Here is a 115343-nt window from a genome sequence, read left to right as displayed (position 1 = left end):
ATCACGCCGATGGCAATCCCGATCACGCCGCCGATCAGCGAGATCAGCATCGCTTCAGCCAGGAACTGGCGACGCACGTCTTTTGGACCTGCCCCGACTGCCATGCGCAATCCAATCTCGCGAATGCGCTCGGTCACCGAGACCAGCATGATGTTCATGATGCCGATGCCACCGATGATCAGGCAGATCCCTGCCACTGCACCCAACAGCTTGGACATCAGGTTGGTGGTGGCCGTGCGCGTCGCCACGATCTGGCTGATATTGCGAACGGCGAAGTCGTCCTCCGCGCCCGGATCGATCTTGTGGCGCTGCCGCAACAGGCCTTCGATCTCGCTCTGCGCGCTGGTCAGGTTCCTGGCGTCATCCACGCCCACCGAGATCTGCTGCACTGCACCGGGCGGCATTGACTGTGAATTCGACAGCCGGCGACGTGCAGCCTCCAACGGCACCACCACCATGTCGTCCTGGTCCTGCCCGAAGCCCCCTTGGCCTTTGGAGACCAGCACGCCGACCACGGTGAACGGCACCCGGCCGAGGCGCACGGTCTGGCCGATGCCATCGTCATCGCCGAACAGGGTCTTGCGCACGGTTTCGCCGAGGATCACCGGCTTGGTGCTACCGCCGTAGTCGCTGGCCTGGAACAGATCGCCTTGCGCGATCTTCCAGTCGTTGATGGCGAACCAGTCCGCTTGCACGCCCTGCCACTGGGTGGAGGCATTGTTCTCGGCAAACACGACCTGGGTGCCACCACGCAGCAAGCCCGCTGCGTATTGCGCTTCGGGCACTTCGTTGCGGATCGCCTCCACATCGCCTTCGTCCAGGCTCCAGCGGCTACCTTGTGCGCTACGCGCGCCGCCTGGCCCATTTCCACCGGAACTGCCAATGTCCAGCCGCTGCGAGCCGAGCCCGGACACCATCTTGTCGATCTCGGCCTGGGTGCCCTGGCCGATCGACACCATCACGATGACCGCCGCAATGCCGATGATCACGCCGAGCGAGGTCAGCGCGCTGCGCATCCAGTTGCCGCGCAGTGCAAACAATGCCGTGCGCAGGATGTCCAGGAAACTCATACGGCCTCCGCCTCGGTTTGTTCGCGTAATTCGCCGTCATGCATCACATAGGTGCGGTCGGCATGATCGGCGACGTGTGCGTCATGGGTGATCAGGATTACCGTATGGCCATCGTCGCGAAGCTGCTTGAACAACGCCAGGATCTCCTCGCCGGTCTTGCTGTCGAGCGCGCCGGTGGGTTCATCCGCCAGCAGGATCGGCGGGCTGTTGACCAAAGCGCGAGCGATCGCCACGCGTTGCTGCTGGCCACCCGACAACTCGTTCGGCCGATGCCCGGCGCGATCGGCCAGACCAACCGACGCCAACGCGGCGCGGGCACGTTCACGGCGCTCGTGATGGGGAATCCGTGCGTAACCCAGCGGCATTGCGACGTTGTCGGTGGCATCCATTCGCGGCAGCAAATGGAAGCCCTGGAACACGAAGCCGATCTTGTCGCGGCGCAGGGCTGCAAGTTCTTCGGCATCGAGGGTGGACACATCCACGCCATCGCAGAAGTACGACCCCGCGGTGGGCGTGTCCAGGCAGCCAATCAGGTTCATCAACGTGGATTTGCCGGAACCCGACGGCCCCATGATCGCCACGAACTCGCCACGGCCGATGGTCAGGTCCACGCCCCTGAGCGCGACGACTTCCGCCTGGGTGCCGGCGGAATAGACCTTGCCGAGGCTCGTGGTGCGAATGACCGGGACATCCGCGGGCGCCGGACCAGTTGCCGGCATCACTTGCTCTCCGAAGCCGAGCGCTCGCCTGAAATGACCAGGTCGCCTTCCTTGATCGTGCGACCCGACACCTCGGTCTTGCTGCCGTCACTGGCGCCAAGCCGCGCCAAGGCGACCTGCGCCTTGCCATTCACCAGCGTGTAGATGGTGACCCGCTTGGCGTTGAGCTGTGCTTCCAGCGCCGCACCCCATAGACCACGCTGCTGGTCATCCAGGGTCACGCGGAAGTCGGCAAACTGCTGGTTGAAGCGGTCGCGAATGCGCGCGCGCATCTGCGCCTGCATGCTGGCATCGCCACCACCCTGCCTGCCACCCGAGCGCGGCGGACCGCCCCCGAACAGGCGGCTGCCGCCTTGTTGCGCTCCCGCCCCGCCAGACGCCTTCGCCGTGCGCTCGGCCTGGCGCTGCTGCATCAGTTCCAGCGCCGCATCGAACGCCGCCTGCTGTTCCGGTTTCAACTGCAACGTGGAGGCGAGACTCTTGAGATCTTCAGCCATGCCCGCGCTACCCGATTGACCCGCGCCTTGCCCAGCGCCTTGGCCGGCAGCCTGCAAGTCCGCCAATGGCGAACCATCGGCGGGCTTGAAGCGCAGGGCAGCATTGCCGAGGGTGAGGACGTTGCTGAGCTTGCTGACCTCGATCTCGGCATTCACAGTCAGCCCCGGCAACAGGGTGCCGTCGCTGTTGTCCACGGTCACCACCACGGGATAAGTCACGACGTTGTTCGTGGTGGTCGCCGCCAGCCGCACCTGTTCCACCACGCCGCTGAACTTGCGGTCCGGGAAGGCGTCGGCGCCGAAACTCACCGTTTGCCCGACCTTGACCTGGCCGATGTCGGATTCATCCACGGCCAGCTCGATTTTCATCTTGGCCAGGTCTTCGGCGATGGTGAACAGCTCGGGCGCCTGCAAGCTGGCGGCCACGGTCTGGCCGGGTTCGATCTTGCGGGTCAGCACCACGCCCTCCACTGGCGAGCGGATGACGGTGCGCTCCAGGTTGACCCGGGTCGTCTGGGTCGATGCGGTCTGCTGGCGGATCTGCGCCTGTGCCGAAGCGACCTGCGCTTGGGCCTGTTCCAGCGCGGAGCGGGAAAGATCCACGTCGCTCTTCGCGACCAGCTGCTGGCCACCGAGGTCGTTCTTGCGCTGGTAGTCCAGGGCCGCATTGCGCAACGATGCCTGCGCTTGCCGCAGTTGCGCCTGGGCGCTGGCAATCTGCGCCGAACCCTGCTCGATCTGCGCCTGGTAGGTGCTGGGGTCGATCTTCGCCAGGATCTCGCCCTTCTTCACCGGCGAGTTGAAATCCACCAGCACATCGGTGACCAAGCCGGAAATCTGGCTACCAACCGTAATGGTGGAAATCGCGCTGAGCGTACCTGTTGCCGAAATCGCCACGCGGATATCGCCGCGCTGCACGGTTTCGGTCCGATAGCTGCCATCAGCAGCATTGGCCTTGCGCTGGTTCCAGATGTACCAACTAAGTCCAAGCACGGCAACGACGATGACAATAATGCTGATCTTGCGCAGGGCAATCTTGCGCGAAGGAAAAGTGGAACGACGCGTTGCCTTGCTCATGCGTGTGGGGTGCCCGGGAAAACAGGGTGAACGTACAGGTGCGAATCTGGTTGACACCCTGGCCGAGGATCAGCTGAAGAACCTGCGTCAATCGACCGGGATGCCAGCCCCGAACAGAATGGTTGCACGAGTGCCCTGGTCCGGCGTGCTGGTCAGCTGCAATGGCCAACCACAGCGGTCGCCCAGCCGTTGTGCGATCGACAGCCCCAGCCCGGCACCTGTTGCCGCGACATCAATCCGATAGAACGGCTCGAATGCACGCGCCAAGGTTGCCGCGTCCATGCCGATGCCGGTGTCTTCCACTTCAATCCGGTCTGCCAGCAGACGTATATGGATGCGGCCGGAGTCGGTGAAACGCACCGCATTACCCAGCAGGTTGCGCAAGATCACGCCCAGCACGCGCGGAGGTGCATGCAGTTTGGGTTCCGCCTCGATCGCCAGATCCAGTCGCACATCCTTGCCTTCAAGCAGCGGCCGGATGCGCTCGACCTCGGCATCGACCACGTCGCGCACTGCGAAATCCTCTTTCCCCAGCGCTACTTCCTGGTCGCGCGCCAGCAGCAGCAGCGCATCCATGATCGATTCCATCGCCTCATTCGCGCCCTGGATACGGGCCAGCGAGCGTCGCGAGAGTTCCGACAGGCCATCGTCATGACTGATCAGGTCGCTGGCGACCCGGATCACGGTCAAAGGCGTGCGCAGCTCATGGCTGGCATCACGGGTAAAGTCGCGCTCGCGGGTGATGAAGGCATTGACCCGCTCGCCGAGGTCATGCAACGCAATCGCCATCTTGCGAGTATCACCCTGGATGTCGTCCGGGATACGCTCGGGCGACAATGCACGCGTGTCAGGCCGCTTCGGATTCCAACCCGATACCTCGCTCAACAGCCAGTCCACCGGCGCCAGCACCCGCCTGGTCGCCCGATAGCTCATCCATGTCACGGCAACAATGGATGCCAGTGCGAGCGTGGTTGCAACCACAGTGACGGCGGCGAACGGCAATGTCTGGTTGGCATCTGTCAGCACCAATATGCACAGCACCAGCACCAGGCTGATGATCGCCAGCTGGAGCAGGAACACAATGCGGATATTGCGCTTGCTTATCGACATGAACTGGCTTGTTCCGGCCTCAGCCGATCTGCCCGGAAATGTCGGCGATGCGGTAGCCGGCGCTTTGCACGGTGTGCAGCAGCTCATTCTCGAACGGCTTGTCGATCACCTTGCGCAGGTTGTACAGATGGCTGCGCAGCGTGTCCGAATCCGGCAGGCTGTTGCCCCAGATCTCGCGTTCGATTTCCTGCCGGCTCACCACCCGCGGCGATTCGCGCATGAGAATGGTCAGCAGACGCAAACCAATCGGCGAAAGCTGCAGTTCGCTACCACCACGGGTTGCACGCAGCGAAGCCGGATCCAGCACCAGGTCCGCAACCTTCAACACTTCTGATCCGACCTGGCGGCGCTCGCGACGGATCAGCGCGCGCAGGCGTGCCTCGAGTTCCTGGATCGCGAAAGGCTTGGTCAGGTAGTCGTCGGCACCCGAGGACAAGCCGTTGAGTTTCTCGTCCAGGGTGTCGCGCGCGGTCAGCATCAGCACCGGCGTGGATTTTCGCGCCTCGCTGCGCAGCCGCTTGCAGACCTCGATACCGTCCAGCCGCGGCAACATCAGGTCGAGCACGATCACGTCGTAATTGTTTTCCGTCGCCAGTCGATAGCCATCCAGGCCGTCGGCGGCGTAGTCGACTTCGAAACCGCGGCTTTCGAGGTATTCACCGACCATTTCAGAGATGTTGCGGTTGTCCTCGACGATCAGGACCAGTCCTGCCTGTTCTTGTGTTCGCATGGGTTTGGATTCCATCTTCAGCTTTGTGAAAGATGCCGGGCGCCGAGTCGATGCCGCGTGAAGAAGGCGTGCTCGGGGAGTCCTTGCAAAGCGGAATCGTCAGTTCAGAACGGAATCTTGCCGATCAGGATGTCCTTGAACATCACCCAGTCGCCGGCGAACGAATAAAACGGGTGCTTGAAGGTCGCCGGGCGGTTGTGTTCGAAGAAGAAATGCCCGACCCAGGCGAAGGCATAGCCTGAGAGCAGCGAAGCCAGCAGCCAGCGAGGATCGCCGCGCATGATCGCCAGCACCACGAAGCCTAGCGCCAGGCTACTGCCGGCGAAATGCAGGCGACGGCAGGTACGGTCGCGATGTTCGCCGAGGTAATACACGTAGAACTTGCTGAAACTGGCGAAGCCTTCGCTCATGGCGCATCCCCTTTGGTGGCTTGCCCTTTCTCGGCCTGCTTGGCCTGCACCCAGTAACGATCCTGCGCTTCAAGCGATTGCCCGGCAAGCCCACCGTCAGTCTGTGCCAACGCTTCCATCATGCGAAAACGGCGTTCGAACTTGTGGTTGGCCCGGCGCATTGCAGCACCGAAATCGACCTTGGCATGCCGGGTCAAGTTTGCGCACACGAAGAGTAGGTCACCGAGTTCATCCTCAAGTCGCAGTTGCGCTTCCGCATCATCGGGATCGGCTGCAACCGCTGCGAATTCAACGCGCACTTCCTCGATTTCCTCGTGCAGTTTCTCGATCACCGGCGCCGGGCCCGGCCAGTCGAAGCCGACCCGCGCCGCCTTTTGCTGCAGTTTCAACGCACGCTGCCACTCGGGCAGGCCACGCGAGATACCGGCCAGCGCAGAGTCGTCGGATTCACCACGTGCCGCGCGTTCGGCGCGCTTGTGTGCTTCCCACGAGCGGGTTTGTGCCTGCACATCCTCGAGGCTACCTCCCACGAGATTCGCATGTCCATCTGCGGCCGCCGCTCCCGGCATCCTGCCTCCCGCGGCATTTGCACATCCATGTGCGGCCGCCGCTCCCGGCATCCTGCCTCCCGCGGCATTTGCACATCCCTGTGCGGCAAATACATGCGGGTGGCGCCGGGTCATCTTGTCGCAAATCGCTGCAACCACATCGCCGAACTCGAAGCTGCCCTGCTCCTGCGCCATGCGCGCATGGAACACGACCTGCAGCAGCAGGTCGCCCAACTCGTCTTTCAGCCCGTCGGTATCGCCACGATCGATCGCATCGGCGACTTCATAGGATTCCTCGATGGTGTACGGCGCGATAGTGGCGAAGGTCTGCTCGACGTCCCACAAACAACCGGTTTTCGGATCGCGCAGCGCGGCCATGATCGCCAGCAGTGAATCGATGTCGCATCTCTTGTTCATGCCGGATCGCTCATGCAGGCAAGCTATCGCGCAGGGCGACATCGCCGAATGCGATGAAATCACCATTGAGCAATGTGTCGCGCTGGTTGTAGCGGAACGGCCGTCCGCATGGATCCAGCACCGCGCCACCCGCAGCTTCAAGGATCGCCTGGCCGGCGGCTGTGTCCCATTCGCTGGTCGGGCCGAAACGCGGGTACAGGTCGAGCTCACCTTCGGCGATCCGGCAGAACTTCAGCGACGAGCCGCAGGCGATAGCTTCACTGCCAGTGAGCACATCCAGCAAGGCCTGCGTGCGCGCGTCGCGATGCGAACGGCTGGCAGCGATCCGCAGCGGCGCGTTCGCTGGCTTGCGCACGTGGATGCCGGCATCGATATCACCGTCTCGACGGAACGCACCTGCGCCCAACATGCCATGCCACAAGCCACCACCGACCGGCTGCTGGATCACGCCGAACGTGGCCACACCGTCCTCGATCAGGGCGATGTTGACGGTGAACTCGCCGTTGCGCTTGATGAACTCGCGGGTGCCGTCCAATGGATCGACCAGCCAGAACCGCGGCCAGGTGCGCCGCTGGGCGATTTCGAGGCTTTTGGATTCTTCCGACAACACCGGAATCTCGGGCGTCAGCGCCTGCAAGCCAGCGACGATGCGGCGATGCGACGCGAGGTCGGCGGCGGTCAGCGGCGAACGATCGTCCTTGTGCTCGACATCGAAGGCACCTTGGTACACCTCCAGGATATCGGCAGCAGCTTGACGAGCGATGGCGATGACTAGATCGCGCAATGCGCATGTCATGGTCATTGTTGTTGCAGCCACTCCCTGGCGATGAACAGTGCGGCGATCGAACGGCCTTCGGAAAACTCTTCGCGCAGGATCAGCTCATGCAGGCGGTCCAGTCGCCACGGCACCACTTCAAGTTCTTCAGGCTCGTCGCCGACAAGTCGTTTCGGATACAGGTCGCGTGCGATCACCAGATGGGTGGAATGGCTCATGTACAGCGGCGCCTGGGTCAGGCTGCGCAGTACGACCAGATTGCGTGCGCCGTAGCCGGCTTCTTCCATCAACTCACGGTCGGCTGCCTGTACCGGCGTTTCGCCTTCATCGATGCGCCCCTTGACCAGCCCAAGTTCGTAGCGATGCACACCAGCGGCGTACTCGCGCACCAGCAGCACGGTGTCGGCATCCAGCATCGGCACGACGGCGACCGCACCATGGCCGCGGCCATGCAGTCGCTCGTAAAGGCGCCGCTCGCCGTTGGCGAATTCAAGATCAAGCTTCTCCAGCCGGTACGGACCGGCATCTTGCTCGGTGATCCCGTGGATGATGGGCAGGCGCCGGGTCATACGACGGCTCGTGCGGGGATAATGCGAGGATGACGAATCTTGTTCACGATGCCGACATGATAGCGGCCAGCGCCGACGACTGGCGCGAACGCGACCTGGCGGTGCTCTGGCACCCGTGCACGCAGATGCGCGAACACCCGAACACGCTGCCGCTGGTGCCGATCGAGCGCGGCGAAGGCGCATGGCTGATCGGTCGCGACGGACGCCGCTACCTGGACGCCGTGTCGAGCTGGTGGACCAACCTGTTTGGCCATGCCGAACCGCGCATCGCACGCGCGATTGCCAACCAGGCCATGCAACTGGAACAGGTCATCCTGGCCGGCTTCTCGCATGCGCCGGCGGTGGAACTCGCGGAACAATTGCTGGCGATCGCACCCACGCAGGCTGGCCGCGAGCCGCTTACCAAGGTGTTCTATGCCGACAACGGTTCGGCAGGGGTGGAAGTCGCGCTGAAGATGGCGTTCCACTGGTTCCACAATCGTGGCGAGATCAAGCGCACGAAGTTCATTGCGCTGGAAAACGGCTACCACGGTGAAACCATCGGCGCGCTATCGGTCGGCGACATCCCCTTGTACCGCCGCGTGTATGCACCGCTGTTATGCGAGGCCATGTTTGCACCGTCACCAGATGCGTACATGGCACGCCCCGGGGAAACCGCGGCCGATTGCGCGGAGCGCGCCGCATCCGGGCTGGAAGCGATGCTGCAGCAACATGCCGGCGAGGTCTGCGCGCTGATCCTGGAGCCATTGGTGCAATGCGCCGGCGGCATGCGCATGCACGATCCGGCCTACCTGCGCCGCGCGCGCGCGCTGTGCGACACGCATGGCGTCTTCATGATCGCCGACGAGATCGCGGTAGGGTTCGGCCGAACCGGTACCCTGTTCGCTTGCGAACAGGCAGGCGTGCAACCGGACCTGTTGTGCCTGTCGAAGGGGCTGACCGGCGGCTTCCTGCCACTGGCCGCGGTGCTGGCCACGCAGGCGATCTATGACGGTTTCCTCGACGATTCGCGCGAACGCGCGTTCCTGCATTCGCACAGCTACACCGGCAACCCGCTGGCCTGCGCGGCCGCGCTGGCATCGCTGGCGATTTTCCGCGACGACGACGTGCTGGCACGCAATCGCGTGACCGCCGCGCGCATGGCCGAACTCGCGGCGCCCTTTGCTGCACTTCCGCATGTGGCCGAGATACGCCAGACCGGGATGATCCTCGCCATCGAACTGGCCCGCGACGGCAACCGCCACACGCCATTCGATCCTGCGCTACGCATCGGCTTGCTCGCGTATCGCGCGGCACTTGAGCGAGGCGTGGTGCTGCGCCCGCTCGGCGACATGCTGTACTGGATGCCGCCGTACTGCATCGACAATGCCCAATTGCAGTTGCTGGCACAGGTCACCGCCGAAGTCATCGAGGAAGTCACCGCATGCGTGTGACCCGGGTGCATGTCGAGCTGCGGCTGGCCGCCGGCATCGAAATCGAATTGCCGGAGAGCGCCACCAACCACCTGGCCCGCGTGCTGCGCCTGGGTATCGGTGACACCTGCGTGCTGTTCAATGGCGATGGCCACGACTACCCGGCGCATCTGGTCGAGGCGGGCAAGCGCGTGGTGCGTGTCGAAGTCGGTCATGGCATCGCGATCAACAACGAATCGCCGTTGCGATTGATCCTTCTGCAAGGCATTACGCGCGGCGAAAAGATGGACCTGATCCTGCAGAAAGCCACCGAATTGGGCGTGGCGTCGTTGCATCCGCTGTATTCGCAGCGCAGCGAGGTTCGCCTCGACGGCGCCCGAGCCGACAAGCGGCTGGCACATTGGCGCGGTGTGGTGGTGTCTGCCTGTGAACAGAGCGGTCGCGCACGCGTCCCCGACGTCACGATGCCGCTGCCGTTGGCACAGACGCTGGCTGCGATGCCCGACGGTGGCCTGCGCCTGATCCTGGATCCGGACGCTGATGCGTCGCTGTCACAACTCACGCTGGATCCATCACAGCCTGTCTGTCTGGCCGTCGGTCCGGAGGGTGGATGGTCACCGCAGGACCTCGATCAGCTGCGCGCAGCTGGTTTCAGCGGCATGCGTTTGGGTCCACGCGTATTACGCACCGAAACTGCAGGCATTGCCGCGCTCGCGGCCTTGCAGGCGTTCCACGGCGACCTCGGTTAGCGCCCGAAGCTAGCAAGCGAGTCGAACTGGCGGGTTACTCAGGCTGCGGCGGCCAGCGCTTCGCCGATGCGGGTTTCCAGCGTAGCCAGGTCCGGCAGCAGTGCATCGTCTTCGTTCAGGCGCACCTTGGCCAACACGCCCTCCGGTACCGAGTCATCGCTGGTATCCGATTTGAGCGCGGTATCGGTCACCGTGACCAGGCGCGGGAAGCCCTGGGTCAGGACCGCGAAGAACGGGCGTTTGGCGTCTCCGCCGAGTGCCTTGAGCACGATCACCTTGCTGCCCAGTCCGCCCTGCTCATCGCTGGCAATCCCGGTGAAGCGCGAGAACGCCACCAGCGGCAACTGCCAGCCGCGCCAGCGGATGCGGCCCAACAACCAGTCCGGCGCATCCGGCACGGGCTCCGGATCGGCATAGGACAGCACTTCTGCAATGGTGGCGTTGGGCAGCAGCAGCTTGGCGTCTGCTATCTGGATCAATACGCCGCGAATGATGGGAGCGGAATCGGACATGGCAGACCTCTAGACGGGCCAACGTTCAAGGAGTTTGGCGGGCAGTTTCGCCAGGCTGGCAGCCTGGCCGCCGCGCGCCGCCAGGGCATTGCTCGCCGCTGGATCGAAGCAGTTTTCCGGGGATTGGCCCAGTGCCAATCCACCCGCCCAGCTGAGTGACATCGCGACATCGACCAGATTGATGTCCGCACCGCTGAGCAGCAACAGCGCGCTGTCGATCGGCGGCAGCGCAGCAAACACGGCATCGCCTGCCACGGCGGCAAAGACCAAGCCGGTTGGCGCCGCCTGCAGGTCCAGGCCATCCGGCAGGACATGCACGGTACCCGCCTGCAATGGATCCCCGGCCTGGGCCAGCACCACGCGCAACTCCGTCGCCCGTTGCATCTGCCGCACAAGCTTGTCGTATTGCCCACCCTCGATGCGCTGCCGCAGGACAATCGGGCGTGCGAAGCCGGTCGGGAAATTCCCGAGCAACTGGCGAACCGCATCCGGGCCACCGACACCCGCGGCAATCACCACCGCGCCTTGCCTGGATGGTGCAGTGTCCTGGTTGCCATGGGGCACGTCCGGCATGGCCGCGACCCGGCGCTGCAATGCGTCCATTTCCTGTTGAAAAACGCTATCTATGGGCGTCCCGACATCGGCCTTGGGCTCTAGGCTCAGTCTGGACCCGACGGTAGGCGCGGCGGAGGACTCGGCAACAGACCCGTCTTTCACAGGCGGCAGGACATCGTCGTGCCCGTGCAGCTTTGCATTGAGATGGCGCGACCAACGCGCAGCCTCCCAGCCTTCGCGCTTGGCGGCCACGTCGGCGTCTTCGAACATCACGTCGAACGCGGGATCGCCGAGGACGCCATCGAAATTGTCCAATGCCTGCTCAACGACCGGATCCAGGATCACCATCACCGCATCCGGCTGAGCCGCGCGGACGTCGGCTTCCGATGCGCTGCCAGGATCCAGTGTTGCCACCAGTTCGGCACCCGCTTCGGCGATCGACGCCTGCGTGCGCTCGCACGCGGCACCTGCGCGCGCGAGCAGGACGACGCGCTTGCGGGTCACGAGCCGGCGCCGGCGCCGACGTGCTCAACGCCGAGCAGGTCGAATACGTTACGCATGAGCTCGACCTCCTGATACGGCTTGCCGAGGTAGCCTTGCACGCCGAGGTCCATTGCACGCTGGCGATGTTTCTCGCCGGTACGCGAGGTGATCATGATGATCGGCACGTTGCGCATGCGCGGATCCGCCTTCATCGCCGTCGCCAACTCGTAGCCGTCCATGCGCGGCATTTCGATATCGAGCAGCATCAGGTCGGGGATCATGTCGGCCATGCGTTCGAGTGCGTCGATGCCGTCCTTCGCGGTCGCCACCTCGAAGTTGTTGCGTTCCAGCACGCGGCTGGTGACCTTGCGCATGGTGACCGAGTCGTCGACGACCATGACCAGCGGCACATGGCGCTGTTCGACCTTCTGCTGGACCGGCACGGCATCGTGAGGCATGGCGGCGGCACGGCGCACCAGCGGTGCCACGTCCAGGATCACCACCACGCTGCCATCACCCATGATGGTGGCGCCGAAGATACCCGGGATCGATGCCAATTGCGGGCCACCGGACTTCACCACGATTTCGCGGTTGCCAACCACCTGGTCGATCACCACCGCTGCGCGCAGGTCGCCAGCACGCACCAACAGCAACGGCATCTGCAACTGGCCTTCCGCCTTCGCCGTGCCGGTGCCGACAAGCCGGCCCAGGTCGTGCAACGCGTAGTCCTCGCCGCCGTAGCGGTAGGTGGTATCGGATGTTGCGAGTTCCTCGCGGGTGATGCGACCCACGCCGCGAACCGACGCAATCGGAACCGCGAACTGGGTCTCGCCGATCTTGACGAACACTGCCTGGGTCACCGCCAACGTCTGCGGCAGGCGCAGGGTGAACATCGTGCCCTCGCCCGGGATCGACGAGATGTCCAGCGTGCCGCCAAGCTGGCGCACTTCGCTGGCCACCACGTCCAAGCCGACGCCACGGCCAGCCAGGCGGCTGACTGTCTGTGCGGTGGAGAACCCCGCCTCCAGGATCAGCACGTACAGATCGCTGTCGCCGAGTATTGCGTCTGGCTTGATCAGGCCACGCTCGATCGCGCGGGCGCGGATGGCCTCGCGGTCCAGGCCGTGACCATCGTCGCTGACCTGCAACACTACTTCCGAACCTTCGCGGCGGACCGCGACGCGGATGCTGCCTTCCGCCGGTTTGCCCGCCTTGCGACGTTCGTCCGGGGTTTCCAGACCATGGGCCACCGCGTTGCGGAGCATGTGCTCCAGCGGTGCGGTCATGCGCTCCAGCACGTTGCGGTCGAGTTCGCCCTGTGCTCCATCGAGCTTTAACTGGGCGTTCTTGCCAGTTTCGCCGGTGGCCTGGCGGATGACCCGGCGCAGGCGCGGCACCAAGGCATCGAATGGCACCATGCGTGTGCGCATGAGGCCTTCCTGCAACTCCGAACTCACCCGCGACTGCTGCAACAGCAGGGTTTCGTACTGACGGGTCAGGTCTTCCATCGAGCCATGCAGGCTCACCAAGTCGGCTGCGGACTCGGCCAGTGCACGCGACAGCTGCTGCAGGGTGCTGAAACGATCAAGCTCGAGCGGATCGAAGCTGCCGTCGCTGGTGTCCGACTCACGCTGGAAACGGGCGATGATCTGAGCTTCGGTTTCCGCATCCAGGCGGCGCAACTGATCGCGCAGGCGGATGTTGGTCTGTTCCATTTCCGCGGCGGTACCGCGGAAGGCCCCGAGCTGCTGCTCCAGGCGAGAACGATAGATCGCCACTTCGCCGGCGTAGTTCACCAGGCGATCAAGCAGGTCGGCGCGGATGCGGACCTGTTCCTGCGGCGCACGCACGCCGATCTCGTCGTCGTCGCCGAAACCGTCGGCCATCAACGGCGACGACAACGCCTTGAGTTCGACCTTCCTGACGACGGGGGCGAAGGCGATTCCGTCGTCCACTGCTTCGACCGCGGCAATCGGGGTTTCGGCACGGTTGTTGAAATCGTCGATAAGACCGACGGGCATGCCCACGGCACGACGCGCGGCGACGCGGGTGATCATTCCATGCAGGCGGTCGAAGCCACGCTCCAGCAGCGGCACGCCATCGGCACCAAGCTCCGCACGCTGGGCAACCACTGCTTCAAGCAAGGTTTCCATGGCATGGCCGAGCTCGCCGACCGCCATCACGCCAGCCATGCGTGCGCCACCCTTCATGGTATGCAGGTCGCGTTGCAAGCCGACCATCGCTTCGCGGTCTTCCGGGGTCTCGCGCAACTGCGCAAGCAGGCCATCAGAGTGATCCAGCAGGTCGCCGCCTTCTTCCACGAAGATGTCGACCAGCTCCGGATCCAGCCCGCTCATGTCGAGCGCTTCGTCTGGATCGTCGGTCGAGGTGGCGCTGGCCAGCAATGCTTCCAACGCCGCCTGTTCGCGCGCCTTGGCCGCTGCTGCGATCTCCTCTGCGCGCCGCTGTGCTTCAAGCCGGGCCGCTTCCGCCCGCTCGGCGGCGATGCGCTCGGCCTCGATGCGCTCCGACTCGGCCCTGGCGGCCATGATGCGTTCGGCTTCGAGCCGATCCGCTTCGCCGCGTTCGGCTTCCAGACGTTCGGCTTCGACTTTCTCTGCGGCGATCCGGGTCGCTTCTTCCGCTGCAACCCGCTCCATTTCCAGACGTTCGGTCTCGATGCGCTCGGCTTCGAGTCGTTCGGCCTCCGCCTGCTCGGCGGCAAACTGCGCCGCTTCGGCCTGCTCGGCAGCCACGCGCTCGGCTTCGGCCTGCTCGGCAGCAATACGCGCCAGTTCTGCTTCCTCGGCGGCAAGACGTTCGATTTCCGCCTGCTCGGCGGCAAAGCGGGCCGCTTCGGCTTCCTCGGCCGCGACGCGCTCGGCTTCCGCCTGCTCGGCAGCAATACGGGCTGCCTTGGCTTCTTCGGCCGCAGCTCGCTCGGCTTCGGTCTGTGCAGCGGCAATTCGCGCCGCCTCAGCTTCTTCTGCTGCAAGACGTTCGGCTTCGACCTGCTCCGCAGCGATGCGGGCGGCTTCGGCTTCTTCGGCAGCAAGACGTTCGATTTCCGCTTGCTCGGCAGCGATGTGAGCCGCTTCGGCTTCCTCGGTAGCAATACGTTCGGCTTCCGCCTGCTCGCTGGCAATACGCACCGCTTCGGCCTCTTCGGCAGCAAGACGCTCGATTTCGGCCTGCTCGGCGGCGATGCGGGCAGCTTCAGCTTCTTCTGCTGCAACGCGTTCGGCTTCGTCCAGCTCGGCGTCGATGCGGGCGGCTTCTGCTTCTGCTTCTGCCTCGTTATCCACGACCGGGAATGGCAGGGTGGCTTCGGGCAAGCCGTCACGCATACCGGCAATGCGTGCCACCAGCGTCGCGAACAGCGGCACATGGGTCGGCGTGCTCTGCAGGGCCGCGGTCGAGGTTCGGATCGCGTCGGCAACTTCGCCAATGGCGGAGATGCCATCGTCATCAGCTGACTTGGACGCGGCCAGCAGGCGCTTCACATACCCTTCCGCAGGCGTGGTGAAGGCCGTCACCGACGGCACTTCGGTCATCGCGAAGGCGCCATTGAGGGTGTGGATCGCGCGCAACAGACCAGCATTGACGTCGCCGTCGCCAGCGCGCGCCTGCGCCAGCCAGGCATCGATTGTTTCGAGATGGCTTCCAACTTCGCCACCGAGGATTTCCAGCAGGACCGGATCGACCTGCACGGCCACAGTATCCGACGTGGGAACCACCTCTGCTTCCACTGCAGCCACTTCACCAGCAGTAGCCGTGCCGCCGACTGGCAGCACATCCAGCAGGACATCTTCGCCCGCCCCCAGACGGTCCGAGACGGCTTGCATCGCCGCAATATCGATGTTCACGGCGGCCTCGCCCTTCAGCGCGGCAAGCAACTGCGGCAGCGCGTCACGGACTTGGCCGACGAAGGCCAACACCGCATGACTGGCAGGACGCGAGCCATCAAGCACGCGATTGAGCATGTTCTCCACATGCCAGCTGAATTCACCCAAGGTCTTGGCGCCAACCAACCGGCCACTACCCTTCAGCGTGTGGAACACGCGACGGATCGGGCGCAACTGTTCGGCGTTATCCGGCGCGCGGCGCCAGAGCGGTAGCAGCGTATCCAGGTTGCTGATCTCTTCCTCGAATTCCTCCAGGAAGATCTCGCGGATTTCGTCGTCGATTTCGTCGCCGGCGGCATCGAACCCAGCACTGATCATGGGTGCGCTGGCTTGCGAAGACACTACTGCAGGCGCAGCTGCTTCGGACGCCGAATCTTCGGCAACAGCCTCTATATCGGCCGCTTGCGAACCTGCCGCTTGCGTATCGCCTGCATCCGCAGCTTCCGACGCTGGCAGGTCGATTTCGAGTTCACCGCCCGGCAGCGGCCAGTAGGCCAAGGCCTCCAGGCTGTCACGGGTCTTGTCGAGCAGGTCCTGGCGCTGGCCGTGCGGATCATGCAGGGACTCGAGGTAGTACTCCATTCCGGCCAGGGCATCAGCCATGGTATCCAGGTCGCGGCCACCCGGGATCTGCTGCTTGCTGATCAGTTCGGCGTGGCTATAGCGACGCAATGCCTCAAGATAACCAGCAGGTTCGGGCAGTTGCAGGATGCGCATCGCACCCGCGACTTCGGCCAACAGGCGCGGCACCGGTTCTAGTGCAGCGTGGTCCCAATCGGTTTCCACGAAAGCAACGAATGCATTGCGCACTTCAGCGAAATTGGCGACGGCTTCGTGGGCCAACGCACCCATGACCTTGCGTGATTCCTGCGCCAGCAGGTCGTCGGCATCAGTGCCGGCGCCCGCATTGTCCTGCCCAAGCCGGCCGACCTGATCGTCCAGCGAGTGTTCGATATAGATCAGTGCGCCAGCGACGTCGAGCAACTCGCTTTCGCTGGAGGGCCGCTCGCCATTGGCGATGGCATGCATGATCCTGCCCTGTTCGCGGATCACGCCGCGCGAGGCTTCGAGGCCGACCATGCCGAGGGTTTCGCCGATGCGATCCAGCGATTCCGCCTGCGGCTTGAGTGCAGCACCATCGGTGGTGCCGGAGCGCAGGTGCAGATCCAGTGCGTCCTTGACCCGCAACAGGTCTTCCTTGAGCGCCGCCGACACCGTGTCGAGCAGGGCCCGGTTGCGGCCAGCAAGGCTGCCACGGGCGTGTTCGAGTTCGGCTTCGGTCGGCTCTTCGAGCAGGCTGGGCAAGGCATCCTGCGCCAGCATCGGCTCGCCGCGCGAGGCGCGCAGCTCATTCAGCAGTGGCAGCAATACGATCGGGATGTCGCGATGGCCGCCCTGCAGGCGTTCCAGATAGTCCGGCAATTGCACCACACCACGCATCAACACCGAACAGGCATCGTCGCGCCCGGTAGTCGTGTCCGCAGCCAGGGCCTGTGCCAGCTGCTCCATTTCCTCGGCAACCATGGCCGGGGCGTGCAATTCCAGCATTCGCAAGGTGCCATGCACCTGGTGCAGGTACCCGGCACAGCCCTGCATGCGTTCGATATCGTCCGGCGATTCGGCGAAGGCCTCGATCTCGATCCGTGCCTGGCGCAGGGTCTCGTCGATCTCTGGCTTCACCCAGCCGAGCGCGGTGTGGTCGATGGCATCCCGCAACGCCGTGGTCATCGCGACGCTCCGGTAAAGCCCCGCATGGATGCGGGACGAGCCTGGACGGTAGTGTTCATGCCAATCCCTACTGACCCGGCGCTCAGGCTGGCAACTTGAAGTCGGCGACCGAACGACGCAGGTCGGCGGCGAGCTGGGCCAGGTTTCCGATCGACTCCGCGGTCTGGTTGGCGCCCTGCGAGGTCTGCGCGGTAATCGACTGGATGGTGTTCATGGTCTGGGTGATGTCGGTCGCCGCGATGGACTGCTGCGCCGCCGCGGTGGAGATGCCTTGAATCAACCCGGACAAGTCGGCGGACACCTTTTCGATTTCGCCCAGTGCGGTGCCCGCGTCCTCGGCCAGTCGTGCGCCGGCGACCACTTCGGAGGTCGTCTGCTCCATCGAGCTGACCGCTTCGTTGGTATCGGCCTGAATGGTCTGGACCAGCGATTCGATGCGCTTGGTCGCGCTCGAAGAGCGTTCCGCGAGTCGTTGCACTTCATCGGCCACCACCGCGAACCCGCGGCCTGCTTCACCGGCCGAGGCTGCCTGGATGGCTGCGTTCAGCGCCAGGATGTTGGTCTGTTCGGAAATGTCGTTGATCAGTTCCACGATGGAACCAATCTCCTGCGAGCTTTCGCCCAGTCGCTTGATGCGCTTGGAGGTTTCCTGGATCTGGTCACGGATGCTGTCCATGCCGGCGATGGTCTGCCGCACCACACCCGCGCCATTGGTCGCGATCTGCACCGAGCGGCGCGCCACCTCGGCGGAGTCCGCCGAGTTCTGCGACACCTGGTTGATGCTGGCCGCGATGTCGGTGATGCGACCGGATGCAGAACTGATCTCCTGCGCCTGGTGCTGTGCTGCCTCGGCCAGGTGCATCGCGGTCGCCTGGGTTTCCTGCGTACTGGAGGCTACATGCACCGAGGTGTCGTTGATCGTGGCCACCAGGGTGCGCAGCTGTTCCACGGCGAAATTGATCGAGTCCGCGATCGCGCCGGTCATGTCCTCGGTCACGGTCGCCTTCACGGTCAAGTCGCCTTCCGCGAGCGAACCCATTTCATCCAGCAGGCGCATGATCGCCTCCTGGTTACGGTCGTTGAGTTCCTTGGTGGTCTGGTAGCGGGCGCGTTGCGCGCGGCCCAGAGCCCACAACAAACCGGCGATCGAGAACAGTGCCAGCGCACCGGACAGGATGCTGAGCCAGACGCCACCAACAATACTGGTGTCCTTCAGCGAGCCGAAGGAGGTGAACGCCGCGAACAGACTTTCGCTGTCAGCCAGCAGCTTGTCGGAACCTGTGGTCAGCGCGGCAACCGAGGTCTGCGCACCGATCAGGTCCTTGGAGCTGGCGACGATCGCGTCCAGGTCCTTCTTCATGTCCTGCCACAGGGTATTGGCCTGAGTCAGTGGACCGATTGCACCCGCCGCCGTCACCTTCGCGATGTCGCCACCGCCGTTATGCAGGGCGTTCATCGAGCGATCGAACACCTGTGAATCGCGACCCAGTGCGCCGGCCGCAACCGATGCGCCGCTGCCACCCGCCTGCAATTCGGTGATGCGACGCGCCATGCCTGCCGATGTCACCACCTGTTGCAGCGCGGTGAACACCTGGCCCGAACTCGCCCCGCCAGAAACCAGGCCGCGGACCACTTCGTTCAGCTGTGCCTGCAACTGCGGCACCTTCGCATTGAAGCTGGTGGCGCGTCCGGCGAGGGCCAGCACCGCAGCCTGGCTACCCAGCACCTCGTCGGCGCGCTTGGCCAGCGGCGTCCAGGTGTTGGTCACGGTCTTGATCGGACCGGAAACGCCGGCCGAATCGCCGAAACGGTCGTTGAGGGACTTGATGTCCTCATCGACTTCGGCCTTGGTGTCCTTGAAGGAGGCGAATGCATCGGCATTGCCCTCGATCGCTTCCCGGCCCTGGTTGGCTAGTCGCTGTGAATTGAGCTGCAGGCGCGATGCCGAAGTACTGGCGCCACCCAGGCGAGACGCCTTGGTGGTGGCGTACAACGTGTTGCCTGCGAATACCACCAGCGACCCGATCAGCAACGCGATCCACGCATTGGTGCTGAGGTTGCGACCCTTGCCAGCGACGGAATCCATCATAGTGCTCATGTTGCGACCTCGGCTTGCGTATGTGACCGCGTATCAGGCGGCGGCTTGGCGGAATTCAGGGGTACGGGCAAGGCGGTCGAGGCTGAACACGCCCCAATCCTGCTCACCCATGTGGTAAGCGCGATCGATGAAATGGCCGTAACGGCCCTCCGACACCTGCGCGACATCGATGCCTTGTCCGTCAACGAAACTGCGTTGGCCGTACAACTCGTCGATGGTGACGGCGACTTCGCCGCCGGGTTGGCGCACGACCAGCACGCGCTGGCTTTCATGCAGCACGGTGCGCTCGCCTTCCAGGAATTGCTTCAGGTCGACCACCGGCAACAGCGTGCCGCGCACGTTGGCCACGCCCAGCATCCACGGTTGCGCACCCGGAACAGTAGTCAACGCGGGTATCGACAGGATTTCAACCACTTCGTCGAATCCCGATGCGAGCCGATGCGAACCGATCCGATAGGCGACACCGCGCCACAGGCCCGGCGCGTCCAACTGTTCCGGCAGGCCGGCAACGTGCGCAAGGCTGCGTTCTTCGTAATCGGCCAGCACCAGGAAGGGCGGACGCTGGTCGCGCGCCTGCACCTTGCGCTTGCGCTGCGGCTTGGACGGTTTTGCCGGGGCGACCTGCTCGACAGGCTCAGCTTGAGCACTTTCAGTGACGGATTCAGCCTGCACTTCTTCAGGCTGTACGTCCGGCGATTCGTCCATTACCGGCGCAGCTTCGGCTTCAACGACAGGATCAGCGACCTGCTCGATGACGGGCTCCGCGGCCGCAGCCTCGACGACCGTCTCGATAGCCTTCGCGGGCTGCTTGCTCTTTGCCTTGCCCTTGCCGCGCTTCGCCATATTCAGTTCCCGACCAATGCGTTGATCCGCTCGATCAGGTCGGTCTCGCGGGGTGGCTTGACGATGTAGTCCTTTGCGCCTTGGCGCATGCCCCACATCCGATCAGTTTCCAGATTTTTGGTACTGACGATCAGCACCGGGATATGGCTGGTATCGGCATCGCGCGACAACGCACGGGTGGCCTGGAAGCCGTTCATGCCGGGTAGCACCACATCCATCAGCACCAGGTCGGGCTTGTCACGCCGACAGGTGGCGATGCCATCCTCGGCATTGACCGACGTGGTGACCTGGTGCCCGTTGCGTTCCAGCAACTGGGTCATGACCGCAGCTTCGGTCGGTGAATCCTCAATCAGCAGTATGCGTGCCATGTGTGCCTTACCCCCCGGTCAGGCGTTGACGTACTTCCGGATCGCGCCAAGAAGCTCTTCGCGCGTAAATGGTTTGGTGAGGTATTGCTCGGCGCCCACGATGCGCCCCCGCGCCTTGTCGAACAAGCCATCCTTGGACGAAAGCATGATCACCGGCACGGATTTGAAGGTCTGGTTGTTCTTGATAAGCGCGCAGGTCTGATAGCCATCCAGTCGCGGCATCATGATGTCGACGAAGATGATCTGCGGATTATGGTCGGCGATCTTGGAAAGCGCCTCGAACCCGTCCATTGCCGTGACAACCTCGCAACCCTCGCGCACAAGCAGGGTCTCCGCCGTGCGACGAATCGTCTTTGAGTCATCGATGACCATCACCCTCAGACCTGTGAGGTTGACGTCCTGACCGTCCTTCTGACCCATGCGTTCCCCTTGCCGCTTGATCGCTGCCCGAGACATTCGGCCTCGGTGCGTGACTGCTTATATCCCAGTCTGCGCGCGACGTGTCAAGCGACGCTTTACGTCACATTGCTGTTTCGTCGACCCCCCCTGCTACCATTTGGACAGATTTTGCAGGATGTATCGATGACGCACGGGATGCCGTTGGGAACACCGCTGGACGTGGTGGTGGTGATGGATCCGATTGCATCCATCAAGATCGCCAAGGACTCCACCTTCGCCATGCTGCTGGAGGCCCAGCGGCGCGGGCATCGGCTGCATTACGCCAGGCCCGGTGGGCTGGCCGTGAGCGGTATGCGCGCGGTCGCCGACTGCATGACGCTGCGCGTCACCGACGATCCGATGCACTGGTTCGATCTGGGATCCGCATCACAACTTGAGCTCGGAGCGGGCCAGGTGGTGCTGATGCGCACTGATCCACCGGTCGATGCCAACTACATCCACGACACCCAGATCCTGGACATGGCCCAGCGGCAGGGCGCACTTGTCGTCAACGACCCGCAGGGCCTGCGCGACTTCAATGAAAAACTCGCCGCCCTGCTGTTCCCGCAATGCTGCCCGCCGACGCTGGTGAGCCGGAACCTGGCTGCGCTCAAGGCTTTTGTCGTCGAGCACCAACAGGCCGTACTGAAACCGCTGGACGGCATGGGCGGGCGCTCGATCTTCCGTGCCGGCGCAGGCGAAGCCAACCTCAACGTGATCCTGGAAACCCTGACCGACGGCGGCCGCCACCTGGCCATGGCCCAGCGCTACCTGCCGGAGATCACCGATGGCGACAAACGCATCCTGCTGGTCGATGGCGAACCTATTGATTATTGCCTGGCGCGTATCCCGCAGGGCGACGAATTCCGCGGAAACCTGGCCGCCGGCGGTCGTGGCGAAGGTCGCCCGCTGAGCGCGCGCGACCGCTGGATCGCGGCCCAGGTCGGCCCCGAAATGAAGCGCCGCGGCATGCTGTTTGTCGGCCTGGACGTGATCGGCGACTACCTGACCGAGGTCAACGTCACCAGCCCCACCTGCATCCGTGAACTCGATGCCCAGTTCGGCCTGAATATCGCCGGCCGCCTGTTCGACTGCATCGAGGCCAGGCTCGCGTCCTGATGCCGCAGGCAGACGCTTTCCCCGCTCGCGCTGCGCCACGCATCGGCGAATCCGACCGACTCGGCGCCACCCTGGTACTCGCCGTGCTGGTGCACGCGATGCTGATCCTGGGGATTGCGTTCACCGTGGAAGACGCCGCGCCGGTCACGCCAACACTTGACGTGATGCTGACCCAGACCCGCTCCGCGTTGACCCCGAAAGAGGCGGATTTCCTTGCCCAGGCCGACAACCTGGGCGGCGGCGAGCACGACAAGACCCTGCGCCCGCGCGATGCGCAGGCCGGGCTGATCCCGCAACCGGAAGCAGGGCTGGCACCGCGCCCGTTGCACGCGCAGACGCCCGCGCCCAGCCCGCCGCCCGACCCACGTGTGATCACCGCGACCACTGGAGAACAAACCCTGCCAATGCCGCAGCCGCGGCAGGAAGTGGATGCCCGAGACTTGCCGCCGGGCATGCAGAAGATCAACCACGACATCGAAATGGCCCGCCTGGCTGCGGAAATCCACCTGCGCTCGCAGGAATACGCCAAGCGGCCCAAACGCAAGTTCGTCTCCGCCAGCACCAAGGAATACGCGTGGGCGCAGTATCTGCGCGGCTGGGTGGACCGTGTCGAACGGGTCGGCAACCTCAACTATCCAGACGAAGCCCGCCGGCGCCGGATCGGTGGAGTGGTGGTGATCAGCGTGGCCGTGCGCCGCGACGGCAGCGTCGAGTCCTCCAGCATCGTCCAATCCAGCCATATCCCGATGCTGGACAACGCCGCGCTCCGCATCGTCAAACTCTCGGAGCCTTACGCGCCGCTGCCCAAGACCCGGGAAGACCCGGACGTGCTGCATATCACCCGCACCTGGCAGTTCATGCCGGGCGGTGAGTTGGTCGACCAGTAGGCGTCACCAAGCGACGTAGCCGGCGGCGGCGAGGGCTTGGGGTATTCGCTTCGCGGCTCGAAATGCCGCTGCGCCACCCCCCCAAGCCCTCGCCCCCACCGTTCGTTTAGCTGCCTGATTTGCGCGCCGCGCGTAGCACCTGTTGCTCGGCGATGGTGAGCGCGACGTTGTTGCGCAGGTAGGCCGGCTCGATGCGTTCCGGCGCAATCGCTTCACCACGTGCGAAGGCCAGTGCGCCCAGGCGGGCAACATCTGCCGCATGCGGCAATGCAGAGGCATCCACAGTTGCCAATTGCGCATGCAGGCGCGTTGGAAGCACACCGTCGGCAGCAGCGAACCCGGTACCGACGCCATGCCAGCCAACGCCGTCTGGCGGAATGTACGCATCCGGCGCGATGACGACTTCGTCGCTGGTTGCGATGAGGCTATCGCCATCGCGCTGGAAGCTCGCAACGTAGATCTCGCCCATGCGCGCGTCGATGGCGGCAAGGATGCGTTCGCCCGACGACCGCATCGCAAGTGCCGCCAATGTCGAGACCGGCAGCAAAGGCCGGTCCAGCGCCAGCGCAATACCCTGCGCCAAGGCAATTGCCAAGCGCACGCCAGTGAATGCACCAGGGCCACGCCCAACCGCGATCGCATCGAGCTGCGATTTTGCGATGCCGGCTTCGGCCAGCAATGCCTCTGCCCACGGCAATGCGAGTTCGGTGTGGCGGCGCGGTGCGATCTCGAAGCGCTCGATCACTGCGCCATCGACCAGCACGGCGATGGAACAGGCTTCGGTGGCGGTTTCGATGGCGAGCAGTCTCATCACTCAATTATCCGTGACGGAGCCCTTGCTGGCCAAAGCCTGAGGGTCAAAGAAGGCCTGCACATCGGCGACATCGCGCGTACGTGGCAGCGGTGGCAGCGAGTCAAGGAAGATCTTGCCATATGACTTGCCGAGCAGGCGCGGGTCGCACAGCACCAGCACGCCGCGGTCGGTCTCGGTGCGGATCAGGCGGCCGGCGCCCTGCTTCAGCGCGATCACCGCCTGCGGCAGTTGCTCGTCGCGGAACGGATTGCCGCCACTGCGGCGGATCGCATCAAGCCGTGCCTCGAATACCGGATCATCCGGCGCCGCGAACGGCAGTTTGTCGATCACCACCACGCTGAGCGCATCGCCAGGCACGTCCACGCCTTCGCGGAAGCTCGCGGTGCCCAGTAGCACGCCGTTACCCGACTCGCGGAAACGTTGCAGCAGCACATGCCGCGGCTCGCTGCCCTGCACGAACAGCGGCCATGGCGCGTTGCGCATGAGTTCAGCGGCTTCGCGCAGCGCGCGATGCGACGCGAACAGCAGGAACGCGCGCCCGCCGGATGCTTCCAGCACGGGTTGCAGCGCCGCGATCAGCGCTGGCCCGAATTCACGCGATGCAGGCTCCGGCAGGTTCGGCGGCAAGTAGCACAGCGCCTGCCGGTCCCAGTCGAACGGACTGGGTTCAAGCAGTTCGGTCGCATGCTCGATCCCCAGTCGCTGCGAGATGTGGCCGAAGCTGCCGGCCACTGATAGCGTGGCCGAGGTGAACACCCAGGCCGCATGCGAAGCCTCGCGATGCGTGCGCAGCGGGCCGGACACGTCCAGCGGCGTGCGCTGCAGGCGAAAACCACGCGGGGTGAGTTCGTACCAATGGACTGAGCTGAAGCCGTCGTCATGCTTCGCGTCCGCATCATCATCGGGATCGAACGCACTTATTCCAGGGCCGCCGTCGCCCGCCTCCATCCAGCGATGCAAGCGCGCCTGGTTGTCCTTGGCGCGCAGATGGCAGGCGTCGAACCCGGGTGCGGCCTCGCGCAGCGGTGTGAGCGCGCGCTCCAGCACATCCAGCGCATCGGCCAGGGTGAGGCAGGCCGAATCCACGTCAACCGTATCCAGCGCGCGCCAGCGGGTGCCGCGATGCGGCAGCGGCTCCATCGCCGCACGCAAACCACGCGTGGCAGCTTCCAGCGCACGCGCCGGCTCCTGCACCGCCGCGAGCGCGCCGGGCACCTCCTTGCACTCGCTGAGCGTATCGCGCGCCAGTTCGACCAAGGGCCGTGCGCTGAGCGATTCGCCGAAGAACTGCGCCGCGAGTTCCGGCAGCTGGTGCGCCTCATCGACCACGAAGGCCTGAGCGCCCGGCAGGATCTCGCCGAAGCCTTCCTGCTTCAACGCGAGGTCAGCCAGCAGCAGATGGTGATTGACCACCACCACATCGGCGGTCTGCGCGCGCTGGCGTGCCTGCACCACGAAGCATTCGCTCCAGAACGGGCATTCGCTGCCCAGGCAGTTGTCCGCGGTCGAGGTGATCTGCGGCAGCAGCGGCGAATCTTCCGGCAGCGCGTCAAGCTCGGCTATGTCGCCCATCCGGGTGCGCCCGCTCCACGCCACCACGCGCTGGAATTGCGATGCCGCTTCGCGCGATGAAAAACCACCCCTGAATAATTGCGCCAATTGCGGCTCGCCCTTGGCCTGCTCCATCCGGTAACGGCACAGGTAGTTGGAACGGCCCTTGAGCAATGTGGTCTTGAGGCCGGTGCCGAGTGCATCGCGCACCCGCGGCAGGTCGCGCAGGTAGAGTTGATCCTGCAGTGCGCGGGTGCCGGTTGAAATAATCGTCTTCATGCCCGACAGCAAGGTCGGTACCAGGTAGGCGAAGGTCTTGCCGGTGCCGGTGCCGGCTTCGGCCAGCAACACGCCGCGTTGTTCGAAGGCCTCGGCAACCGCCATCGCCAGCCGCTGCTGCGCCGGCCGAGCCACGAAACCCGGCACATGGCTGGCCAGCGCGGCACCGGCATTCAGCGCCTCGCGGACACCGGCACTCAGGCGCGACATCGGATCATCCTGCACACCCGCCGATCAGGGCTGGCGCACGGGTTCAGGCGCAGGTGCCGGCGGCTGTGGCGCGGCATCACCATGCTCGCCAATACCCAGCCAGTTGCGGATGGCGTCACCCGCGCGTTCGAGCATCGCCGGGCCGGCTTCGTCCGGATGTTGCTGCCAGTACGGATCGTCGGTGGGCGCTGCGTAGACGCAAGGCTGGTAAGCAGGCGCGAAGCCGGCCACGAAGGCCACTCGACCGGCGCCTGGGCAACCGGCATCGGTACTGTGGCCGCTTTGTACCCACTGCCAGTCCAGGCCATCGCTGCTGATCTGCAACGGCGCACTGGGCATGCGCGAAAAGATCCCCGACCATACCCGCATGCCACCGGTGGCGCCGTACAGGCCGGTCGGCTGGTTCTGGTCATTACCGACCCAGACCACCGCCAGATGGTCACCGGTATAGCCCGCAAACCAGCTGTCACGACTGTCGTTGCTGGTGCCGGTCTTGCCGGCCGCGCTGAGCCGTCCAAGGCCGTCGCTGACCAACTGGTGACCAGTCCCCGAAGTGACCGTGTATTGCAGCGCCACGCCGACCAGCCGCGCGGCCACTGCATCACCCTTCTGCGCCGGTGGCGGCGCGCTGTCATAGCGCTTGATGGTGCTGCCCTTCCGGTCCAGCACGCCACGTACCGCATGCAGGGGCTGGATTTCGCCATCCGATGCCAAAAACTGGTACAGCTGCGCCATCGCGTATGGACTCTGGTCGACAGCACCCAGGATCAGCGAAGGCTGGCCTTCGGACTGGATTCCAGCAAGGGTCCCGATCAGGTCGGCCAGCCGCTTCGGTTGCACATCCATGCCCAGGCGCACCGTGGCCTGGTTGTAGGAATGTGCCAGCGCATCCATTACCCGCACGTCGCCATGGCTGCGTCCATCGGAATTGCCCGGCTTCCAGGTGCGGTTGCGACCCAGGCTGACCGTCACCGGCGCATCGCTGATACTGCTGGCCAGCGACCACTTGTCCGGCTGGGCCAGCGCAAGCAGGTACACGAATGGCTTGAGCAAGGAACCGACCGGCCGCTTGGCATCGACCGCGCGGTTGAAGCCCTGCTCGGTGACGTTGCGGCTGCCCACCACCGCGACCACGTCGCCGTTGTGCACATCGGTCATCACCAGGCCCGCCTGCAGCGACGGACGGCCCTTTGTCGTCAGCGACTTCAGCGTGCGGGTCACCGCGCCCTCTGCATAGCCCTGCGCGGCCAGCGACATCCCGGTCATCACGCTCAGGCCAGCGCCGGAGAGCTTGTCGGCCGGGTAATCGCGTGCCAGCTGCTTGCGCACCAGATCGACATAGGCCGGGAAGCGGTTGGCGGCGATATTGCCGGCATCCTTGGTGATGCCCAGCGGCGCTTTCTTCGCGCGCGCGTACTCGGCATCGTCAATGAGCTTCGCCTCGTGCATCTTGCCAAGCACTAAATTGCGGCGCTCGGTCGCACGCTCCGGGTTGCGTCGCGGGTTGTACCAGGACGGTCCCTTGACCAAACCAATCATCAGCGCGATCTGCTCGGTCGAAAGGTCGCGCAGTTCGCGGCCAAACCAGAACTCCGATGCCGCTGCCACGCCGCGAATCGACTGCGCGCCGCGCTGGCCAAGGTCGACCTGGTTGAAGTAGGCCTCAAGGATTGTTTTTTTGTCGTAGCGCGCTTCCAGCAACAGCGAGAACAGGATTTCCTTGACCTTGCGGGTGACCGTCTGCTCCTTGCCGATGCCGAGCAAGCCGCTGCGCGCCAGTTGCTGGGTCAGGGTGCTGGCACCCTGCTTGTTCTCGCCGCCGGAACTGACCGTGACCCAGGCCGCGCGCATCATGCCGGTGATGTCGATCCCGTGGTGGTGGGCGAAGTCCTCGTCCTCCACCGCTTGCAGGCCGGTGACCAGCAGCTCTGGCACTTCCTCGATCCGAACCAGGCGCCTTTCTTCCTGCTGCTGGCCGTACAAGGTGGCGATGCGTGCCGGGTCCAGCCGCGCGCTGCGTAGTGATTTGCGACTGGCGACATCGCGCACAGTCGCAACCTTGCCATCCGACAGTGTGACGTCGAGTTGGGCCGGGGCGATGCGCCCGTCGACATCGAAATAACCGCGGCTGGATATCTTCCAGCGACCACCGTTGCGCGCATACGTGCCAGCGCGCTTGCCGTCGCCATCGTGGTAGGAGGCGGCATCCAGTTCGGTCTTGAGCGTCTGCGCGTCCAACGCCAACCCCTGGCGCAGCATCAGCGGGCGTGCATACACGCGGGTCGGCACCTGCCAGCGCAACTTGCCGAAGCGCTCGCCAACCTGATGATTCAGGTAGGCCATGTACGGGATCAAAAAGCCCAACAGCAGCGCGGCACCGGCCAGTCCCCAGGTCAGCAGTCGACTGCGCCAACCAGGTCCGCCGCCATCTCCAGCGTCGCTGGAGTCGCCATCTTCATCGTCGTGCAGGTCTTCGTCGTCTTTGATGCGGGGCATGGGCTCGGCGCTGGCAGCCATCGCGCGGGATGCGACAATAGGCAATCGTGATTGCAGCGAGTCTAGCGCAGCCCTTGCGCGAGGCACCGTAGGTCGTTGCCCCGTCCTTCAGCCGGAGTTCCACTGCATGCCGATCCCTGCCGAAGCGCGCTTCTGGATCTCGCGCGCATACGGCCTGTGGCGGCGTGGCTTGGCCAGCTTGCGCAACCGTGGCCTGGCTGCCAGCTGGCAGCGGCTGAAGCTGCAGTTCCGCCGCGGCCGGGTGACGGCGCCCGCGCTGTATTCGCCCGGCGCCATGCCGTTCGCACCATTCACGATGCCAACCACCGAGACGCCGCGGGCAAGCATCGTGATTCCGGTGCATGGCGCGTTCGCACATACGCTGGCCTGCCTGCGCGCAATCGCGGCATACCCACCCGAAGCCGGCATCGAAGTGATCGTGGTCGACGATGCCTCGCCGGACGATTCGCGCGCCAGGCTCCTGCAGGTCGAAGGCATTCGCCTGCATGCCCGCGACAGCAACGGTGGCTTCATCGCGGCCTGCAACGAAGGTGCGGCACTGGCACGAGGCGAGTATCTGGTCTTCCTCAACAACGACACCGTGCCGCAGCCGGGCTGGCTGGACGCCTTGCTGTGCACGTTCGATGCGCTTGCTGATGCCGGCCTTGTTGGCGCCAAGCTGGTCTATCCCGATGGCCGCCTGCAGGAAGCCGGCGGCGTGGTGTTCGTCGATGGCTCTGGCTGGAACTACGGTCGCCATGAAGACCCGGCCGATTGTCGGTTCAATTATTTGCGCGATGCCGATTACCTGAGTGGTGCGGCGATCGCTATCCCGCGCAGGTTGTTCCAGCGGCTTGGCGGCTTCGATGCGCGTTATGCGCCGGCCTATTACGAAGACACCGATCTCGCCTTCGCGGTGCGCGCGGCCGGGCTGCGCGTGCTGTACCAGCCGCAAGCCGTGGTGATGCATGACGAAGGCACCACTGCCGGCACCGATCCAAACAGTGGCGCGAAATCCGCGCAGCTGCGCAACCAGCAGGTATTCGCTGACAAATGGCGCGACGCATTGGCGACGCAACTCCCGCCGCACACCATTCCAACGCCGGCGCTGCTGCACCGCCGCCAGCCGCAAATACTCATCATCGATGCGTTGACCCCGCAGCCGGATCGCGATTCCGGTTCACTGCGACTGGTCAACCTGATGCGGATGCTGATCGTCGATGGCGCGCACGTGGTGTTCCTGCCTGCAAACCGCACCGCCGATGGGCATTACACGCAAGCGCTGCAGCAACTCGGCGTCGAATGCTGGCATGCGCCGCATGCGGCGCGGATCCCGGCCTGGCTGCGCGAGCATGGCGCACGCTTCGACACGGCACTGGTCTGCCGGCATTACGTGGCGCGCGAGTTCCTGCCACTGCTGCGCCGGCATGCGCCGCAGGCACGCATCCTGTTCGATACCATCGACCTGCATTACCTGCGCGAGCGCCGTGCTGCCGAATTGTCGGGCGATGCGGTTGCGACGCGGGCCGCGCTGCGTACCCGCGAACTGGAACTGGAATTGATCGCTGCTGCCGACACGACCTTGGTGGTGAGCAGCGTCGAGCGCGACCTGTTGCGCGAAGATGCGCCAGGCGCCGATGTGCGCATCCTGTCCAACCTGCATCAGGTCGCTGGCCATGGCCCGGCTTGGGCGCAGCGCAGCGATCTGCTGTTCGTCGGCGGATTCCGGCATCCGCCGAACGTGGATGCGGTGCTGTGGTTCGTGCGCGAGGTATTCCCGCTGATCCGTGCGAAGCAGCCTGGCATCCACTTCCATTGCATCGGCGGCGATGTGCCTGTGGAAATCAGTGCGCTCGGCTCACTGGCCGGCGTCGAGATCCATGGCCATGTCCCCGAGCTGCAGCCGTGGCTGGATCGCTGCCGCGTGTCGGTCGCGCCGCTGCGCTATGGCGCTGGGGTCAAGGGCAAGATCAACCAGGCCATGGCGCATGGCCTGCCAGTGGTAGCCACGTCGCCGGCAGTGGAAGGCATGCACCTGCGCGATGGCATCGACGTGCTGGTGGCCGATGCTGCCGAAGATTTTGCACAAGCGGTGTTGCGGCTGGATGGCGATGCCGTGTTGTGGGAACAGGTCGCCACGCATGCGCTCGAGAATGTGGCAACGCATTTTTCGCTGGATGCCGCGCGCCAGACAGTACGCGAATTGTTCCTGCAGCCCGTCAAGCCACGCTAGGGCTTGCCCGGCTGCGCACGGCGCAGGCGCTGCGTGAATTCGGCCAGTCCCGGCGTTACCGGATCCAGCAGCCGGGCCTGTTCCGCAGCTAGCGCGGCTGCGTTGATCTCGCCGCGTTCCAGGCGCTGGTCGCCGATCGCGATCCAGCGCTGCGCAAGCCGCTGGCGTGCCGGCGGGAGGTCGCGATCCAGCGGATCGAGCTGGCGCCACACATCCAGGCAGGCCTGCGATTCCCGCAGGCGGTTGTCGCGCAACGCATCGTCCTGGCACTTGCGCGCGGCGGGCTCCAGCGCGGCCAACGCATGTTGTACGCGGGCGTCATTGGGAGCCAGCGCACGCGCTGCGCGCAACTTGTCCCAAGCGCTGTCGCCGGGCGGCGTGATCCAATCGCCACGGCTTTGCGCCTTGGCGGCATCGGCCAGCAAGGCTTGTACCTTCGCCGCGTCACGGCGGTTCGGACGATGCGCATCCGGCAGCTTCGAAGCGCCCCGACGCGCCTGTGCCAACTGCCGCTGCGCATCACGGATGCGCGGATCGTCGGCGACGAGTTCTTTTGCAGTCGCCAGTAGTTGCTCGCTACCGGCGAAATCGAAATCCGCGGCCAATCGGGTGGCGTGTGCCGCAAGCCCACCAACCACATCGGTACCGCATGCTGCAGGCATCGAGCCATTGCCCTGAAGCCCGCGCAATTCGATGCATAGCGCCGCGGCACGCTCGAAGCTGTTCTTGCCGACAAGCACGCGTACGCGCTGTGCACGTCCCTCGACAAGCTGGGCCAGGCCGGCCCGCAACGCCGGCAACTCGACGTGCCCGGGATCGAAGCGTCGGGCGCGCTGCAGCAATTCGGACACGGTTTGCGCATCGCCGCGCTCAAGCGCGGCCTGCGCCGGCTGCAACAGGTCGGTCAGCGCATCCTCACGGCCTTCGACCGCATGCTGGTTGCGTGGCTGCAAGGCCAGCACGCGCTGGTAAAGCGGCAATGCCGATGCGTCGTCCTGGTCGAGCCTGCCCGCGGCGCGTGCCGCAGCCGCACGTGCCAGCAGCTCGTCGATGCTGCCATTGCCAACTTCACGTTCGTGCAGCATCGCGAGTACCGCATCGATCCTCGCATGCGGCGCATCCAGCGCCTGCGCCAACTGCAAGTCGACGCGCGCGGCCGGGTAGTGTTCCTCTCCGATCTCGCGCTCGGCCCGCGCCAGTGACGCCTGTGCGACCCGCGCCAAGCCTTCGCGGGCCTGTACCTGATCGGGCTGCAAGGCCAGCGCGGCCTCGAACAATTCGCGCGCGCCGCTGCCATCGGTGGCGGTGAAGCGACCAGCCTGCAGCGCGGCGTTCGCCTGAATCCGCAGTTCCTCGCTGCGCGAATCCGGCCACAGCCAGGTCGAAATACTGCCACGGAACAGCACCGCCAGCAGGAAAGCGAGCAGCAGCAATCCGCACACGGCGGTTACTGCATTTCGCAGTAGCGCTGGCAGGGCCAACCAACGCGCACGCCATGCCTGCCGGCGCCTATGCACGGAGGCGAACTGTCTGGTCCGCGGCGCGTTCATCCGCGATGTGCCGACTCGACGCCGGCCAATGCTTCGATCCGACCCAGCAGCAGGCCAAGCTGCCCGTAGTCCGCCACCCGCACCTGCAGCGCGATCCGCACCTGCCCGTGTCCGTCATGCATCGGTGCGCTGTGCACGCTCAGCACATGCACATTGAGTTGCGCGACCAGAGTAGTGATGTCCTTGAGCAGCCATTTGCGGTCGATCGCATCGATCCGCACCGCGACCTCATGGCCGCCGCTGCGCGCGCCCCACTCCACCGGCAATACGCGTGCCGGCTGCAACCCCGCCATGCGCAGGAACGAGGCGCAGTCGGGCCGATGCACGCTGACACCGCGTCCGCGGGTCAGGTAACCGGCAATGGGTTCGCCCGGCAGCGGCTGGCAGCAACGCGCCACCTGCGCCAGCAGATTGTCGACACCCTGCACGGTGACGGTTCCGGCCGCCGAAAGTAGGCTGGCCGGTTTCGCTGGTATCGGCGACGCCACACCGCGCACCGGTTCTTCCGCGGCACGCTCGAGGTCGAGCAATGCGCGACCGATCTGGTTCGGGCCAACATCGCCCAGCGCCACCAGCACCAGCAAGTCATCGACGTTGCCGACGTTGAACTTGCCCAGCACCGGCTGCAGGTCGGCCTGCAGCAGGCCCATCCGGCGCAGGTCGCGATCCAGTAGTTCGCGCCCGGCCTGCAGATTGCGCACGCGATCAAGCTTGTTGAACCAGTTACGGACTTTTTCCCGCGAGCGGCTGCTGGCCAGGAAGCCACTGCCCGCCTGCAGCCAGTCACGCCGCGGCTCTGAAGTCTTCGCAGTCAGGATTTCGACCCGGTCACCGCTGTGCAATTGATGAGTTAACGGGACGATGCGGCCGTCAACCTTGGCGCCGCGACAGCGATGGCCGACCTCGGTATGCACCTGGTAGGCAAAATCGAGCACGGTCGAACCTTGCTGCAGGTCGACTACTTCACCCTTCGGCGTCAGCGCATACACGCGCTCCTCGACCAGTTCGCTGTCGAGCCCATCCAGCGGCGACGCCTCGCCATCACGCGCGGCATCCGCAGCCTGCTCCAGCAGCTTGCGCATCCATGCGATGCGCTTGTCCATTGCAGCGCCACCGGCAGCACCGCCCGCCGCGCCGCCTTCCTTGTAGCGCCAGTGCGCAGCCACGCCAAGTTCGGCCTGTGCATGCATCTCGCGTGTGCGGATCTGCACTTCCAGGGTCTTGCCACCGGGGCCAACCACGGCGGTATGCAGCGAGCGGTAGTCGTTGCTCTTGGGACGCGCGATGTAGTCGTCGAACTCACTCGGGATCGGTACCCACAACGCATGCACGATGCCGAGTGCTGCGTAGCAGGCGGCCACGTCGTCTACAAGTACCCTCAGCGCCCTCAAGTCATAGAGTTCGCCAATCGGCACATCTTTCTTTCGCATCTTTCGCCAGATGCTGTAGATGTGCTTCGGCCGCCCGGCGACATCACCGTCGATGCCGTGTTCGGCCAGCGATTCATGCAGCTGCACCAGTGCCTGCTGGATGTAGCGCTCGCGCCCAGTGCGGCTGTCATCCAGCTGGCGCGCGATGCGCACGTAGGTGTCGGTTTCGAGCTCGCGGAACGCGAGGTCTTCCAGCTCCCACTTCAGCTGCCAGATGCCCAGCCGGTTGGCCAGTGGCGCATGGATGTCGCGGGTCAGCTGAGCAAGTGCCTGGCGCTCTTCCACTGGCAAGCGCCAGGCCGCGCGCATCCGCGACAACTGCCGAGCCAGCACGATGGGGACCACCCGCAAGTCGCGCACCAGTGCCAGCAACAAGCGGCGCATGCCTTCCGGATTGCGCCCGCCACCGTGACGGCGATGCAGCTGCCAGACCCGACTGGCCGCGCGCTGGCCTTCCAGCAATACGCGCAGGCGTTCCGGCAGCTGGATGCCAGCAGCCTTGATTGCATCGTCGATGCCGACAACCACGTCCAATAAGGTGGCCGCCAGCACGTCTGGATCGGCGTTGAGCGTGGCCAGGATCGCCAGTGTGTCGGCCAGCACCTCGGGCGAATCGCGCAGCTGCGCGCCGGCATCGATCGCGCCGCACCAGACCTCGATCAAGCCGTCCGCCAACGCACCGACAGGCAACCGTGCAAGGGTGGTTTGGTAGGCGGTGGTTTTAGGCGTGGACGGGGTAGTGGCGTGCATCGGACTACATTAGCGAGGGCGTCATGAAGCGGCCAGCATCAAGCTGAACGCAACCGCGCCAGTCGTGTCGCCAGGCGCTTCGGCGATACCCCGGCCCTGCTGCCGAGTTCCTGCGCGAACTGTTGCACCCGCAGTTCCTCCAGGTCCCAGCGAAGGGCTTGTACCTCGGGGTCATCGGGATTGGCGGTGGCCAGCGCTGACACGAACGGCTGCAGCTCCAGCAACCGGGCCTGGTCGCGAGTCGGGTCACGTTGCGCACGCTCGGCGCGCAGGGCCAGGGCCTTCAGGTAGCGCGGGTAATCGGCCAACGCGTCGGCGGACACGTCGCGCAGGAAACCCGGTGCGACCAGCGCATCCAGGTGCGCGCGCATGTCGTCCAGATTGGCCCGTGCCCAACCCATCAATTTCGATTCCAGCGCAGCGCGCACCTCCGCGACCAGCGCCAGGATCGTCTCGGCTTGGCGCAGGCGTTGCATCGCTTCGCCGAACAGCGCTTTGCCAATGGCATCGACGCGCAAGTTGAACGCGTTGAAGTCACGCACCTCCAACAGGTCGTGTTCGGCCAAGGCCGCGAATGCGCCATCGACCAGGTCGCTGCGCAGGCGGTCGCTGTCCTTCAGGCCATCGCGACGCGGGTTCGCCGATTCGATCGCCGCATACAGCAGCGAAGTCTTGGCCTGCACCGGCAGTTGCCTGCGCGCCTGCTTGAGCTTGTCGGCCAGGGCACATTCCAGCAACCGGCGCACGCCCTGCGGATGCAGGCGCTCCGCCACATCACGCTGCGCATGCACCGCCAGCGATGCACTGTCGCCATCGTCATGTAGTGCCGGATATGCCGGCACGCCGCCGGCTCCGGGCACCGACATCGGAATCGGCTGCGCGGGGAATGTCGTCAATCGGGCCTGTGCCATGCCTTGCGCCGCATGTTTGGCGAACGCTTCGGCAGCACGCGCTCCATAGCGCGCGCGCAGATCGTCAAGATCCCGCGATTCAGCAAGTACGGACTTCTTGTCGGTGTCCAGCAGGCGCAGGTTGGCACGCAGGTGGGCCTCGATGCCGGCCGCATCGAAATCAACCGCCGACAGTTCCACACCGGAAAGTTTCTTCAGGAAACGCGCGAGCGCACCCTCAATACTGTCGGGCAGTTCCTGCCCAAGGCCGGACTGCGGATGTGCCTCGGCGAAGGCACGCGCGAAATCCGGCGCCGGCACGAAATTGCGACGCAGCACTTTCGGCAACGACTTGATCAGTGCCGCCGTCTTGTCCTGCGCGAACCCCGGCGCCAGCCACGACAGGCGCGCCGCGTCCAGCACATTGAGCAGATGCAACGGCACCAGTACGCTCATGCCGTCGTCGATCGCGCCGGGTTCAAACCGGTATTGCACCGCCAGCCGTGCATCGCCCAATGCGATGTACGCCGGGAAGCGCGCGGCATCGGCTTCGTCGGCGACCAGTAATTCGTCGCGCGACCACTCCAACGCCGCCTTCTGATCCTTCGGCAATTTTACGACCCAGGCATCCAGCGCCTGTGCGTTGTGCACATGCGGCGGCAATCGATCCAGGTACCAGCGCGCCTGCCAGTCCTCATCCACCACCAGCCCGACACGGCGCAGCTTGGCTTCCTCATCCTTGGCCGATGCCAGCGTTTTCAGGTTGCGCGCCAGGAACGCAGAGCGGGTGTTGATTTCGCCAGTCAACAGCGCGTCACGCACGAAGATCATGCGTGACTCTTCCGGGAACAGTCCGCCGTAATGCACGGGCTTCTTCGGCGCCAGCACCAGGCCGAACAGCGAAATCTGCTCGCTACCCAGCACGCGGCCTTGGGCGCGCGACCAATGCGGGTCGTGATGGCGGCGCGCCAGCAGGTGCGGCAATTCAGCAATCGCCCACTCCGGCTCGATGCCCGCATTGGTGAGCCCCCACACTTTTTCGGTGTCCAGCAACGTCGCCGACAACACCCAAGGCGGCGGCTTGGAGGCCAGCGTCGAGCCCGGGAACAGCGAGAACTTGCGTCCGCGCGGGCCGTCGTAGAGGCCTCGCTCAGCGCGATGACCCAACTGGGTCGGCAAGCCGGCGATCAATGCGCGATGCAGTGAGGCATAGTGGATTGCCCCCTCCCCCGCCTGCGGGGGAGGGTTGGGGTGGGGGTGCTCCTCGAGAATTTCATCGTTCCCTCCTCGCTTCCCCCCATCCGCCTTCGGCACCTTCCCCCGCAAGCGGGGGAAGGAAACACCTGATGGCTCCGGCCACAACACTTCGCACTGCAGTTTCAGCTGCCGATGCAATTCCCACCACTCGCGCAGGCGCAGGAAGCCGAGGAAGTACTTGTCCGCCCATTTGCGCAACTGTGATTGCGTGTTGTCCTCGTGCGCGGTGCGGTAGGCCGTCCACAGTTTGAAGATGCCGACAAATTCCGATTTCGGATCGGCGAACTGTGCATGCGCTGCATCGGCAGCGGCGCGTGCATCGGCCGGGCGTTCGCGTGGATCCTGCACGCCCAGGAAGCTGGCGATAACCAGCATCTCGCGCAGCACGCCGTGCTGCTGCGCGGCGACCAGCATCCGCGAAAGCTTCACGTCGACCGGCAGCTTGGCCATGGATCGCCCGATCGCGGTCAAACCGCGATCTGCATCCACCGCACCCAGTTCGCCTAGTTGCTGCCAACCATCAGCAATCGCGCGTGGGTCCGGTGGCTCAAGGAATGGAAACTCCTCGATGATGTTCGGACTGGCGATCGCCTCGGCTTTGCGTCCGCGCTTGCTGTGTGCCGCGCTACGACGTTCAATCTGGCCAAGCCCGAGCGACAGCATGCGCAGGATCACACCGGCCAGTGCGGCGCGACGGATTTCCGGATCGGTGAAGGCAGGCCGAGATTCGAATTCGGCTTGTGAATACAGGCGGATGCACACGCCAGGCGCGATGCGCCCGCAGCGGCCGGCACGCTGGTTGGCACTGGCCTGGCTGACCGGTTCGATGTGCAGGCGGTCCAGTTTCTGCCGCGGGCTGTAGCGCTTGACCCTGGCCACGCCGGGATCGACGACGTAATGAATGCGCGGCACCGTGATCGAGGTTTCCGCGACGTTCGTGGCCAGCACGATGCGGCGCTGCGAGCCCGGATGGAACACGCGATCCTGGTCCTTTGCCGACAGTCGCGCGTACAGCGGCAGCACTTCGGTGTGGCGATATTTTCGCCGTTCCAGCGCCTGGTGGGCATCTCGGATCTCGCGCTCGCCTGGCAGGAAAATCAGCACATCGCCAATGCCTTTCTCGCGTTGGATTTCGTCACAGGCCGCGACGATGCCGTCGAGCATGGAAATGTTCTCTGACTCCATTTCCTCCAGCGACCGATAACGCATCTCGACCGGAAAGCCTCGACCCTCGACCTCGACCACCGGCGCATCGCCGAAGTGCGCGGCGAAACGGGCGGTATCAATCGTCGCCGAGGTCACCAGCAGCTTGAGGTCGGGCCGCTGCGGCAGCAGCCGCTTCAGGTAACCGAGCAGGAAATCGATGTTGAGGCTGCGCTCGTGCGCCTCGTCAATGATGATCGTGTCGTACTTCGACAACCATCGATCAGCCTGGATCTCCGCCAGCAGGATGCCGTCGGTCATGAACTTGATCGCGGTCGCATCGCTGACCGAATCGTTGAAACGCACCTGGAAACCGACCAGCCCGCCCAGCTGCACCTGCAGTTCCTCGGCAACGCGGCGCGCTACAGAACGCGCGGCGATCCGTCGCGGCTGGGTGCAGCCGATCATCCCCGCGGCGCCACGGCCCGCAGCAATACACAGCTTGGGCAACTGGGTGGTCTTGCCGGAGCCGGTTTCGCCAGCGATCACCACCACCTGGTATTTGCGGATCAGTTCGACGATGTCGTCCGCGGAGGCAGCGATTGGCAGGTTGGGATCCACCGCAGCGACCGGCAGCATCGCGGAGCGGCGCTCGCGCTCGGCGGTCGAGGCCTGCAGCTTCAGCGCGAATGCGGCGCCCAGCGTGGCGTCATCGGGCTTGGCCTTGCATTTCGACCACAGACCCAGAAGCCGCCCACGGTCACGGCTCAGCGCGCCATCGATGTCGCGGCGGGCCTGTGTTGACGCGGTCTTTGCAGGGGGTTCGATAGCTTTCATGGATTGTTGCGAACAAAAACATGTATTTCACGGCAATACCGCATCGGTCTATTGTCGCCGCAAGCCCCCGCTAAAGTTGCTTCCACGAGGAATCGTCATGTCAAAGAAAAAATCCATCGAAAAGCTCGCCAAGTCTGCCAAGCCCGAGAAAGCCCCCAAAGCCCCGATCAAGGCGCATGCCGACGGCGCCCCCGGCATCAATATCGGCATTTCCAGCGGCGATCGCCGCAAGACCTCCGATGGCCTGGCGCACTTCCTGTCAGACGCATTCACGCTGTACCTGAAGACCCACAACTTCCACTGGAACGTGACCGGGCCGATGTTCAATGCCCTGCACACCATGTTCGAGACGCAATACACCGAGCAGTGGAACGCGCTGGACGAGATCGCCGAGCGTATCCGCGCGCTGGGCTTCAACGCCCCGGGTTCGTATGCGGAGTTCACCCGGCTGAGTTCGATTGCCGAAGAACCAGGCTTGGCCGACACCGCCGACTGGCGCGAGATGGTGCGTCAGCTGGTCGTCGGCAACGAGGCCGTCTGCCGTACCGCGCGCAAGGTGCTCAAGACCGCCGACGAGGCCGGCGACGACCCGACCGTGGACCTGATGACCCAGCGCCTCAACATCCACGAAAAGACCGCGTGGATGCTGCGTTCGCTGCTGCAGTAAGCACGAAAAGAACTCAAAACGATACCAAGCTGCGCCTGCAGCTTGGTATCGTTGCGCATGCAAGAAGCCGCACTCCAAATCCTTCGCACCACCTTCGGCCACCCGGATTTTCGCGGTGAACAGGCACGCATCATCGAATGCGTGACTCAGGGCGGCGATGCCCTGGTGCTGATGCCCACCGGCGGTGGCAAATCGCTGTGCTATCAGCTGCCGGCCTTGCTGCGCGAAGGCTGCGGGATCGTCGTTTCGCCGTTGATCGCCTTGATGCAGGACCAGGTTGATGCGCTGCGCCAGTTGGGCGTGCGTGCAGCCTTCCTCAATTCCACGCTGGATGCGGCGACCGCACGCGGCGTCGAGAATGCGCTGGTCAATGGCGAACTCGACCTGCTGTACGTCGCGCCCGAACGCCTGCTGAAGTCGCGCTGCCTGGACCTGCTGGACAGCGCCAAGATCGCCCTGTTCGCCATCGATGAAGCCCATTGCGTCTCGCAGTGGGGCCACGATTTCCGTCGCGAATACCGCGAACTGACGATCCTGCACGAACGCTGGCCGAACGTGCCGCGCATCGCGCTGACCGCCACCGCTGATGCGCCGACCCGCGCCGAGATTGCCGAGCGGCTGGCGCTTGAGGATGCGCAGCACTTCGTCAGCTCCTTCGACCGCCCCAACATCCGCTATCGGGTGGTGCTCAAGGATGGCAGCGGGCAACGCGCCCTGCTCGACCTGATCGCCAGCCATCCCGACGAAAGCGGGATTGTCTACGCGTTTTCGCGCAAGCGGGTCGAAGCCATCGCCGAACAACTCGCCAAAGTTGGCATCAAGGCCCTGCCCTACCACGCGGGTATGCCGGCCGAGGTGCGATCAGCCAACCAGCGCCGTTTCCTGAAGGAAGACGGCGTGGTGATGGTGGCGACCATTGCCTTCGGCATGGGCATCGACAAACCTGACGTGCGCTTCGTGGCACATATCGACCTGCCCAAGTCGATCGAGGGCTATTACCAGGAAACCGGCCGCGCCGGCCGCGATGGCGAATCCGCCGAAGCCTGGTTGAGTTATGGCCTGGGCGACGTAGTCAACCTGCGTCAATTGATCGGTCGCTCCGATGCCGGCGAGGAACGCAAGCAAGTCGAAATGCGCAAGCTCGACGGCTTGCTGGGCTTCTGCGAATCGACCCAATGCCGCCGCCAGGCCCTGCTGGGATGGTTTGGTGAGGCGCACACCGGAAATTGCGGAAATTGCGACAACTGCCTGGAACCGCCCGAAAGCTGGGATGCCACGCAAGCCGCCCGAAAAGCACTGAGTTGCGTCTATCGCAGCGATCAGCGGTTTGGCGCCGGCCATGTCATCGACATCCTGCGTGGCGTCGAAAGCGACAAGGTGCAACGCTTCGGCCATGACCAGCTTTCAACCTGGGCTATTGGCACGGATCTCGATGCAAAGCAGTGGAGCAGCGTCTTCCGCCAACTGGTGGCCCTGGGCCTGCTGGAAGCCGATGCCGACCGCCACAACGCGCTGTGCCTGACGCCCGGGGCAACGCCGGTGCTCAAGGGCGAACGCACGCTGTGGTTGCGCAAGGATCCGCCCAAGGCCGCCCGCAAGCGTGGGCGCGTCAGTGCAAAAACGCCGATGGCGGCACTGTCCCCCGAATCGACCACGCGCTTCGACGTCCTGCGCGAATGGCGCGCCACGATGGCGCGCGAACAGGACGTCCCGGCCTACGTGATTTTCCACGACGCTACCCTGCGCGCGATTGCCGAGCTGGAGCCGCGCGACCTCGACGCATTGTCGACGGTGAGCGGGATCGGCAGCACCAAGCTTGAGCGATATGGGGAGGCAGTGCTGCAGCTATTCGTGGACTGACACTTGCTCAGATTGGAAGGTCCCGTCGCTTTCAAAGGCTGATGTCCTTGACACCATTTATTGGACGCCTTCTTGTCATGGCGGGCCGACCTCCCTGTCAACCCTTCGCCTGTAGCTTGCTTTGAAATCGCATTCACGAATACTGGGTGGAGATGACAGAATTACTGTCATTGTCTCTAACTGTCATTTTAATTCTTGTCAATTCGATTGAAGACAGCATTCTTGTACAACTTGATGCCAATATTGATGGCGGACAGCTGAGCTGTCCTAAGGACAAAACAATGAAGATGGCGGAACGCATTCGACGCGCCAGGCGCAAGGCCGGCCTGTCCCAGGCAACGTTGGCAGAACTGCTTCAAGTCCGGCGCAGCGCAGTCTCGAACTGGGAATCCGTGAACGATATCCAGCCTTCATTGCAAAACCTCATCGGGATTGCCAAGGCCTGCGGAATTTCATTCGAATGGCTTGGGACTGGCCGGGGCGCGATGTCTCCCGATGCCGACCAGTGGGCCGATATCCCGGCTGCGGATGCAGAACTCGTGGAAGTGCCCCAGGAACGCGAACTGCTGGCCATGTTCCGCGAATTACCGCGCAAGCCGCAGCAGCTTGTGGTCGAGCTGGTGGAAACCCTTCACGCAAGCCGGCGCAGAACCAGGCGCGGGGGGATCGGATTCAAAACAAAACCGGGGTCAGGCTCACTTGAGCAGTAAGTGAACAAGACCCCGTTTTCCGCGTCCTTGCCATTTTTAGGTATTGCCGGAGCAACAAGATCAGGGTGCGATTTTCATTTTCAGCGCCCGCGTGACCGACAACGGCAGGCTCGGCAACGAACGCAACACCCACGGCAATATCTTGCGTTTCACGCCGTTCAATGATTCCGGGACCATGGCTTCGATCAGGTGTGGGCCGGGATTGGCCAAGGCGTATTCCAGCGCCTTGTTCATTTCTTCGGCGGTGCTGACGCGCACGCCATGCACGCCCATGCCTTGCGCGAGCTGGGCAAAGTTCAGCACTGGACCATGCAGGTCAAGCTGGGATTTGGCTTTTTCCCCAATACTGTCGGCGCCAACGCGCTCCAACTCGATATTCAGCACCGAATACGACGCGTTGTTGAAGATAATACTGGTGACATTCAACTTTTCGCGCGCCATGGTCCACACCGATTGAATGGTGTACATGGCGGTACCATCACCTATCAGCGCCAGCACTTGTCGATCAGGGCAGGCGATGGCCGCACCCACGGCATTCGGCAGCCCTTGGCCAATGGCGCCACCGGTGAGCGAGATCATGTCGTGACGCGGGCAACCGGCAGTCATGACATTGAGCATCAGGCCGGAGGTAATGGCCTCGTCGATGATGATGGCGTTGTCCGGCAAGAGGTGGCCAACGGCTTTGCACACTTTTTCAGCGGTCAAACGGCCACGCGGACGACTGGGGCGCTGGGCCGCCTGCAATCGTGGGAGCGCACTCGCTGCACCCAAGGCTTGCACCAGTTTGTTGAGGCTGGCGGCCGTGTCTTGTTCGGGGGTCGCCAGTGTGTGCACTGTGCAGGTGTCGGGGGTGATGTAGCTTTTTTTGCCGGGGTAGGCAAAGAACGACACCGGCGCTTTGCAGTCGACCAGGATCAGGTGCTCCACATCGGCAAGTTGCACGCCGGCCAGTTCGGCGAAGTAGGCAATGCGCTCCACTGCCGGCAAGCCAGCGCCGCGCTCGATACGGGTGGGGAAGGTTTCGGCGAACAGCTTGACGCCGCTATGGGCGACAAGCTTGGCCGCGGCCAGCAGGCTGGGTTCACGCAGCGAACGACCACCCATTAACAGCGCGGTTTTACCGCCTGAACGAATGGCAGCGGTGATGGCGTCAACGACCGCATCGTCGGCGACTGGCGCAGGTGCTTGCGGTGGCACCACACAGGGCACGCCACCTTCACCCCACGACACATCCGCTGGCAGGATCAGCGTCGCCACCGAACCGGGAAAGCCGCGTGCAGCCACGATGGCATCGGCAGCGTCCCGGCACAGCTCGGCAGTGCTTTGGGACGTGCGCACGAAACCGGGCGATACGTTGCGCGCGACGGTTTCAATATCCGACTGCAATTGCGCGTCGTACTGCACATGGTAAGTCGCATGATCCCCAACAATATTGACCATCGGCACTTTGCCTTTGCGGGCGTTATGCAGGTTGGCCAAACCGTTACCCAGGCCACACCCCAGGTGCAGGAGGGTGGCGGCCGGCTTGTCGGCCATGCGTGCATAACCGTCGGCCGCGCCGGTGGCAACCCCTTCGAACAGTGCCAATACGGCTTTCATCTTGGGTTCGCCGTCGAGGGCGGCCACGAAGTGCATTTCGCTGGTACCGGGATTGCTGAAGCACACTTCAATCCCGGCATCGACCAGGGTTTTCATCAGGGCTTGTGCACCATTTTTCATCGCTATTTCCCTGCCGGAAATTCGGATACGTGATCCAGTTGAGCACATCCAATGCTGGCGATTTCAGTGACGCCGGTCATCATCATGGCCAGCCGCAGTTCTTGCTGCCAGCTTTGCAGCAAATCAGTGATACCGGTTTCACCTGCCGCGGCCAGCGCCCATGCCCACGGGCGGCCGATCATCACGCCGCTGGCCCCTAGTGCCAGAGCGCGGAATACGTCTACCCCGCTGCGGATGCCGCCATCGACCAGTATCTCGGTTTGCCCGCCCACCGCAGCCACAATGGCTGGCAGTTTGCTGGCGGTTGCGGCCACGCCATCGAGCTGGCGACCTCCGTGGTTGGACACCACGATGCCATCGGCACCGACTTGCACGGCATGGCGGGCATCTTCGGCTTCCAGAATGCCTTTCAGGATTAGCGTGCCCTGCCAATGCTGGCGCAGCCAGGCAATGTCGACCCAGGTGACGGTCGGATCGAATTGCGAATCGACCCAGGCCTTGAAGGCATCCAGATTGCGTGCGCCTGGCACAGCTTCACTCAGATTGCCGAAGGTGAGCGGGCCTCCGCGTAATGCGACGTTCCACAGCCAGTTGGGACGACTCAATACCTGTTGCAGTCGGAGTGTGGTTGCACGCAGGCCGGTTGCCCCCAGCCCATTACGCGTGTCGCGGTGTCGCATGCCGGGGATTGGCAAGTCGACGGTAAACACCAGCGTGCGGCAGCCGGCCTGCCAGGCTTTATGTAGCAAATTCTCGACCCGACCGCGGTCGCGGATCATGTACAACTGGAACCAGAATGGTGCGCTGGCTGCAGCCTCCACTTCGGATAACGGGCAGATGCCCACGGTGGACAAGGTGAAGGGGATGCCAGCGGAATTGGCGGCGCGCAAGGCCTGTACTTCACCGCGCTTCGCCATCATGCCTGCCAGCCCCACTGGCGCCAGTACCACCGGCATGACGCAGGCCTGGCCGCCTAGCGTCGTGCAGGTATCTACCTGATCGACATCCACCAGTACACGCTGGCGCAGGGTAACGTCGCGCCAGGCAGTTTCGTTGGCGTGCAAGGTATGTTCATCGTTGGCACCGCCATCGAGATAGTCGAACAGGAAACGCGGCAACTGCGAACGTGCCTGCGCGCGGAAATCGCCAGCGGTAACCGGAATCTTCATCGCCATGATCAGCCCCCTGAAACAATGCAGCGGGCAGCGGCACGCGCCGTCAGGATGCAACCCGGCAGGAAAGTGCCTTCCAGCGAACGTTTGCCATTGGAATTACCGCCACCAAAACCGGCGGCTTCGCCCACGCAGTAAAGGCCAGCAACGGGTTGGTCATCGGCACCCAATACGCGGCTGTGCAGGTCGGTACGTAGACCACCCAGACTTTTGCGGGTAATCAACTGCATGTGGATGGCGATGAACGGACCTGCGCCGGGCTTTTGCAACGGTGCCGGCTTGCAGGTACGCAGGCGGTCTGGTCCCCATTGGCGAGCGTGCAGGATTCGCCGGATCTGATCGTCGTTTTCCAGTTTGTTGCCGTTGGCGAAATTGGCATCGAAGGCATCGGCGGTAGCTTGCAGCACCGTGGGATCAATGTCGTTCGAGCAGGTGAGCGCGTTCATTTTTTTGGTCAGTCCTGCAAGCGTATCGGCCGCCAGGAAATAAGGGCTTTCAGCAGCCATTTGCTTCACCAACCGGTGATTCCCCAGCAATAGTTCTTTCAGGAACAATGGGAACTGTTTGTCGCGGATACGCTGGTTGTGTTCGGCCCCGGAAATAGCGAACTCCCTGGCCGCGATACGCCAGTTCAGCAGGTGCCATGTCCAGGGCTTTTCCTGCTCGGCAACGCGCTGACACAACCAATGCGTATCGAATCCCGTGACCAACGGCTGCGGGCCGATGCGTTCGCCACGGTGGTTCAGCCACAGGGCTGACTTGCACGGAATTGTGGATAAACCGTGGCCATTGAAATGCGGGAATGGATGCGGGAAACCGGCGGCGTAATTCCACATTTCGCCCGCATTGACGATATGGCCACCGAACCGATCAGCGACTTCGTGATGCAGTTTGCCGTCGGCATTGGGATGTGCGCCGTTCAACATGGTGGCGGGCATCGGCCGCTGCCTGGGCCAGTTGGCGCGGCATTCTTCGTGACTGCCATTGATACCGCCGGTCGCCAGCACGACGACATCGGTACTGATGCGAATGGTTTCACCCGTGGCTTCGTTCACTGCCAGCACCCCGCAGACTTTGCCGGCTTGCTGTTGCAACTGATCGACTCGATGACCATGCAGCAGGGTCAAACGATTATCGCGATTGGCACAGTGCAACGCCGCCACCAAGATGCGCACCAGCTCGCGTGAGGTGCCCCACACCACGTGGTAACGCGGCACGCTGTTGCCTTCGCCATGCAGCCCACGCTCCACCCAATTCACCGCCGGCATGAACTTGATGCCTTCGTTTTTCAACCAGTCGTGCACTTCGGTGCAGGAGTGTTCGGCGTAATAACGAGCCCACGCAAGCGAGTGGTGGTCGGAGGGATCCAGTTCACCAAAGCGAATCCAGTCGCGCAGGGCCCGCTCCGGCGAATCGGCAATCTTCTTCGCTGCCTGCAGCGGTGTACCGACCAGCGCCATGCCACCGAAGGCCCACAATGCCAACCCGCCAAAGCGTTCGGGTGTGTCGCGATCGACCAGAGTGACCCGCCGACCGGCACGCAGCAGTTCCAAGGCCGTGACGATACCGGCCAAGCCGCCACCCACCACCAACGCATCGGAACCCGACTGCTGGGTCATTCACGCTTTCCTCGGTCGCAGTTTTTCTACGGAAACCAGAGTATCCCTGTTACAGGGAACTGAATTGACCTTACACGCCTAGTCTCCGGAGTTTGGAGGCCGGACCATCGCCGAGGTTTTCAACCGCCAGATCGCGGATCGGCGAGTGAGCATGGGAAAGACCTATGTGGCGACGGTCTTGCGCCGGTCCCCGCTTGGACATCATCCGCCTACGCCGAACGCTCAAGCACCGTGTCCCCAGACCCAGCCCGATCAACCGGACCTTCCCTAGTTGAGCTGCAGCTCGAAACTTCCGTCGCCGCGTTCCACCGCTATCAGCCGCAGGAACGGCGCCAGCTGCGGTTGCAGCTCCGCTGGCATGCGTGCAGTGGCACTGAACCCGGACTGGCCGTCGGTGGCCCATAATCCGTTCCCGTCGAGCTGTAGCGGCCCCTGTAGCGTATGCAGGACCGTGCGGATGGCCGATCCCTCGGCGCTGATGCGCAATTCGTAGCCGCCCAGCGGCGACACCGGCGACAGGGCCGAGCCGGCATTGCGCCATTGCATGGTGGCTCTGCCCCGGACGGCATTGCGCCCGATGACGAACTCCGGAATCTGCAGGTGCATGTCGCCGGTCAGCCCAAGGGCGGCGAGCTTGGGTACGGCCTGACCCAGGGCCATGGCCGGCAAGCTGATGTCGGCATCAGCAAGCTCGATCCCCGACCAGGTCAGCGCGACCGGGAACGGGCGTGAGTCATGGTCCAGCTCGACCTCGTACGCGAGTCGCGCGCGCAGCAAGGCGAACGGCAGGAAACGCCAGGTCACGGGTTTGGCCAAGCCCGAGCGGCCGCGTTCGTCGCGGATCTCGATCAGGCCCGCGCCCGACCACAACGTGCCGCGCGCCTCGGCCAGGCGCAATCGGCCATTGCTGGCGTCCTGCAATTTGGCGTCAAGCAGCGTCGCCGGAGCGGTCGCGATCAGGGCGAGCGCGAAAAAGCCGCCCAGCCCGCCCACCAGCATCCAGCGCTTCATCGCGGTCTTGCGCGGACCATGGTCGCGGTGACGCTGACCTGCCCCGGTGAGGTGGCCAGCGCCTCGATCCGGCAGCTGTCCATACGGACCTGCTGCGACTTGAGGCCGACAACCAGCTTGAGCCAATCGGCGAACGCGACTGCGCCGAATACCACCACCACCTGGTCGGGATCGGGTGCATCGATCCGCACCAGCGCCGGCGCCAGCCCCGCATCTTCGATCCGGGCCTGTACCAGCGTGCGCAGGTCAGTGGCGGAGGCGGTCGCCGGCGGAGCGGCTCGCAGGTGGGCGTATTCGAGCGCTTGCTGATCGAGGCGGTTTGCCTCCACCTGAAGCCTCATGACGCTCGCGCGCAACGGCACGCGGGCACGCTGCGCCGATAGCACCAACGCCACATACCCGACAATGCCCAACACCACGGCCAGCGCCGCGATGATCAGCCGGTCACGCGGCGACCGCGACTCCCACGCCTTGCGCAGTTGCGCCCTCATGCCGCGCGCACCGTCATGACCACGGTTGCGCTCGTCGCGCCCGTCGACGCCGGCGGCAGTTCGACGCTCAGCCCGGCCTGCATCAAGCGGGCAGCGACCCGGCTCAGGCCTGCTGCGTCGACGCTGGCCAGTTCAAGCGTCAGTCGCCCGTCTTCGTACGACAGCGTGCGCACGGCGCCGGCCGGGAGGTCCGTGGTCGCAGTCGCAACCTGCTCGATCATCGGCAGGAAATCGCCGCTGTCGGACTGGCCGGCGGCATGGCGCGCCTCGGCGAGCTTGCGGCGCATCTGCAGGGCCGGGTCCGCCACCGCGACCGCATCGGGAAAGACGCGACGAAAGCGTGATTCCATCTGCTGGCGCAGCGCGCTCTGTTCGCTTGCCAGTGATGTCCAATCGACGACCAGCGCGGCGGCATGGATCGCCAGCGCGGTGCCGAGGATCCAGCCGGCCGGCCGCAGTCGCGCAGGCAGGCCGGCGAACGCGCGCCAGCGCTGCCGCTCCTGGGTGAGGCAGACCCCGGTGCCGGATGGCGCGGTGCGCCAGTCCCAGGGGCCGGCCAGGCGCATGGCAACCCCGAGTTGGCGTGTCCAGGCCTCGGCATCGGGCGCCGCGCCGGGCGCGGTCGTGTAAAGCGCGATCGCGGCCGGACTGGCGCCAGTGGCGGCCGCTTCGTCGAGCATCAGTCGTAACAACAACGGCGGCGTGGCGTGATCGCCGCAATCGGTGGCCGCCGCTTCCAGTTCGCCGCTGCGCACGAACCCCTCGCTGCCGTTCCACGCCAGGCTCCATTCGCCCGGCGCCCACGGCAACATCAAGGCTTCGCCATGCACCTCGTAGCCGTGCACGCCGACCGCGTCGAGCGCAGCGCGCCAGCGCGCCAGGCCGGCCTTGTCGACCACCGCAAGCACATCGTGGTCGCCGGCAGTGCCGAGCCAGCTCACCTGGTTCGCATCCGGATCGCCCGCGGTCTGCTCCTCGACCGCAAACGCAAGCACCGAGCCGACGTTGCGCCTGGCGGCTTGGGGCAGGTGCGCGCGGGTGATCAACACCTGCGCGGCAGGAATCACCAACTGGACACGCCCGGCGTGGCGCGGCAAATCCGCGATCAGGCCTTCGCCGACCACCGCTTCGCTGCCTTGATCGAGGCGTTCGTCGTTGACCAGCGCCCATTGGCAGCGCAGCGCAGGATCGAGCAGCGAGGCGCGGATCCGCAGCAAGCTCATGGAAATTTTCGCCAGACAATGGCCGGCCAGCCGGCATCCTCGCGCGCCAGCAATGCCAACCCGCGCGCCTGCGCCCCACCAATGGTGATCGCCATCGTTGCGATGAAATAGTCACTGCTCACTGTCAAGCCGTCGCTGGGCACGCTGAGTCCGGGGGGAAGTTGACGGGTGAAATCGGAGATATCGCGGAAATAACTACGTCCGCGCTGCGCCACGATACCCCGGGCGTCGTCGAGGGTCAGGCCGTCCACGCTGGCGGCGATGACTTCCGCTGAGGCAGTGTTGACATTGACCGCGGTAAAGCGCGGCAACGCCGTCACGAACGGGCGCAGGCGGGCGCGGACCGTGTCATCGAAGCCGGCCACCAGCGCGAGCTCGGCGATATCGATCAACGGCCGGTTGGCGGCAAGGTGGGGCGGCTGCAGCGCCAGGTAATGCGCATCCTCGGCGCCCCCTCCGGGCTGCGGTTCGTTGTCGGCGTCGATCCAGTCGGCGAGCGAATTGGCAAGCGCAGGGGGCAGGGCCAGGATCGCCAGCAGGCGCCTGAAGTGCTCGAGCTGGGCGAGGTTGACCTTGCCGTCGTCGAGTAGGTTATTGAGGTTGAACCGGCCCTGCTGATCCTCGATGTGCCCGGTGAGGCTGCCGTTCTCGACCGGCATCGATGGCAACCGCAGCGCCCAGGGTTCGCCCAGGTGGTCGACGCTGCTGGCCCGGCGATCATCGCTCAGCACCGCCCGCGACCAGTCCAGCCCGGCCTGCAGCAAGTGCTGCGCCTGGGCATGGCCGGCGGTCAGCTCGACCTGCCTGGCCCATGTGCTCTCCGACACCAGCATCGCGGTGGCGGCCAGCGCCGCGAGCGCGACCACGGACAGCGCCAGCACGATGGCCACTCCGCGTTGCCCGGATTTCATCGATTCAGCCTCATGGGTTCACCGCGAACACACGCACTATGTCCTCGCCCGACGCGAGCACGATGTGCAGGCGCACCGCCCGGGGAATGGCCGCGTCGGCCGGCGCCGTCGGCCAGGCGGTCACCCATGCACGCTCGGCATTGAGGTACTGGACTTCCAGCGTTGTCACCTCGCCGAGCACCGGATAGCGCGCCGGCAGGACATCCGGCGTCACGTCCAGCCCCGGCCACAGCCACAGCTCGACCTCGCGCTTGTCGTTGAGCGCGTATGCGACCCGCCGCGGCTGGTCCACTCCTTCGGCCGAGGCAAAACGGCTGAACTCCAGACGCGGGCCGGTAGCGGTGGCGGGTCTGCCGACCCAGGCCGGGGCGCTGTCGGTGGCACTGCGCACCGGACGCGGCGCGGCCAGCTGCACGTCGCTTTCGAAACGCGCGAAGAAAGACGACACGTGTCGCCACTTGTCGGCTTCGCCGGTGACGTGGTCACGGGCATCGAGCACCGCCGCCAGGCTGCGATACGACATCAGCGCCAGCAACGACAGGATCAGCAGCGCGGTGAGCAGTTCGATCAGGGTGAAGCCGACACTGGTCTTCATGGGCTCACCACCGGCGGATCGACGAGGAAGCCGGTGAGGTGACCGATTTGATGGGTTTCCCCGGGCGGAACGAACACGCGGATGTCGACGCGTCGGAACCGCGCATTCGGAGTGGCGATGACCTCCTCGCGCCATGCGAATGCGATGCCGCCCTGTTGTTCAGCGCCGCGCTGTATCCCCAGCGGCAGCCAGTCCCCGCGAGCGCGCTGCTCGGCCAGAACGTTTTCCGCGACCCAGCCGGCCAGCAGGCGCGAGCGCAGCACATCGACGTTGCTGGTGCCCTGGCCCGCCGCACGCAGCGCCGCCAGCAGCGCGATCGAAACGATCGCCAGCGCGACCAGCACCTCGATCAGGGTGAAGCCGACGCGCAGGGACGCGCGCGGGGCTGGATGCCGTGCCCGGCCGCTACTGCCGAACCAATTTGACATTGGATGCTCCATCGCCGGCCACCACCTGTACGTCGCCAATCGGCGACGCCACCACCGCATAACGCGCGTCGCCGAGCGACATCGTGATGGTGAAGGACTGCGCCGCGCCGTAGTAGGGGGCGAACTGCAGGCGGATCACTCCGCGTACCGGTGCGTTCTCGACCTGCAGGCCGGTGATCGTCATGCCCTGCGGCAGCGTCCGCGCCCGCAGCAGGTCGCTATCGCGCACCTCGGACCAGTCACCATCGGCAGTCATTCGCCAGAATCCATATCCGGGTCCCTCGGCGGTCCAGGCGATCGGGGTGCCTGTGAGGCGCGATTCGGCCGCGGCGAGATCGAGCAGTTGCGCGAGCCGTTCGGCCTCGACGCGGAGCAGCCCTCGGTCGTCTGGACGCACGATCGCGGCGGCCAGGCCGACCACCAGGCCCATGATCATCAGCACGACGAGCAACTCGATGAGCGTGAATCCGCGGCTCGTTGCCGTCGCGGTGCGGTGGCTGCCCATCGCCGCGGAGATCCTGCTACAGGGCCCACGAGCCAATGTCGGCATCGTTACCTTCGCCACCGGGCGCGCCGTCGGCTCCGAAGCTGAAGATGTCCACCTCGCCGTGCAGCCCGGGACTCAGGTATTGGTAGGGGTTGCCCCAGGGATCGTTCGGCAGGCGTTCGAGATAGCCGCCCGTCTTCCAGTTACCCGGGATCGGGGCGGTCGTCGGACGCGTGGCCAGCGCCTGCAGGCCTTGTTCACTGACGGGGTAGCGCTGGTTGTCGAGATGGTAGAGCTTGAGCGCCTGCATCAGGCTGGCGATGTCCTGCTTGGCCGCAATCACCCGCGCCTCGTCCGGGCGACTGATGATTTTCGGTACCACCAGCACCGCGAGGATGCCGAGGATGACCACCACCACCATGATCTCGAGCAACGTGAAGCCGCGCTGCAATGATTTCAGTTCCATTTGAGACTCCTGGGGTCGGTTCTATCCAGCCACCGTCAGACGCGCCCATGGTCGCCGGCGCCCGGGAATGCACTGTACCCTAGCGCCGATGCGGATCAGCGACTTCAGCATGCCCCGTGGCCCGTCGACGCGGCAGGATTCCACTTGGCGAAAGACGCAAGCGATTTCCCTTGATCGATCGGCCCGCGTGCAGAGCGTGCTGGTGTCTGTGCTGACATTGGCCGCGCTCGCGCTGCTCGGCCTGGTGCTGGCGTACTGGACCTGGGTATGGCTCGCTCCTCGCCCTGAACCGCGGGCGCAGGCAGTGGTACAGGCCACCGAGGGGATGGGGTCAGCGGTTGGCTTGTTCGGCAGCGCGCCATCAGGCGGCAACACCGCCGCGCCGACCGGAATCGCGATCCGCCTGCTCGGGATCGTCGCGGCCACGCCAGGGCACCGCGGGTATGCCGCCGTGCAACTGGGGGCGAAGGAGATCCTCGCCGTGCGCGAAGGCGAGAATGTCGCGCCCGGTATCGTGCTCGCGGAAGTGTCAGCCCGCCAGATCATCCTTGAGCGCGGCGGGGTCCGCGAGACCCTGGCATTGCCCGAACCGACCCATGCGACCGTGCCTGAGATCGCGTCTGAGATCCCGCCTGAGACTCCGCCCAGCCAATGAGTTTTCCTCCTAAGATGGGCAACCGCCGATATGCAGCCAGAATGAACATGACATGTCGTTGAGAAATGCACTGCTCTGGTTGGCGCTGGCCATGGCGATCTACCCGGCATGGCCGGTGAACGCGCAGGAGAATCCAGACGATGTCACGCTCAACTTCGTCAATGCCGAAGTCGAAGGCGTGGTCAAGGTCGTGGCAGAGATCACCGGCAAGAATTTCGTGGTCGACCCCCGCGTCAAGGGCACGATCAGCATCGTTTCGGCCGAGCCGTTGCCAAGGGCGCTGGTGTACGACGTGTTCCTCTCGGCGCTGCGCCTGCAGGGTTTTGCCGCCATCGAGGACCGCGGCATCGTCCGGATCGTGCCGGAGGCCGATGCCAAGTTGTATCCGAGTCCGACCGTCGGCCGCCATGGCATGGCCCGCGTCAGCGGCGACCGGATCCAGACGCAGGTATTCGCGCTCAAATACCAGTCCGCTGCGCAGCTTGTGCCGATACTGCGTCCATTGATCGCGCCCAACAATGCCATCACTGCGTACCAGAACAACAACACGCTGGTCATCACCGACTATGCGAACAACATGCTGCGCCTGTCGCGCATCATCGATTCGATCGACCAGCCCAGCGGTAGCGATCCGATCATGATCCCGCTGCAGTATGCCTCCGCGGTCGACGTGGCCGCGACGGTCAATCATCTGTTCGCCGAATCGCTGCAAGGGGCCACCACGACCGAGGCCACCCAGCGCTTCAGTGTAGTGGCCGATGCGCGTTCCAACAGCTTGCTCGCGCGCTCGGGCGATCCCTCGCGGTTGGTCCAGTTGCGCAAGTTCGTGGCGATGCTGGACTCCCGCACCAACGCCGGCGGCAACATCCACGTCGTGTACCTGAAAAATGCCGAGGCGGTGAAGCTCGCCGAGACCCTGCGGGCGATCTACCAGGGCGACGCCGGCGTCCCGGCGGTAGCCGCAGCGTTACCGTTGGGTGCGCCCGCACCCGGCGGCGCGGGGCAGATGCTGGCCACGTCAACCGCGCCCGCAGCGACCGTCCCCGGCATCATCCAGGCCGACGCGGCGACCAACTCGATCATCATTACCGCGCCCGACGCGATCTATAACAATCTGCGCGCCGCACTCGACAAGCTCGACGTGCGCCGGGCCCAGGTCTACGTCGAGGCGCTCATCGTCGAACTCACCGCCGACAAGGCCGCCGAATTCGGCGTGCAGTGGCAGAACCTGAGCGGGTTGGGCAAGGACGGCACCCAGGCCTTTGGCGGGACCAATTTCGGTGGCGCCGGCCACAACATCATCGGTATCTCTCAGAACCCGACTACCGCCGCGCCGGGCCTCAACGTCGGCGTGGTCAACGGCCACGTCACCATCCCGGGCATCGGCCAGATCCTCAACCTCGGACTGCTGGTGCGTGCGCTGGAAACCGACGGCAACGCCAATATCCTGTCGACCCCGACGCTGCTGACGCTGGACAACGAGGAAGCGGAGATCGTGATCGGCCAGAACGTTCCGTTCATCACCGGCCAATACGCGCTGTCCGGAGGCGCCACCACGCCGACCCCGTTCCAGACCATCGAGCGCCAGGATGTCGGACTGAAGCTGCGCATCAAGCCGCAGATCTCCGAGGGCGGCACGGTGCGCCTGCAGATCTACCAGGAGGTCTCGAGCATCAACGACAAGGCCAATCCCGCCGGCGTGATTACCAACAAGCGTGCGGTGGCGTCGACCGTACTGGTCGACGACGGCCAAATCGTGGTGATTGGCGGCCTGATCCAGGACGCGGTCAGCGATGGCGTCGACCGGGTCCCCGTGCTCGGGTCACTTCCGTTGATCGGTGGGCTGTTCCGTTCCCGGACGCGCTCGCACAGCAAGACCAACCTGATGATTTTCCTGCGGCCGACGCTGGTTCGCGACAGCCAACGCGCCGATGTGTTCACCGGCCAGCGCTACGACTACATCATGGGCGAGCAGCTCAAGGCCAGGCCAGCGCATTCGCCGATGCTGCCGGACATGCAGCCGCAGTCCTTGCCGCCCAGAACGGTTCCGCTGCCGCTGCCGCCTGCAAGCGGGCCTGGTCCGGCCGCCGGAGAAGGGCGCCACTGATGAGCTGGCGTGCAAACGCGATTCCGTACGTGTTTGCCAAGGCCAATGGCGTGGTCCTGACATCCCTCGACGGCGAGCGGGCGGAGGTGGCGGTGCGCGATGATGCGCCGGCCGGCGCACTGGCCGAACTGCGCCGCGCCCTCGGCGTGCCGGTGCGCGCCCGCCGCATCGGTACCGCGCAATTCGACGAGCTGATCGCGCTGGCCTACAACGGCGCCGAATCCGGGGCGGCGGCGCTGGCCGTCGACCTCGCGCAGGACCTGGACCTGTCGCGATTACTGCAGGAAATCCCCAAGGTCGAGGACCTGCTCGAAAGCCAGGACAACGCGCCGGTCATCCGCCTGATCAACGCCTTGCTCACCCAGGCGTTGCGCGACGGTGCCTCGGACATCCATATCGAGCGCTTCGAGACCCGCTCGGTGGTGCGGCTGCGCGTCGATGGCACGCTGCGCGACCTGATCGAGCCGGCACGCGCGCTGCACAACGCGATCGTCTCGCGGGTGAAGATCATGGCGCAGCTCGACATCGCCGAAAAGCGCCTGCCGCAGGATGGCCGCATCACCTTGCGCATTGCCGGCAAGCCGGTCGACGTGCGCGTGTCGACCATCCCGACCGGTCACGGCGAGCGCGTGGTGCTGCGCCTGCTCGACAAGCAGGCCGGGCGACTGGACCTCACCAAGCTGGGCATGGACGACGTCACGCTCAAGCAGATCGACGGCCTGATCCGCAAGCCGCACGGCATCGTGCTGGTCACCGGCCCGACCGGTTCGGGCAAGACCACCACGCTGTACGCCGCGCTGTCGCGGCTCGACGCCACCGCGCTCAACATCATGACCGTGGAGGATCCGATCGAGTATGACCTTGACGGCATCAGCCAGACCCAGGTCAACGCCCGCATCGAGATGAGTTTCGCGCGCGCACTGCGGACCATCCTGCGCCAGGACCCGGACGTGGTCATGATCGGCGAGATACGCGATCTGGAGACCGCGCAGATCGCAGTCCAGGCCAGTCTCACCGGCCATCTGGTGTTTGCCACGTTGCACACCAACGATGCCGTGAGCGCGATCACGCGCCTGGTCGACATGGGCGTGGAACCCTTTCTGCTCGCCTCCAGCCTGATCGGCGTCGGCGCGCAGCGCCTGGTGCGCCGGTTGTGCCTGGAGTGCCGCATGCCCTTTGCGGCTGACGCGGCGCAACTTCGCGCACTGGGCCTGGCTCCGACCGATGGCACGCTCTACTCGGCCCAGGGCTGCGATGCATGCAGTGGTTCGGGCTACCGCGGCCGCACCGGCATCTATGAGCTGTTGACGATCGATGACGACCTACGCCGGTTGATCCATGACCGCGCCTCCGAGCAGACCCTGCGAACACATGCACTGTCGCGCGGCATGCGTTCGCTGCGCGACGACGGCATGCGCTGGGCTGGGCAAGGCCTCATCAGCCTCGAGGAAGTGGTGCGCGTGACGCGCGATTAGCCGCCATGGAAGCTTTCCAGTACGAGGCGCTCGACGCCAGTGGCCGCACGGTGTCGGGCGTGGTGCAGGCCGAGACGGCACGCCAGGCGCGCAATCAGCTGCGCGCGCAGGGCCTGCTGCCCTCGACAGTTGGCCAGGTACACGCGCGTGCCCGCGCCGGCCAGGCCTGGGCGCGCGGAGTCTCGGCCTCCGAGCTGAGCCTGCTGACCCGGCAAATGGCCACCCTGCTCGACTCCGGGCTGACCATGGAGCAGGCGCTCAATGCGCTGATCGAGGAGGCCGCCGAGCCCAAGACGCGCGAGGTGCTGACCGGGGTCAAGACCGAAGTGACAGCCGGCCTCTCGCTCGCGGTGGCGCTGGGCGTCTACGAGAAGAGTTTCCCGGATTTCTACCGGGCGCTGGTGCATGGTGGCGAGGAGTCAGGCGCGCTGCCGACAGTGCTGCAACACCTGGCCGATTACCTCGATGCCCGCCAGGCGCTGAGGCAGAAGACCAGCCTGGCATTGCTGTACCCGATCCTGGTTACTGTGGTCGCGATCATGATCGTCACCGGCATGCTGGTGTATGTGGTGCCGCAGGTGGTGCAGGTGTTCCAGCAGTCGCGGCAGAGCCTGCCACTGCTGACACGGGCACTGATCGGATTGAGCGATTTCCTGCGCGGCGCCTGGCCGTATCTGTTGCTGATCATCGGCGGCGGGGTTGCCGCCGCGCGGGCGGCATTGCGGCGGCCCGACCTGCGCCGTCGCTGGCACGGCTACCTGCTGCGCCTGCCTTGGCTGGGCTCGCTGGTCCGTGGCGTCAACACTTCGCGCTTCGCCAGCACCTTGGCTATCCTGGTCGGCGGCGGCGTGCCATTGCTCGGCGCTCTGGAATCCGGCGCGCGGGTCATGACCAACCTGGTGATGGCGGATGCCGTCGAGCGTGCGATCGGCCGGGTGCGCGAAGGTGCGAGCCTGGCGCGGGCACTCGGGGAGACGCACGCGTTCCCGCCACTGTTGGTGCACCTGGTGGCCAGTGGCGAGGCCAGCGGCAAGCTCGAGCAGATGCTCCAGCGTGCCGCGCGCCTGGAGACACAGGCATTGGAGCGCCGCCTGGCCGTGTTCCTCGCACTGCTTGAACCGGTGATGATCCTGGTGATGGGCGGGGTGGTGCTGATGATCGTGCTGGCAATCCTGCTGCCGATCATCGAGATCAACCAGCTCGTGCACTGATCACACGCATCCTCCGGCCCAGGCGGATCGATCCCGCATCCCGGACTTCCGCGAAGCACCAAAAAAAGCCCGGCGCAAGGCCGGGCTTCGTTGGAACATGGAACTCCTTCTGCTTAGTTCTGGACGTTCAACTCGCTGCGACGATTGAGCGCACGGCCTTCCGGATTATCGGAGCCATCCGGGTTGGTGTTCGGCGCAATCGGCCGACTTTCGCCATAGCCATTCGGACCGATCAGGCGGCCGGCATCAATACCACGGCCGGTCAGATAGTCGTACACCGTGTGCGCACGACGCTCGGACAGGGCCTGGTTGTAATGATCGCTGCCTACCGAGTCGGTGTGGCCGGCAACTTCGACCCGAAGATCCGGGTACCTGCCGAGGATAGAAATCGCCTCGTCGAGGATGACCATGCCGTCGGGACGCAGGGTCGACTTGTCGAAGTCGAATTTCACGCCCTTCAAGTCGATGGTGAGCGGCACCGGGCAACCATCCGGGCCGATCGTTTGACCCGCTTGGGAAGCCGGGCACTTGTCGTTGCAGTTGTTCACGCCGTCGCCATCGTCATCCATGGCCGAACAATCAACCGCCGCGATCGGCGCCGGGCCCACCGGTCTTTGTGCCGGCGGACCCAGGCGTACCACCAAGCCGATCGAGGCCAGGTCGATGTCGCCCTTGTTGCCGATCGCGTCATCAATCCGATAGCGCTCCACCTCGGCGCGCATGCCGACCTTTTCGGTGAAGTCGTACTGAAGGCCCACGCCGAACTTGTAGTTGGCACTGCGCTTGCTCGGGTTCGGATTGGTGACCAGCACCAGCCCGGTGCCCCTGAAGGTGTCCTTGGCCTCGGCGTAGATCACGCCGACCCGGGCGAATGCCGAGAACTTCTCGGTAAACGGCAGGATGCCGAGGGCGTCAAGGTTCACGCCCTGCAGCTTGATGTTGCCGGTCATGGTGCCCGCCGGCACAGTGGATGCGACATACCCGAACTTGCCCAGGTTGAAGTAACCGCCTTCGAGGGCGAAATGCGGGTTGAACTGGTAGCCACCGAACACCTTGAAGCCGTTGTCACGGTCGTCATCGTTAATCGAAACCGCGGTGAAGCCTTGCCCCAGTAAGTCGTTGGTGATCCGCTTATCGTCGATGGTCGCCCTCGACTGACCGAAGTTTAAACCGCCATACCAGCCGGGATCGGCCGCCACGGCCATCGGACTAGCGAGAACAGCGAGGATTGCCAGGCCCAAGGTTCCTGAGGCTTTTAGATTTTTCATATCGTTCTCCCAGGCCTTACGGAGCAGGCACGTTGATGACGGTGTTGACCACCGTGACCGACGCATTCAATGAGGTCGCGCGACCTTCCAAGGTCACGATCGCCACGTTGCCGGCGGTCGAGACCGAGACGCCAGCCGACGCGAGGATGTTGCCAACCATGGTTCCGCCGCCCGCAGCGTTGATGGTGGCTGCCGAGCCAACCCGCCAATACACGTTCTTGAACTGGGCGCCACCGGCCATGATGATGCTGCGCGGTGCAGCTGGGGCGCCGACGGTCAGCGAGCTCGCGGTCTGGAACACCCAGACTGCATTGGGATTGCCGCCCGCATCCAGGGTCAGGTCCGCACCGGTGAGCAGGAACGAACCACCGGCTGCCTTGTAGACGCCCGGTGCCAGCGTGAGTCCACCGAGCTGACCGCCGCCCGGGTCAGTACCACCCGGCAGTGCGGCCGGGGACAGGCTGAGGTACAGCGCTTCAGCGTCCAGCTTGGCTTGCTGGGCCAGGGTGCAATTGGCCGGATTGATGGCCGCCGAAGTCGGCCCGGTGGTGGACACAGTGCAGGTGCGAATATTACCGGTCACGGTGCCGCGGTTGAGCGGAGTTTCGGTGTAGATGTCGCCGGCCGCATCGTGGAAACCAGTGACCGCTGACGTCGTCGTCGCCGTGGTGGCAAGGGAGCCGTTGACTACAGTCAGCGTACCCATGTTGGTGGTGCCGGCGGTGCCTGCCAGGATGCCGTACGCAGCAGTCGAGCCCGAGGGCGGCGGCGGCGGCGGCGGCGGGGCCGGCGTGCACGGCAGCGTGCCGGTCACGAAGGTCCAGGTGCGGTTGGCGGCCAGCGCGTTGCCGGTGATGTCCTTGGCGCCGGTGGTGATGGTGGCGGTGTAGCTGGTGCTGGCCTGAAGCGCAGCGGCGGGCGTGAATGTGGCCACCCGGGTCGGTAAGTCATAGGCGACGGCACCGACTACGGCCGTACCCAGCGGCGGGCCAGTCAGCTGCAGCGTGAACGTCGTGGTAGAGATCGTGGCTGGGTTCATCGGCTCACTGAACGTCGCGCCCACCTCAGTTTGCAGGCATGCGCCATTGGCCGGGGTCACGGCGATCACAGTCGGCGGGACTACGTCCGCACCCAAGCCGGTGGTGAAGTTCCAAGTGTAGTTGGCCGCCATGGCGGTTCCGGTGGAATCCTTGGCGGCGGTCGTGATCGTGCCCGTGCAGGTGGTGCTGGGCGGGAGATCGCTGGTCAGCGTCAGGGTTGCGGTGTTGGTCGCGGCGACATAGGTCACGGTGCCCAACTTCGGCGTACCGGTGGGACATGCGAGGGTGAAGGTGGTGGCTGCGGTGACCGTGGCGGGGTCCATCGCCTCACTGAAGGTAGCCGTGATCGCCCGGGTATTGGTCGGTACATTGGTAGCATCGCGTGCCGGCGTCACCGCGATCACCGTCGGTGCGAGCGCGGCTGGGGCGCCGAGGATGGGACCCCGCCCGCCGCCGCCGCCGCCGCCGCCGCAGGCTGTCACCAACGCGCTCAGCAGCAAAGTCATGGCCCAAGGCAGGCCCCTGGAATGGTTTTTGAGTGTATTTACTATGTTCATTTACTTCCCTTCTTCAGTATCTGTTCAAGAAAACCATTGACGCTATGGACCGACCGTGTGCCGCAAGCTTGATTGGGATGCTCGCGACGCCAGTGGTAGGGAATTTCCGATGTAACCAACGACACTTCAGCGCCAGAAAGATCTCCAGATTGGTTCAAGAAGCTCTGGAAAGGCGGTAAGGGCAGGAAAAGCGGTAGTAAGTCGTTCCCCTGACGACGTCTGAACGTGGATACTGAATAGTCCTTTCCATGTGATTGGCCCGTGATAACCGTCGACAGCACCAGCAATTCGCATCCCTGATCTGGCGTGGCCTGCGCGGGCTTGGCCGAATCCAGCGACAGCGGAACCATACTGTCCGGCGCGTGGGTTTTACTCGGAACTGCGTCGTCGCTATCGGCGGCGCAAGCGCCACTAAGGCCCGGAGCGTCGGGGCTGCTTGGATTTCTTATGCTCTTTTGTGGACTCGTTTCAGAGATAAGGCACAAAAGTCTGACTAGATGGTGGGCCGTGATGGATTCGAACCATCGACCAAAAGATTAAAAGTCTTCTGCTCTACCAACTGAGCTAACGGCCCGCTGAACTTCGCGGTGGATCACGCCCGGCCTTGCGTCGGGACGCGCATTCTAACGCAGCCTGCCGCTCAGGCGTAATGCGTAGGGTCGGCGACGCTGGCGTCGATGAAGCCCTGCGCGCGCAGGCGGCAGGCATCGCAATGGCGGCAGGCACGGCCCTCGGCATCGGCCCGGTAGCAGCTCACGGTCTGCGAAAAATCCACGCCCAGGCGCAGGCCCTCGCGGACGATGTCGTCCTTGCCCATCCGCATCAGCGGCGCGTGCACGCGGAAACGGCTGCCTTCCACGCCGGCCTTGGTGGCCAGGTTGGCAAGTTGTTCGAAGCTGGCGATGAATTCCGGGCGGCAATCCGGATAGCCGGAATAGTCGACAGCATTCACTCCGCAGAAGATGTCGGTGGCACCCAGCACTTCGGCCCAGCCCAGCGCCATCGACAACATGATGGTGTTGCGTGCGGGGACATAGGTACTGGGAATACTGTCGCCGATGACGTGGCCGTCGCTGTCATCGGGCACGGCGATCGCATCGTCTGTCAGCGCCGAGCCGCCAATGCTGCGCAGGTCGACCGTCACGGTCTTGTGCGCGACCGCGCCGAGCGCTTGAGACACACGCTCGGCAGCATCGAGTTCGGAGGTATGCCGCTGGCCGTAGCGCACGCTCAGCGCATGCACGTCGAAACCGGCTTCGCGGGCGATGGCAAGCACGACTGCCGAATCCATGCCACCGGAGACCAGCACGACCGCACGTCTGTTAGCTAACTCGTTGTTCATTGGATCGCTTTTGATGGAAATACTCATCGGCCGGGTTCGTCGTTCCACAGGAGTTTGTGCAATTGCATCTGGAAGCGCACCGGCGCGCGGTCGGCGACGATCCAGTCGGCAAGGTCGCGCGGAGCAATTTCGTCCTTGCTGGGTGAGAACAGCACGTCGCAGATGGCATCGATGTGATGTTCGGCGACGATGCCACGCGCCCAGTCGTAGTCGGCGCGACCACACAGCACGAACTTGACCTGGTCGTGCACAGTCAGCAGCGCCAGATTGCTCCACAGGTTGCGCGCGACTTCGGCCGAACCCGGTGTCTTGATGTCCAGCACGCGACTCACGCGCGGGTCGACTTCACTGATGTCGAGTGCCCCGGAAGTTTCCAGCGATACCTGATAGCCGGCATCGCACAGCTTCGCCAGCAAGCCGATGCAGCGTTTCTGCGCCAGTGGCTCGCCACCGGTCACGCAGACGTGGCGTACGCCGTGCGCAGCGACTTCGAGCAGCAGGTCGTCGATCTCGCGCCACTGGCCGCCGTGGAAGGCGTAGGCGGTATCGCAATACTGGCAGCGCAGCGGGCAGCCGGTCAGGCGCACGAACACGGTCGGCCAGCCAGCATCGCGGGCCTCGCCCTGCAGTGACAGGAAGACCTCGGTGATGCGCAGGCGATCAGGGAGTGTGGTGGCGACCGCAGGGTCTGCGGCCACGTCGGAAACGGCGTTCATTCCACGGATTTTACCCGTTCAGTACCGACGCAGCAGTTCAGCGGCTACGGGTTAGTGCGATGGCGCGCAGGCGATCATCGGCGGTACGCGCGACATCGGTACCCGGATAGCGCCGCAGGACTTCCCGCAGGATGGTTTCGGCAGCGTCGTACTGTTTCAGGCCATAGTCGGACAGGCCCAGCTTGAGCAGGGCGCCGGGCGCCTTGTCGTGGTTCGGGTAACGGTCCAGCAAGCCCTGGAACTGTTCGCCGGCGAGCGCGTAATTCTGGGTCACGTAATAACTTTCGCCCAGCCAGTACATGGCATTCGGCGCGTACTGCCCGCTTGGAAATGCGCCGAGGAAATCGCGGAAGCGGCGTGCGGATTCCGCATAGTCGCCGGACTTGAGTGCATCGAAGGCATTCGCGTAGGCGCCACGCTCATCGGTGCCGACCGACGCAGCCGCAGCTGCATTCGGACTGCTTGCCGGGGTTGCAGTGACGACTTCGTAATTGTTGGTCGATGCTGGCGCCGTGGCGGCCACGGGAGCATCGGGTGATGCGGTTGGCATGCCACCTTCCAGCCGGTTCAAGCGACCATCCAGGTCCAGATATTGGCTGCGCTGGCCCTGCTTGGCCTGTTCGAGTTGCTGTTGCAGCACCTCGATCTGGCCACGCAGGTCCTGCACTTCCGAACGCAGCTGGCTGATCTGGTTGACCAGTTCGGTACCGTTTTGGTCGTTGGCCGCGCGCTGCTCCAATGCAGCCACCCGATCAGCAAGGCTCACTCGCTGCGCCAATACAGGTGTGCAGAGCAACAAGAGAAGAACCAGTACTCCGTGACGGATAGAAAATGACCTGCACATACAGTTCAACCCGATAACAAAAAGAATTACGTTTCGATGTATAACATCTTGAGCACGAACGTTCTGAGAGAAGTCAGTTGTTCGTGCTGGAATAGTTCGACTCATTGATTTTTAATCAAGACTTCCTACGGAGCATGGAATGCAACGACTGAAGAAATCTCTCATAGCCATACTTTTTACAGGCATGCTAACAATAACCACAGCGGGCGCAGCCCCAGCAAAATCCGGGACTACATCTCCCTCCATCCAAGCCGAGAAGCATTGCTACTACTGGCCTGGCGAAGGGTGGTTTTGCTGCTGGGGAAACCAATGCATTGGCCCCGTTCCTTGAGCCGCCTGTAAGAAATAGAACCAATCTAAAGGCCGCCTAATATGGCGGCCTTTAGATTTTGCGGACCCCTTATTTCGATGTGTAGATAAGGTCAACTCGACGATTACGCGCCCAGCACACCTCATTGGATTCAGAGCAAACCGGACGCTCTTCACCATAACTTATCAATACGATTTGATTGCCCGAACCACCATTCGCTTGTAGCGCAGTTGATACCACATTCCCACGCTTCTCACTAAGGCCGACATTGTAGTCGCGGCTGCCGCGCTCATCGGCATTGCCTTCCAGGCGCAGGCGCGCCGACGGACGGTCGCGCAGGTACTTGGCATGACAGGCCATCGTGGCCTGGAACTCGGGCTTCAGCGCGTCCTTGTCCAGATCGAAGTACACCACGCGGCTGCGCAGGCAGGCATCAGTGTCCAGGTCGGAGGGGTTGTACGCGCCCGCACGGGTCTGACCGGTGTTGTCGATCGGCGCGGTGGTGGCGCCGGTGTTGACGGTGTCGACGGGTGGCGGGGTTTCCTTGACTTTCTTGCTGCAGCCCACGGCGGTGACGCAAACCAATGCAGTGATCAGAAGGGCGCGTGGGATGGACGTGTTCATGAATGGAACTCCTTCGTCAGATCTGGGGAAGTGGTGCGGGTGAGTAGATCAGTTTAGAGATTCGGTGTGCAGAGGGTGTCGAGGCCTGATTTGTTGCGCCTACTTCTTTCGATACGGCGACCACGCCGGTTCACGGACATCGCCTTCGGCCAAGACCAGCCGCTGGCGCACGCGCGCATCAGCCGATACCGCGTACAGCACGCCACGGCGCCCCTCGCGACCTGCGTAGAGCACCATAGCGGCGTTCGGCGCGAAGCTCGGAGACTCATCCAGCGATCCCGGCGAGAGCATGCTCCAGCGCGGGCTACCCAGGCTGCGATCGAGCATGGCGATGCGGTAGGTATTGCCGCTGCCCTGCGCGACTGCAATTTTCTTGCCGTCGAAGGAGACCGACGGGCTGGCGTTGTAGCTGCCCTCGAAGCTGATCCGGGTGGCACTGCCGCCGCTCGCGCTGACCTGGTAGATCTGCGGGCGACCGCCACGGTCGGAGGTGAAATACAGGCTGGCGCCGTCCGGGCTCCAGCTCGGTTCGGTGTCGATGCCGAAATGGGTGGTGACCTGGGTCAGGTGCTTGCTGGCCAAGTCCATCACATAGATGTCCGGATTGCCGCCCTTGGACAGGGTCAGCGCCAATCGGTTGCCGTCCGGCGAGAAACTCGGCGCGCCGTTGATGCCGCGGAAGCTGGCGACCTTTTCGCGCGCACCGCTGGCGATGTCCTGAATATAGACCGCGGAATTGCCGCTTTCGAAGCTGACATAAGCGAGGCTGCGGCCATCCGGGCTCCATGACGGCGACATCAGCGGCTCGTTGGAATTGACCACGGTGCGCGGGGCCCAGCCATCGGCATCGGCCACCATCAGTGCGTATTTCGAGCTACGCCCCAGGCCGCTCGAAGTCACGTAGGCAATCCGGGTCCAGAACGCACCGGGTACCCCGAGGATCTTCTGGTAGACCGCATCGGCGATCTGGTGGGCAACATCGCGCATGGCACCAGCCGGCGCGGTCAGCGCGAAGCCGAGCAAGCGTTCCTGCTTGGCCACGTCGAACAATTCGTATTCGATGCGGTAGCCATCGCCGGTCGGCACGCTGCGACCGACCAGCAAGAAGTCCTGCTTGAGCATGCGCCAAGTCGGATAGGACACTTCGCTGCCCTGGGTCGGGCGTTCCGGCAGGCCGAGTTCGGGCAGGGTGCGGAACTGGCCAGAACGCGATAGGTCGGCGCGGATGATGTCGTCGACGTCGGTCGAACCGGACTCGCCGCCGAACGGCACGACCGTAATGGGCAGAGCCGCGGCATTACCGCCGACGATGTCGATCTCCAGGCCCTTGGACTGTGCCATCGCGCCCAGCGGTACCAGCAGGCAAAGGAATGCGACGAAATGCGTCGCCAACCGTGGGACGTGGGAAGTCATGGGCGCTCGTATGCTGTCAGCAAGGTGAACAGGGTCGCCGATCTGGCTGATCGAAGGATGAACGCAGCCGGACCAACCGAAGCTCGCGACGTTTAGTGATCTTCCGCCACGAAATTGACGTTAAGGGTGCGGTCGAACACATCCTCAAAGCCGGCATATGGCAAGGGCGAGGCCTTGAGCACGGCCCGTTCCACCGATTGCCGACCCAGCACATCGAAGGGGCAGTCTGGCGAAATCGTCACTTTCACCACTTCCCCGCCCGGCAGTTGGCGGATGGAGATCCGGCAACGCTGGCCGATCTCGACCGATTCCGGCCGCGTCCACTGACGCACGATCGCCTGTTGCAGCGCGGTGGTGTACTGGGCCAGCAGGCTCGCGTCCTTCCCGCGGTTGCCCGGCGGTGGCGACGCCTGGCTGCTGCCGGATACCTGTTGCGCCTTGGCATCGGCCAGTTGCTGCGCGCGTTGTTCGGCCTGGCGCAACTCACGCTGCGCCTGCTCACGCTGTTTGCGGATTTCCGCGATCTGCAGTTGTTTCTGGCGCTCCATTTCGGTCTGCTGCCGCGCATCCAGATCAACCTGCTGCTGGCGGCGCTTGGCCTCCTGCTCGCGCAGCGCCTTTGCCGGGTCGGGCGCGATCGCATCGCGTTGGACCTTTTCCTGGTCGACCTTGTCCGGCTCTTGCACCGTTGCCGGTGGCGGTGGCATCTGGTCTGCCACGGGTTCTGGAAGCGGCTCCGGCGTGGGTGGTGTCAGCTTTGGCTCGACCACCGGTTCCGGCAACACTTTCGGATCGCGTTGCAGGGCACGCCGCATAGACGCGCTAAGGGCGGATGGATCGATCAGGTCGGCCTCGATTACATCGCCCTGCGGCGGCTCGACCACGTTGCTGCGGGTCCAGTGCAGGCCAGCGAACATCAGCGCGAACAACAAGATGTGCAAGCCCGCGGCCTGCACCAGGGCCAGCCTGGTATCGGCGCGCGTCTCCTTCATGCCTGCGCGCTCCTGCCAAAGCCTGCATGCGCTGCCTTCATGCCCGCCATGTCACTTGCGCTTGGCGTCCGTGGGATGGACAGGATCGCCCATCAGGCCGGCGCGGCTGACCTTGGCCCTGGTCTGCAACAAGGACAGCACCTCGTACACGGTCTGGTAATTCACGCTGCGGTCGCCAGCGACGTACACCGGCAACTTCGGATCGGACGCCATGAACGCGCTGACCTTGGCGACCAATTCATCCTTGCTGACCACTTGCGGCCGATCCATGCCTTCATAGGTCAGCGACAACGTGCCATCGCTGGCAACCTGCACCACGATGGGCTTCTGCTTGCTCTGCTCCAGCGGCTTGGCATCGGATTGCGGCAGGTTCACGTCCACGCCGACATTGAGCAGCGGCGCGGTGACCATGAAGATGATCAGCAATACCAGCATCACGTCGATGTAGGGCACGACGTTGATGTCGGCCTTGAGTTTCTTCCTGCGGTGGCGGCGGCTGCTCAGTGCCATGGCGCCCTCAATCGTCCGTGTGCGCTTGGCGCTGCAGGATCGAGGAGAACTCCTCGCTGAATGTTTCGTAACGCACTGCCATGCGCTCGGCGCGGGTGGCGAAGCGGTTGTACGCCCACACCGCCGGGATCGCCGCGAACAGGCCCATCGCCGTTGCAATCAGCGCCTCGGAGATGCCGGGCGCGACCGTGGCAATGGTCGCTTCCTTGACGTTGGCCAGGCCCTGGAACGAAATCATGATGCCCCACACGGTGCCGAACAGGCCCACGTAGGGACTGATCGAACCGACGCTGGCCAGGAACTCCAGGTTGTGTTCCAGCCCATCGAGTTCCCGCGAAGTCGAAGCCCGCATCGCGCGCTGCGCGCCCTCCAGTTGCATGCGCGCGTCCACGCCACGGCGCTGGCGGATGCGATTGAACTCGCGCATGCCGCCTTCGAAGATCGCCTCCAGGCCTTCGAGTTGACGGTTGCGCTCGCTGGCGCCGGCGTAGAGCTTGGTCAGTTCTGCGCCGGACCAGAATTGTTCCTCGAAGCGGTCAGCCTCGCGCTCGGCGCGGTCGAGGATGCGCTTCTTGCGGAAAATAATCAGCCACGAAGCCAGCGACGCGAACAGCAGCAGCACCATCACCAGCTGTACTGGCAGGCTGGCATGCAGGATCAGCTGGACCATGTCGAAGCCGCCGTTGGCATGCGCGGCTGCGGTCTGGGAGCCACTGTCTGCCAGTTCCACTGCGCTGGCGGCGGCATTTTCGGGCAATGCCTGTGGCAGCGATTGCAGCATGGTCGACACGGGCATTCTCAAACTCTCCCCACAAGTGATTTCAATTCGGAATTCAATGGTTCCGGGATTGGACGCGGGCGGAAGCTCGATGCTTGCAGCGCCGCGATGCGCACCTTGGCCTCGATCAGCAGTCCATCGCCAAGGTAAATTTGCTGGGCCATGGTGAAGCTGGCCCCGCGGCATTCAAGCAGGCTCACGCTGACTTGCAGCTGATCGTCCAGCCGGGCCGGGGCACGGAAGTCGATCTGCATCGCCCGCACCACGAACACCAGGTCGTCGCGGCTGCGCATCGTTTCCTGGTCGAAACCACGTGTGCGCATCCATTCGCTGCGGGCGCGTTCAAGGAAGGCGAGGTAGCGTGCGTGGTACACCACGCCGCCTGCGTCGGTGTCTTCCCAGTAGACCCGGACGGGCCAGGAAAAGTGCTCAGCCATGGGAAACAAGGCTAGGGCTGATTTCGCAGTAAGTGAACGAGTTGTTCCCGGAAAAGGGGTCAGAGTGAAGTTTTCTGACGAAGATTCCGGATGGAGAAAAGATGCTCGGCAGAAAATTCACTCTGACCCCTTTTCCTCTCGTTCCGCCTCAACCATCCCACTGGTATTGGCCTTTGGCTTGAAGCCCAGGTGCCGATACGCACGCGCGGTGGCCATTCGTCCACGGGCGCTGCGCACCAGGTAGCCCTGCTGGATCAGGTAGGGCTCGATCACGTCCTCAATCGTGCCGCGTTCCTCGCTCAACGCCGCGGCCAGCGATTCCACGCCGACCGGGCCGCCATCGAACGCATCGATGATGATCGCCAGCATGCGCCGGTCGAGTTCGTCGAAGCCTTCGGGATCGACTTTCAGCATGTCCATCGCCGCGCGCGCAGTGCCGGCATCGATCGTGCCATCGCCCTTGACCTGTGCGTAATCGCGCACTCGTCGCAGCAGGCGGTTTGCAATCCGCGGAGTGCCCCGCGCACGCCGCGCAATCTCTCCGGCCCCTTCCGCTGCGCAGCTGATGCCGAGGATCTGCGCGGAACGGCGCACGATCCGGGTCAGGTCCTCGATCGAATAAAACTCCAGCCTTTGGGTAATCCCGAAGCGGTCGCGCAGCGGCGCGGTGAGCAGACCAGCCCGCGTGGTTGCACCGATCAAGGTGAATGGCGGCAGGTCGAGCTTGATCGAACGCGCGGCCGGCCCCTCGCCGATCATGATGTCGATCTGGTAGTCCTCCATCGCCGGGTACAGCACCTCTTCCACGATCGGGGACAGGCGATGGATCTCGTCGATGAACAGCACATCGAATGGCTGCAGGTTGGTCAACAGCGCGGCGAGGTCACCGGCCCGTTCGATCACCGGCCCCGACGTCACCCGCAGGTTGACCCCAAGCTCATTGGCGATCACATGACTGAGCGTGGTCTTGCCCAGGCCAGGCGGACCGAAGATCAGCACATGATCGAGCGCTTCGCCGCGACCCTTGGCAGCCTGGATATAGAGGTCCATCTGCTCGCGCACTGGTTGTTGGCCGAGATATTCGTCCAGACGGCGCGGGCGGATGCTGGCTTCCACGGCGTCGTCGTCGCGGGTGGCGGCGGGGGCGATGATGCGGTCGTCGGTCATCCAGTGATTATCGCTGATGCGAAGCTGGCGGATGCAAGGCTCGCTGATGTGAGCCCCGTCATCCGGGAAGCTGTCCCGGCCTCAAATTTCCACCGTCGAACCCAGTTCCACCAGCCGGTTGCCCGGAATGCGGAAAAAGCTGGTTGCCGGCGCGGCGTTGCGATGCATGATCGCGAACAGTTTGTCGCGCCAGGCCGGCATGTTCCGGTGCGGGGTGGCGATGATGGTCTCGCGACTGGCGAAATAAGTCGTGTCCATCGGGTCGAAATAGATGCCGCCGGCATCACAGCTGCGCATCAGCGCCAGCGGCACGTCGGGCGTTTCCATGAAACCGTAGCGAATCACCACGCGGTAAAATGCATCGCCAATACTTGTAATCTCCAGCCGTTGTTTGGCGGCCGCATACGGCACGTTCAGCGTGACCACTGTGAGGAATACGTTGCGCTCATGCAGCACCTTGTTGTGCTTGAGGTTGTGCAGCAACGCGTGCGGCACCACACCCTTGTCTGCGGTCAGGAACACCGCAGTTCCGGGAACGCGAACCGGCGGCGCCAGCATCAACCCGGGCAGGAAGCTGTCCAGCTGGATGCCTTCCTTGCGAACTTCATCGTGCAGCAGTTCGCGACCACGGCGCCACGTGCGCAGCAGGGTGAACACCAGCAGGCCGAGCACGATCGGAAACCACGCGCCATGGAAGAACTTGGCGCCATTGGCGATCACGAAGCCCAGATCGACGATGAAGAACACCACGCACAGCGGCAGTACCCACTTGCGCCATCCCGGCCATAGCGTCCACGCAACCAGCGCCAGCAGCAAGGTGTCGATGAGCATGGTGCCTGATACCGAAATGCCATATGCGGTGGCCAGCGCGGTGGAGCTGCGGAAGATCAGCACCACTGCCAGCACCAGCACCATCAGCAGCCAGTTGATGTACGGCACATAGATCTGGCCGATGGTGTCACTGGAGGTGTGCTTGATCTGCATGCGCGGGATGTAGCCCAGCTGCATTGCCTGGCGCGCAACCGAATAGGCTCCGGTAATCACTGCCTGGGACGCGATCACCGCGGCCATGGTCGCCAGCACGACCATCGGGACCAGCGCCCATTCGGGCACTGCCTCGAAGAACGGGTTGTTTATTGCCGACGGATGCTCCAGCACCAGCGCGCCCTGACCCAGGTAGTTGAGCATCAGGCTGGGCAACACCACCGCCATCCAGCCGATGCGGATGGGATTCGGCCCGAAGTGACCCATGTCCGCATACAGCGCCTCGCCGCCAGTCACCGCCAGCACCACTGCGCCCAGAATGAACAGTGAATGCCAGCCGTGGGTCATGAAGAACTTGACGCCCCACCACGGATTGAACGCCTTGAGCACTTCGGGGGCGTCGAGCACGTGGTACACGCCGATCGCCGCGATCGAGATGAACCACACCAGGGTAATCGGGCCGAACACCTTGCCGACTTTTTGCGTGCCATAGCGCTGGGCCATGAACACCACGATCAGGATTGCGACCGTGATCGGCACGATCCACGCACGCATGTGAGGGGCGGCGACCCCCATGCCTTCGACCGCGCTCAGCACCGACATGGCCGGCGTAATCACGCCATCGCCGAAGAACAACGATGCACCGAAGATGCCAAGCAGTCCGACGATATACGCCGATCGACCGCCCTTTGGCAGGGTCCGCTGGGCCAGCGCCATCAGCGCCATGATCCCGCCCTCGCCCTCGTTGTCGGCGCGCATGATGATGGTCACGTACTTGATCGTGACCACGATCATCAGCGCCCAGAACACCAGCGACAGGATGCCGAGGATGGTGTCGTGATTGCCCACCAGGCCGAAATGCGGCGAGAACGCTTCCTTCAACGTGTACAGCGGGCTAGTGCCGATGTCGCCGAACACCACGCCGATCGCGCCCAGCACCATCGTGCGCAAGCCGGACTTGCCGTTGCCTTGCGCGTCGTGCGTACTATTGGATTGAGGTTTTGACATTGCGCAGAGGTCCCCTGTGGACTCAGCGGAGGGCGGACTGTAGCGCTTTGCGGATGATGGTGGCGGCATCGTCGCCATCGGCGAAGGCCTTGCGTGCCATGCGTTCGGCTTCGGCAGGTTTGTAGCCCAGCGTCTGCAGCGCGCTGATTGATTCGGACAACGGATCACCCGGGACTCCAGATGCACCCGGCAAGCCGCCGCTGCTGAAATCCGCGGCGCGATCGCGCAATTCCACTACCATGCGCTCGGCGGTTTTCTTGCCGATGCCGGGGATCCGGGTCAATGCGGTGACGTCGCTGGTCTGCACCAGTCGCGCGAATTCGTCCACCGACGTGCCCGACAGCACCGCCAACGCGATCTTCGCGCCGATCCCGCTGACCTTCTGCACGTCTCGGAACAGGCGGCGCTCGCCCTCGCGCAAGAAGCCGTACAGCGACACGCTGTCTTCCTTTTGCGCGTAGTGGGTGAACAGTGCGATCTCGCGGCCGACCTCAGGCAAATCGTAGAACGTGCTCATCGGCGCTTCAAGTTCGTAACCGACGCCGTGCACATCAATGACCAGCCACGGCGGCTGCTTGTGAACCAACAAACCCTTCAATCGTCCGATCATCGCGCTCTCCTCATCGCGTGCCCCTGCCCTTGCGTCCCCATGCGGTGCGCGCGGCAACACCTAGGCGGTTGGCGCTCGCGCGGACATGCGCATGCGTGATGGCAACCGCCAGCGCATCAGCCGCATCCGCCTGCAACTTGCCTTGTAAACCCAGCATGATCCCGACCATGTGTTGTACCTGGGTCTTGTCGGCGCCGCCGGTGCCAACCAGGCCCAATTTGATTTCCTTGGCCGCGTATTCGCTGACCGGCAGGTCGCGCGCCACGCAGGCGGCGATCGCCGCGCCACGCGCCTGGCCGAGCTTGAGCGCGGACATCGCGTTGTTGGACAGGAACACCTGTTCCACCGCGACTTCGTCCGGCTTGTACTGCTCGATCAGCGCCCACAGCCCGTCCAGCAATACGCGCAGGCGCAACGGGAAAGACTCGGCACCCAGCAGATTGATCGGCTGGTGGTGCACATGCACGACCTTGCCGTCAGCGCCGACATCAATGATGCCCACGCCGGTCCGCTGCGAACCGGGGTCAATGCCGAGGATGCGGGTCACGATGACAGTTGGCGATGATGGCGCACTCAGGCGCCGGCGCCGTCTCCGAGTTCGGCGTTGCTGTGGACTGACTGCACGTCGTCCATGTCTTCCAGCCACGCCAGCAGCTTGTGGACTTGTTCTGCGGTATCGCCGTCCACCGCGATATCGTTGTCGGCGCGCAGGGTGATCTCGGCGATGTCCGGCGTCAAACCAGCAGTCAGCATCGCCGCCTTGACCGCTTCGAATGCATCTGGCGCGGTCAGCACGTCGATGGCGCCATCTTCCGGATACACGACCACATCGTCGGCGCCGGCTTCGATTGCCGCCTCGGTGATCGCGTCCTCATCCGCACCAGGCGCGAAGCTGAGCACGCCCAGCTTGTTGAACATGAAGGCGACGGAGCCTTCGGTGCCCATGTTGCCGCCGAACTTGACGAAGGCATGACGGACGTCTGCCACGGTACGCACGCGGTTGTCGGTCAGGCAATCAACAATGACCGCGACGCCGCCGGGGGCATAGCCCTCGTAGCGAATTTCCTCGTACTCGATTCCCTCAAGCTCGCCAGTGGCTTTCTTGATCGCGCGCTCGATCACTTCCCTGGTCATGTTGACCGAAAGGCCCTTGTCGATTGCGCCACGCAGGCGCGGGTTGCCAGCGGGATCGCCACCACCAGCGCGCGCAGCCACTGAGATCTCGCGGATCACTTTGGTGAAGATCTTGCCGCGCTTGGCGTCCACCGCGTTCTTGCGGCCTTCGATGGATGGACCACGTCCCATGCGTATCAGTCAGCTTGTTACAGGAAAGGCGCGGATTATACGGCCCCTGCCTCGACGGCGTGCTCGAATCGGCCTTCACGCAGGAATTCCGTGGTCCTGTGCGCCGCCGCATCGGAAAACAACAAGCCGGTATGGCTGGCATGCACCACCACATGGTCGGTGAGGCCGGGCACCCGCGTTTCGGGGATGGCCACGGTGCCGTCATGCTCACAGGCGAAGTGCGCGACCACACCGCCGAGGCCGCGCGGCACACAACCAGCGACCGCCCCGACCTGCAGGCCGGCCGGGATTTGGCCGATGCCTGCCGCCAGCAGCGCCCGGTTGTGGCCAACCAGGGTGGCGCCTGCAGGAATTTTCGACACGATGCTGGCCGCGGCCTGGCTGCCGGCAAGAGGCGAGCCCAGGCAGACGATGCGACCGATGTTTTCAACCCCCACCTGCTCGGCAGCCCGCAGGCTGAGCAAGCCGCCCAGACTGTGCGCCACGACATGCGAACCTGGATGTTCCTGCAACGCACCTGCAAGCCGCGCGATGATCTCATCGGTGTCCTGCAGCAGGCTGTAATAACCGAACAACTCGGTATCGAATCCCTGCCCGCGCAGCCGGTTGGCCAGCCACAGCATGCTGAAGCTGCGCATCCACAGCCCATGCACCAGCAGGACGCGATTGCTCATTTCTGAGTTGAAAAGGGGTCAGAGTGAAATTTCCTGACCAGGAATCTCGCAAAGGTCATGCATGGTCGGCAGGTTGTCACTCTGACCCCTTTTCCGCGGGCTTGCGCCGGTACATGAATTCGCGGTCGCGCTGCTTACCGACGATGAACGCGTATTCGCCAGCGTGTTCGAACCCGTGACGCCCGTAGAAGCGTTGCGCACCGTAGTTTTCCGACCACACGCTGATCCACAACGTGCGCGGGCCATCACGTTCCAGCCAATCCAGCGCGACCTGCAGCAGGGCCACGCCAACGCCACCGTTCTGCGCCGAGCGCAAGAGATACAGGCGTTTGAGTTCGCCATCGCCGGGTTGCACTTCAGCATGCGGAAGTCCGCACGGCCCCGCTTGCGCATAACCGACCGCCACGCCATCGCGCACGGCCAGCCACAACGCGTAATCCGGGTTCGCCAGCGCCCGCGCGTACGCGGCAACCGAATGACTGTCTTCGATGAAGGCCTGCAAATCTTCCGGCGTGTACAGATGGCCGAAGGCGTCGATGAAAGTCACCCGGCCGAGTTCGGCCAGCGTGGATGCGTCATCGGCGATGGCGCGGCGGATCAAAGTTGCGCGCCCAACGGAGCGGTGAGGGTCCTGCGTGTTCGAGTGCACTGCAAATGTTCTCCTGGCCCGATGGTCGCCGCAGCTCGAGGCAAACCGGGCACGTCCAATCCAATCCCGCTGGAATCATTAACGAAAATTAATGTGCAGGCCACTTGCTCGACGGGTCCGGCATCGCAACCTGTGCCCGTTGGCAGGCGCCACCCGCGCAGGTGCAACATCACCGAAATTCCTTGAGGAGCAATTACCATGACTACTCGACATCTACTCACTGCGGCCCTGATCGCCGCCGCCAGCATCGGCGGCATCGCTTCTGGTCAAACCTCGGCGCAAGCCACCGCGCCAGCCAAGACCACCGCTGTTACCCACGCCACCACCAACCATGCCGAGGCGGCTTCCATGGAGGCCAGCAAGGCCGCAACCGAAAGCCGGAGCGCCGCCAGCACTTCAGGCAAGATGGCTGCCAAGCATCATCGCAGGTCCGCCAAGCATCACCGCGCAGCTGCCAAGCACCATCGGATGGCCGCAGAAAAGCAGGAGCAGGCCGCTGCTAAATCCGACAAGACGGAAGGCAAGTAAGTAGCCCCGCGGCGAGATTACAGGAACAGGCCGCCAGACCGGCGGCCTGTTCCTCCTTTCGCTCAGCTTGGCGGCACAGGCCTGTTCGCCGCCACCGCTAGACCGCAGGCGCTTTCCCAGGCCGCACCGACACATGCACCTCGGCTAGCTGCTTGTCCGGCACCTCGCTCGGCGCGCCAGTCATCAGGCACTGCGCGGTGGTGGTCTTGGGGAAGGCGATCACGTCGCGGATCGATTCGGTGCCGGCCATCAGCGCGGCGATGCGATCTATGCCGAAGGCGATGCCGCCGTGCGGCGGTGCGCCGTACTTGAGCGCGTCCAGCAGGAAGCCGAACTTGCCTTGCGCTTCCTCCGCGCCGATGCCCAGCAACTCAAACACCGCTGATTGCATTGCCGAGTTGTGGATACGGATCGAACCACCACCAATTTCATTGCCGTTGAGCACCATGTCGTAGCCGCGTGATACAGCGGTCTTCGCATTCACGCGAAGGTCGTCGATCGAATCCACCGCGGGCGCAGTGAAAGGGTGATGCAGGGCGACGTAACGATCCTCTCCTTCATCCCATTCGAACATCGGGAAGTCGGTCACCCACAGCGGCGCCCAGCGATCGGCGACCAGGCCAAGGTCCTTGCCCAGCTTCAGGCGCAGCGCGCCCATGAAGTCGCTAACGCTCTTGTAGGTGCCGGCGCCGAAAAACGCGATGTCGCCATTCTGCAAACCGCAGGCTGCGACGAGTGCCTTGAACGCGTCTTCGCTGAAGAACTTCGCGATCGGCGAATTCACCGTGCCGTCCTCGCCCAGCTTGATGTAAGCAAGGCCCTTGGCGCCGTACTTTGCGGCATGCGCGGCATAGTCGTCGACTTGCTTGCGCGAGAATGTCGCACCGCCGGGTGCGCGCAAGGCGACCACGCGGCCGTCGTCATGGCTGGCCCAATCGGTGAACACCTTGAACTCGCTGTCCTTCACCAGTGCGGCCACATCGACCAGCTCCATGTCGATGCGCAAATCGGGTTTATCCGAACCGAACCGGCGCATCGCCTCGGCATAGCTGAGACGGAGGAAGTCGCCGAGTTCAACGTCGATTACCTGGCGGAAAACTTCGCGAATCATCGCCTCGGTGGTGTCCTGCACGTCGCGCTCGGACACCCATGCAAACTCCATGTCGAGCTGGGTGAATTCCAGTTGGCGGTCCGCGCGCAGGGCTTCATCGCGGAAGCAGCGCGCGATCTGGTAGTAGCGGTCGAAGCCGGCAATCATCAGGATCTGCTTGAACAGCTGCGGGCTCTGCGGCAGCGCGTAGAACTCGCCCGGGTGCATGCGCGCCGGCACCAGGAAATCACGCGCACCTTCCGGCGTGGCCTTGGTCAGGATCGGGGTTTCAATGTCCTGGAAATCACGTGCATCCAGCCATGCACGCAGTGCAGCGACGAGCTTGGTGCGGGTGCGCATCTTGCGCTGCATTTCCGGCGTGCGCAGGTCCAGGTATCGGTATTTCAGGCGTACTTCTTCGCCCGCGTTTTCATGGGCATGGAACGGCAGCGGCTCCGCCTTGTTCAGCACCTCAATCTTGGTTGCAACCACTTCGACCTGGCCAGTCTTGATCTTGGCGTTCACGCTCTGGCGCGCGCGCACGGTTCCGGTGATGCGCAGGCAGTCCTCGTAACCAATCTTGGCCGCAGTCGCGATCACCTCGGCATTGCCATCGACATCGGCAGCCGGCTCAGCGACGACCTGGACGATGCCCTCATGGTCGCGCAGGTCGATGAAGCACAGGCCGCCCATGTTGCGGGCGACATCGGCCCAACCACAGAGGTTGACGGTCTGGCCGATCAACGCATCGTCGATCAGGCCGCAGAAATGGGTACGCATGCATAGCTCCGGGGAATCAATTCCGGACGGGCCGGATAGCCGACCATTTTAGCCTGTCACTGAACCACGGCGGTTGCGGGCGCCGTTTCAGCCTGCGGCAGGCTTGGCCGGTGTCGTCACCGCGGCGGGGGCTGCTTTGGCCGGCTCAGGTGTGGTCTTCACCGGCGCAGCATCCGCCTTGGCCTGCGTGGCCTGTTTGACACCATCGCCTGCATCGCCCGCCAGGTTGCGCTTCTTGTCGCCGTCCTTCTTGAAGTCGGTCTCATACCAGCCACCGCCGGCCAGGCGGAACTGCGGGGCGGTCAGCTGACGACGAACCGCCGGTTTGCCGCAGACAGGGCACTCGGTCGGGTCTGCATCGGACAGTTTTTGCAGGCGATCAAAGGCGTGGCCGCAGGCATCACAAGCAAAAGCGTAGATCGGCATGGGCTGGGCGCTTGTCGGGAAAGGGATATGCACTGAATTCTGCGGGCATCGAGGGCCATTTCAACCCCGCGATGTTTCCGCGATTGGTGGTTTGCAGCTGGAATCGATCACGCATCCTCGTAAATCGCCAGCAGGTCAGCTTCCGCGGTTTCCAGGCGGGATTGCAGCACCGCCTGCTCGCGACCGAGTTCCGCCACTCTGGCGGTGTCGGCATAGACCTTCGGGTCAGCCAGTTGCGCGACCAGCGCTGCCAACTTGGCTTCCAGCTCCACGACCTGGGCTTCGGCCTTCTGCAGCTTGTGCGGGTTGCCTTTGGCTTTCTTCGTAACCACAGCAGGTGCTTCAACCGCCGGCTGCGCCTTCGGTGCCGGCGTCTTCGGGTTGTCGCTGCCCGGCCGCGAACGCAGCCACGCGGCGTATTCGTCCAAGTCGCCATCAAACGGTTCGACCTTGCCGCCAGCCACGCGCCAGTATTCGTCACAGACCAGGCCAATCAGGTGGCGATCATGGCTGACCATCACGATCGCGCCATCGAAGTCGCTCAGTGCCTCAGCCAGCGCTTCACGCATATCGAGGTCGAGATGGTTGGTCGGTTCGTCGAGCAGCAGCATGTTCGGGCGTCGATACGCGATCAACGCCAGTGCCAGCCGCGCTTTCTCGCCGCCACTGAACGTATCGATGACCTCGAATGCGCGCTCGCCGGGGAAGTTCCAGCGCCCCAGGAAGTCGCGCAGCTCCTGGTTGGGGGCATCAGGTGCCAGCTCGCGCAGATGGTCCAGCGGGGTGGTGCCGAACACCAGCGATTCCACCGTGTGCTGGGCGAAGTAGCCGATGCGCAGGTCCGGATGCGCCTTGCGCTCACCGTCCAGTGGTTCCAACTCGCCGACCAGGGTCTTCACCAGGGTCGACTTGCCGGCGCCGTTCGGGCCGAGCAGACCAACGCGATCGCCGGCTTCCAGCCCGAAGTTGACGTTGTGCAAAATCACCGCGTCTTCGCCGTAACCCGCCTCCACGTGATGCAGCGACAGCAGCGAGTTCGGCAGCTTCAGCGGTTCCGGCAGCGTGATGTGCAGCGAACGCTCGGCGCGCACGGCTTCGGTGCCGGCGAGCTTGGCCAGCCGCTTCATGCGTGACTGCGCCTGCTTGGCCTTGCTGGCCTTGGCCTTGAAGCGGTCGATGAAGGACTGCAGGTGCGCGCGCTCGGCCTGTTCCTTCACGTGAGTAATCTGCTGCAGGCGCAGGTGCTCGGCGCGCTGACGCTCGAAATCAGTGTAATTGCCGATGTACAACTTCGCCTTGCCTTCGTGCAGATGCAGGATATGCGTGGTGACGTTGTCGAGGAATTCGCGATCATGGCTGATCACCAGCAACGTACCGCTGTAACGCTTGAGCCATTCCTCCATCCACACCACCGCATCGAGGTCCAGGTGGTTGGTAGGCTCGTCGAGCAGCAGCAGGTCGCTGGGCGTCATCAGCGCGCGCGCCACGTTCAGCCGCACCCGCCAGCCGCCGGAGAAATCCGAGACAGGCTTTTCGTGGGTGTCGGCGGAAAAGCCCAGGCCATGCAGCAGGCGGCCGGCACGGGCGCTGCCATCGTAGCCATTGAGCTCCTCCAGCAGGTGGTGGGCCTCGGCGACCGCTTCCCAGTCCTCGGCGGCGAAGGCATTGGCCTCGGCCTGCACCGCTGCGTGCACGGCCGCATCGCCGGACAGCACGAAGTCGATCGCCGGGTCCGGCAGATGCGGGGTTTCCTGGGCGACCGAGGCCACCCGCGCCTTGCTTGGCAGGTCGAGGTCACCCTTGTCGGCTTCGACCTCACCCATCAAGGCGGCGAACAGGCTGGTCTTGCCGGCGCCATTGCGGCCGATCACGCCCACCCGCCAGCCTGCGTGCAGGGTCAGGTCGACATCGGACAGCAGCAGGCGTTCGCCGCGGCGCAGGGCGAAATTGCGAAAGGAAATCATCCGGGCATTGTAAGCGGCAGGGACGTGCTCATGCCCCTTTGACTCCGCGTTTGCAGGACAGGTGCGAAGATGGGGACTGCTTTCCGCCTGAGTCCGCATGCCGCACCACACCTCACTGATCACCCTGCTGTGCTTGGGCTTCGTGCTGGCGTTCCTGTTCGGCATGCTGGCGCAAAGGCTGCGACTCTCACCACTGGCTGGCTACCTGCTGGCTGGCGTCGTGGCCGGTCCGTTCACGCCGGGCTTCGTCGGCGACCAGACGCTGGCGCCGCAATTGGCCGAAATTGGCGTGATCCTGCTGATGTTCGGGGTGGGCCTGCATTTCTCGCTGAAGGACCTGATGCAGGTGCGCCGGGTGGTGGTCCCGGGCGCGCTGGCACGAATCGTGTTGATGACGGCGCTGGGCTTCGGCGTCGGCCGGTTTTTCGGTTGGGACGATGGCACCGGGATTGTCTTTGGCTTGTCGCTGTCCGTGGCCAGTACCGTGGTCTTGCTGCGCACGCTGGAAGATCACCAATTGCTGGATTCGCGGCTGGGACAGGTGACGATCGGCTGGGTGGTGGTCGAAGACCTCGCGATGGTGCTGGCACTGGTGCTGCTGCCGCCATTGGCCGACAGCCTGCATGGCGAACAGGCCACGCCGCTGTTGCCGGTGATCCTCAAGACCGTACTCAAGATCGGATTGTTCATCGCCTTCATGCTGGTCGTGGGTCGGCGCGTGATCCCCTGGATCCTGGAGCGCGTCGCCGGGACCGGTTCGCGGGAACTGTTCACCCTGTGCGTGCTGGCGGTGGCGATGGGCGTGGCATTCGGCGCCGCGGCGATGTTCGGCGTCTCGTTCGCGCTGGGCGCGTTCTTCGCCGGCATGCTGCTCAATGAATCGGAGTTCTCGCACAAGGCGGCCAACGACTCGCTGCCATTGCGCGATGCGTTCGCGGTGCTGTTCTTCGTTTCGGTCGGGATGCTGTTCGACCCGATGATCCTGGTCCAGCATCCGATTCAGGTCCTGCTGACCTTCGGCTTGATCGTCGCGGTGAAATGGCTGGTGACCTGGGCCAGCCTGCGCCTGCTGGGCGAACGCCCGGGCGATGCGACTCTTGCCGCGTCCGCACTGGCGCAGATCGGCGAGTTCTCGTTCATCGTGATCGGGCTGGCGGTGTCGCTGAAGATGATGCAACCCGAGGTGCGCGACCTGGTGCTGGCCGGCGCGCTGCTGTCGATCATTGCCAATCCATTCCTGGTGACGCCACTGGTGGGTCGGGTCAAGCGCCGCAGGCAACTGGCCGGCGCCAATACGCCCGGCCCGATGTCGGAGCTGGTCAACCACACCATCGTGATCGGTTATGGCCGCGTGGGCCGCGACCTGTTGCGCCTGCTGCGCGATCGTGGCGTGCCAGTTGCGCTGATCGAGGAAGACATGGACCGTGTGATCCAGGCACGCGGCGAAGGCATCCCGGCGGTGCGCGGCAATGCGGTGCTGCCGCAGGTGCTGGCAGGCGCGCGACCCGAAGCCGCACGGCTAGCGATCCTGGCGATCCCGCGAGCACTGGAAGGTGGCGAAGTCATCGCCCAGCTGCGCAAGCTCAACCCCGAGATCACCGTGCTGGCGCGCGCGCACAGCGAAGCTGAGGTCAAACACTTGCTGGCCCATGGCGCCGATGCCGCGGTGCTGGCCGAGCGCGAACTGGCCCATTCGCTCACCGACATGGTGATGTCCACCCCGCCTTACCGGCCGGCGCGCACTACGTGATAACGGGCCAAGGCCCGCTCTACATCATTTCGCGAACACCAGTTTGCCCGTTTCGGCATCGACCTTGATGGTGTCGCCGTTGCCGAATCCGCCCGACAGGATCTGCGTGGCCAGCGGATTTTCCAGCTGCTGCTGGATCGCCCGCTTGAGCGGACGCGCGCCGTACACCGGATCAAAGCCGGCATTCGCAAGCAGCGCATAGGCCGCGTCGGTCAGTTCGATCGTGATGCCGCGCTCGCCCAGCCGCTTCTCAAGTCCGCGCAACTGGATCTTCGCGATCTGCCGGATCTGGTTCTTGTCCAGTGAATGGAACACGACGATGTCGTCCAGCCGGTTGATGAACTCCGGGCGGAAATGCGCCTGCACCACGCCCATGACGGCCGCCTTCATCTGCATGTAAGCCTCAGGCGAATCATCACCATCCATGTCCTGGATCTGGTGCGAGCCCAGGTTCGAGGTCATCACGATGACGGTGTTGCGGAAATCCACGGTGCGGCCCTGACCATCGGTCAGGCGGCCATCATCGAGCACCTGCAGCAGGATGTTGAACACGTCCGGATGCGCTTTTTCCACCTCATCCAGCAGGATCACGCTATACGGGCGGCGGCGCACGGCTTCGGTCAGGTAGCCGCCCTCCTCATAGCCGACATAGCCCGGCGGTGCGCCGATCAACCGCGCGACCGAATGCTTCTCCATGAATTCGCTCATGTCGATGCGCACCATGGCGTCGGTACTGTCGAACAGGAAATCTGCCAATGCTTTGGCTAGCTCGGTCTTGCCGACGCCGGTTGGGCCCAGGAACAGGAACGAGCCACTGGGCCGGTTCGGGTCAGACAGGCCGGCGCGCGATCGGCGCACGGCATCGGACACGACCTTGATCGCCTCCTCCTGACCGACCACATGCGTATGCAGCTGCGCTTCCATCTGCAGCAACTTGTCGCGCTCGCCCTCCAGCATCTTGCTGACCGGAATCCCGGTCCAGCGCGATACCACCTGCGCGATTTCTTCGGCGGTGACCTTGTCCTGCAACAGGGTGAAGCCTTGTTTTTCAGCTTCCTGCGCGGCCTGCAACTGCTTCTCCAGCTGTGGCAAGGTGCCATATTGGATTTCGCTCATGCGTGCGTAGTCCTGGTGGCGCTGCGCGGCTTCCAGTTCGAGTTTCGCAGCCTCGATCTGTTCCTTGATTTTGGTCGCGGCCTGCACGGTCGCCTTCTCGGCCTTCCATACTTCGTTGAGGTCATCGAACGCGCGCTCGAGCGTGGTGATGTCGTCCTGCAGGTCGGCCAAGCGTTTCTTGGATTCGGCGTCCTTCTCCTTCTTCAGCGCCTCGCGCTGGATCTTGAGCTGGATCAGCCGGCGTTCCTTGCGATCAAGTTCCTCCGGCTTGGAGTCGATTTCCATGCGGATGCGCGATGCCGCTTCGTCCATCAGGTCGATCGCCTTGTCCGGCAACTGGCGATCAGCGATGTAGCGGTTGCTCAGCGTCGCCGCAGCGACGATCGCCGGATCGGTGATCTCCACGCCATGATGGACCGCGTAGCGTTCCTTCAGGCCGCGCAAAATGGCAATGGTGTCCTCGACCGAAGGCTCACCGACGAATACTTTCTGGAACCTACGCTCCAGCGCGGCATCCTTTTCGACGTACTTGCGGTATTCGTCCAGCGTGGTCGCGCCGATGCAATGCAGTTCGCCGCGGGCAAGCGCGGGCTTGAGCATGTTGCCGGCATCCATCGCACCATCGGCCTTGCCGGCGCCGACCACGGTGTGCAATTCATCAATGAACAGGATGATCTGGCCTTCATTCTTGGCCAAGTCATTCAGTACCGACTTCAGGCGCTCCTCGAATTCACCGCGGAACTTCGCGCCGGCGATCAACGCGCCCATGTCGAGACTCAGCACGCGCTTGCCCTTGAGTCCTTCGGGCACTTCACCATTGATGATGCGCTGGGCCAGGCCCTCGACAATCGCGGTCTTGCCGACGCCGGGCTCGCCGATCAGCACCGGGTTGTTCTTGGTGCGCCGCTGCAAGACTTGAATCGTGCGGCGGATTTCCTCATCGCGGCCGATCACCGGATCCAGCTTGCCCTTCTCGCTGAGGGCGGTCAGGTCGATGGTGTATTTCTCAAGCGCCTGGCGTGCTTCCTCGGCGTTTTCGTCTTGCACTTTTTCGCCTCCACGCATGGCATCAATCGCAGTTTCGAGTTTCTGCTTGCTGGCACCGGCCGCTTTCAGCGCCTTGCCCGCATCACCGTTGTCGTCGACCGCGGCAAGCAGGAACAGCTCGCTGGCGATAAAGCCATCGCCACGCTGCTGAGCCAACTTGTCGGTGACATTCAGCAGCCGCGACAGATCGTTGCCAACACTGACGCTGCCAGCTTGCCCGGACACCTTCGGCAGTTTGTCCAATGCTTCGCCAAGCCGCTCGCGCAGCAGGGGCACGTTGACACCGGCCTGGGTCAGCAACGGGCGCGTACCGCCGCCCTGCTGATCCAGCAGCGCCACCAGCAGGTGCGCGGGTTCGATCAGGTTGTGGTCGCGTCCAACCGCCAACGACTGTGCGTCGCTCAAGGCCTGCTGGAAGCGCGAGGTGAGTTTGTCCATGCGCATTGGGTGTCTCCGGAGCGTTCGAATTCACGGGACCGGTCGTGCGCCGGCAATAGCCTATAGATGCGGGCTGTCGCCAAGCATGCAAGATGCGGTGTCAACGCAGCCTCATCATCGACATCGACTCCAACATCAGGCTGGCCGGGACACCCGATTGAATCCGGGTGTCCCTACAATCCGCGCATGGCGCAGTTCCGCATCCTCATCCTTGGTGGCTATGGCCTGTTTGGCGGGCGTATCGTGGCCGCATTGGCAGACGATCCTGCGTTTACGCTGATCGTCGCCGGCCGCGATACAGAGCGTGCGTCGCGCTTCGTTGCCGACCTTGGCGAGCCCCGGGCATTGATCGAGGTCGCGACACTCGATACCACTGCAGCCACATTCGACGGGCAGCTCGCCGAGCTGCGCCCCGACATCGTCATCGACACTGCCGGCCCCTTCCAGGCTCGAGACTATCGAGTCGCAGAAGCTGCATTGGCGATTGGCGCGCACTGCATCGACCTGGCTGATGGTCGTGCCTATGTGTCTGGCATCGGAACGCTGGATGCGCCTGCACGCACCGCCAATCGGCGCGTGGTGTCGGGTGCCAGCAGCATGCCGGGCCTGAACGCAGCGGTGGTCGCCGCACTTCGACCGCGGTTTTCGACGCTGGAGTCGGTGGAAACCGCGATCTCGCCTGGCAACCGTACCGCGCGCGGCTGGGCGACGATGCTGGCGATCCTCGGCTATGTCGGCAAGCCCTACCGCGTGCTGCACGATGGTCAGTGGCAAGTCGCACACGGCTGGCAATCGCTGCGCCGGATTCGCATTGAAAACGTTGGTACACGTTGGGCCGCGCGCTGCGAGGTGCCTGATCTGGATGTATTGCCTACGCGCTACCCGGAGCTTCGCACCGTCGAGTTCCGTGCCGGCCTTGAGCTTTGGCGCATGCATTTCGGCCTGTGGCTGGGTAGCCTGGCGGTTCGCTTCGGGCCATTGCGCAGCTTGCTGCCATTCGCGCGCCCTCTGTTCGCGCTAAGCGAGCGTTGGCAAAACATCGGCAGCGATGTCGGTGTGATGCAAGTCGTGCTGCATGGGCGTGGTCATGACGGCGGCCCGCTGACGCTCACCTGGACCTTGGTCGCCCGCGATGGCCATGGCCCGCAGATTCCGGCGACGGCTGCCGTATTGCTTGCGCGCAAGCTGGCGCGTGGCGAACTGACTGGTAGTGGCGCCACGGCTTGCATCGACCTGTTCACGCTGGATGAATTTCTGCTGGAACTCGCTGGTTACGCGATGCAAGCATCGCTGGAAGAACAGCACGACACATTCCGGCGAGCGAACTAGAGGAAACGTGACGTATTCGCCGGATCCGGCATCAGGCACGCGTCATGCCGGCCAAACCAGCGATAGCGGTTGCGCGCAAGCATGAGGTAAAGCGGATCACCCATCACGCGCGGCACCACGGCTGCAATCGCCAACAACCGCCAGACGCCACCCAGACCGACCAACACCCTGCGGATCGCGGTGACGCCCAGCGACACGCGCGGATCTGATCCACGATCATGCTCGATCAACAGGAACGAGGTCGGGTCGTCCGGATCCAATCCGTGTTCAGCCAGCAATGCACGACCCGCTGGCGTCTGCATCGCGGCGAAGCGATAACGGCGCTTGCGGTCATGGCGCAACAGGAAGCGCACCCAGCCGTTGCACAATACGCAGACGCCATCGAACACGATGATGGCGACCTGATTGGCGTGGTCCGCGACCGGCGCATCTTTCAATTGAGTCACTTCACTCATGGGACGCTGAGCCAGCCATGATAGTGAACGAGCAGTCCGGCCAAAGGCAGCGCCGCCTGCACATCGAAATGGTAGCGCTCGCCTTCGGCCCATTCGCGTGCAGCGACCTGCGAAAACCAGGACGCGGGCAACGGCAGCATGCCGAGTACGCGCACCTGGCGCACCATCCATTCGATGCCGCCTTCATGCGTTTCCAGGTGGAACCCGAACGTCACCAGGCCTAGCCGTTCGCACAGCAGGCCTTCGCCAGCCCACAACCTTGAGGCCATCGCGTGCCTGCCGACATGCCGGGTCCAGCGCTCGCGTTGCGCACCCGACATGATCTCCACCGTAATCGGACCGGTTCCGGCAGACGGCAACCGGGTAGCCCAGGCACATAGCCGCGAAAGTAGACTGCGGCCACGAACCACCTCGACTTCGCCGCGATAAGTGTGGCTGCCAACTTGCAGGTGCAGGCGTTGCACTGGTATCGGCAGCGCTTCGAAGGCCTCGATGCCAAGCAACTGGCGAAACAGGGCGTCGTGCCCCGAGGCGTTGCTCATGTCAGCTGCCTTCGCGCCAAACCAGCGTCGCCATCCGTCCGCTGCGTTGGTCGCGACGGTGTGAGAAGAAACGCAACGGATCAGAGATCGTGCACAGCCCACCGCCGTAGATGTTGTTCGGGGCGATGCCGGTATTGGCGAGTCGTTGCCGGGCCAGTGCATGCAGGTCGACCCGCCAATGACCGGGCCGCGTCGCCACGAATGCAGATGCAGCACGTGCATCACGCAACACGAACGCGTCAAAAACCTCCTGCCCGATCTCATACACCTGCGATCCGGCGCACGGGCCCAGCCACGCGACGATGTCATCTGCAGGCGTATGCATCGCGGCCACCGCAGCTTCCAGCATGCCATCGGCCAGTCCACGCCAGCCGGCGTGCGCGGCAGCGATTTCACTGCCGTCTTGCGCCGCGAATATGGCCGGCAGGCAATCGGCGGTAAGGATCGCCAGCACCGTGCCGGGCGTTGAGGTTACCGATGCGTCGGCTTCAGGCTCATCGACGCCGGGCTCGATGGCAACTTCGATCCCATGCACCTGATGCAGCCAGCGCGGCGCGGATGGCAATGCCAACGCGGCTTCAAGCTGTTGGCGATTCTCGATGACGGTTGCCGGCTCATCGCCGCAGCGCAGGCCAAGGTTCAACGCATCAAATGGTGCTTGCGACCCACCCAACCCGTGCCGCAGTGTGGTCAACGCGCGCACGCCGGGCGGCGCCGGCCAATCGGCATCGAGCCAGGCTGTCGATGCGGCACGCGTCATCTGTGCGCGTGTTCCGTGTGGGCAGCGGCGTCCTCGCGCAGCAGGCGCAGCAGGTTCTGTATGTCGTCCGGGATCGGCGCACTGCAGCGGACCGGCTCGCCAGTAATGGGGTGCATGAATTCCAGTACTTCGGCATGCAGGGCTTGGCGCTTCATTCCACGCAAGCCGACGATGAATTCCTCGCTGGCACCCTTGGGCAACTTGAACGAGCCACCGTACAACTTGTCACCGACGATTGGGTGCTTCAGGTGCGCCATATGCACGCGGATCTGGTGAGTGCGGCCGGTTTCCAGCCTGCACTCCAGCGCGGTGTGCGTGCGGTAACGTTCGCGCAGGCGGAAATGGGTGACCGCGTCCTTGCCGTCCTCGCGCACGGCCATGCGTAAACGATCGCGCGGATGGCGGTCGATCGCACCGGTGGCGGTGCCGCCGGATACCAATGCGCCCACGACGATCGCCAGGTATTGGCGATGCACTTCGCGGGAAGAGAGTTGCGCAACCAGCGAGGTATGCGCTTCAAGCGTGCGCGCAACCACCATGACGCCGCTGGTGTCCTTATCCAGCCGATGCACGATGCCGGCGCGCGGCAGCAGCTCCAGCGTGGGGTCGCGATGTAGCAGCGCATTGACCATGGTGCCGGTGGGATTGCCTGCTCCCGGATGCACCACCAGCCCAGCCGGCTTGTTGATCACGAAGACATCGGCGTCCTCGTAGACCACATCCAGCGGGATATCTTCCGGCAGCGCGCGGGTCTGGACGTCCTGGATCGCGGTCAGCGTGACCTGCTCGCCACCGCGCACCGGGTCGCGGCCACGGATCTGCCCACCATCCACGCTGACATCGCCGGACTTGATCCAGGCCGACAGCCGGGAACGCGAATATTGCGGGAACAGTTCGGCCAGAACCGCATCCAGCCGGCGGCCGGCAGCAGATTCAGGGACGGTCGCGTGGCGCTGCGTGGATGGGGAGTCAGGCTGGCCAAGGTCGTCATGGACAGGTTCGTTGTCGTTCTGGCTAGGGTCGTTGGGCATTTTCGATTCAGGCGCGGCACAGGCCCGGTGGCCCAGCTCTCAAAGCGGACTGCTATTATCCGCCCTTCGTGCCCTCGGCGCCCGCTTGATGCCCATGACCCAGCGTTCCCCCATGTTGCGCTCCCCGCTCCGGCTGTTCGCCGTACTGGCGCTTGCCCTCGTCCTGACCACCACCGGTTGTGCCAGGGTCAAGGGCATGTTCAAGGACAAGGACAAGAACGAAGGCCTGCCCGTCAGCCAGCTGTACGACCGCGCCCACAAGCTCATGGAAGGCGGCCGCTGGAGCAGCGCCAGCGAGGTATTCACCCGCCTGATCGCGCAATACCCGTACGGCGCGTATACCGAACAGGCGCTGATGGAACAGGCCTACGCCGAGTACAAATCGGGCAAGCATGATGATTCGGTCTCCACCATCGACCGCTTCATCCGCACCTACCCGACCCACAAGAACATCGCCTATCTGTATTACCTGCGCGGCTTGTCCAACATGGCCCGCAACACGGTGTTCCTGTCCAAGGCGTTCAAGCTGGACATGAGCAACCGCGACCTGCAGTCGCCACAGCAGGCCTACAGCGATTTCAGCACCGTGGCCACGCGCTATCCGAACAGCACATACGCCGCCGATGCACGCCAGCGCATGGTGTTCCTGCGCAACGAGTTCGCCCGCTTCGAACTCAACAGCGGCCTGTACTACCTGCGCCGCGGCGCCTGGGTGGCAGCGGCCGACCGTGGCACCTATCTGCTGGAAACCTATCCGCAGAGCGAATACCAGAACGACGCAGTGGCGCTACTGGCCGAGTCCTATACGCGCATGGGCAATGCCAGGCTGGCCGCCGATGCACGCCGCGTGCTGGAGCAGAATGATCCGCAGCATCCGTGGCTGAGCGGGCATTGGCCGAAGGGACCCGGGATCTTCACGCGCCTGAACCCGTTGGCGGGCGACAAGTAAGAACGAAAAGTAAAAAATATAAAAAAGGGGACGGAGGGAATTAAGTTCGCTTAATTCCCTCCGTCCCCTTTTCGGTTCAGCCGCGATAGCCGTTGGTGATCGGGTAACGCCGCTCCCGGCCGAACGCGCGTCGGCTGACCTTGGGTCCCGGCGCAGACTGGTGGCGCTTCCACTCGCTGATACGCACAAGGCGCAGCATCCGGTCGACGATCTCCGGATCAAAACCAGCCGCCACGATCTCCGCGCGCGATTGCTCCTGGTCGATATTGCGCAGCAATATTGCGTCCAGCACGTCGTATGGCGGCAGCGAGTCCTGGTCTTTCTGGTTGTCGCGCAATTCCGCCGAAGGTGGACGGTCGATCACCGCCTGCGGGATCACCGGTGCACCGCCGACCGTATTGCGCCAACGTGCCAAGTCGAACACTTCGGTCTTGTACAGGTCCTTGATCGGCGCATAGCCGCCGCACATATCGCCATAGATCGTCGCGTAGCCAACGGCATACTCACTCTTGTTGCCGGTGGTGAGCAGCAGGCCGCCAAGTTTGTTCGAGAGCGCCATCAGCAATCCGCCACGAATGCGCGACTGCAGGTTTTCCTCGGTCGTATCCACCGCCAGGCCGGCGAAGGTCTCCGCCAATGTGTCCAGGTACGCCTGGAAAGGTTTTTCAATCGGCAGCGCGATGAGCTTCACACCCAGCACGTCGCACTGGTCCTGCGCCAGGTCGTTCGACAGGCCCGCGGTATAACGCGACGGCATCCGCACCGCAGTGACGTTCTCCGCGCCAAGCGCATCGACTGCAATGGCCAGCACCACCGACGAATCGATGCCGCCGCTCAGGCCCAACCAGACCTTTTCGAAGCCATTCTTGTGGCAGTAATCGTGGGTACCGCGGACCACTGCACGCCAGGCCAGCGCATCGCGACTCTCGTCGCCATCGGCTTCCCATTGCAGCGGCGAGAACTTGCGCGAGGCCTGGTCGAACTCGACCAACAGCCATTGGTCGGTGAACGCCGCCGCTGCCGGCGACAAGGTGCCGTCGGCATCGGCCACCACGCTGGCACCGTCGAACACCAGCGCATCCTGCCCGCCGACCATGTTGAGGTAAGCGATCGCCACCCCACTTTCGGCGACACGTTGCGCCAGCAAGGCATCGCGCTGGGCATGCTTGTCACGCTCGAACGGCGAGGCATTCAGCACCAGCGCGAGCTCGGCGCCTGCAGTCACCGTGGTCGCAAGCGGTTCGGCGAACCAAAGGTCCTCGCAGATCAGCACACCGATCTGCACGCCGTTGACCTCGAATACGCAGTCGTCGCGATCCGGGTCGACATCGAAATAGCGGCGGTCATCGAACACCGCGTAATTCGGCAACTCGCGCTTGCGGTAGGTCACCTCGATGCCGCCATCGCGCAGCACGCTGGCGGCGTTGTAGACCACCGCACCGGCGGCTTGCGGCCAGCCCACCACCACCACGATGCCATGCGTCTGCAAGGCAATCGCCTGCAGCGCGGCCTCGCAATCCTGCAGGAACGACGGCCGGTACAGCAGGTCTTCTGGCGGATAGCCGGACAACGCCAGCTCCGGGAACAGCACCACGTCCGCGTCGAGGCGGTCGCGTGCGAAATCGATCATGCCGGCGATACGCGCGGCATTGCCGTTCACGTCGCCAACCGGGAAGTCGAACTGGGCCATCGCGATGCGGAGGGTCTTTGACATCTGGGCATCCTAAACGCGGAAGGCCGCACAATGGCGGCCTTCCTTGAACTACAAACCGATCACGGCATCGCAGCCGCTCCGTATTACTTCGCCAAACGCTTCGCGATCGCCGCACCCAGGTCGCCTGGGGACTTCACCGTGGTCACGCCCGCTGCTTCCAGCGCAGCAAACTTGCCCTCGGCAGTTCCGTTGCCGCCGGAGGCAATCGCGCCGGCATGGCCCATGCGCTTGCCCTTCGGCGCCGACGCACCGGCGATGAAGCCAACCACTGGCTTGGTCACGTGCTGCGAAATGAACTCGGCCGCCTCTTCCTCGGCACTGCCGCCGATTTCGCCAACCAGAATAATACCCTCGGTCTGCGCATCGTCCTGGAACAGTTTCAGGCAATCGATGAAGTTCAAGCCATTGATCGGGTCGCCGCCGATACCAATGACCGTCGACTGGCCCAGGCCGGCATCGGTGGTCTGCTTCACGGCCTCATAGGTCAACGTGCCAGAACGAGAAACAATGGCGATCTTGCCCGGCATGTGGATATGGCCCGGCATGATCCCGATCTTGCACTCGCCCGGAGTGATGATGCCCGGGCAGTTTGGACCGACCAGCACGACCTCGGGGTAGCCCTTCAATGTGTTCTTGACCCGCAGCATATCCAGCACCGGAATGCCTTCGGTGATGCACACGATGACCTTGATGCCGGCATCGGCCGCTTCCAGGATCGCGTCGGCCGCGAACGGTGGTGGCACGTAGATGACGGAGGCATCGGCGCCGGTTTCGGCGACCGCATCGGCCACGGTGTTGAAGACCGGCAGGCCAAGGTGCTCGGTGCCACCCTTGCCGGGGGTCACGCCACCAACGACCTTGGTGCCATAGTCGAGCATCTGTTCGGCGTGGAACGAACCTTGCGAGCCAGTGAAGCCCTGCACGATGACTTTGGTAGATTTATTGATCAGAACGGACATGTGTTTCGAATCCTGAGGTTGTTGACCCCTTCCCCCGCCTGCGGGGGAAGGTTGGGATGGGGGCGGCGCTTGCTAGCAGCCCCCATCCGCCTTCGGCACCTTCCCAGCTTTGCACACCCTTCGGGCGCCGCCGCAGGGGAAGGAAGGTAAATGTCAGGCGGCTTTCGCAGCCGCGACCGCTTTCTTGGCGCCGTCGTTGATGTCATCGGCGGCGGTAATCGCCAGCCCGGAGTTCTTCAGCAATGCCTTGCCGGCCTCCACATTGGTGCCCTCAAGCCGCACGATCACCGGCACCTTGACGTCCACTTCCTTGACTGCGGCGATGATGCCTTCGGCGATCATGTCGCAGCGGACGATACCGCCGAAGATGTTGACGAAAATCGCCTTCACGTCGGGCGCGCGCAGGATCAGCTTGAACGCCTCGGTCACGCGCTCCTTGGTTGCCCCGCCACCGACGTCAAGGAAGTTCGCCGGCTCGCCGCCATTGAGCTTGATCACATCCATGGTCGCCATCGCCAGGCCGGCGCCATTGACCATGCAACCGATGTTGCCGTCCATGGTCACGTAGTTCAGGTCGAACTTTGATGCCAGCACTTCGGTCTCGTCTTCCTGCGCGATGTCGCGCATTTCCACCAGTTCGGGGTGGCGGAAGTTGGCGTTGTCGTCGGAATTGATCTTGCCGTCGAGCACCGCCAGGTTGCCATCGGTGAGGATCGCCAGTGGATTGAGTTCCACCAGCGCCAGGTCCTTCTCATTGAACAGCTTGTACAGGCCCAGCATGATCTTGGTCAGTTGGCCGACCTGCTTGGCGGTCAGGCCCAGCGCGAAGCCCAGGTCACGACACTGGTAGGGCTGCAGGTCCTGCACGTAGTTCACATGCAGGGTCTTGATCGCATCGGGGTTTTCGACCGCAGTGGTCTCGATCTCGACGCCGCCATCACTGGAGGCGATGAAGGTGATCGTCTGGGTCGAGCGGTCCACCAGCACGGAGAGATAGAGCTCCTTGGCAATGTCGGTGGCCGTGGTCACCAGCACCGAATCCACCGGCAGCGCAACGCCAGCCGACTGGTAGGTTTCCATCCTGGTACCGAGCATGCCCTTGGCGTACTCACGCACTTCGTCGAAGGACTTGGAGTACTTGACGCCACCGGCCTTGCCACGGCCACCGGCATGGATCTGCGCCTTGACCATCCAGGCGTTGCCGCCGATCGCCTTGGCCGCGTCGACGGCCTCCTCCGGGGAGCGCGCAACGCGCCCGGCCGGTACCGCTATGCCGTAATCGGCAAACAACTGTTTTGCCTGGTATTCGTGGAAATTCATGATTCACCGAGGGGAGTGGGTGTCTTTTAAAGGCGTCGCTTGTTAAAGCGTGGCCTGTAAGGCGTGGCCGGTAAGGGCGTGAACGCACCGCAGCTGCCAAAAACTCGGACCGGCGCGGGCGGAACGATCATTTTAGCGTAGCTGGCGCTGGGCCGCTGGCACCGGGTCACTGCAGGCGGCATAGAAAAGCGTGGAGGTTGCCTATACTCAGCGCGTGCATGATCAAATCACCCGCCGCGACAACTATCCTCACGGCCGGGCCGCCATCCGCCGCGAGCTGTATTACTTCACCCTGTACCGGATCCTGGAAGCCGCCCTGCTGTGCCTGGTGGTGTTCAGTCCGATCGGCATCCTGATCGGCGAGCCATATGCTCCCGCCCTTGGCCGCATCGTCACGCTGCTCTACCTGGTAGCGGCGATTACCATTTTTTTTACCGGGCGCAGTGGCCATATGCGCCCGCAGGTGTTGGTGGGCGTGCTGCTGGACGTCAGCGTGGCGACACTGGCGATCCATGCGCTGCCCGGCGCGGCATCCGGCATATCGATGATGCTGTTGTTCAATGTCGGCGCCGCCGCCTTGCTGTTGCCATTGCGACTGGGCCTGGGCGCTGCGACCTTGGCGGCACTGGCACTGATCGGCGAGTACCTGTTGCGCGCGCTGTCCGCAAACGGAGCTGGCCGACCACTGGCCGAACTGCTGATGTTCACGGTCAGCTACCTGGCCATTGCGACCCTGACCAACCTGCTCGGCCGGCAGATGCGCGCCAGCGAAGCATTGGCCGCACGCCGCGGCAGCCAGGCCGACAACCTCGCGGAAATCAACGAACTGATCATCCGCCGCATGCGCACAGGCGTGTTACTGGTCGATGGCGACGGCGAGGTCAAGCTGGCCAACGAGGCCTCGATGCTGCAGCTGGGCGGGATCGGCGAGGGTCGACGCACGCTGGCGCAGGTCGCGCCGGAACTAGCCAAGCGCCTGCAACGCTGGCGAATCGATGGCGCCAGTGACGTGATCCCGCTGCGACTGGCGCCAGACCTGCCGGAAGTACTGCCGCGCTTCGCCCGGCTGTTGGCCGATGACGCCCAGGTGCTGGTGTTCCTGGACGACACCTCGCTGGTTTCGCGCAGGGCCGAATCGCTCACATTGGCCACCCTGGGCCGGTTTTCCGCCAGCCTGGCCCACGAGATACGCAACCCATTGGCGGCAATCAGCTATGCCACCCAATTGATGGAGGAGTCACCAGACATCCCGGAAGCGGATCGCCGCCTGCTGGCGATCATTTACCAGCAAACGCACCGGATGAACGGCATCGTCGAAAACGTGTTGAGCCTGGCCCGGCGCGAGCGCGCGCAGCCCGAAAACGTGGACCTGGTGGAATTCGCCCGCCACTTCGTCGACGACTATCGCAACATCCATCCGCTGGAAAACGACCAACTCGACGTGATCAGCACCAATCGGCCGATCACCGCCATGGTCGACCGCCGCCAACTGCAGCAGGCGGTGACCGTTCTGGTGCATAACGCCCTGGTCTACGGACGGATGCCCGGCGAACCGGCCCGGATCAGCCTGCGCGTACACGCCAGCGATGCCGGCGCACCCATGCTGGATGTCGCCGACCGTGGCCCGGGAATGCCGGAAACCGTGGCCAATCAGTTGTTCCGTCCGTTCTTCACCACGTCCGAATACGGCACGGGCCTGGGCCTGTACATCGCTCGCGAGCTTTGCAATGCCAACCAGGCCACCCTGGAGCATGTCCCGGTTCCAGGCGGCGGTTGCTGTTTCCGTATCAAGATGATCGGAGCCGGCGCGTTCGCATCTGCCTGACGATCCATTTTGTTATTCGATTTTCATGTCCGATGCTCACACCTGCCGCATCACGTCATACTTGGACGTAACGCGGCAACGCGCTATCTTGCAAGCCAATGACAGCCAATAGTCGTAGCAGCCAAACCAGCGCGCTTATCGTCGATGACGAACGCGATATCCGTGAGTTGCTGGTGCTCACCCTCGGGCGCATGGGATTGCGCTGCGACACCGCCTCTTCGCTGGCCGATGCCCGCGCCCTGCTGCGCCACAACCAGTACGCCCTGTGCCTGACCGACATGCGCCTGGCGGACGGCACCGGCATGGACCTGATCAAGGATATCAGCCAACTGTACCCGGACACTCCGGTCGCCATGATCACCGCGTTTGGCAACCAGGAGGCCGCAGTGGATGCGCTCAAGGCTGGCGCCTTCGACTTCGTCAGCAAGCCAGTTGATCTCAGCGTGCTGCGCGGCCTGGTGCAGAACGCGCTGGACTTGTCGGAGAAACCACGCACCACCACCCACGGCACCCGGCCTCCTCCCGATGGCCCGGGCGCACGCTTGCTGGGCAAGTCGCCGGCGATGGATGAGCTTCGCGACACCATGTCCAAGGTCGCCCGCAGCCAGGCGCCGGTGTATATCGGTGGTGAATCCGGCGTCGGCAAGGAGCTGGTCGCGCGCACCATCCATGACGAAGGCGCCCGCACAGCGGGGCCATTCGTGCCCGTGAACTGCGGCGCGATCCCCACTGAACTGATGGAAAGCGAGTTCTTCGGCCACAAGAAGGGCAGCTTTACTGGCGCCCATGCGGACAAACCGGGCCTGTTCCAGGCCGCGCAGGGCGGCACATTGTTCCTGGACGAAGTCGCCGAGCTGCCGCTGTCCATGCAGGTCAAGCTGTTGCGCGCGATCCAGGAAAAATCGATCCGCCCGGTTGGCGCCAATACCGAAATCTCGGTGGACGTGCGCATCCTGTCGGCGACCCACAAGAAACTGGGCATGCTGGTGGACGAAGGCCGCTTCCGGCATGACCTGTACTACCGCATCAACGTGATTGAACTGCGGGTACCGCCATTGCGTGAGCGCCGCGAGGACCTGCCGCTGCTTGCCAATGCGATCCTGGCGCGGCTGGCGACCGCCCAGCAGCGCCCGGTGCCGACCTTGCATACGGACGCCAGCGAGGCCCTGAGCCGCTACAACTTCCCCGGCAATGTGCGTGAACTGGAGAACATCCTGGAACGCGCGTTTGCCCTGGCCGACGACGACAGCATCCGCAGCGCTGATCTGCGCCTGCCCGAGAACCGGCCCAGCGGCCCGGCGCAAGCAGCCGCCGCGCACCTGGACCCAAGCCTCATCGACCCGCGCGAATCCGCCGCCAGCGCGCTACCCAGCTTCATCGAGGAAATCGAGCGCAAGGCGATCGAACAGGCCCTGACCGACAACCGCTACAACAAGACCAGGGCCGCTGCGCAGCTGGGCATCACCTTCCGAGCCCTGCGCTACAAGCTGAAAAAGCTCGGAATCGACTGAGTCAGACGCGTCGCATCCTGCAAGGTCGCGAACAAGTCCCATTTGATGACTACGCACCACACCGCCATCGCGGCGTCAACGACCCACATCAGCAGCCTCTCGCGACACCGCCACCAGCCGGCGCTCCAAGCGCCGCAATTTCTGCTGCACGGCCGCAGGCGGCTCCCGGATGGAGAGCGCGGCCACGCAGCGCGCCAACCAGCCATTGCGCACGCGCAGCGCAACCAATGCCTTTTCAAGATCTGTTGCCACCGAGGGGCCATAGGCAGCGAATGCCTTGTCCAGGGCGGGCGTCAGCTTGCGCGGCGGCAGATCCATGAACGCCAAATCGATGACGTCCCGGGAAAAAACACTGTCGTCCCGCCAGCGATCCGCATTTGCGAGCAGCTTGCTGGCAGCCAAGTCGTTCCACCCCAGCGTCGCCACGTCGCACACTTCGTCTGTGACACTTGGGTACGCGAATTCGACGCGACCTTCGTGAACGATCTCGAACTTGATCGGTTTCAGCCCGATGTCAACGAAGCCGCGCAGCCCGTACTGATCCATGCGCAACTCCCGCGTAAGTGGCAATGGCGTAACGCCGGGACGTGTCAACGCCGCCAGGCTGGTCGCCGCGCGCAGGCGCTGGCGCAACTCTCGATAACCTGCGCCGTCCGAAACCAGGAAATCGATATCCACGGACTCGCGGAACTCGCCAAGACGCAAGGAAATGGCGGTACCCCCACCAAACCAGCACGCGTGATCGCGTAGCAAGCCACCATCGAGCGATTCCAACACGCGGGCGATGCGCTGGTGATGTGGCCGGTCATACATCCGCAGTAGCCTCGCCGAATACATCACGCAGCGCACGCAGCAACAACTGCTCACCCGGCGAGAGTTCGTCCAGATCGAGATGTCGTGCGTTTCGCGTGTACAAACCGAATGCCTCGCGCGGGCTCAGAGTGTCTACGGCCTCACCTACCTGCCACGCCAGGCGGCGCAGCCCTGGGTAATCCGTCAACCGGATGTGCAAGGGCAGCGCGTCCTCCAGCAAGACCAGTACCGCAGATTCTTCACTATCGCCAACCGCCTTACCGATGCCAAGGTGTAGCTGCATACCCAATACCTCAGCGGCCGCCAGCAAGGAACCCCACGCCACGCCGAACTCCCCCTTTTCCAGCCGATGCCACGTCACCCGCGAGATCCCCGCAGTCTCCGCAGCCACGGTCATGCTGATCCCGAGCGTCTTTCGGTGTGCCCGCAGCGCGGCACCAAGCTGTCGCGCCTGATCAAGAATAGGGTTCTTTGCAAGAGTCTTCTGAGCTGACACACCCACTCCTGAGCAGGATATGTTTCATATATTATACATTAACGGGATAATGTCAATTATAAGATACTTTTTTGAGCAGATCTGCTTGCAAGGCGATAAAGCAGCCTTGAACGCGTCCTATGGCACTCTTGGTGGGAGGGTTGCCGCTAATCAATCCCATCGTCATGGGTGGAGGCAATGCGCAATCCACCTCTTTCTTCACATTTGCAAGTGACGCTCTACGTCACAAATCAACGCAAACGCATGTTTCTGCACAATCAGCCAAACGTGAAAACGTGACCGAATTTCCAGAATTCACTTGAAAAGTCCATCCAGATGACTTGGCACGCATCCTGCGTTATACCTTGCACGTGCGAAGGCTCTGCAGATGCCGAAGGACCGAGCACCGTTGTACCGACGCACGTAAACACACCAACACCTCCTAGGGGTTACATCATGAAGAAGACACAAAGTGGTTTTACCTTGATCGAACTGATGATCGTGGTTGCGATCATCGCCATCCTGGCCGCCATCGCGCTGCCGGCTTACAACAACTATCGCATCAAGGCGGCGGAAAATGCCTGCCTTGGCGAGGCCAAGGCCTACGCCAACTCTTGGGTGGCCGCCTCGTTGTCCTCGATGACCCTTCCCGTTGTCGTCAACAAGGCGTGCAAGTCTGGCAGCATGCCGGCCGGCGCCTTTGCGGCTAATTCCCCGGGTATCATTGGCACCACCTGCAGCCCAACAACGGGTAGCTGCACTTCACCGTAATTCACACGCACACCTGTGCGAGTCGCTTGGAAAAGCCCCTCGTGAGAGGGGCTTTTTTATGGGGCGCCAGCCAGCAACAGCTTGTGTAGAGGCAGCCCCTATCCGAGACGCCGATCGCACTTGTGCACTTGCCATACAGTCATCGTTTCTTGGCATGGATTTTGCTCTTTGAGATAGGTAAGGCAATTCTTGCCGGGGGACACCACCATGCGCAGCACCACACGCGGCTTTACCTTGATCGAACTGATGATCGTGGTGGCCATCATCGCCATCCTGGCCGCCATTGCGCTGCCGGCCTACAACGCTTACCGCGTCAAGGCTGCCGACCGGGCCTGCCTGGCCGAAGCCAAGGGCTACACGAGTTCCTGGGTGACCGCCTCAGTTGCGCAGATGGGACTTCCGGCATGGGTCGCCAGTGCTTGCAAGTTGCCCGTCTCCGGCACCGGGGCTGCAACCGTACCCAGCAGCTTCAGTGCCGCTGATCCAGGTACCGCAACAATTTCCTGCAGCGCCACCACTGCAAGTTGCTCGTAACTGACGGCCGCAGTTGCATCAAGTTCAGCACAGAGCCCCTCGCAAGAGGGGCTTTCTTATGGGAGCGCACTCAGCTACAGCGTGCATAGGCGCGGTTTCCGTCTCCCTATCCGAGACGGCGCCCACACTTGCGCGCAGGCCACCCAATTACCAATTGACAATTGGCACGCCCTTTGGGTGGGGCGCGGGCGTCCTGCGGCGCACCGGGTTCAGTGATCGCTGATAATCGGATGTCTTGCCGCCAACCCACGCGAAGATACATGCCCATCACCAATCGCCGGTTCCTGCTCTCCAGCCTGATCGTCGCCCTGATTGCAGGACTGTTGTTCACCCCCGGACTGCCGGGCGCGTTCGTGTTCGATGACATCCCCAACATCGTCAACAACCAGACGCTCCAGATAACCCAGCTGGATGCCGATTCCCTGGCCAAGGTGGCGTTCAGCCCGCAGCCCTCGGGCAACATGCGCATGCTGCCAACGCTCTCCTTCGCACTGGATTACTGGCGCGGCGGTGGCATGGACCCAGCAGTCTTCAAGACCACCAATATCGTCATCCATGCGCTCACTGCCTTTGCATTGGCCTGGTTTTTTTTGAACCTGCTGCTGATCTCGGGTGTCCCCGGCGCGCGCGCGCGATGGGTGGCCCCGGCCCTTGCCATGGCCTGGGCCGCGCATCCCTTGCAGGTGTCCTCCGTGCTGTACGTGGTCCAGCGCATGCAGACCATGGGCACATTGTTCCTGGTACTGGCGTTGTGGGCCTACCTGAAAGCACGACAGGCACAAATCGAAGGCCGATCCGGCCGAACGGGCTTGCTCTGCGCCGCGCTGCTGTGGGTGGTCGCCATGGGGTGCAAGGAGGATTCCGTCCTGCTACCCGCCTACACCCTTGCCTTGGAGCTGACCGTATTGCGCTTCGCCGCGGCCAGTCCGCGCCTGGCTAGCCGCCTTCGGCGCGGATACCTGATTGCGGCGCTGGCGGGTGCAGCGGCTTACGTCATCGTGGTCATCCCGCACTACTGGCAGTGGGATGTGTACCCGGGCCGCGACTTTTCAACCTGGGAGCGCTTGCTGACCCAGGCAAGAGTGCTGTGTATGTACCTGTGGCAGATCCTGGTGCCGTTGCCACAGCACATGCCGTTCTACTACGACGGGCTGCAGCCCTCTCGCGGTTTGCTGCAGCCATGGACCACACTGCCCGCCATTGCGCTGCTGTTGGCGTTGCTGGGCGTCGCATGGCGGCTGCGCACGCGCTGGCCCTTGTTTGCGCTGGGCGTGTTCCTGTTTTTCAGTGCCCACTTCATTACCAGTAATGTTGTGGGGCTGGAACTGGCCTTCGAGCATCGCAACAATTTCGCCCTCATTGGTGCGGTATTGGCCGTGGGCAGCCTGTTGGCGCATGCCAGCCTGCGCATGCGTGTTCGCCCTGCCATGCAGGCCACCCTGTGTGTGGCCTTGATGATTGCACTGGGCAGCGCCACGATGCTGCGCGCCCATACCTGGCGCAGCAGCCTGGCACTGGAGCGCACAAGCACCCAACTGGCCCCCAACTCCGCGCGCGCCTGGTATTTGTTGTGTGCGGACTATGTCGAGTCAGGTGGCGGCGCAGTGCGCGCCAACCCGTTGCTGGATCAGGCAATCGAAACCTGCGGCACGGGAGCCACGGCGGCCCCTTACGCGCTCAGCAACCTTGCCATGCTGGTGGTACTGAAAACCATCCGCGGCGATGTAACCCCGCACGACTGGGACCGCTTGCAGCAACGAATGCAAACCATGCGGATGACCGTCGATAATCGCGGCGTTTTTCTGCTGCTCATGACAAACGCGCGTAATGGGGTGAAGCTGGACAAGCATGAGCTACTCAAAGCGCTCGAAACAGAGGTTCAGAGAGGGCAGCTTGAGCCGTTCAACCTCGCCTCGATCGGCTATTTCATCAAGGACGTTCTGGCGGAGCCGGATCTGGCCATCCCCTATTTCGTTCAAGCCATCAAGGCCGCACCGCCCAAAGATCCACTTCCCCAACAGCTGGGTGCCGAGCTCAGGACCGAGGGCAGGCCAGACCTGGCCGAAACGATTGAACAAGTTGGCTTGGCGAGACGCGTTACGGCGGACGCTTCACGTAATGGAAATCCATGAGTCCTCGACGAGTCGCCAATGCACCTCGCCCCGAGCAGAGTTCAGTCAAGTCAGCTCGTTTCGTAAAGGTGTTACGCGATCCTCGCTGCGAATCCTGCTGCGCCAAGTAGCGAACAGGCTTCGGTGGACTCATTCCTGATCACCCGTTGTGCCTGACGAGCAAAAATTGGCCTTCAAATCAAATCGATATTTTCAACACGTACAATCGTGACTGGTGCATGTGGAAATCCTCAGCAGCATGTTCAAGAGTTTTGGAACGGAGCATCCGAATATGAAGGCCGTCGTGCTTGCAGGTGGACTTGGAACGCGGATCAGCGAAGAAACCACGCTGCGCCCGAAGCCAATGATCGAGATTGGCGGCAAGCCGGTGCTCTGGCACATTCTCAAGACATATTCGCACTTCGGCATCAACGACTTTGTCATCTGCCTGGGCTACAAGGGCTACATGGTGAAGGAGTACTTCGCTAATTATTTCCTGCATACGTCAGACGTCACTTTTGACCTGGCACGCAACGAGATGCAGGTGCACCATCGCCACGCCGAACCATGGCGGGTGACTTTGGTCGATACCGGTGAGCTCACCCAGACCGGCGGCCGGCTGAAGCGCGCATCGGAATTCCTCGACGGCGACACCTTCTGCTTCACCTATGGCGATGGTCTGTCCAACATCGACATCGGCGCCGAACTGGCCTTTCATCGCGAACATGGCGCACTGGCGACGGCGTGCGCAGTGCAACCGCCCGGCCGGTTCGGCGCACTCGACATCAACGCCAACCGCATCACCCGTTTCACTGAGAAGCCACAAGGCGACGGCTCCTGGATCAACGGCGGGTTCTTCGTGCTCGAACCAGATGCGCTGCGTTACATCGACGGCGACGACAGCGTATGGGAACGCGAGCCGCTGGAAGCGCTCGCACGCGATGGGCAATTGGCGGCCTACGCCCACGACGGTTTTTGGCAGCCGATGGACACGCTGCGCGACAAGATCAAGCTGGAAGAACTGTGGCAGAGCGGGAGCGCGCCTTGGAAGCGCTGGGATTAAATCCATTATTTGGTGGTCTTTACGCTGGCCGCCGCGTCCTGGTGACCGGCCACACCGGGTTCAAGGGCTCGTGGCTGGTGCTTTGGCTGCAGGCGCTTGGGGCCGAAGTCAGCGGGCTCGCACTCGACCCCGATACCGACCCGTCACACTGGCAGCTACTCAATCTGCAGCTCAAGCACGAGGCGCGCATCGACTTGCGCGATGCCGCAGCCGTGACTGCCGCCATCGCCGCAGCCGCGCCTGAGGTCATTTTCCACCTCGCCGCGCAGCCACTGGTGCGACGCAGCTATCGCGAGCCTGCAACCACATTCGACACCAATGTCGGCGGACTCGTGCACCTGCTCGACGCGGTGCGGGTGTGCCCTTCGGTACGCGTTGTGATCAACGCAACCACCGACAAGGTCTACGAACCGCATGCCGTGCCGGACGTTTACCGCGAGGACGATCGCCTCGGCGGGCACGACCCGTACAGCACCTCGAAAGCCTGCGCCGAATTGGTGTCGACCTGCTATCGGCGTAGCTACTTCGATTTTGACGACGGCCGCGGGCACACGGTGCAACTGGCGACCGCGCGCGCGGGCAATGTCATCGGCGGCGGCGACTGGGGCGAGGACCGGCTGGTGCCCGACTTCATGCGAGCCACGTCGAGCGGCCGGACGTTGCGCATCCGTAATCCGCGGGCGACCCGTCCATGGCAGCACGTGCTGGACCCGCTCTCTGGCTACCTTCGTGCAGCACAGGCATTGCTCAGCGGAACGGCGGGCGGTGACGCCTGGAATTTCGGACCTGCCGCTGATGCCACCCTCACCGTCGGCGATGTTGTCGCCCGCCTTCAGCGCGAGTTCCCCAAGGTAAAGGTCGAAACCGATGCCGGCCCGCATCCGCATGAAGCCGGGCAACTCTCTCTGGACTGCAGCAAAGCCGCGCGCGAACTCGCATGGCGTCCGGTATGGAACGCGGACACGACCCTGCAACGCACCGCGCAGTGGTACCGCGCCTACTCCACAGGCGGCAGCGTGTGCAGCCGCGACGATCTCGTCGCCTATGTGGACGATGCGCGCAGCGCCGGCCTGGAATGGGCGACATGAAGCTGTTGCCGACGCCATTGGCAGGCCTGCAGATTGTGCAAACCGTGTCGAATGCTGACGCCCGCGGATCGTTCGAGCGCCTGTTCTGCGAACAGGAATGGGCACCGTTGCGTGCAGGCCTGCGCTTCGTCCAGGTCAACCTCTCGACGACCGCCGAGCGCGGTAGCGTGCGTGGCATGCACTTCCAGCGCGAACCTGCAGCGGAGGCAAAGCTGATCCGTTGCGTGCGCGGGCATGCCTTCGACGTTGCAATCGACGTGCGTGTCGGATCGCCAACCTTCCTGAAGTGGCACGCGATCGAACTGCGCGCGGCAGAACCGCGGGCCATCTTCATTCCTGAAGGCTTTGCGCACGGCTTCCAGGCCTTGAGTGATGACGTGCAACTGCTGTACTTCCACACCACGCCGTGGACGCCTGCTTGCGAAGGCGGGCTGCGTCATGATGATCCGCGCCTGGCGATCGACTGGCCGCTGCCGCCGATCCATGTGTCAGACCGCGACCGTGCGCATCCACTGCTCGACGACACCTTCGTGGGAGTACAGGCATGAAGTGCCGTTTCTGCGGGACGCTCTTGCGCGACGTGTTCCTGGACCTTGGTACGGCGCCGCCGTCGAACGCCTTCCTGTCCCATGAAGCGCTGCAAGCACCCGAGGCATGGTTTCCGCTGAAGCTGTACACCTGCGCGCAATGTCATCTTGTCCAGGTCGATGAGGTCCAGCACCACGAACAACTGTTTGCACCGGACTACGCTTATTTTTCGTCGTACTCGCGCTCGTGGCTGCAACACGCCGAACATTACGTGTCGGCAGTCGTGCCGCGATTGTCACTCGACGCCGGCAGTCTGGTGGTCGAAGTAGCGTCCAACGACGGCTACCTGCTGCAATACGTCAGCGCGCGTGACATTCCCTGCGTCGGCGTCGAACCAACCGCCGGCACCGCGCAGGCGGCCCGCATGCGCGGGATCGAAACCGAAGAACGATTCTTCGGCGAGGCGTTCGCGCGTGGATTCGCCAATCGTCGTGGCCACGCCGACCTGATCGTCGCCAACAACGTGCTCGCGCATGTCCCCGACATAAACGACTTCGTTGCCGGCTTTGCGGCGCTGCTTGCACCACAGGGCGTGGTCACGATCGAGTTCCCGCATCTGCTGGAGCTGGTCGCCAACCGCCAGTTCGATACGGTCTACCACGAGCATTTTTCCTATCTGTCGTTGCATACGACGTGTCGGATTCTTGCGGCGCACGGCCTGCGCGTGTGGGATGTGGAATCGCTGCTTACCCATGGTGGTTCGTTGCGTATCTGGGCCTGCCGCGACGACGCCATGCACCCCGGAACGCCTGCGGTGGCGGCGATGCTGGCGAAGGAACAGGCCGCCGGGATGTTCGAGCTGACTTGGTACCAGGGCTTCCAGTCGGTCGCCGAGGTGGTAAAGAATGATTTCCTGACGTTCCTGCTTCTGCAGAAACGTAACGGCAAACAGGTCGCCGGTTATGGCGCAGCGGCGAAGGGCAACACCCTGCTCAACTTCGCCGGCGTGCGAACTGACCTGCTGGCCTTCGTCGCCGATGCCTCGCCGCACAAGCAGGGACGCTACCTGCCCGGCGCGCGCATCCCGGTCGTCGACGAACAGCACTTGCGCGAGGCCAAGCCGGACTTCGTGGTAGTCCTGCCCTGGAACCTGCGCGAAGAGATCACGGCGCAGCTCGCGTACATCCGTGAATGGGGTGGGAAATTCGTGGTTGCGGTGCCGAGTCTGGAGGTTCTTTGAACATGCGGGTTGCTGTCACTGGATCCAGTGGATTCATCGGACGTCATGTCGTGCGACAACTTGCCGCACGACGTGGCATCGACGTCATAGCAATTGCGCGACACCCCGATGCTTCCATCAGCCCATCGGTGACTCCCGTCGAACTGGACATCGGCGCCGACAACGCACACATGTATGACTCGATCGGGCGCCCGGACGTGTTGCTGCATCTCGCTTGGAGTGGTCTCCCGGACTATCGTGCAGCAACGCACCTGGAGAGTGAGCTGCCGCGACAGATCGGTTTCCTTGATGCTTGCGTGAACGCCGGGCTTCGTCGTCTGGTCGTGGCGGGTACCTGCCTCGAGTACGGCATGCAATCAGGCTGCCTCGACGAGTCACTGCGTACCGCCCCAATCACTGCCTATGGCCAAGCCAAAGACCGCTTGCGCGAGCATCTCGATGCCTGCGTGGCAGCGGACGGACTGCAGCTTGCGTGGGCACGACTGTTCTACCTATATGGACCAGGCCAGGCACCCACCTCGTTGTATTCCCAGTTGCGAACGGCCGTCGAAGCTGGCGCGACTGAGTTCCCCATGTCTCCCGGTGACCAACAAAGAGATTTCCTTCCAATCGACGCCGCTGCCGCGTATCTGTGTGCGCTTGCGTTGGAGGCACCGGATGCAGGCGTGGTCAACGTGTGTGGTGGTACCGCGAAACCAGTGGTGTCCTGGGCGCGTGCATGGCTTTCCGAATGGGGTGCCGACCTGACGCTGAAACTGGGCGTATATCCTTATCCCGAGTATGAACCCCATGCATTTTGGGGAAGCACCATGAAACTTCATTCGTTATTGGGGACGCCATGAGTGCGCGAGAACTGTTGCGGCTACAAGACGTCCCAGTCTACCAGAACAAGATGTTCGATACGGTAGCTGCGGCACGAGCCTGTCCACGTGGTGACGTAATACTGATGCAGGACGATGCTACTGGACTAGTCAGCAACATCGCCTTCGATCCGCGCAAACTCGACTACGACAAGAGCTACCAGAACGAGCAGGGCCACTCGTCGATGTTCCAGGAACATCTGTCGGAAGTGCTCGCCACGCTTGAACGGCATTTCCGCTCCGCGCGCATCCTTGAGATTGGATGCGGCAAGGGCGCATTTCTCGATCAATTACGCAACGATGGCCACGATGCCTGGGGCGTGGACCCGGCATACGAGGGCGATTCGCCCTACATCACCAAGGCACGGTTTGAACCGGAACTTGGCATCCGTGGTGATGCCATCGTCATGCGACACGTTCTGGAGCACATTCCGCAACCGCTGGCCTTCCTGGACACGATCCGGCGCGCGAATGGCGACCAAGGCACGGTCTACATCGAAGTCCCCTGCCTGGACTGGATTCTGCGCAAGCGCACTTGGTTCGATGTGTTCTACGAACATGTGAACTACTTCCGCCTCACGGACTTCAACCGGATGTTCGCAACGGTTCGCGAGTCGGGCCACCTGTTTGGCGGTCAGTACCTGTACGCGGTTGCGGAGCTGTCGTCACTCCGAGACCCTGCGACTTTCGGTCCACATGCTCCTGTCTCCATACCCGGTGATTTTTTCGCCAATATTGATCATTGCCTCGACCAAGGCGCCCACGCTCCGCAACACATCGTCTGGGGCGGTGCAGCCAAGGGGGTGATGTTCTCGCACCACGCAATCAATCGGGGCCTGTCCTTGGATTTCGCTATCGACATCAATCCGGCCAAACAGGGAAAATTCTTGGCAGCCAGCGGCCTGCCGGTGCTTGCCCCGGATTACGGAGTGTCGCAAATAGCCGACAACGCCGTGATTTTCGTGATGAACTCCAACTACCTGGAAGAAATCCGGACGCTGGCCGGACCCGACTTCAACTATATTCCCGTGGACAGATCATGAGCGATTTTCGAGAAGAATCCAGAGAACGCATAGCTGCCATCCGCGATAACACGCTTTTACAAGCAGATGCACGCGCACTGACCAACAGCTCAATCTCGGCACAGTATTCCTACAACTTCTTCTGGCTCGGACGCCCGATCATCCAGTACCCACAGGATATGATCGCGCTGCAGGAAATCATCTGGGAGGTGCGGCCCGACCTGATCATCGAGACCGGTATTGCGCACGGCGGCTCGCTGATCCTTAGCGCGTCGTTGCTGGCGCTGCTCGACTACTCCGACGCCGTGCAGGCGGTGGAAGTGCTCGATCCACGCACCGCCCGCCGCCGCGTGCTCGGCGTCGACATCGACATCCGCGCGCACAACCGCGCCGTGATCGAAGCGCACCCGATGGCACATCGGATCGATATGATCCAGGGATCGTCGATCGATCCTGACATCATCGCCCGCGTGCACGCGGCGGCGCAGGGCCACGAACGCGTACTGGTCATCCTCGACTCAAACCATACCCATGACCACGTCCTCGCCGAGCTGGAGGCCTATGCCCCGCTGGTCAGCCGGGGCAGCTACTGCATCGTGTTTGATACGGTGGTCGAGGACCTGCCAGAAGACATGTTCCCGGACCGCCCCTGGGGCAAGGGCGACAACCCCAAGACGGCCGTCTGGGAATACCTGCGCCGGTTGCGGGAGGAAGGGCGAGCTGCGGCCGATGGCAGCCCACTTCAACTGGCTATTGATCAGGACATCGAGGCCAAACTGCTAATTACCGTCGCCCCCGACGGCTATCTTCGTCGTGTGAAGTAGCTACTTTGGCCACGATTCGAACGCTCTTCGGTGACGCATGACCCGGCTGCGCAACAACGTCTTCGCAAACTTCGCCGGTCAGGCATGGGCGGCCATGATTGGGTTGGTATTTTTGCCGATCTACATCCGTTTCCTGGGTATCGAGGCCTACGGCATGGTCGGCTTCTTCCTGAGCCTGCAGGCGTTCTTTGCAATCCTCGATTTCGGCCTGTCGGCCACGATCAACCGCGAGCTGGCGCGGCGGCTGCAGGCCGGGCGCGCAGCGGATGAAATTCGCGACCTGGTGCGGACGTTGGAGTGGGTTTACTGGCCACTTGGCCTGCTGGTTGCCGGCCTGACCCTGCTGGCCAGTGGTCCAATTGCCACGCATTGGCTTAACCCCGTCGACCTTGGTCGCGAAGATCTCGCTCAGGCGATCGCGCTTATGGGCGTGGCGGCCGCTTTGCAGTGGCCGACTGGATTTTACGTTGGAGGTTTCAGCGGAATCGAACGCCAGGTGCTCCTCAATGCCCTCAATGCCTGCTTCGCAACGCTGCGTGCGGCCGGCGCGGCGCTAGTGCTTTGGCTGTGGTCGCCCACCCTGGAAGCGTTCTTGCTGTGGCAGGTCGCAGTTGCAGCACTACAAACCCTGGTGTTTCACCATGTGTTTTGGCGGCTGCTGCCGGCGGGCTCGCGCCCCGCCAAGGCCAGTGGCAGCTTGCTGCGCGAAGTGCACGCTTTTGCCTTGGGCATGACGGCGATCCTGGCGCTGTCGTTCCTGTTGATGCAGTCTGATCGCATCATCCTGTCCAAACTGTTGCCGTTGGACGAATTCGGCTACTACACCGTGGCCGCGGCCGTCGCCGCCGCGCTAGCGCGAGTCATCCATCCGTTTTTCAGCGCGTTGTATCCACGCTACTGCGCGTTAGTGGCCAGCGGCGAGCGCGATCGCCTGATCGACCTCTACCACCACAGCAACCAGTTGCTGGCGGTGGTGGTGTGTTCGGTCGCCGCGATGCTGGTGTTTTTCGCCGCCGACATCCTGCGTCTCTGGACCGGTGATCCGTTACTTGCGGCAAAAAGTGGCCCGGTGCTGGCGCTGCTCGCTTTGGGGACCGCGCTTAACGGGCTGATGAATCTGCCCTACGCCTTGCAGCTGGCCTACGGCTGGACCCGTCTCGCCATCCAGCAGAACATCGTGGCCGTGCTACTGGTCATTCCCGGCACCTGGTGGCTGGCACGACATTACGGCATGACCGGCGCCGCAATAATGTGGGTCGCGCTCAACTTGGCCTACGTGCTGATCAGCATTCCGCTGATGCACCGGCGACTGCTGCCGCGTGAGATGGCGCGGTGGTACAAATTTGACGTATTGCCGGCGGCCTTGACGGCAGGAGTAACCGCGGGTTGCGCGCGTATTTTTATTGCCCCCCTTCCTCGCACCCTCTCCGGCCTCTTGCTATTGGCCGGGACGGCGAGTCTGGTAGTTATGGCAAGCGCGACGGCGACCGCTGTACTTCGATCCAAGAGGTCGCGAGTCCCAGAATCGATTCAGAGCTGACAAGCTCGCTCGCAGCCGCCACACTGACGACATGCGCCCTCGAATCAACGTAATCATTCCCACCAGGGAACGCGCCGATACCTTGGTCCATGCACTGCGCACCGTCGTCCAGCAGGACTACGATGACGTACAAATCATCGTCAGTGATAATTTCAGTCAGGATCAGACCCGGCAGGTGGTGGAGTCCTTCGGAGACTCGCGCATCAGGTACCTCAACACTGGGCGCCGCATCAGTATGTCGCACAACTGGGAGTTTGCGCTGTCGCATGTAACTCATGGCTGGGTTACTTTCCTCGGCGACGACGACGGACTTCTACCAGGTGGATTGGAGCGAATTGGCGCACTCATTGGTCAAACCGACTGCAAAGCGATTACAACACGTTGGTGTCATTATTATTGGCCGGGGACCGGAGGCAATGAAAATCGCCTGTCTGTTCCGCTTGGGCGAAAAGTCGAAAGACGGAATGGGCAAGCTTGGCTTGGAAAGTTATTGCGTGGTAGCGCTTCTTACATGGAACTCCCCTGGCTTTATACCGGGGGTTTTGTGGAAATCTCCCTAGTCAATTCTGCTCGTGTCAATAACGGATCTTTCTTTCTATCCATTACCCCTGATATATATTCTGCGATCGCGATCAGCTCGGTTGCAGGGGATTATCTCATGGTCGATGAGCCCGTAAGCGTAGCAGGCGTTTCTCACCACAGTAATGGCGCTTCTTTTTTCGGCTGTGAAAATCCCGCAGCCTCCAATCAATACCTGTCCGAAAATACCATTCCGTTTCACGCCATGCTTGGCGATATTCCTGTCAAGTCACTTTCGCTCCTCACATATGAGTGCTACTTGCAAGCTGCTCATCTTCGAAGAAAGACTCCACAAGACGACATTGAGAGTCAACTTGCACTAGCAATACGTGTGGCGCCCAGCACTGATATTGAACAAACGCGTGCAGATTGCATGAGAATCGCGTCGATCAATTCGATTTCGGAGCAGACGATTAATCGTCAATTGCGTTTGGCCAAACGCCTGCCGTTAAAACCCGAAAGATATTTACTAACCACCATAAACACGCACATTTATGCGGCTTCAAACGTTGCGGACGCCGCAATACTAGCCCATACACTTCGCACACTACACCACACGGTTTTTACATTTCGCTATTTGCTGTCCACCATCGCTCGAGAAACACGTCACCGGATCGAAAGAGCAAGAAATTTTGTTCTCGAAACCGTTCTCGACTGGCTTTCATGAATATACAGATTCTGCGAGCTTCAACATGAGGATCGGAATCGATGCCCGTCCGTTGGCAGGGCAATTATCGGGCATAGGCCGCTACGTTCTAGAGTTATGCCATACATTGGACGCCGCGTTTCCTGACGCCGAGTTCTTTGCCTACTCGCCGTATTCACCTTCGGTAGCACTACCATCGCAACGCTGGATCGAGCGGCAGCACGAATGGCAACTTACTCATCTCGGCGGATATTTTTGGCTTAAGTATCTAGCTCCCAGCCTCATTGCCCATGATCGCCTGGACTGGTTCGTGGGTACACGGACATTACTACCTTCGCTACCTGAGAACCTCCGTTCGATAAGCGTAGCCTACGACCTGAACCATGTCATAGTGCCTCGTACCATGACGCCAGCGAACCGGCTCGCCCACACACTCTTCTTGCGCCATGATGTGCGGCGCGCCACCCGTGTGGTCGCCATTTCTGCGGGTACCGCATCAAGACTCGCCCGTTATACCGGCCGTCGCGCTGACCTTGTTGTGCACCCCGGCATCGCACCGCATTTTGGCGTTCAACACCCGAACGAAATTGATCGCGTACGCGCCAAGCACGGCCTGAATGGCCCATATCTGTTAAGCGTGGCGACCTTCGAGCCACGAAAAAACATCGGTGCCCTGATCGACGCGTTTTTGGCATTGAAGGCCGCGGGACGACTGCGCGACCACACGCTGGTGCTGGCGGGGGCCGGGGGCTGGGGCCAGTCCGGGCTGGCGCGCCAACTGGAACAGGGCATTCCCGGCATACGTCGCCTGGGCTTCGTCGACGATGCGGACCTGCCACCGCTGTACGCGGGTGCCGATGCGTTTGTGTTTCCGTCGATTTACGAAGGCTACGGCATGCCGGTTGCGGAGGCACTTGCCTGCGGCACCAGGGTGGTGGCGACCAATATCCCGGAGCTGCGCGAGGCCGCGCACGGACGGGCGGTACTGGTGGACCCAGACGCAGCATCGATCGCGAGCGGCATAGAACAGTCGCTGCTGCAGCAGCGGCCAGACCCGCTGCCACGTGACTACAACGCCGAAAGCAAACGCGCGTTCGCGGCGTTATTCACCGCTGATTAGGGGCCAACCAACCAGTCCCGCGTAAACGCGCAGGTACGCACCGATTGCAGCCGCCTCGCCGAACACCTCGATTGCGCGCTGCCTTCCTGCGATACCCATCAGGCGCGCCAGCCCGCGATCGCTCTCCAGTTGCCGACACCGCGCGGCAAACGAGGGCACATCGTCGACAGACACAAGTAATCCGGTGACGCCATCATCGACGACCTCGGTCACCGCACTGGTTTGAAACGCAACGACCGGCTTCCCGCACGCCATGCCTTCCAGCGCGGTGTAACCGAAGCCCTCATACCGTGACAGCGAGATCACCGCGTCGCAGTGCTGGTACTCGCGGACCAATTCATCCTCCGTCAGCCGGCCGAGCATGTGCACGCCCGGCATCGTGGCGACGCTCACGCCGCGCAATCCACCCGTGCAGCGCAATGCAAAACGCGGACCGAGCGCGACAGCCAATCCCGGGAGAAGGTCAAACCCTTTGCGCCGACTGTGGTTGCCGACCATCAACAAGCGGAACGGTCGAGCCGGGTCCGGGACGTAACCCGGATCTGGAACGTACCGCGTGGTGTCGACCCAGTTGGGGATTGCCAATACGTTGGCGTGACCGCAGAAAGAGCGCACGGTGCCAGCGACATAGGCCGAGATCGCGGTGACGGCCTGGCTCCCCTGCAGAGCGCGTTGCTCGCGCCAGCGGATGTGCCAGCGATGGTAAAGCGTCTGGCCGAAGGAACGATGGGGCGCGTAGGCCGGATCGTGCACGAGATGGAGCACGGTGGCCACCACCGGTATGCCACGCCCCACGAAGGGCAAGGCTAGCCAGCCGTTCGCATGGATGACATCGGTACCCTCCGGCACGCGATGCAGGCGCATCAGTTCCGGCAGGAACTCGTACCAGGCCGGGAACCAAGTGATGTCGACCTCAATATCTCGAGCGCGCAATGCTGCCGCCAGCCGTTCGGTGAATACATCAGCGCCGGTTCCCGCGCGAATGGTAGGCAACCAGACACGCATCATTCGGCCACCTGGGCGCCGAGCAGAGCCGCGTAGGCCTTTGCCCGCATTCGCCAGTCGAAGTGCTGAACTGCGTGCACCCTCTCAGCGACAGCATGGTCAGTAACGGGCACCTCCAGCGCAGCGCACACTGCACCCGCCAACTCCGCGATGTCGTCCGATTGGACGAGGAGGCCAATGGTTTCGTCCTTCACCACGTCGCGCACGGCCGGCAGATTACCGGCGACGATCGGACAGCCGCAACCCGCGGCCTCGATCAGCACCAGTCCCAGCCCTTCCTGGTCGCCGCCCTGTGTGCGCACGAACGGTGCCACGAATACCGCTGCTCGTTGGTACAGCGGGGCCAAGCCATCCTGCGGCACCGCGCCGAGAAATGTCACCCGGTCGACGAAGCCAAATTGCCTGACCTGCTCGCGGCAGGCCTGCTCCTCGGGCCCGAATCCGACGATCGTCAGCCGCGCCGTGGGATGGACGCGCAGGATCGCCGGCATCGCCTCGACAAGATGCCGGAGGCCCTTCTTCTCCACAAGACGGCCAACAAAGAGGATCTCGTCTCGGGAACGCTCGATGGTGGGATCCGGCGAGAATCGGCCATTCAAATCCACGCCCATCGGTTCGACATGGACCTTGCCCAGATCGATACCCATTCGCGTGAGTTCGTCCCGCATCGCGGCGCTGACGACCGCCAGCGCTGCGGCTCGCCTAGCGACAAATCGCTTGAGCACCTGCAATGGCTTCGCCCGCAGCGCGAACAGGTCGGCCCCGTGCGACGTGACCACCATCGGCGGCGTCAGCGGCTCGATTAAGCCGATGAGTGCGACGATCAGACCTTGCGGAAGTAACCAGTGCGCATGCACCACATCGGGCCGGAACTGTCTGATCAACCTCCAAGTCGACCAGGCCTGCATCAGCAGGAAACCTGGCAGCAGAAACCATTTCCACCGGTGCCGCTTCAGATTGGTGACGATGCCACCATCGTTCACTAGGGTTTCAAGCCGCATTGGCGCATACCGATAACGCATGACGCGAACGCCATCGAACATTTCTTCAGTCGCGGCGCCCGGTGCATGCGGACCAAGCACGGTGACATCGAACTTGTCTGTCAGGCGTCGAGACAGCTCATGCACGAACCCGGGCTCAGGGTCGCCCAACCAACGTGGATAAGTGGACGCGAGGACCAACAAGCGCGGACGTCGATCGCTAGCCGGTTTAATCATTCAGGCGTACAGCTTCGACGAAATAGGCTCCAGGCATCATTTGTTGCGTTGGCCACATCCTGCCGAAGCACCATCCCAATACATTGACCAAGACAATTGCAAATGGAAGCAGTGGCAGCCAGAGCATGCGCCAACTCCTGTTCGTGATCGCATCAATCCCCCCTTGGGCAAGAGCCATCGATAAATTGGCTGATGCCACTTCCGCTGTTAGCCCGACCGGCTGAATCAACTCAAGGTGTAGGCCTGCCTGGTGAATGCGGCGTGCAAGGCCATGTTCAGTCAAACGCTGATAATCATGCGGCTGGTCATGTAGCGGATAGGCGAAAGGTATCGTGAGGAGTAAATGCCCACCCAGGCGCAACACCCGGCTGGCTTCATTCAATGCGAGTTCGGGATCCGGGACATGCTCCAGGACATCTAGCAGCATGACCGTATCGAATGAACGGTCCTGGAAAGGAAGCCTCCTGGCATCCCCGAATATCTCCGGACGCGTCCCATATAGACCCTCGGCCGTACTCGGGTAATCCAGGCCGTGGTATTCGCTGATTCGCGTCAATGATTTACGAATACTCCCATCGGCACAGCCAATGTCCAGGACTATCCCGACAGCACGCCGTGACACCCAATCAGTTCGCTCACGCCCGTGTTTGACGATCAGCCACTGGGGATGGAGCGGTGTAGCGAGTATTGGCCCCAGGACCTGACGCAACCGATTGCGCAGGAGTACGTTCGCTTCAGTCATGCCTGCGATAAGTCAGCGAAGTGATCTGCTCTGACACCAACCCGATCAGGAAGATAATGACCGAAGCACTGAACAGCAGCATGCTCATGTTGGTGAGCCGGTGCTGAGTGAAGAAGGTCCATCCGTAGTATCCGATCCCGGTCACGAAGAACGCCAACGCGGTTGGCGCGAACAGCTTGACCGGCGAATACAGGGTGGCGATCTTGAAGATGATCAACAGGAAGCGGATGCCATCCCTGATGGGGCGGATATGGCTGCCAGTGCCGACTCGCGATGCCACCGGAACCGGGACGTAGGCCACTGCATAGGCACTGCGGAAGAACGCCATGGTGCTGGTCGTGGGGTAGCTGAAGCCGTTGGGAAGCAGGTGCAGGAATTCGCGGAACTTGCCCGCATTAACGGCGCGAAAGCCCGAAGTCAGATCCAGCACCTTGTGCCCGGTCATCCAGCTGGCCAATCTGTTGTAAAACGCATTAGCCAGACTGCGCCCGGCGTTGGCCTGGCCTCCGCGGGCGCGCGCACCTACCGCCATGTCGTAGCCGGCTTCCAGCTTCGCGAGCAATTCCGGAATATTGGCGGGGTCGTGCTGGCCGTCGGCGTCCATGAAGACGAGAATGTCGCCGGTCGCCGCACGCGTACCGCGCTTGATGGCGGCGCCGTTGCCCATTCCATACGGACTGCGAAGAACCCGCGCACCGTGTGCCTCCGCCACCTGTAGGGTCTCGTCCGTAGAGCCATCATCAACCACGATCAACTCGGCATCCGGATAGATCTGCCGCAGGCGCGGCAATGTCAGGGCCAGGCCAGCCGCTTCATTACGCGCTGGCAGGATGATGCTGATCGCAGATGTCTGAATACCCATGCATCAAGACTAGCGTGATTGTCAGGAGTCGTGCAGGGGCAGTCGTCACTGTTCGCGCTCTGGCCGGATTGCGGTAAAGTCGATACTCGCTGGGGAGAGCAACAGCCAATGAGTGCAGTAAATGCCGCCAATCTGATGGGAATCACCGGCATCGCCCGGCGCCTGGTGCTGGATGGCGCCATGGAGGAAGCTGACGCGCGCAAGGCCATGGACGCGGCCACCCAGGCAAAGGTGCCGCTGGCCACTTACATTGCCGACCACAAGCTGGTCCCGAC

At 63.5% G+C, this 115343-nt stretch carries 97 protein-coding genes, 1 tRNA gene and 3 pseudogenes (2 of these 101 running past the window's edge); 32 read left to right on the top strand and 69 right to left on the bottom strand.

The window, feature by feature from the left end; translation table 11 throughout:
• The 9 genes from PSV05_RS14710 to nudE all read right to left on the bottom strand — a co-directional run.
• A protein-coding gene (locus tag PSV05_RS14710) for an ABC transporter permease (RefSeq protein ID WP_300066794.1) crosses the window boundary here: on the bottom strand, positions 1 to 1070 show its 5' portion. Its footprint begins 166 nt before the window's first position; 1070 of the gene's 1236 nt are visible here — the first part of the coding sequence; it begins with the start codon at positions 1068 to 1070; its stop codon lies beyond the left edge, outside the window.
• A complete protein-coding gene (locus PSV05_RS14705; RefSeq protein ID WP_300066791.1) occupies positions 1067 to 1789 on the bottom strand; it encodes an ABC transporter ATP-binding protein in 723 nt (240 codons plus the stop codon). The genes PSV05_RS14710 and PSV05_RS14705 overlap by 4 nt, the downstream gene beginning before the upstream one ends.
• A complete protein-coding gene (locus PSV05_RS14700; protein WP_300066789.1) occupies positions 1789 to 3363 on the bottom strand; it encodes an efflux RND transporter periplasmic adaptor subunit in 1575 nt (524 codons plus the stop codon). Before PSV05_RS14700 ends, PSV05_RS14705 begins: the two co-directional genes overlap by 1 nt.
• Before the next feature lie 87 nt (positions 3364 to 3450).
• Positions 3451 to 4473: a HAMP domain-containing sensor histidine kinase gene (locus tag PSV05_RS14695; protein ID WP_300066786.1), complete on the bottom strand. Its 1023-nt coding sequence runs from the start codon at positions 4471 to 4473 to the stop codon at positions 3451 to 3453.
• A 19-nt stretch (positions 4474 to 4492) separates the two neighbouring features.
• A complete protein-coding gene (locus PSV05_RS14690) occupies positions 4493 to 5203 on the bottom strand; it encodes a response regulator transcription factor (protein ID WP_300066783.1) in 711 nt (236 codons plus the stop codon).
• A gap of 104 nt (positions 5204 to 5307) precedes the next feature.
• The gene (locus PSV05_RS14685) at positions 5308 to 5613 is read right to left on the bottom strand and encodes a DUF962 domain-containing protein (RefSeq protein WP_300066781.1); all 306 of its coding nucleotides are present in this window, start codon (positions 5611 to 5613) and stop codon (positions 5308 to 5310) included.
• Positions 5610 to 6578 (bottom strand): nucleoside triphosphate pyrophosphohydrolase, encoded by a 969-nt coding sequence (locus PSV05_RS14680; RefSeq protein ID WP_300066778.1) that lies wholly within the window; start codon positions 6576 to 6578, stop codon positions 5610 to 5612. Before PSV05_RS14680 ends, PSV05_RS14685 begins: the two co-directional genes overlap by 4 nt.
• 10 nt (positions 6579 to 6588) lie before the next feature.
• Positions 6589 to 7380 carry a 3'(2'),5'-bisphosphate nucleotidase CysQ gene (gene cysQ, locus PSV05_RS14675; protein WP_300066776.1) on the bottom strand — a complete coding sequence of 264 codons (792 nt, stop codon included), beginning with the start codon at positions 7378 to 7380 and terminating at the stop codon, positions 6589 to 6591.
• Complete coding sequence (gene nudE / locus PSV05_RS14670) at positions 7377 to 7922, bottom strand: ADP compounds hydrolase NudE (protein WP_300066773.1); 546 nt, start codon at positions 7920 to 7922, stop codon at positions 7377 to 7379. Before nudE ends, cysQ begins: the two co-directional genes overlap by 4 nt.
• A gap of 29 nt (positions 7923 to 7951) precedes the next feature.
• Between nudE and bioA the strand changes: the two genes are divergently transcribed.
• Together bioA and PSV05_RS14660 are read left to right on the top strand one after the other, a co-directional pair.
• Entirely contained in the window at positions 7952 to 9355 is a 1404-nt protein-coding gene (bioA, locus tag PSV05_RS14665; RefSeq protein ID WP_300066771.1) for an adenosylmethionine--8-amino-7-oxononanoate transaminase, read from the top strand.
• Positions 9346 to 10083, top strand: a complete 738-nt coding sequence (locus tag PSV05_RS14660) for a 16S rRNA (uracil(1498)-N(3))-methyltransferase (RefSeq protein WP_300066768.1) — start codon at positions 9346 to 9348, stop codon at positions 10081 to 10083. The genes bioA and PSV05_RS14660 overlap by 10 nt, the downstream gene beginning before the upstream one ends.
• A 38-nt stretch (positions 10084 to 10121) precedes the next feature.
• Here the strand turns inward: PSV05_RS14660 and PSV05_RS14655 are convergent, their stop codons facing one another.
• The 7 genes from PSV05_RS14655 to pilG all read right to left on the bottom strand — a co-directional run bounded on the left by PSV05_RS14655 (position 10122) and on the right by pilG (position 20995).
• Positions 10122 to 10595, bottom strand: a complete 474-nt coding sequence (locus tag PSV05_RS14655) for a chemotaxis protein CheW (protein ID WP_300066765.1) — start codon at positions 10593 to 10595, stop codon at positions 10122 to 10124.
• A 9-nt stretch (positions 10596 to 10604) separates the two neighbouring features.
• Positions 10605 to 11654: a chemotaxis protein CheB gene (locus PSV05_RS14650; RefSeq protein WP_300066762.1), complete on the bottom strand. Its 1050-nt coding sequence runs from the start codon at positions 11652 to 11654 to the stop codon at positions 10605 to 10607.
• Positions 11651 to 17266, bottom strand: coding sequence for an Hpt domain-containing protein (locus PSV05_RS14645; RefSeq protein ID WP_300066759.1), 5616 nt, complete (start codon positions 17264 to 17266; stop codon positions 11651 to 11653). Before PSV05_RS14645 ends, PSV05_RS14650 begins: the two co-directional genes overlap by 4 nt.
• Before the next feature lie 82 nt (positions 17267 to 17348).
• Positions 17349 to 19364 carry a methyl-accepting chemotaxis protein gene (locus PSV05_RS14640; RefSeq protein WP_300066756.1) on the bottom strand — a complete coding sequence of 672 codons (2016 nt, stop codon included), beginning with the start codon at positions 19362 to 19364 and terminating at the stop codon, positions 17349 to 17351.
• A gap of 33 nt (positions 19365 to 19397) precedes the next feature.
• Complete coding sequence (locus PSV05_RS14635; protein WP_300067045.1) at positions 19398 to 19943, bottom strand: chemotaxis protein CheW; 546 nt, start codon at positions 19941 to 19943, stop codon at positions 19398 to 19400.
• A gap of 266 nt (positions 19944 to 20209) precedes the next feature.
• Positions 20210 to 20575 carry a response regulator gene (locus PSV05_RS14630; RefSeq protein WP_300066753.1) on the bottom strand — a complete coding sequence of 122 codons (366 nt, stop codon included), beginning with the start codon at positions 20573 to 20575 and terminating at the stop codon, positions 20210 to 20212.
• 18 nt (positions 20576 to 20593) lie between these two features.
• Positions 20594 to 20995, bottom strand: a complete 402-nt coding sequence (gene pilG / locus PSV05_RS14625) for a twitching motility response regulator PilG (RefSeq protein WP_300066750.1) — start codon at positions 20993 to 20995, stop codon at positions 20594 to 20596.
• 174 nt (positions 20996 to 21169) lie between these two features.
• Here pilG and gshB point away from each other — a divergent pair, with 174 nt between their 5' ends.
• On the top strand, positions 21170 to 22132 hold the full coding sequence (gene gshB, locus PSV05_RS14620; protein ID WP_300067042.1) for a glutathione synthase: 963 nt from the start codon (positions 21170 to 21172) through the stop codon (positions 22130 to 22132).
• Entirely contained in the window at positions 22132 to 23019 is an 888-nt protein-coding gene (locus PSV05_RS14615) for an energy transducer TonB (protein ID WP_300066747.1), read from the top strand. The genes gshB and PSV05_RS14615 overlap by 1 nt, the downstream gene beginning before the upstream one ends.
• Positions 23020 to 23125: 106 nt before the next feature.
• Here PSV05_RS14615 and tsaB read toward each other — a convergent pair whose 3' ends face one another.
• From tsaB to mrcB, 3 genes are read right to left on the bottom strand one after another with little or no spacing between them, the layout of a single operon-like run.
• Positions 23126 to 23830, bottom strand: a complete 705-nt coding sequence (gene tsaB / locus PSV05_RS14610) for a tRNA (adenosine(37)-N6)-threonylcarbamoyltransferase complex dimerization subunit type 1 TsaB (protein WP_300066743.1) — start codon at positions 23828 to 23830, stop codon at positions 23126 to 23128.
• A gap of 3 nt (positions 23831 to 23833) precedes the next feature.
• Complete coding sequence (locus tag PSV05_RS14605; RefSeq protein ID WP_300066739.1) at positions 23834 to 25873, bottom strand: ATP-dependent DNA helicase; 2040 nt, start codon at positions 25871 to 25873, stop codon at positions 23834 to 23836.
• 24 nt (positions 25874 to 25897) lie between these two features.
• Entirely contained in the window at positions 25898 to 28369 is a 2472-nt protein-coding gene (gene mrcB, locus PSV05_RS14600) for a penicillin-binding protein 1B (protein WP_300066736.1), read from the bottom strand.
• Positions 28370 to 28496: 127 nt separating this feature from the next.
• Here mrcB and PSV05_RS14595 point away from each other — a divergent pair, with 127 nt between their 5' ends.
• Positions 28497 to 30602, top strand: coding sequence for a glycosyltransferase (locus tag PSV05_RS14595; protein ID WP_300066733.1), 2106 nt, complete (start codon positions 28497 to 28499; stop codon positions 30600 to 30602).
• Here the strand turns inward: PSV05_RS14595 and PSV05_RS14590 are convergent.
• From PSV05_RS14590 to PSV05_RS14580, 3 genes are all read right to left on the bottom strand, one after another.
• On the bottom strand, positions 30599 to 32044 hold the full coding sequence (locus tag PSV05_RS14590) for a hypothetical protein (RefSeq protein WP_300066730.1): 1446 nt from the start codon (positions 32042 to 32044) through the stop codon (positions 30599 to 30601). The two genes, PSV05_RS14595 and PSV05_RS14590, sit on opposite strands and share 4 nt — an antisense overlap.
• Before the next feature lie 104 nt (positions 32045 to 32148).
• Complete coding sequence (locus PSV05_RS14585; protein ID WP_300066727.1) at positions 32149 to 34332, bottom strand: bifunctional (p)ppGpp synthetase/guanosine-3',5'-bis(diphosphate) 3'-pyrophosphohydrolase; 2184 nt, start codon at positions 34330 to 34332, stop codon at positions 32149 to 32151.
• A 38-nt stretch (positions 34333 to 34370) separates the two neighbouring features.
• Positions 34371 to 38459, bottom strand: a complete 4089-nt coding sequence (locus PSV05_RS14580; RefSeq protein ID WP_300066724.1) for a DUF3418 domain-containing protein — start codon at positions 38457 to 38459, stop codon at positions 34371 to 34373.
• Positions 38460 to 38556: 97 nt separating this feature from the next.
• Here PSV05_RS14580 and PSV05_RS14575 point away from each other — a divergent pair, with 97 nt between their 5' ends.
• The 3 genes from PSV05_RS14575 (at position 38557) to PSV05_RS14565 (ending at position 41696) form a co-directional block, all read left to right on the top strand.
• A complete protein-coding gene (locus PSV05_RS14575; protein ID WP_300066721.1) occupies positions 38557 to 39126 on the top strand; it encodes a Dps family protein in 570 nt (189 codons plus the stop codon).
• Between the two features lie 57 nt (positions 39127 to 39183).
• Complete coding sequence (gene recQ / locus PSV05_RS14570) at positions 39184 to 40986, top strand: DNA helicase RecQ (protein ID WP_300066718.1); 1803 nt, start codon at positions 39184 to 39186, stop codon at positions 40984 to 40986.
• A gap of 152 nt (positions 40987 to 41138) precedes the next feature.
• Positions 41139 to 41696, top strand: a complete 558-nt coding sequence (locus tag PSV05_RS14565; protein ID WP_300066715.1) for a helix-turn-helix domain-containing protein — start codon at positions 41139 to 41141, stop codon at positions 41694 to 41696.
• Positions 41697 to 41756: 60 nt separating this feature from the next.
• Here the strand turns inward: PSV05_RS14565 and PSV05_RS14560 are convergent, their stop codons facing one another.
• From PSV05_RS14560 to gspG, 11 genes are all read right to left on the bottom strand, one after another.
• Positions 41757 to 43415: an acetolactate synthase large subunit gene (locus PSV05_RS14560; protein WP_300066712.1), complete on the bottom strand. Its 1659-nt coding sequence runs from the start codon at positions 43413 to 43415 to the stop codon at positions 41757 to 41759.
• A gap of 2 nt (positions 43416 to 43417) precedes the next feature.
• Positions 43418 to 44590: an L-lactate dehydrogenase gene (locus tag PSV05_RS14555; RefSeq protein WP_300066709.1), complete on the bottom strand. Its 1173-nt coding sequence runs from the start codon at positions 44588 to 44590 to the stop codon at positions 43418 to 43420.
• Positions 44591 to 44592: 2 nt separating this feature from the next.
• Complete coding sequence (locus PSV05_RS14550) at positions 44593 to 46206, bottom strand: FAD-dependent oxidoreductase (protein WP_300066707.1); 1614 nt, start codon at positions 46204 to 46206, stop codon at positions 44593 to 44595.
• 267 nt (positions 46207 to 46473) lie between these two features.
• Positions 46474 to 47217: a type II secretion system protein N gene (locus PSV05_RS14545; RefSeq protein ID WP_300066704.1), complete on the bottom strand. Its 744-nt coding sequence runs from the start codon at positions 47215 to 47217 to the stop codon at positions 46474 to 46476.
• On the bottom strand, positions 47214 to 47708 hold the full coding sequence (gspM, locus tag PSV05_RS14540; protein WP_300066701.1) for a type II secretion system protein GspM: 495 nt from the start codon (positions 47706 to 47708) through the stop codon (positions 47214 to 47216). Before gspM ends, PSV05_RS14545 begins: the two co-directional genes overlap by 4 nt.
• The gene (gspL, locus tag PSV05_RS14535; protein WP_300066698.1) at positions 47705 to 48931 is read right to left on the bottom strand and encodes a type II secretion system protein GspL; all 1227 of its coding nucleotides are present in this window, start codon (positions 48929 to 48931) and stop codon (positions 47705 to 47707) included. The genes gspM and gspL overlap by 4 nt, the downstream gene beginning before the upstream one ends.
• Positions 48928 to 49842: a type II secretion system minor pseudopilin GspK gene (gene gspK / locus PSV05_RS14530; RefSeq protein WP_300066696.1), complete on the bottom strand. Its 915-nt coding sequence runs from the start codon at positions 49840 to 49842 to the stop codon at positions 48928 to 48930. Before gspK ends, gspL begins: the two co-directional genes overlap by 4 nt.
• A 10-nt stretch (positions 49843 to 49852) precedes the next feature.
• Positions 49853 to 50437 carry a type II secretion system protein GspJ gene (locus PSV05_RS14525; RefSeq protein ID WP_300066693.1) on the bottom strand — a complete coding sequence of 195 codons (585 nt, stop codon included), beginning with the start codon at positions 50435 to 50437 and terminating at the stop codon, positions 49853 to 49855.
• Positions 50434 to 50865, bottom strand: coding sequence for a type II secretion system minor pseudopilin GspI (gene gspI / locus PSV05_RS14520; protein ID WP_300066690.1), 432 nt, complete (start codon positions 50863 to 50865; stop codon positions 50434 to 50436). The genes PSV05_RS14525 and gspI overlap by 4 nt, the downstream gene beginning before the upstream one ends.
• On the bottom strand, positions 50843 to 51370 hold the full coding sequence (locus tag PSV05_RS14515; protein ID WP_300066687.1) for a GspH/FimT family pseudopilin: 528 nt from the start codon (positions 51368 to 51370) through the stop codon (positions 50843 to 50845). Before PSV05_RS14515 ends, gspI begins: the two co-directional genes overlap by 23 nt.
• Positions 51371 to 51386: 16 nt before the next feature.
• Positions 51387 to 51818, bottom strand: coding sequence for a type II secretion system major pseudopilin GspG (gene gspG, locus PSV05_RS14510; protein WP_300066684.1), 432 nt, complete (start codon positions 51816 to 51818; stop codon positions 51387 to 51389).
• 88 nt (positions 51819 to 51906) lie between these two features.
• On the opposite strand from gspG, the gene PSV05_RS14505 reads away from it, so the two are divergent.
• The 4 genes from PSV05_RS14505 to gspF are packed head-to-tail and all read left to right on the top strand — an operon-like array spanning position 51907 to position 57266.
• Entirely contained in the window at positions 51907 to 52473 is a 567-nt protein-coding gene (locus tag PSV05_RS14505) for a type II secretion system protein N (RefSeq protein ID WP_300066681.1), read from the top strand.
• A gap of 52 nt (positions 52474 to 52525) precedes the next feature.
• Entirely contained in the window at positions 52526 to 54580 is a 2055-nt protein-coding gene (gene gspD, locus PSV05_RS14500) for a type II secretion system secretin GspD (protein ID WP_300066676.1), read from the top strand.
• Positions 54580 to 56055, top strand: coding sequence for a type II secretion system ATPase GspE (gspE, locus tag PSV05_RS14495; RefSeq protein ID WP_300066673.1), 1476 nt, complete (start codon positions 54580 to 54582; stop codon positions 56053 to 56055). The genes gspD and gspE overlap by 1 nt, the downstream gene beginning before the upstream one ends.
• A 5-nt stretch (positions 56056 to 56060) precedes the next feature.
• Positions 56061 to 57266 (top strand): type II secretion system inner membrane protein GspF, encoded by a 1206-nt coding sequence (gene gspF / locus PSV05_RS14490; RefSeq protein WP_300066670.1) that lies wholly within the window; start codon positions 56061 to 56063, stop codon positions 57264 to 57266.
• A gap of 113 nt (positions 57267 to 57379) precedes the next feature.
• On the opposite strand, the gene PSV05_RS14485 is transcribed toward gspF, so the two are convergent.
• The 19 genes and pseudogenes from PSV05_RS14485 to PSV05_RS14395 all read right to left on the bottom strand — a co-directional run bounded on the left by PSV05_RS14485 (position 57380) and on the right by PSV05_RS14395 (position 74446).
• Positions 57380 to 58534 (bottom strand): OmpA family protein, encoded by a 1155-nt coding sequence (locus PSV05_RS14485; protein ID WP_300066667.1) that lies wholly within the window; start codon positions 58532 to 58534, stop codon positions 57380 to 57382.
• A 16-nt stretch (positions 58535 to 58550) separates the two neighbouring features.
• On the bottom strand, positions 58551 to 60080 hold the full coding sequence (locus PSV05_RS14480; protein ID WP_300066664.1) for an ice-binding family protein: 1530 nt from the start codon (positions 60078 to 60080) through the stop codon (positions 58551 to 58553).
• A gap of 549 nt (positions 60081 to 60629) precedes the next feature.
• Positions 60630 to 60705 (bottom strand) — tRNA-Lys (locus PSV05_RS14475).
• A 66-nt stretch (positions 60706 to 60771) separates the two neighbouring features.
• Complete coding sequence (queC, locus tag PSV05_RS14470) at positions 60772 to 61473, bottom strand: 7-cyano-7-deazaguanine synthase QueC (protein ID WP_300067039.1); 702 nt, start codon at positions 61471 to 61473, stop codon at positions 60772 to 60774.
• 23 nt (positions 61474 to 61496) lie between these two features.
• Positions 61497 to 62189, bottom strand: a complete 693-nt coding sequence (gene queE, locus PSV05_RS14465; RefSeq protein WP_300066661.1) for a 7-carboxy-7-deazaguanine synthase QueE — start codon at positions 62187 to 62189, stop codon at positions 61497 to 61499.
• Between the two features lie 37 nt (positions 62190 to 62226).
• Positions 62227 to 62955, bottom strand: coding sequence for a tol-pal system protein YbgF (gene ybgF, locus PSV05_RS14460; RefSeq protein ID WP_300066658.1), 729 nt, complete (start codon positions 62953 to 62955; stop codon positions 62227 to 62229).
• A 478-nt stretch (positions 62956 to 63433) separates the two neighbouring features.
• Positions 63434 to 63967, bottom strand: coding sequence for an OmpA family protein (locus PSV05_RS14455; protein ID WP_300066655.1), 534 nt, complete (start codon positions 63965 to 63967; stop codon positions 63434 to 63436).
• A 99-nt stretch (positions 63968 to 64066) separates the two neighbouring features.
• The gene (tolB, locus tag PSV05_RS14450) at positions 64067 to 65380 is read right to left on the bottom strand and encodes a Tol-Pal system beta propeller repeat protein TolB (RefSeq protein WP_300066652.1); all 1314 of its coding nucleotides are present in this window, start codon (positions 65378 to 65380) and stop codon (positions 64067 to 64069) included.
• A 92-nt stretch (positions 65381 to 65472) separates the two neighbouring features.
• Positions 65473 to 66372, bottom strand: coding sequence for a cell envelope integrity protein TolA (locus PSV05_RS14445; protein WP_300066649.1), 900 nt, complete (start codon positions 66370 to 66372; stop codon positions 65473 to 65475).
• A gap of 51 nt (positions 66373 to 66423) precedes the next feature.
• Complete coding sequence (gene tolR, locus PSV05_RS14440; protein ID WP_300066647.1) at positions 66424 to 66882, bottom strand: protein TolR; 459 nt, start codon at positions 66880 to 66882, stop codon at positions 66424 to 66426.
• Between the two features lie 7 nt (positions 66883 to 66889).
• Complete coding sequence (gene tolQ / locus PSV05_RS14435) at positions 66890 to 67678, bottom strand: protein TolQ (RefSeq protein ID WP_300066645.1); 789 nt, start codon at positions 67676 to 67678, stop codon at positions 66890 to 66892.
• A 2-nt stretch (positions 67679 to 67680) separates the two neighbouring features.
• On the bottom strand, positions 67681 to 68097 hold the full coding sequence (gene ybgC / locus PSV05_RS14430; RefSeq protein ID WP_300066643.1) for a tol-pal system-associated acyl-CoA thioesterase: 417 nt from the start codon (positions 68095 to 68097) through the stop codon (positions 67681 to 67683).
• Between the two features lie 117 nt (positions 68098 to 68214).
• Positions 68215 to 69264, bottom strand: a complete 1050-nt coding sequence (gene ruvB, locus PSV05_RS14425; protein WP_300066640.1) for a Holliday junction branch migration DNA helicase RuvB — start codon at positions 69262 to 69264, stop codon at positions 68215 to 68217.
• Positions 69265 to 69345: 81 nt separating this feature from the next.
• Positions 69346 to 71190, bottom strand: a pseudogene (locus PSV05_RS14420) (potassium transporter Kup); the annotation flags it as partial.
• 88 nt (positions 71191 to 71278) lie between these two features.
• Positions 71279 to 71866, bottom strand: coding sequence for a Holliday junction branch migration protein RuvA (gene ruvA, locus PSV05_RS14415; RefSeq protein WP_300066634.1), 588 nt, complete (start codon positions 71864 to 71866; stop codon positions 71279 to 71281).
• 10 nt (positions 71867 to 71876) lie between these two features.
• On the bottom strand, positions 71877 to 72413 hold the full coding sequence (ruvC, locus tag PSV05_RS14410; protein WP_300066632.1) for a crossover junction endodeoxyribonuclease RuvC: 537 nt from the start codon (positions 72411 to 72413) through the stop codon (positions 71877 to 71879).
• 26 nt (positions 72414 to 72439) lie between these two features.
• Complete coding sequence (locus PSV05_RS14405; RefSeq protein WP_300066629.1) at positions 72440 to 73171, bottom strand: YebC/PmpR family DNA-binding transcriptional regulator; 732 nt, start codon at positions 73169 to 73171, stop codon at positions 72440 to 72442.
• Positions 73172 to 73206: 35 nt separating this feature from the next.
• On the bottom strand, positions 73207 to 73845 hold the full coding sequence (locus tag PSV05_RS14400; RefSeq protein WP_300066627.1) for an alpha/beta hydrolase: 639 nt from the start codon (positions 73843 to 73845) through the stop codon (positions 73207 to 73209).
• Positions 73846 to 73921: 76 nt separating this feature from the next.
• Entirely contained in the window at positions 73922 to 74446 is a 525-nt protein-coding gene (locus PSV05_RS14395) for a GNAT family N-acetyltransferase (protein ID WP_300066623.1), read from the bottom strand.
• 246 nt (positions 74447 to 74692) lie between these two features.
• Between PSV05_RS14395 and PSV05_RS14390 the strand changes: the two genes are divergently transcribed.
• Positions 74693 to 75022 (top strand): hypothetical protein, encoded by a 330-nt coding sequence (locus PSV05_RS14390; RefSeq protein ID WP_300066620.1) that lies wholly within the window; start codon positions 74693 to 74695, stop codon positions 75020 to 75022.
• Between the two features lie 97 nt (positions 75023 to 75119).
• On the opposite strand, the gene aspS is transcribed toward PSV05_RS14390, so the two are convergent.
• The 3 genes from aspS to PSV05_RS14375 form a co-directional block, all read right to left on the bottom strand.
• Positions 75120 to 76892: an aspartate--tRNA ligase gene (aspS, locus tag PSV05_RS14385; protein ID WP_300066617.1), complete on the bottom strand. Its 1773-nt coding sequence runs from the start codon at positions 76890 to 76892 to the stop codon at positions 75120 to 75122.
• Between the two features lie 87 nt (positions 76893 to 76979).
• Positions 76980 to 77318: a zinc ribbon domain-containing protein gene (locus PSV05_RS14380; protein ID WP_300066614.1), complete on the bottom strand. Its 339-nt coding sequence runs from the start codon at positions 77316 to 77318 to the stop codon at positions 76980 to 76982.
• 107 nt (positions 77319 to 77425) lie between these two features.
• Positions 77426 to 79282 carry an ATP-binding cassette domain-containing protein gene (locus PSV05_RS14375; RefSeq protein WP_300066611.1) on the bottom strand — a complete coding sequence of 619 codons (1857 nt, stop codon included), beginning with the start codon at positions 79280 to 79282 and terminating at the stop codon, positions 77426 to 77428.
• Between the two features lie 97 nt (positions 79283 to 79379).
• Here PSV05_RS14375 and ybaL point away from each other — a divergent pair, with 97 nt between their 5' ends.
• A complete protein-coding gene (gene ybaL, locus PSV05_RS14370) occupies positions 79380 to 81032 on the top strand; it encodes a YbaL family putative K(+) efflux transporter (RefSeq protein ID WP_300066608.1) in 1653 nt (550 codons plus the stop codon).
• 24 nt (positions 81033 to 81056) lie between these two features.
• On the opposite strand, the gene clpB is transcribed toward ybaL, so the two are convergent.
• Positions 81057 to 83639, bottom strand: a complete 2583-nt coding sequence (clpB, locus tag PSV05_RS14365; RefSeq protein WP_300066606.1) for an ATP-dependent chaperone ClpB — start codon at positions 83637 to 83639, stop codon at positions 81057 to 81059.
• Positions 83640 to 83819: 180 nt separating this feature from the next.
• Between clpB and PSV05_RS14360 the strand changes: the two genes are divergently transcribed.
• Positions 83820 to 84962: a saccharopine dehydrogenase NADP-binding domain-containing protein gene (locus PSV05_RS14360; protein ID WP_300066603.1), complete on the top strand. Its 1143-nt coding sequence runs from the start codon at positions 83820 to 83822 to the stop codon at positions 84960 to 84962.
• Here PSV05_RS14360 and PSV05_RS14355 read toward each other — a convergent pair.
• From PSV05_RS14355 to rluD, 4 genes are read right to left on the bottom strand one after another with little or no spacing between them, the layout of a single operon-like run.
• On the bottom strand, positions 84959 to 85417 hold the full coding sequence (locus PSV05_RS14355; RefSeq protein ID WP_300066600.1) for a thiol-disulfide oxidoreductase DCC family protein: 459 nt from the start codon (positions 85415 to 85417) through the stop codon (positions 84959 to 84961). The two genes, PSV05_RS14360 and PSV05_RS14355, sit on opposite strands and share 4 nt — an antisense overlap.
• Positions 85414 to 85959: a DUF4166 domain-containing protein gene (locus PSV05_RS14350; protein ID WP_300066597.1), complete on the bottom strand. Its 546-nt coding sequence runs from the start codon at positions 85957 to 85959 to the stop codon at positions 85414 to 85416. The genes PSV05_RS14355 and PSV05_RS14350 overlap by 4 nt, the downstream gene beginning before the upstream one ends.
• 1 nt (position 85960) lies before the next feature.
• Positions 85961 to 86719: a peptidoglycan editing factor PgeF gene (pgeF, locus tag PSV05_RS14345; protein WP_300066594.1), complete on the bottom strand. Its 759-nt coding sequence runs from the start codon at positions 86717 to 86719 to the stop codon at positions 85961 to 85963.
• Positions 86716 to 87750, bottom strand: coding sequence for a 23S rRNA pseudouridine(1911/1915/1917) synthase RluD (rluD, locus tag PSV05_RS14340; protein WP_300066591.1), 1035 nt, complete (start codon positions 87748 to 87750; stop codon positions 86716 to 86718). The genes pgeF and rluD overlap by 4 nt, the downstream gene beginning before the upstream one ends.
• Before the next feature lie 94 nt (positions 87751 to 87844).
• On the opposite strand from rluD, the gene PSV05_RS14335 reads away from it, so the two are divergent.
• Positions 87845 to 88699: an outer membrane protein assembly factor BamD gene (locus PSV05_RS14335; RefSeq protein ID WP_300066588.1), complete on the top strand. Its 855-nt coding sequence runs from the start codon at positions 87845 to 87847 to the stop codon at positions 88697 to 88699.
• A 76-nt stretch (positions 88700 to 88775) separates the two neighbouring features.
• Here PSV05_RS14335 and PSV05_RS14330 read toward each other — a convergent pair whose 3' ends face one another.
• The 3 genes from PSV05_RS14330 to sucC form a co-directional block, all read right to left on the bottom strand.
• On the bottom strand, positions 88776 to 90413 hold the full coding sequence (locus tag PSV05_RS14330) for an NAD+ synthase (protein WP_300066585.1): 1638 nt from the start codon (positions 90411 to 90413) through the stop codon (positions 88776 to 88778).
• A gap of 83 nt (positions 90414 to 90496) precedes the next feature.
• Positions 90497 to 91372, bottom strand: a complete 876-nt coding sequence (sucD, locus tag PSV05_RS14325) for a succinate--CoA ligase subunit alpha (RefSeq protein WP_300066549.1) — start codon at positions 91370 to 91372, stop codon at positions 90497 to 90499.
• A 153-nt stretch (positions 91373 to 91525) separates the two neighbouring features.
• Positions 91526 to 92692: an ADP-forming succinate--CoA ligase subunit beta gene (gene sucC, locus PSV05_RS14320; protein ID WP_300066546.1), complete on the bottom strand. Its 1167-nt coding sequence runs from the start codon at positions 92690 to 92692 to the stop codon at positions 91526 to 91528.
• A gap of 214 nt (positions 92693 to 92906) precedes the next feature.
• On the opposite strand from sucC, the gene PSV05_RS14315 reads away from it, so the two are divergent.
• Together PSV05_RS14315 and PSV05_RS14310 are read left to right on the top strand one after the other, a co-directional pair.
• Positions 92907 to 94517 carry an ATP-binding protein gene (locus PSV05_RS14315; RefSeq protein ID WP_300066543.1) on the top strand — a complete coding sequence of 537 codons (1611 nt, stop codon included), beginning with the start codon at positions 92907 to 92909 and terminating at the stop codon, positions 94515 to 94517.
• Between the two features lie 98 nt (positions 94518 to 94615).
• A complete protein-coding gene (locus PSV05_RS14310) occupies positions 94616 to 96028 on the top strand; it encodes a sigma-54 dependent transcriptional regulator (RefSeq protein WP_300066540.1) in 1413 nt (470 codons plus the stop codon).
• A 75-nt stretch (positions 96029 to 96103) separates the two neighbouring features.
• Here PSV05_RS14310 and PSV05_RS14305 read toward each other — a convergent pair whose 3' ends face one another.
• Positions 96104 to 96805: a nucleotidyl transferase AbiEii/AbiGii toxin family protein gene (locus PSV05_RS14305; protein WP_300067037.1), complete on the bottom strand. Its 702-nt coding sequence runs from the start codon at positions 96803 to 96805 to the stop codon at positions 96104 to 96106.
• 28 nt (positions 96806 to 96833) lie between these two features.
• Entirely contained in the window at positions 96834 to 97337 is a 504-nt protein-coding gene (locus tag PSV05_RS14300) for a helix-turn-helix transcriptional regulator (protein WP_300066537.1), read from the bottom strand.
• Positions 97338 to 97772: 435 nt separating this feature from the next.
• Between PSV05_RS14300 and PSV05_RS14295 the strand changes: the two are divergent.
• The 13 genes and pseudogenes from PSV05_RS14295 to PSV05_RS14235 all read left to right on the top strand — a co-directional run.
• Positions 97773 to 97865: pseudogene (locus PSV05_RS14295) on the top strand (prepilin-type N-terminal cleavage/methylation domain-containing protein); the annotation flags it as partial.
• A 429-nt stretch (positions 97866 to 98294) separates the two neighbouring features.
• Positions 98295 to 98387 (top strand): annotated as a pseudogene (locus PSV05_RS14290) (prepilin-type N-terminal cleavage/methylation domain-containing protein); the annotation flags it as partial.
• Between the two features lie 494 nt (positions 98388 to 98881).
• The gene (locus PSV05_RS14285; RefSeq protein ID WP_300066534.1) at positions 98882 to 100753 is read left to right on the top strand and encodes a hypothetical protein; all 1872 of its coding nucleotides are present in this window, start codon (positions 98882 to 98884) and stop codon (positions 100751 to 100753) included.
• A 271-nt stretch (positions 100754 to 101024) separates the two neighbouring features.
• Entirely contained in the window at positions 101025 to 101795 is a 771-nt protein-coding gene (rfbF, locus tag PSV05_RS14280) for a glucose-1-phosphate cytidylyltransferase (RefSeq protein WP_300067034.1), read from the top strand.
• Complete coding sequence (rfbG, locus tag PSV05_RS14275; protein ID WP_300066532.1) at positions 101777 to 102883, top strand: CDP-glucose 4,6-dehydratase; 1107 nt, start codon at positions 101777 to 101779, stop codon at positions 102881 to 102883. Before rfbF ends, rfbG begins: the two co-directional genes overlap by 19 nt.
• The gene (gene rfbC / locus PSV05_RS14270; protein WP_300066529.1) at positions 102880 to 103431 is read left to right on the top strand and encodes a dTDP-4-dehydrorhamnose 3,5-epimerase; all 552 of its coding nucleotides are present in this window, start codon (positions 102880 to 102882) and stop codon (positions 103429 to 103431) included. Before rfbG ends, rfbC begins: the two co-directional genes overlap by 4 nt.
• Positions 103428 to 104651 (top strand): class I SAM-dependent methyltransferase, encoded by a 1224-nt coding sequence (locus PSV05_RS14265; RefSeq protein ID WP_300066526.1) that lies wholly within the window; start codon positions 103428 to 103430, stop codon positions 104649 to 104651. Before rfbC ends, PSV05_RS14265 begins: the two co-directional genes overlap by 4 nt.
• Positions 104652 to 104653: 2 nt before the next feature.
• Positions 104654 to 105493, top strand: a complete 840-nt coding sequence (locus PSV05_RS14260) for an NAD-dependent epimerase/dehydratase family protein (protein WP_300066524.1) — start codon at positions 104654 to 104656, stop codon at positions 105491 to 105493.
• Positions 105490 to 106554, top strand: a complete 1065-nt coding sequence (locus tag PSV05_RS14255) for a class I SAM-dependent methyltransferase (RefSeq protein ID WP_300066521.1) — start codon at positions 105490 to 105492, stop codon at positions 106552 to 106554. The genes PSV05_RS14260 and PSV05_RS14255 overlap by 4 nt, the downstream gene beginning before the upstream one ends.
• The gene (locus PSV05_RS14250; RefSeq protein WP_300066518.1) at positions 106551 to 107357 is read left to right on the top strand and encodes a cephalosporin hydroxylase family protein; all 807 of its coding nucleotides are present in this window, start codon (positions 106551 to 106553) and stop codon (positions 107355 to 107357) included. The genes PSV05_RS14255 and PSV05_RS14250 overlap by 4 nt, the downstream gene beginning before the upstream one ends.
• A 37-nt stretch (positions 107358 to 107394) precedes the next feature.
• Positions 107395 to 108897, top strand: coding sequence for an oligosaccharide flippase family protein (locus PSV05_RS14245; protein WP_300066515.1), 1503 nt, complete (start codon positions 107395 to 107397; stop codon positions 108895 to 108897).
• 31 nt (positions 108898 to 108928) lie between these two features.
• Entirely contained in the window at positions 108929 to 110143 is a 1215-nt protein-coding gene (locus PSV05_RS14240; RefSeq protein WP_300066513.1) for a glycosyltransferase family A protein, read from the top strand.
• 25 nt (positions 110144 to 110168) lie between these two features.
• A complete protein-coding gene (locus PSV05_RS14235) occupies positions 110169 to 111242 on the top strand; it encodes a glycosyltransferase family 1 protein (RefSeq protein ID WP_300066510.1) in 1074 nt (357 codons plus the stop codon).
• Here PSV05_RS14235 and PSV05_RS14230 read toward each other — a convergent pair.
• The 4 genes from PSV05_RS14230 to PSV05_RS14215 all read right to left on the bottom strand — a co-directional run bounded on the left by PSV05_RS14230 (position 111225) and on the right by PSV05_RS14215 (position 115068).
• Positions 111225 to 112247, bottom strand: a complete 1023-nt coding sequence (locus tag PSV05_RS14230) for a glycosyltransferase family 4 protein (protein ID WP_300066507.1) — start codon at positions 112245 to 112247, stop codon at positions 111225 to 111227. The genes PSV05_RS14235 and PSV05_RS14230 overlap by 18 nt on opposite strands.
• Positions 112247 to 113374 carry a glycosyltransferase family 4 protein gene (locus PSV05_RS14225; RefSeq protein ID WP_300066505.1) on the bottom strand — a complete coding sequence of 376 codons (1128 nt, stop codon included), beginning with the start codon at positions 113372 to 113374 and terminating at the stop codon, positions 112247 to 112249. Before PSV05_RS14225 ends, PSV05_RS14230 begins: the two co-directional genes overlap by 1 nt.
• A gap of 82 nt (positions 113375 to 113456) precedes the next feature.
• Positions 113457 to 114206, bottom strand: coding sequence for a class I SAM-dependent methyltransferase (locus PSV05_RS14220; protein ID WP_300066502.1), 750 nt, complete (start codon positions 114204 to 114206; stop codon positions 113457 to 113459).
• The gene (locus PSV05_RS14215) at positions 114199 to 115068 is read right to left on the bottom strand and encodes a glycosyltransferase family 2 protein (RefSeq protein WP_300066499.1); all 870 of its coding nucleotides are present in this window, start codon (positions 115066 to 115068) and stop codon (positions 114199 to 114201) included. Before PSV05_RS14215 ends, PSV05_RS14220 begins: the two co-directional genes overlap by 8 nt.
• Positions 115069 to 115176: 108 nt before the next feature.
• Here PSV05_RS14215 and pilB point away from each other — a divergent pair, with 108 nt between their 5' ends.
• Positions 115177 to 115343 carry the 5' portion of a type IV-A pilus assembly ATPase PilB gene (gene pilB, locus PSV05_RS14210; RefSeq protein WP_300066497.1) on the top strand. Its footprint extends 1552 nt past the window's final position, so 167 of the gene's 1719 nt are visible here — the first part of the coding sequence; its start codon is at positions 115177 to 115179; its stop codon lies beyond the right edge, outside the window.

The organism is Thermomonas sp., assembly GCF_029945965.1.
Classification (GTDB): domain Bacteria; phylum Pseudomonadota; class Gammaproteobacteria; order Xanthomonadales; family Xanthomonadaceae; genus Thermomonas.
Note: the sequence above shows the minus strand (reverse complement) of the source record. Positions and strands in the feature narration are given on the sequence as shown.

Bases quoted from the DNA above. Each gene is read 5' to 3' on its own strand.
- pilG (WP_300066750.1), bottom strand. From the start codon at position 20,995: ATGGGTCAGAAGGACGGTCAGGACGTCAACCTCACAGGTCTGAGGGTG.
- gspG (WP_300066684.1), bottom strand. From the start codon at position 51,818: ATGGAACTGAAATCATTGCAGCGCGGCTTCACGTTGCTCGAGATCATG.
- nudE (WP_300066773.1), bottom strand. From the start codon at position 7,922: ATGACCCGGCGCCTGCCCATCATCCACGGGATCACCGAGCAAGATGCC.
- ruvB (WP_300066640.1), bottom strand. From the start codon at position 69,264: ATGACCGACGACCGCATCATCGCCCCCGCCGCCACCCGCGACGACGAC.
- sucC (WP_300066546.1), bottom strand. From the start codon at position 92,692: ATGAATTTCCACGAATACCAGGCAAAACAGTTGTTTGCCGATTACGGC.
- ybgC (WP_300066643.1), bottom strand. From the start codon at position 68,097: ATGGCTGAGCACTTTTCCTGGCCCGTCCGGGTCTACTGGGAAGACACC.
- PSV05_RS14310 (WP_300066540.1), top strand. From the start codon at position 94,616: ATGACAGCCAATAGTCGTAGCAGCCAAACCAGCGCGCTTATCGTCGAT.
- PSV05_RS14615 (WP_300066747.1), top strand. From the start codon at position 22,132: ATGCCGCAGGCAGACGCTTTCCCCGCTCGCGCTGCGCCACGCATCGGC.
- PSV05_RS14250 (WP_300066518.1), top strand. From the start codon at position 106,551: ATGAGCGATTTTCGAGAAGAATCCAGAGAACGCATAGCTGCCATCCGC.
- PSV05_RS14445 (WP_300066649.1), bottom strand. From the start codon at position 66,372: ATGAAGGAGACGCGCGCCGATACCAGGCTGGCCCTGGTGCAGGCCGCG.
- PSV05_RS14605 (WP_300066739.1), bottom strand. From the start codon at position 25,873: ATGTCGCGCCTGAGTGCCGGTGTCCGCGAGGCGCTGAATGCCGGTGCC.
- rfbC (WP_300066529.1), top strand. From the start codon at position 102,880: ATGAAGCTGTTGCCGACGCCATTGGCAGGCCTGCAGATTGTGCAAACC.
- tolR (WP_300066647.1), bottom strand. From the start codon at position 66,882: ATGGCACTGAGCAGCCGCCGCCACCGCAGGAAGAAACTCAAGGCCGAC.
- mrcB (WP_300066736.1), bottom strand. From the start codon at position 28,369: ATGCCCCGCATCAAAGACGACGAAGACCTGCACGACGATGAAGATGGC.
- PSV05_RS14580 (WP_300066724.1), bottom strand. From the start codon at position 38,459: ATGAAAGCTATCGAACCCCCTGCAAAGACCGCGTCAACACAGGCCCGC.
- PSV05_RS14455 (WP_300066655.1), bottom strand. From the start codon at position 63,967: ATGAACACGTCCATCCCACGCGCCCTTCTGATCACTGCATTGGTTTGC.
- gspD (WP_300066676.1), top strand. From the start codon at position 52,526: ATGTCGTTGAGAAATGCACTGCTCTGGTTGGCGCTGGCCATGGCGATC.
- PSV05_RS14285 (WP_300066534.1), top strand. From the start codon at position 98,882: ATGCCCATCACCAATCGCCGGTTCCTGCTCTCCAGCCTGATCGTCGCC.
- PSV05_RS14685 (WP_300066781.1), bottom strand. From the start codon at position 5,613: ATGAGCGAAGGCTTCGCCAGTTTCAGCAAGTTCTACGTGTATTACCTC.
- tolQ (WP_300066645.1), bottom strand. From the start codon at position 67,678: ATGCCCGTGTCGACCATGCTGCAATCGCTGCCACAGGCATTGCCCGAA.
- PSV05_RS14400 (WP_300066627.1), bottom strand. From the start codon at position 73,845: ATGAGCAATCGCGTCCTGCTGGTGCATGGGCTGTGGATGCGCAGCTTC.
- PSV05_RS14640 (WP_300066756.1), bottom strand. From the start codon at position 19,364: ATGAGCACTATGATGGATTCCGTCGCTGGCAAGGGTCGCAACCTCAGC.
- rfbF (WP_300067034.1), top strand. From the start codon at position 101,025: ATGAAGGCCGTCGTGCTTGCAGGTGGACTTGGAACGCGGATCAGCGAA.
- tsaB (WP_300066743.1), bottom strand. From the start codon at position 23,830: ATGAGACTGCTCGCCATCGAAACCGCCACCGAAGCCTGTTCCATCGCC.
- PSV05_RS14595 (WP_300066733.1), top strand. From the start codon at position 28,497: ATGCCGATCCCTGCCGAAGCGCGCTTCTGGATCTCGCGCGCATACGGC.
- PSV05_RS14680 (WP_300066778.1), bottom strand. From the start codon at position 6,578: ATGAACAAGAGATGCGACATCGATTCACTGCTGGCGATCATGGCCGCG.
- PSV05_RS14550 (WP_300066707.1), bottom strand. From the start codon at position 46,206: ATGACCCAGCAGTCGGGTTCCGATGCGTTGGTGGTGGGTGGCGGCTTG.
- PSV05_RS14255 (WP_300066521.1), top strand. From the start codon at position 105,490: ATGAGTGCGCGAGAACTGTTGCGGCTACAAGACGTCCCAGTCTACCAG.
- PSV05_RS14660 (WP_300066768.1), top strand. From the start codon at position 9,346: ATGCGTGTGACCCGGGTGCATGTCGAGCTGCGGCTGGCCGCCGGCATC.
- PSV05_RS14220 (WP_300066502.1), bottom strand. From the start codon at position 114,206: ATGACTGAAGCGAACGTACTCCTGCGCAATCGGTTGCGTCAGGTCCTG.
- PSV05_RS14240 (WP_300066513.1), top strand. From the start codon at position 108,929: ATGCGCCCTCGAATCAACGTAATCATTCCCACCAGGGAACGCGCCGAT.
- PSV05_RS14545 (WP_300066704.1), bottom strand. From the start codon at position 47,217: ATGAAGCGCTGGATGCTGGTGGGCGGGCTGGGCGGCTTTTTCGCGCTC.
- aspS (WP_300066617.1), bottom strand. From the start codon at position 76,892: ATGCGTACCCATTTCTGCGGCCTGATCGACGATGCGTTGATCGGCCAG.
- PSV05_RS14645 (WP_300066759.1), bottom strand. From the start codon at position 17,266: ATGACCACGGCGTTGCGGGATGCCATCGACCACACCGCGCTCGGCTGG.
- PSV05_RS14505 (WP_300066681.1), top strand. From the start codon at position 51,907: ATGCGGATCAGCGACTTCAGCATGCCCCGTGGCCCGTCGACGCGGCAG.
- PSV05_RS14390 (WP_300066620.1), top strand. From the start codon at position 74,693: ATGACTACTCGACATCTACTCACTGCGGCCCTGATCGCCGCCGCCAGC.
- recQ (WP_300066718.1), top strand. From the start codon at position 39,184: ATGCAAGAAGCCGCACTCCAAATCCTTCGCACCACCTTCGGCCACCCG.
- PSV05_RS14355 (WP_300066600.1), bottom strand. From the start codon at position 85,417: ATGAGTGAAGTGACTCAATTGAAAGATGCGCCGGTCGCGGACCACGCC.
- bioA (WP_300066771.1), top strand. From the start codon at position 7,952: ATGACGAATCTTGTTCACGATGCCGACATGATAGCGGCCAGCGCCGAC.
- PSV05_RS14585 (WP_300066727.1), bottom strand. From the start codon at position 34,332: ATGCACGCCACTACCCCGTCCACGCCTAAAACCACCGCCTACCAAACC.
- PSV05_RS14235 (WP_300066510.1), top strand. From the start codon at position 110,169: ATGAGGATCGGAATCGATGCCCGTCCGTTGGCAGGGCAATTATCGGGC.
- gspF (WP_300066670.1), top strand. From the start codon at position 56,061: ATGGAAGCTTTCCAGTACGAGGCGCTCGACGCCAGTGGCCGCACGGTG.
- PSV05_RS14330 (WP_300066585.1), bottom strand. From the start codon at position 90,413: ATGTCAAAGACCCTCCGCATCGCGATGGCCCAGTTCGACTTCCCGGTT.
- PSV05_RS14555 (WP_300066709.1), bottom strand. From the start codon at position 44,590: ATGGCGATGAAGATTCCGGTTACCGCTGGCGATTTCCGCGCGCAGGCA.
- PSV05_RS14260 (WP_300066524.1), top strand. From the start codon at position 104,654: ATGCGGGTTGCTGTCACTGGATCCAGTGGATTCATCGGACGTCATGTC.
- PSV05_RS14360 (WP_300066603.1), top strand. From the start codon at position 83,820: ATGGCGCAGTTCCGCATCCTCATCCTTGGTGGCTATGGCCTGTTTGGC.
- PSV05_RS14350 (WP_300066597.1), bottom strand. From the start codon at position 85,959: ATGAGCAACGCCTCGGGGCACGACGCCCTGTTTCGCCAGTTGCTTGGC.
- PSV05_RS14215 (WP_300066499.1), bottom strand. From the start codon at position 115,068: ATGGGTATTCAGACATCTGCGATCAGCATCATCCTGCCAGCGCGTAAT.
- PSV05_RS14575 (WP_300066721.1), top strand. From the start codon at position 38,557: ATGTCAAAGAAAAAATCCATCGAAAAGCTCGCCAAGTCTGCCAAGCCC.
- PSV05_RS14525 (WP_300066693.1), bottom strand. From the start codon at position 50,437: ATGAAGACCAGTGTCGGCTTCACCCTGATCGAACTGCTCACCGCGCTG.
- rluD (WP_300066591.1), bottom strand. From the start codon at position 87,750: ATGCCCAACGACCCTAGCCAGAACGACAACGAACCTGTCCATGACGAC.
- PSV05_RS14705 (WP_300066791.1), bottom strand. From the start codon at position 1,789: ATGCCGGCAACTGGTCCGGCGCCCGCGGATGTCCCGGTCATTCGCACC.
- cysQ (WP_300066776.1), bottom strand. From the start codon at position 7,380: ATGACCATGACATGCGCATTGCGCGATCTAGTCATCGCCATCGCTCGT.
- PSV05_RS14245 (WP_300066515.1), top strand. From the start codon at position 107,395: ATGACCCGGCTGCGCAACAACGTCTTCGCAAACTTCGCCGGTCAGGCA.
- PSV05_RS14230 (WP_300066507.1), bottom strand. From the start codon at position 112,247: ATGCGTGTCTGGTTGCCTACCATTCGCGCGGGAACCGGCGCTGATGTA.
- PSV05_RS14380 (WP_300066614.1), bottom strand. From the start codon at position 77,318: ATGCCGATCTACGCTTTTGCTTGTGATGCCTGCGGCCACGCCTTTGAT.
- gshB (WP_300067042.1), top strand. From the start codon at position 21,170: ATGCCGTTGGGAACACCGCTGGACGTGGTGGTGGTGATGGATCCGATT.
- PSV05_RS14405 (WP_300066629.1), bottom strand. From the start codon at position 73,171: ATGGGACGTGGTCCATCCATCGAAGGCCGCAAGAACGCGGTGGACGCC.
- PSV05_RS14335 (WP_300066588.1), top strand. From the start codon at position 87,845: ATGACCCAGCGTTCCCCCATGTTGCGCTCCCCGCTCCGGCTGTTCGCC.
- PSV05_RS14480 (WP_300066664.1), bottom strand. From the start codon at position 60,080: ATGACTTTGCTGCTGAGCGCGTTGGTGACAGCCTGCGGCGGCGGCGGC.
- PSV05_RS14485 (WP_300066667.1), bottom strand. From the start codon at position 58,534: ATGAAAAATCTAAAAGCCTCAGGAACCTTGGGCCTGGCAATCCTCGCT.
- queE (WP_300066661.1), bottom strand. From the start codon at position 62,189: ATGAACGCCGTTTCCGACGTGGCCGCAGACCCTGCGGTCGCCACCACA.
- PSV05_RS14515 (WP_300066687.1), bottom strand. From the start codon at position 51,370: ATGGGCAGCCACCGCACCGCGACGGCAACGAGCCGCGGATTCACGCTC.
- tolB (WP_300066652.1), bottom strand. From the start codon at position 65,380: ATGACTTCCCACGTCCCACGGTTGGCGACGCATTTCGTCGCATTCCTT.
- PSV05_RS14265 (WP_300066526.1), top strand. From the start codon at position 103,428: ATGAAGTGCCGTTTCTGCGGGACGCTCTTGCGCGACGTGTTCCTGGAC.
- gspL (WP_300066698.1), bottom strand. From the start codon at position 48,931: ATGAGCTTGCTGCGGATCCGCGCCTCGCTGCTCGATCCTGCGCTGCGC.
- PSV05_RS14695 (WP_300066786.1), bottom strand. From the start codon at position 4,473: ATGTCGATAAGCAAGCGCAATATCCGCATTGTGTTCCTGCTCCAGCTG.
- pgeF (WP_300066594.1), bottom strand. From the start codon at position 86,719: ATGACGCGTGCCGCATCGACAGCCTGGCTCGATGCCGATTGGCCGGCG.
- queC (WP_300067039.1), bottom strand. From the start codon at position 61,473: ATGAACAACGAGTTAGCTAACAGACGTGCGGTCGTGCTGGTCTCCGGT.
- clpB (WP_300066606.1), bottom strand. From the start codon at position 83,639: ATGCGCATGGACAAACTCACCTCGCGCTTCCAGCAGGCCTTGAGCGAC.
- ybaL (WP_300066608.1), top strand. From the start codon at position 79,380: ATGCCGCACCACACCTCACTGATCACCCTGCTGTGCTTGGGCTTCGTG.
- gspE (WP_300066673.1), top strand. From the start codon at position 54,580: ATGAGCTGGCGTGCAAACGCGATTCCGTACGTGTTTGCCAAGGCCAAT.
- PSV05_RS14655 (WP_300066765.1), bottom strand. From the start codon at position 10,595: ATGTCCGATTCCGCTCCCATCATTCGCGGCGTATTGATCCAGATAGCA.
- gspI (WP_300066690.1), bottom strand. From the start codon at position 50,865: ATGTCAAATTGGTTCGGCAGTAGCGGCCGGGCACGGCATCCAGCCCCG.
- gspK (WP_300066696.1), bottom strand. From the start codon at position 49,842: ATGAAATCCGGGCAACGCGGAGTGGCCATCGTGCTGGCGCTGTCCGTG.
- sucD (WP_300066549.1), bottom strand. From the start codon at position 91,372: ATGTCCGTTCTGATCAATAAATCTACCAAAGTCATCGTGCAGGGCTTC.
- ruvA (WP_300066634.1), bottom strand. From the start codon at position 71,866: ATGATCGGACGATTGAAGGGTTTGTTGGTTCACAAGCAGCCGCCGTGG.
- PSV05_RS14375 (WP_300066611.1), bottom strand. From the start codon at position 79,282: ATGATTTCCTTTCGCAATTTCGCCCTGCGCCGCGGCGAACGCCTGCTG.
- gspM (WP_300066701.1), bottom strand. From the start codon at position 47,708: ATGAGGGCGCAACTGCGCAAGGCGTGGGAGTCGCGGTCGCCGCGTGAC.
- PSV05_RS14560 (WP_300066712.1), bottom strand. From the start codon at position 43,415: ATGAAAAATGGTGCACAAGCCCTGATGAAAACCCTGGTCGATGCCGGG.
- PSV05_RS14690 (WP_300066783.1), bottom strand. From the start codon at position 5,203: ATGCGAACACAAGAACAGGCAGGACTGGTCCTGATCGTCGAGGACAAC.
- PSV05_RS14565 (WP_300066715.1), top strand. From the start codon at position 41,139: ATGACAGAATTACTGTCATTGTCTCTAACTGTCATTTTAATTCTTGTC.
- PSV05_RS14630 (WP_300066753.1), bottom strand. From the start codon at position 20,575: ATGGCACGCATACTGCTGATTGAGGATTCACCGACCGAAGCTGCGGTC.
- PSV05_RS14700 (WP_300066789.1), bottom strand. From the start codon at position 3,363: ATGAGCAAGGCAACGCGTCGTTCCACTTTTCCTTCGCGCAAGATTGCC.